Annotated in this window: 104 protein-coding genes, 1 tRNA gene and 2 pseudogenes (2 of these 107 only partly in view); 50 read left to right on the forward strand and 57 right to left on the reverse strand. The window is 64.1% G+C overall.

The window, feature by feature from the left end; genetic code table 11:
• On the forward strand, positions 1-202 hold the final stretch of the coding sequence (locus AAHM38_RS02935; RefSeq protein WP_012761644.1) for an SAM-dependent methyltransferase. Its footprint begins 530 nt before the window's first position; the window shows 202 of its 732 coding nt (coding positions 531-732); its start codon lies beyond the left edge, outside the window; it ends in the stop codon at positions 200-202.
• A gap of 16 nt (positions 203-218) precedes the next feature.
• On the opposite strand, the gene AAHM38_RS02940 is transcribed toward AAHM38_RS02935, so the two are convergent.
• The 4 genes from AAHM38_RS02940 to AAHM38_RS02955 are packed head-to-tail and all read right to left on the reverse strand — an operon-like array spanning position 219 to position 3,420.
• Positions 219-1,313, reverse strand: coding sequence for a S49 family peptidase (locus AAHM38_RS02940; protein WP_116574787.1), 1,095 nt, complete (start codon positions 1,311-1,313; stop codon positions 219-221).
• A 38-nt stretch (positions 1,314-1,351) separates the two neighbouring features.
• Complete coding sequence (locus tag AAHM38_RS02945; RefSeq protein ID WP_116574786.1) at positions 1,352-1,753, reverse strand: Rieske (2Fe-2S) protein; 402 nt, start codon at positions 1,751-1,753, stop codon at positions 1,352-1,354.
• Complete coding sequence (locus AAHM38_RS02950) at positions 1,746-2,405, reverse strand: HAD-IA family hydrolase (RefSeq protein ID WP_012761642.1); 660 nt, start codon at positions 2,403-2,405, stop codon at positions 1,746-1,748. Before AAHM38_RS02950 ends, AAHM38_RS02945 begins: the two co-directional genes overlap by 8 nt.
• A complete protein-coding gene (locus tag AAHM38_RS02955; protein ID WP_012761641.1) occupies positions 2,386-3,420 on the reverse strand; it encodes an RluA family pseudouridine synthase in 1,035 nt (344 codons plus the stop codon). Before AAHM38_RS02955 ends, AAHM38_RS02950 begins: the two co-directional genes overlap by 20 nt.
• A gap of 739 nt (positions 3,421-4,159) precedes the next feature.
• On the opposite strand from AAHM38_RS02955, the gene AAHM38_RS02960 reads away from it, so the two are divergent.
• From AAHM38_RS02960 to AAHM38_RS02980, 5 genes are all read left to right on the forward strand, one after another.
• The gene (locus AAHM38_RS02960) at positions 4,160-7,186 is read left to right on the forward strand and encodes an Rne/Rng family ribonuclease (protein ID WP_012761640.1); all 3,027 of its coding nucleotides are present in this window, start codon (positions 4,160-4,162) and stop codon (positions 7,184-7,186) included.
• A gap of 183 nt (positions 7,187-7,369) precedes the next feature.
• Positions 7,370-8,491, forward strand: a complete 1,122-nt coding sequence (gene moaA / locus AAHM38_RS02965; protein WP_116574785.1) for a GTP 3',8-cyclase MoaA — start codon at positions 7,370-7,372, stop codon at positions 8,489-8,491.
• Between the two features lie 20 nt (positions 8,492-8,511).
• Positions 8,512-9,126 (forward strand): molybdenum cofactor guanylyltransferase MobA, encoded by a 615-nt coding sequence (gene mobA, locus AAHM38_RS02970; protein ID WP_012761638.1) that lies wholly within the window; start codon positions 8,512-8,514, stop codon positions 9,124-9,126.
• Between the two features lie 32 nt (positions 9,127-9,158).
• Complete coding sequence (moeA, locus tag AAHM38_RS02975) at positions 9,159-10,439, forward strand: molybdopterin molybdotransferase MoeA (protein WP_012761637.1); 1,281 nt, start codon at positions 9,159-9,161, stop codon at positions 10,437-10,439.
• A gap of 151 nt (positions 10,440-10,590) precedes the next feature.
• Entirely contained in the window at positions 10,591-10,869 is a 279-nt protein-coding gene (locus AAHM38_RS02980; RefSeq protein WP_004635681.1) for a hypothetical protein, read from the forward strand.
• An 84-nt stretch (positions 10,870-10,953) separates the two neighbouring features.
• Here AAHM38_RS02980 and rmuC read toward each other — a convergent pair whose 3' ends face one another.
• From rmuC to pncB, 5 genes are all read right to left on the reverse strand, one after another.
• Positions 10,954-12,426, reverse strand: a complete 1,473-nt coding sequence (rmuC, locus tag AAHM38_RS02985; protein ID WP_012761636.1) for a DNA recombination protein RmuC — start codon at positions 12,424-12,426, stop codon at positions 10,954-10,956.
• A 12-nt stretch (positions 12,427-12,438) separates the two neighbouring features.
• Positions 12,439-13,440 carry a 2-hydroxyacid dehydrogenase gene (locus tag AAHM38_RS02990; RefSeq protein ID WP_116574784.1) on the reverse strand — a complete coding sequence of 334 codons (1,002 nt, stop codon included), beginning with the start codon at positions 13,438-13,440 and terminating at the stop codon, positions 12,439-12,441.
• Positions 13,441-13,459: 19 nt separating this feature from the next.
• Positions 13,460-14,869: a sodium:proton antiporter gene (locus AAHM38_RS02995; RefSeq protein WP_116574783.1), complete on the reverse strand. Its 1,410-nt coding sequence runs from the start codon at positions 14,867-14,869 to the stop codon at positions 13,460-13,462.
• 139 nt (positions 14,870-15,008) lie between these two features.
• A complete protein-coding gene (locus AAHM38_RS03000) occupies positions 15,009-15,728 on the reverse strand; it encodes a LutC/YkgG family protein (protein WP_012435214.1) in 720 nt (239 codons plus the stop codon).
• A gap of 89 nt (positions 15,729-15,817) precedes the next feature.
• Positions 15,818-16,987: a nicotinate phosphoribosyltransferase gene (pncB, locus tag AAHM38_RS03005; protein ID WP_116574782.1), complete on the reverse strand. Its 1,170-nt coding sequence runs from the start codon at positions 16,985-16,987 to the stop codon at positions 15,818-15,820.
• Between pncB and AAHM38_RS03010 the strand changes: the two genes are divergently transcribed.
• The 5 genes from AAHM38_RS03010 (at position 16,980) to AAHM38_RS03030 (ending at position 21,617) form a co-directional block, all read left to right on the forward strand.
• Positions 16,980-17,252: a hypothetical protein gene (locus AAHM38_RS03010; protein WP_165835765.1), complete on the forward strand. Its 273-nt coding sequence runs from the start codon at positions 16,980-16,982 to the stop codon at positions 17,250-17,252. The genes pncB and AAHM38_RS03010 overlap by 8 nt on opposite strands.
• A protein-coding gene (prfB, locus tag AAHM38_RS03015) for a peptide chain release factor 2 (RefSeq protein ID WP_012435212.1) occupies positions 17,169-18,273 on the forward strand; the annotation gives its coding sequence in 2 pieces (ribosomal slippage) (positions 17,169-17,249 and positions 17,251-18,273; 1,104 coding nt in all). Before AAHM38_RS03010 ends, prfB begins: the two co-directional genes overlap by 84 nt.
• Before the next feature lie 25 nt (positions 18,274-18,298).
• Positions 18,299-19,039, forward strand: coding sequence for an SDR family oxidoreductase (locus tag AAHM38_RS03020; protein WP_012761632.1), 741 nt, complete (start codon positions 18,299-18,301; stop codon positions 19,037-19,039).
• 24 nt (positions 19,040-19,063) lie between these two features.
• Positions 19,064-20,608, forward strand: coding sequence for a lysine--tRNA ligase (gene lysS, locus AAHM38_RS03025; protein ID WP_116574781.1), 1,545 nt, complete (start codon positions 19,064-19,066; stop codon positions 20,606-20,608).
• 265 nt (positions 20,609-20,873) lie between these two features.
• The gene (locus AAHM38_RS03030) at positions 20,874-21,617 is read left to right on the forward strand and encodes a glycine zipper 2TM domain-containing protein (protein ID WP_009238556.1); all 744 of its coding nucleotides are present in this window, start codon (positions 20,874-20,876) and stop codon (positions 21,615-21,617) included.
• Between the two features lie 97 nt (positions 21,618-21,714).
• On the opposite strand, the gene iscX is transcribed toward AAHM38_RS03030, so the two are convergent.
• The 9 genes from iscX to iscR form a co-directional block, all read right to left on the reverse strand.
• On the reverse strand, positions 21,715-21,909 hold the full coding sequence (iscX, locus tag AAHM38_RS03035) for a Fe-S cluster assembly protein IscX (RefSeq protein ID WP_009238557.1): 195 nt from the start codon (positions 21,907-21,909) through the stop codon (positions 21,715-21,717).
• A gap of 31 nt (positions 21,910-21,940) precedes the next feature.
• Positions 21,941-22,279 (reverse strand): ISC system 2Fe-2S type ferredoxin, encoded by a 339-nt coding sequence (fdx, locus tag AAHM38_RS03040; protein WP_004635701.1) that lies wholly within the window; start codon positions 22,277-22,279, stop codon positions 21,941-21,943.
• 46 nt (positions 22,280-22,325) lie between these two features.
• Positions 22,326-24,191 carry a Fe-S protein assembly chaperone HscA gene (gene hscA, locus AAHM38_RS03045; RefSeq protein ID WP_009238558.1) on the reverse strand — a complete coding sequence of 622 codons (1,866 nt, stop codon included), beginning with the start codon at positions 24,189-24,191 and terminating at the stop codon, positions 22,326-22,328.
• Between the two features lie 69 nt (positions 24,192-24,260).
• Positions 24,261-24,800 (reverse strand): Fe-S protein assembly co-chaperone HscB, encoded by a 540-nt coding sequence (gene hscB / locus AAHM38_RS03050; RefSeq protein WP_009238559.1) that lies wholly within the window; start codon positions 24,798-24,800, stop codon positions 24,261-24,263.
• Positions 24,801-24,844: 44 nt separating this feature from the next.
• Positions 24,845-25,045 (reverse strand): DUF3565 domain-containing protein, encoded by a 201-nt coding sequence (locus AAHM38_RS03055; protein ID WP_012761630.1) that lies wholly within the window; start codon positions 25,043-25,045, stop codon positions 24,845-24,847.
• A gap of 10 nt (positions 25,046-25,055) precedes the next feature.
• Positions 25,056-25,376, reverse strand: coding sequence for an iron-sulfur cluster assembly protein IscA (gene iscA, locus AAHM38_RS03060; RefSeq protein ID WP_004635708.1), 321 nt, complete (start codon positions 25,374-25,376; stop codon positions 25,056-25,058).
• A 26-nt stretch (positions 25,377-25,402) separates the two neighbouring features.
• Entirely contained in the window at positions 25,403-25,804 is a 402-nt protein-coding gene (gene iscU / locus AAHM38_RS03065; RefSeq protein WP_004635709.1) for a Fe-S cluster assembly scaffold IscU, read from the reverse strand.
• 59 nt (positions 25,805-25,863) lie between these two features.
• On the reverse strand, positions 25,864-27,081 hold the full coding sequence (locus tag AAHM38_RS03070) for an IscS subfamily cysteine desulfurase (protein WP_004635713.1): 1,218 nt from the start codon (positions 27,079-27,081) through the stop codon (positions 25,864-25,866).
• 73 nt (positions 27,082-27,154) lie between these two features.
• A complete protein-coding gene (gene iscR, locus AAHM38_RS03075) occupies positions 27,155-27,748 on the reverse strand; it encodes a Fe-S cluster assembly transcriptional regulator IscR (protein ID WP_009238560.1) in 594 nt (197 codons plus the stop codon).
• 423 nt (positions 27,749-28,171) lie between these two features.
• Between iscR and AAHM38_RS03080 the strand changes: the two genes are divergently transcribed.
• The 5 genes from AAHM38_RS03080 to rbsK are packed head-to-tail and all read left to right on the forward strand — an operon-like array spanning position 28,172 to position 33,800.
• Positions 28,172-29,131 (forward strand): sugar ABC transporter substrate-binding protein, encoded by a 960-nt coding sequence (locus tag AAHM38_RS03080; protein WP_012761629.1) that lies wholly within the window; start codon positions 28,172-28,174, stop codon positions 29,129-29,131.
• Positions 29,132-29,160: 29 nt separating this feature from the next.
• Positions 29,161-30,741 (forward strand): sugar ABC transporter ATP-binding protein, encoded by a 1,581-nt coding sequence (locus tag AAHM38_RS03085; protein ID WP_116574780.1) that lies wholly within the window; start codon positions 29,161-29,163, stop codon positions 30,739-30,741.
• A complete protein-coding gene (locus AAHM38_RS03090; protein ID WP_116574779.1) occupies positions 30,731-31,738 on the forward strand; it encodes an ABC transporter permease in 1,008 nt (335 codons plus the stop codon). Before AAHM38_RS03085 ends, AAHM38_RS03090 begins: the two co-directional genes overlap by 11 nt.
• An 18-nt stretch (positions 31,739-31,756) precedes the next feature.
• The gene (locus AAHM38_RS03095; RefSeq protein WP_116574778.1) at positions 31,757-32,797 is read left to right on the forward strand and encodes a LacI family DNA-binding transcriptional regulator; all 1,041 of its coding nucleotides are present in this window, start codon (positions 31,757-31,759) and stop codon (positions 32,795-32,797) included.
• A 37-nt stretch (positions 32,798-32,834) separates the two neighbouring features.
• Positions 32,835-33,800, forward strand: a complete 966-nt coding sequence (rbsK, locus tag AAHM38_RS03100; protein ID WP_012761626.1) for a ribokinase — start codon at positions 32,835-32,837, stop codon at positions 33,798-33,800.
• On the opposite strand, the gene AAHM38_RS03105 is transcribed toward rbsK, so the two are convergent.
• Both AAHM38_RS03105 and uvrB read right to left on the reverse strand, forming a co-directional pair.
• Positions 33,797-35,881, reverse strand: a complete 2,085-nt coding sequence (locus tag AAHM38_RS03105; RefSeq protein WP_116574777.1) for a site-specific recombinase — start codon at positions 35,879-35,881, stop codon at positions 33,797-33,799. The two genes, rbsK and AAHM38_RS03105, sit on opposite strands and share 4 nt — an antisense overlap.
• Before the next feature lie 163 nt (positions 35,882-36,044).
• Positions 36,045-38,135, reverse strand: a complete 2,091-nt coding sequence (gene uvrB, locus AAHM38_RS03110) for an excinuclease ABC subunit UvrB (RefSeq protein ID WP_012761624.1) — start codon at positions 38,133-38,135, stop codon at positions 36,045-36,047.
• A gap of 336 nt (positions 38,136-38,471) precedes the next feature.
• Here uvrB and AAHM38_RS03115 point away from each other — a divergent pair, with 336 nt between their 5' ends.
• Together AAHM38_RS03115 and AAHM38_RS03120 are read left to right on the forward strand one after the other, a co-directional pair.
• On the forward strand, positions 38,472-39,668 hold the full coding sequence (locus AAHM38_RS03115; RefSeq protein ID WP_012761623.1) for an amino acid aminotransferase: 1,197 nt from the start codon (positions 38,472-38,474) through the stop codon (positions 39,666-39,668).
• 205 nt (positions 39,669-39,873) lie between these two features.
• Positions 39,874-41,145, forward strand: a complete 1,272-nt coding sequence (locus AAHM38_RS03120; RefSeq protein ID WP_009238569.1) for a polyhydroxyalkanoate depolymerase — start codon at positions 39,874-39,876, stop codon at positions 41,143-41,145.
• A 68-nt stretch (positions 41,146-41,213) separates the two neighbouring features.
• Here AAHM38_RS03120 and AAHM38_RS03125 read toward each other — a convergent pair whose 3' ends face one another.
• Positions 41,214-41,909, reverse strand: a complete 696-nt coding sequence (locus AAHM38_RS03125) for a TetR/AcrR family transcriptional regulator (RefSeq protein ID WP_116574776.1) — start codon at positions 41,907-41,909, stop codon at positions 41,214-41,216.
• A gap of 140 nt (positions 41,910-42,049) precedes the next feature.
• On the opposite strand from AAHM38_RS03125, the gene rsxB reads away from it, so the two are divergent.
• Positions 42,050-42,880: an electron transport complex subunit RsxB gene (gene rsxB / locus AAHM38_RS03130; RefSeq protein WP_116574775.1), complete on the forward strand. Its 831-nt coding sequence runs from the start codon at positions 42,050-42,052 to the stop codon at positions 42,878-42,880.
• Between the two features lie 12 nt (positions 42,881-42,892).
• Positions 42,893-43,537 carry an endonuclease III gene (gene nth / locus AAHM38_RS03135; RefSeq protein ID WP_116574774.1) on the forward strand — a complete coding sequence of 215 codons (645 nt, stop codon included), beginning with the start codon at positions 42,893-42,895 and terminating at the stop codon, positions 43,535-43,537.
• 60 nt (positions 43,538-43,597) lie between these two features.
• On the opposite strand, the gene AAHM38_RS03140 is transcribed toward nth, so the two are convergent.
• Positions 43,598-44,185, reverse strand: a complete 588-nt coding sequence (locus AAHM38_RS03140) for a malonic semialdehyde reductase (RefSeq protein ID WP_009238573.1) — start codon at positions 44,183-44,185, stop codon at positions 43,598-43,600.
• Positions 44,186-44,792: 607 nt separating this feature from the next.
• On the opposite strand from AAHM38_RS03140, the gene AAHM38_RS03145 reads away from it, so the two are divergent.
• Positions 44,793-46,598: a S10 family peptidase gene (locus AAHM38_RS03145; RefSeq protein ID WP_179817507.1), complete on the forward strand. Its 1,806-nt coding sequence runs from the start codon at positions 44,793-44,795 to the stop codon at positions 46,596-46,598.
• Positions 46,599-46,670: 72 nt separating this feature from the next.
• Here the strand turns inward: AAHM38_RS03145 and AAHM38_RS03150 are convergent, their stop codons facing one another.
• Complete coding sequence (locus AAHM38_RS03150; RefSeq protein ID WP_116574772.1) at positions 46,671-47,606, reverse strand: DMT family transporter; 936 nt, start codon at positions 47,604-47,606, stop codon at positions 46,671-46,673.
• Positions 47,607-47,720: 114 nt separating this feature from the next.
• Here AAHM38_RS03150 and AAHM38_RS03155 point away from each other — a divergent pair, with 114 nt between their 5' ends.
• Positions 47,721-48,155: a DUF1841 family protein gene (locus AAHM38_RS03155; protein WP_009238576.1), complete on the forward strand. Its 435-nt coding sequence runs from the start codon at positions 47,721-47,723 to the stop codon at positions 48,153-48,155.
• 59 nt (positions 48,156-48,214) lie between these two features.
• Here AAHM38_RS03155 and AAHM38_RS03160 read toward each other — a convergent pair whose 3' ends face one another.
• Together AAHM38_RS03160 and AAHM38_RS03165 are read right to left on the reverse strand one after the other, a co-directional pair.
• Positions 48,215-48,613 carry a c-type cytochrome gene (locus AAHM38_RS03160; RefSeq protein ID WP_116574771.1) on the reverse strand — a complete coding sequence of 133 codons (399 nt, stop codon included), beginning with the start codon at positions 48,611-48,613 and terminating at the stop codon, positions 48,215-48,217.
• A gap of 11 nt (positions 48,614-48,624) precedes the next feature.
• A complete protein-coding gene (locus AAHM38_RS03165; RefSeq protein WP_012761617.1) occupies positions 48,625-48,993 on the reverse strand; it encodes a c-type cytochrome in 369 nt (122 codons plus the stop codon).
• Positions 48,994-49,291: 298 nt separating this feature from the next.
• Here AAHM38_RS03165 and AAHM38_RS03170 point away from each other — a divergent pair, with 298 nt between their 5' ends.
• The 4 genes from AAHM38_RS03170 (at position 49,292) to AAHM38_RS03185 (ending at position 52,534) form a co-directional block, all read left to right on the forward strand.
• Positions 49,292-50,173, forward strand: coding sequence for an AAA family ATPase (locus tag AAHM38_RS03170; protein WP_065857353.1), 882 nt, complete (start codon positions 49,292-49,294; stop codon positions 50,171-50,173).
• Between the two features lie 13 nt (positions 50,174-50,186).
• A complete protein-coding gene (locus AAHM38_RS03175) occupies positions 50,187-50,795 on the forward strand; it encodes a GNAT family N-acetyltransferase (protein WP_065857351.1) in 609 nt (202 codons plus the stop codon).
• A 16-nt stretch (positions 50,796-50,811) separates the two neighbouring features.
• Positions 50,812-51,987 carry a vWA domain-containing protein gene (locus tag AAHM38_RS03180; RefSeq protein ID WP_116574770.1) on the forward strand — a complete coding sequence of 392 codons (1,176 nt, stop codon included), beginning with the start codon at positions 50,812-50,814 and terminating at the stop codon, positions 51,985-51,987.
• 148 nt (positions 51,988-52,135) lie between these two features.
• Complete coding sequence (locus tag AAHM38_RS03185; protein WP_116574769.1) at positions 52,136-52,534, forward strand: nuclear transport factor 2 family protein; 399 nt, start codon at positions 52,136-52,138, stop codon at positions 52,532-52,534.
• Positions 52,535-52,600: 66 nt separating this feature from the next.
• Here AAHM38_RS03185 and AAHM38_RS03190 read toward each other — a convergent pair whose 3' ends face one another.
• From AAHM38_RS03190 to AAHM38_RS03200, 3 genes are all read right to left on the reverse strand, one after another.
• On the reverse strand, positions 52,601-53,476 hold the full coding sequence (locus AAHM38_RS03190; RefSeq protein ID WP_116574768.1) for a spermidine synthase: 876 nt from the start codon (positions 53,474-53,476) through the stop codon (positions 52,601-52,603).
• 8 nt (positions 53,477-53,484) lie between these two features.
• On the reverse strand, positions 53,485-54,243 hold the full coding sequence (locus AAHM38_RS03195) for a tetratricopeptide repeat protein (RefSeq protein ID WP_065857343.1): 759 nt from the start codon (positions 54,241-54,243) through the stop codon (positions 53,485-53,487).
• Positions 54,244-54,422: 179 nt separating this feature from the next.
• A complete protein-coding gene (locus AAHM38_RS03200) occupies positions 54,423-54,932 on the reverse strand; it encodes a DUF1993 domain-containing protein (RefSeq protein ID WP_004629041.1) in 510 nt (169 codons plus the stop codon).
• Positions 54,933-55,364: 432 nt separating this feature from the next.
• On the opposite strand from AAHM38_RS03200, the gene AAHM38_RS03205 reads away from it, so the two are divergent.
• Positions 55,365-56,096 (forward strand): type IV pili methyl-accepting chemotaxis transducer N-terminal domain-containing protein, encoded by a 732-nt coding sequence (locus AAHM38_RS03205; RefSeq protein WP_116574767.1) that lies wholly within the window; start codon positions 55,365-55,367, stop codon positions 56,094-56,096.
• A gap of 48 nt (positions 56,097-56,144) precedes the next feature.
• Here the strand turns inward: AAHM38_RS03205 and AAHM38_RS03210 are convergent, their stop codons facing one another.
• The 3 genes from AAHM38_RS03210 to AAHM38_RS03220 all read right to left on the reverse strand — a co-directional run bounded on the left by AAHM38_RS03210 (position 56,145) and on the right by AAHM38_RS03220 (position 60,231).
• Positions 56,145-56,642, reverse strand: coding sequence for a DNA-deoxyinosine glycosylase (locus AAHM38_RS03210; protein ID WP_116574766.1), 498 nt, complete (start codon positions 56,640-56,642; stop codon positions 56,145-56,147).
• Between the two features lie 8 nt (positions 56,643-56,650).
• Entirely contained in the window at positions 56,651-58,573 is a 1,923-nt protein-coding gene (gene htpG / locus AAHM38_RS03215; protein ID WP_116574883.1) for a molecular chaperone HtpG, read from the reverse strand.
• 104 nt (positions 58,574-58,677) lie between these two features.
• Positions 58,678-60,231 (reverse strand): aminotransferase-like domain-containing protein, encoded by a 1,554-nt coding sequence (locus tag AAHM38_RS03220; protein WP_179817508.1) that lies wholly within the window; start codon positions 60,229-60,231, stop codon positions 58,678-58,680.
• A 55-nt stretch (positions 60,232-60,286) separates the two neighbouring features.
• Here AAHM38_RS03220 and AAHM38_RS03225 point away from each other — a divergent pair, with 55 nt between their 5' ends.
• The 7 genes from AAHM38_RS03225 (at position 60,287) to AAHM38_RS03255 (ending at position 66,679) form a co-directional block, all read left to right on the forward strand.
• The gene (locus AAHM38_RS03225) at positions 60,287-61,006 is read left to right on the forward strand and encodes an alanyl-tRNA editing protein (RefSeq protein WP_116574764.1); all 720 of its coding nucleotides are present in this window, start codon (positions 60,287-60,289) and stop codon (positions 61,004-61,006) included.
• A gap of 9 nt (positions 61,007-61,015) precedes the next feature.
• A complete protein-coding gene (locus tag AAHM38_RS03230) occupies positions 61,016-61,954 on the forward strand; it encodes a DMT family transporter (protein ID WP_182552921.1) in 939 nt (312 codons plus the stop codon).
• Positions 61,955-61,999: 45 nt separating this feature from the next.
• Entirely contained in the window at positions 62,000-62,470 is a 471-nt protein-coding gene (locus AAHM38_RS03235; RefSeq protein ID WP_116574762.1) for a RidA family protein, read from the forward strand.
• 131 nt (positions 62,471-62,601) lie between these two features.
• Positions 62,602-63,792 carry an aminotransferase-like domain-containing protein gene (locus tag AAHM38_RS03240; RefSeq protein WP_116574761.1) on the forward strand — a complete coding sequence of 397 codons (1,191 nt, stop codon included), beginning with the start codon at positions 62,602-62,604 and terminating at the stop codon, positions 63,790-63,792.
• Positions 63,793-63,840: 48 nt separating this feature from the next.
• A complete protein-coding gene (locus AAHM38_RS03245) occupies positions 63,841-64,482 on the forward strand; it encodes a glutathione S-transferase family protein (RefSeq protein ID WP_004629060.1) in 642 nt (213 codons plus the stop codon).
• Between the two features lie 89 nt (positions 64,483-64,571).
• Complete coding sequence (locus tag AAHM38_RS03250) at positions 64,572-65,858, forward strand: MASE1 domain-containing protein (RefSeq protein ID WP_009238593.1); 1,287 nt, start codon at positions 64,572-64,574, stop codon at positions 65,856-65,858.
• An 8-nt stretch (positions 65,859-65,866) separates the two neighbouring features.
• Positions 65,867-66,679: an alpha/beta hydrolase gene (locus AAHM38_RS03255; RefSeq protein ID WP_024973134.1), complete on the forward strand. Its 813-nt coding sequence runs from the start codon at positions 65,867-65,869 to the stop codon at positions 66,677-66,679.
• A 12-nt stretch (positions 66,680-66,691) separates the two neighbouring features.
• On the opposite strand, the gene AAHM38_RS03260 is transcribed toward AAHM38_RS03255, so the two are convergent.
• From AAHM38_RS03260 to AAHM38_RS03270, 3 genes are all read right to left on the reverse strand, one after another.
• Entirely contained in the window at positions 66,692-69,847 is a 3,156-nt protein-coding gene (locus AAHM38_RS03260; protein ID WP_116574760.1) for an efflux RND transporter permease subunit, read from the reverse strand.
• Between the two features lie 2 nt (positions 69,848-69,849).
• Positions 69,850-71,031, reverse strand: a complete 1,182-nt coding sequence (locus AAHM38_RS03265) for an efflux RND transporter periplasmic adaptor subunit (protein WP_116574759.1) — start codon at positions 71,029-71,031, stop codon at positions 69,850-69,852.
• Between the two features lie 169 nt (positions 71,032-71,200).
• On the reverse strand, positions 71,201-73,564 hold the full coding sequence (locus AAHM38_RS03270; RefSeq protein ID WP_116574758.1) for a patatin-like phospholipase family protein: 2,364 nt from the start codon (positions 73,562-73,564) through the stop codon (positions 71,201-71,203).
• A 249-nt stretch (positions 73,565-73,813) separates the two neighbouring features.
• Between AAHM38_RS03270 and AAHM38_RS03275 the strand changes: the two genes are divergently transcribed.
• Together AAHM38_RS03275 and AAHM38_RS03280 are read left to right on the forward strand one after the other, a co-directional pair.
• A complete protein-coding gene (locus tag AAHM38_RS03275; RefSeq protein WP_116574757.1) occupies positions 73,814-75,490 on the forward strand; it encodes an L-lactate permease in 1,677 nt (558 codons plus the stop codon).
• 439 nt (positions 75,491-75,929) lie between these two features.
• Positions 75,930-77,762 carry an ABC transporter ATP-binding protein gene (locus tag AAHM38_RS03280; protein ID WP_116574756.1) on the forward strand — a complete coding sequence of 611 codons (1,833 nt, stop codon included), beginning with the start codon at positions 75,930-75,932 and terminating at the stop codon, positions 77,760-77,762.
• Between the two features lie 3 nt (positions 77,763-77,765).
• Here the strand turns inward: AAHM38_RS03280 and AAHM38_RS03285 are convergent, their stop codons facing one another.
• The 10 genes and pseudogenes from AAHM38_RS03285 to AAHM38_RS25660 form a co-directional block, all read right to left on the reverse strand.
• Positions 77,766-79,085, reverse strand: coding sequence for an MFS transporter (locus tag AAHM38_RS03285; protein ID WP_116574755.1), 1,320 nt, complete (start codon positions 79,083-79,085; stop codon positions 77,766-77,768).
• Between the two features lie 43 nt (positions 79,086-79,128).
• Positions 79,129-80,511, reverse strand: coding sequence for an amino acid permease (locus tag AAHM38_RS03290; RefSeq protein ID WP_116574754.1), 1,383 nt, complete (start codon positions 80,509-80,511; stop codon positions 79,129-79,131).
• A 237-nt stretch (positions 80,512-80,748) separates the two neighbouring features.
• On the reverse strand, positions 80,749-81,294 hold the full coding sequence (locus AAHM38_RS03295) for a chromate transporter (RefSeq protein ID WP_179817509.1): 546 nt from the start codon (positions 81,292-81,294) through the stop codon (positions 80,749-80,751).
• Positions 81,276-81,854: a chromate transporter gene (locus tag AAHM38_RS03300; RefSeq protein WP_012761595.1), complete on the reverse strand. Its 579-nt coding sequence runs from the start codon at positions 81,852-81,854 to the stop codon at positions 81,276-81,278. The genes AAHM38_RS03295 and AAHM38_RS03300 overlap by 19 nt, the downstream gene beginning before the upstream one ends.
• Positions 81,855-81,858: 4 nt before the next feature.
• Complete coding sequence (gene parC, locus AAHM38_RS03305; protein WP_116574753.1) at positions 81,859-84,201, reverse strand: DNA topoisomerase IV subunit A; 2,343 nt, start codon at positions 84,199-84,201, stop codon at positions 81,859-81,861.
• 49 nt (positions 84,202-84,250) lie between these two features.
• On the reverse strand, positions 84,251-85,141 hold the full coding sequence (locus AAHM38_RS03310) for a lytic transglycosylase domain-containing protein (RefSeq protein ID WP_116574752.1): 891 nt from the start codon (positions 85,139-85,141) through the stop codon (positions 84,251-84,253).
• Between the two features lie 16 nt (positions 85,142-85,157).
• On the reverse strand, positions 85,158-87,143 hold the full coding sequence (locus AAHM38_RS03315) for a DNA topoisomerase IV subunit B (RefSeq protein ID WP_116574751.1): 1,986 nt from the start codon (positions 87,141-87,143) through the stop codon (positions 85,158-85,160).
• 172 nt (positions 87,144-87,315) lie between these two features.
• The gene (locus AAHM38_RS25650; protein ID WP_404943798.1) at positions 87,316-87,645 is read right to left on the reverse strand and encodes a hypothetical protein; all 330 of its coding nucleotides are present in this window, start codon (positions 87,643-87,645) and stop codon (positions 87,316-87,318) included.
• A 234-nt stretch (positions 87,646-87,879) separates the two neighbouring features.
• A pseudogene (locus AAHM38_RS25655) lies at positions 87,880-88,191 on the reverse strand (ATP-binding cassette domain-containing protein); the annotation flags it as partial.
• 201 nt (positions 88,192-88,392) lie between these two features.
• Positions 88,393-89,376 (reverse strand): annotated as a pseudogene (locus tag AAHM38_RS25660) (ABC-F family ATP-binding cassette domain-containing protein); the annotation flags it as partial.
• Between the two features lie 23 nt (positions 89,377-89,399).
• Here AAHM38_RS25660 and AAHM38_RS03325 point away from each other — a divergent pair.
• Positions 89,400-89,606, forward strand: coding sequence for a hypothetical protein (locus AAHM38_RS03325; RefSeq protein WP_009238608.1), 207 nt, complete (start codon positions 89,400-89,402; stop codon positions 89,604-89,606).
• 470 nt (positions 89,607-90,076) lie between these two features.
• Positions 90,077-90,988 (forward strand): amino acid ABC transporter substrate-binding protein, encoded by a 912-nt coding sequence (locus AAHM38_RS03330; RefSeq protein WP_009238609.1) that lies wholly within the window; start codon positions 90,077-90,079, stop codon positions 90,986-90,988.
• An 80-nt stretch (positions 90,989-91,068) separates the two neighbouring features.
• On the opposite strand, the gene AAHM38_RS03335 is transcribed toward AAHM38_RS03330, so the two are convergent.
• The gene (locus AAHM38_RS03335; RefSeq protein ID WP_004629101.1) at positions 91,069-91,284 is read right to left on the reverse strand and encodes a hypothetical protein; all 216 of its coding nucleotides are present in this window, start codon (positions 91,282-91,284) and stop codon (positions 91,069-91,071) included.
• Positions 91,285-91,592: 308 nt separating this feature from the next.
• On the opposite strand from AAHM38_RS03335, the gene AAHM38_RS03340 reads away from it, so the two are divergent.
• Positions 91,593-91,667, forward strand: a tRNA-Arg gene (locus tag AAHM38_RS03340).
• 113 nt (positions 91,668-91,780) lie between these two features.
• Here the strand turns inward: AAHM38_RS03340 and AAHM38_RS03345 are convergent.
• Positions 91,781-91,969 (reverse strand): hypothetical protein, encoded by a 189-nt coding sequence (locus AAHM38_RS03345; protein ID WP_009277350.1) that lies wholly within the window; start codon positions 91,967-91,969, stop codon positions 91,781-91,783.
• A 499-nt stretch (positions 91,970-92,468) separates the two neighbouring features.
• On the opposite strand from AAHM38_RS03345, the gene AAHM38_RS03350 reads away from it, so the two are divergent.
• Positions 92,469-94,352, forward strand: a complete 1,884-nt coding sequence (locus AAHM38_RS03350; RefSeq protein WP_012761590.1) for a DEAD/DEAH box helicase — start codon at positions 92,469-92,471, stop codon at positions 94,350-94,352.
• Between the two features lie 137 nt (positions 94,353-94,489).
• On the opposite strand, the gene egtB is transcribed toward AAHM38_RS03350, so the two are convergent.
• Both egtB and egtD read right to left on the reverse strand, forming a co-directional pair.
• A complete protein-coding gene (gene egtB / locus AAHM38_RS03355) occupies positions 94,490-95,788 on the reverse strand; it encodes an ergothioneine biosynthesis protein EgtB (protein WP_009238612.1) in 1,299 nt (432 codons plus the stop codon).
• A 67-nt stretch (positions 95,789-95,855) separates the two neighbouring features.
• Entirely contained in the window at positions 95,856-96,902 is a 1,047-nt protein-coding gene (gene egtD, locus AAHM38_RS03360; RefSeq protein WP_012761589.1) for an L-histidine N(alpha)-methyltransferase, read from the reverse strand.
• A gap of 516 nt (positions 96,903-97,418) precedes the next feature.
• On the opposite strand from egtD, the gene AAHM38_RS03365 reads away from it, so the two are divergent.
• Positions 97,419-98,111 carry a TerC family protein gene (locus AAHM38_RS03365; RefSeq protein WP_009238614.1) on the forward strand — a complete coding sequence of 231 codons (693 nt, stop codon included), beginning with the start codon at positions 97,419-97,421 and terminating at the stop codon, positions 98,109-98,111.
• Here AAHM38_RS03365 and AAHM38_RS03370 read toward each other — a convergent pair.
• The gene (locus tag AAHM38_RS03370; RefSeq protein WP_009238615.1) at positions 98,108-99,109 is read right to left on the reverse strand and encodes a threonine dehydratase; all 1,002 of its coding nucleotides are present in this window, start codon (positions 99,107-99,109) and stop codon (positions 98,108-98,110) included. The genes AAHM38_RS03365 and AAHM38_RS03370 overlap by 4 nt on opposite strands.
• Positions 99,110-99,324: 215 nt before the next feature.
• Between AAHM38_RS03370 and AAHM38_RS03375 the strand changes: the two genes are divergently transcribed.
• Positions 99,325-100,119: a thymidylate synthase gene (locus AAHM38_RS03375; protein WP_041668026.1), complete on the forward strand. Its 795-nt coding sequence runs from the start codon at positions 99,325-99,327 to the stop codon at positions 100,117-100,119.
• 4 nt (positions 100,120-100,123) lie between these two features.
• Positions 100,124-100,627, forward strand: a complete 504-nt coding sequence (locus AAHM38_RS03380; protein WP_012761587.1) for a dihydrofolate reductase — start codon at positions 100,124-100,126, stop codon at positions 100,625-100,627.
• A 63-nt stretch (positions 100,628-100,690) separates the two neighbouring features.
• On the opposite strand, the gene pmbA is transcribed toward AAHM38_RS03380, so the two are convergent.
• Positions 100,691-102,064, reverse strand: coding sequence for a metalloprotease PmbA (gene pmbA / locus AAHM38_RS03385; protein ID WP_116574749.1), 1,374 nt, complete (start codon positions 102,062-102,064; stop codon positions 100,691-100,693).
• Between the two features lie 93 nt (positions 102,065-102,157).
• Here pmbA and yjgA point away from each other — a divergent pair, with 93 nt between their 5' ends.
• Together yjgA and mog are read left to right on the forward strand one after the other, a co-directional pair.
• A complete protein-coding gene (yjgA, locus tag AAHM38_RS03390; RefSeq protein WP_004629123.1) occupies positions 102,158-102,775 on the forward strand; it encodes a ribosome biogenesis factor YjgA in 618 nt (205 codons plus the stop codon).
• Positions 102,772-103,419: a molybdopterin adenylyltransferase gene (gene mog / locus AAHM38_RS03395; protein WP_012761585.1), complete on the forward strand. Its 648-nt coding sequence runs from the start codon at positions 102,772-102,774 to the stop codon at positions 103,417-103,419. Before yjgA ends, mog begins: the two co-directional genes overlap by 4 nt.
• A gap of 3 nt (positions 103,420-103,422) precedes the next feature.
• Here mog and orn read toward each other — a convergent pair whose 3' ends face one another.
• A complete protein-coding gene (orn, locus tag AAHM38_RS03400) occupies positions 103,423-104,070 on the reverse strand; it encodes an oligoribonuclease (RefSeq protein WP_009238621.1) in 648 nt (215 codons plus the stop codon).
• A gap of 76 nt (positions 104,071-104,146) precedes the next feature.
• Here orn and AAHM38_RS03405 point away from each other — a divergent pair, with 76 nt between their 5' ends.
• Genes AAHM38_RS03405 through AAHM38_RS03415 form a run of 3 tightly spaced genes read left to right on the forward strand, consistent with a single transcriptional unit; the run spans position 104,147 to position 106,706 of the window.
• Positions 104,147-105,415, forward strand: coding sequence for a M48 family metallopeptidase (locus AAHM38_RS03405; protein ID WP_116574748.1), 1,269 nt, complete (start codon positions 104,147-104,149; stop codon positions 105,413-105,415).
• Entirely contained in the window at positions 105,412-106,359 is a 948-nt protein-coding gene (rsgA, locus tag AAHM38_RS03410) for a ribosome small subunit-dependent GTPase A (RefSeq protein ID WP_009238623.1), read from the forward strand. Before AAHM38_RS03405 ends, rsgA begins: the two co-directional genes overlap by 4 nt.
• 32 nt (positions 106,360-106,391) lie before the next feature.
• The gene (locus AAHM38_RS03415; RefSeq protein ID WP_009238624.1) at positions 106,392-106,706 is read left to right on the forward strand and encodes a hypothetical protein; all 315 of its coding nucleotides are present in this window, start codon (positions 106,392-106,394) and stop codon (positions 106,704-106,706) included.
• Between the two features lie 36 nt (positions 106,707-106,742).
• Here AAHM38_RS03415 and AAHM38_RS03420 read toward each other — a convergent pair whose 3' ends face one another.
• The 6 genes from AAHM38_RS03420 to rpsP all read right to left on the reverse strand — a co-directional run bounded on the left by AAHM38_RS03420 (position 106,743) and on the right by rpsP (position 110,815).
• The gene (locus AAHM38_RS03420) at positions 106,743-107,684 is read right to left on the reverse strand and encodes a CobD/CbiB family protein (protein ID WP_027677851.1); all 942 of its coding nucleotides are present in this window, start codon (positions 107,682-107,684) and stop codon (positions 106,743-106,745) included.
• 107 nt (positions 107,685-107,791) lie between these two features.
• Positions 107,792-108,496, reverse strand: a complete 705-nt coding sequence (locus AAHM38_RS03425; protein WP_116574747.1) for a CoA pyrophosphatase — start codon at positions 108,494-108,496, stop codon at positions 107,792-107,794.
• Between the two features lie 104 nt (positions 108,497-108,600).
• Positions 108,601-108,987, reverse strand: a complete 387-nt coding sequence (rplS, locus tag AAHM38_RS03430; RefSeq protein ID WP_012761581.1) for a 50S ribosomal protein L19 — start codon at positions 108,985-108,987, stop codon at positions 108,601-108,603.
• A 73-nt stretch (positions 108,988-109,060) separates the two neighbouring features.
• Complete coding sequence (gene trmD / locus AAHM38_RS03435) at positions 109,061-109,849, reverse strand: tRNA (guanosine(37)-N1)-methyltransferase TrmD (protein WP_009238627.1); 789 nt, start codon at positions 109,847-109,849, stop codon at positions 109,061-109,063.
• Between the two features lie 23 nt (positions 109,850-109,872).
• Complete coding sequence (rimM, locus tag AAHM38_RS03440; RefSeq protein ID WP_116574881.1) at positions 109,873-110,427, reverse strand: ribosome maturation factor RimM; 555 nt, start codon at positions 110,425-110,427, stop codon at positions 109,873-109,875.
• A 133-nt stretch (positions 110,428-110,560) separates the two neighbouring features.
• The gene (gene rpsP / locus AAHM38_RS03445; protein WP_012761578.1) at positions 110,561-110,815 is read right to left on the reverse strand and encodes a 30S ribosomal protein S16; all 255 of its coding nucleotides are present in this window, start codon (positions 110,813-110,815) and stop codon (positions 110,561-110,563) included.
• 145 nt (positions 110,816-110,960) lie between these two features.
• Between rpsP and AAHM38_RS03450 the strand changes: the two genes are divergently transcribed.
• Positions 110,961-112,034, forward strand: coding sequence for a PQQ-dependent sugar dehydrogenase (locus AAHM38_RS03450; RefSeq protein WP_012761577.1), 1,074 nt, complete (start codon positions 110,961-110,963; stop codon positions 112,032-112,034).
• A 193-nt stretch (positions 112,035-112,227) separates the two neighbouring features.
• Positions 112,228-112,358 carry the 5' end (the start) of a hypothetical protein gene (locus AAHM38_RS03455; RefSeq protein ID WP_012761576.1) on the forward strand. It continues 259 nt past the right edge of the window, so 131 of the gene's 390 nt are visible here — the first part of the coding sequence; the start codon lies at positions 112,228-112,230; its stop codon lies beyond the right edge, outside the window.

Genomic DNA, 112,358 nt, shown 5'->3' on the forward strand with positions numbered 1-112,358 from the left:
GGTTTTCATTGAAACGCCTTACCGCAATGGCGCGTTGCTTGAAGCCATTCAGGCCGGCTGCGCGCCGAGTACGCTGCTGTCGATTGCAGTGGACCTGACACTGCCCAGCGAGCAGGTTGTCACGTTGCCCGTGAGCGACTGGCGCGCCGACCGCATGAACCTGCATAAGCGGCCGGCAATCTTCTCGCTGCTGGCGCGATAGCGCACCTCTTCCCCTTCTACTCCTTCATCAGCAGCTTGAGCTGGCCCGTAGTGGCCAGCGCCTTGACTGCGCCCGCTCCCATCGCCGTGCCGAGCTTGCGCGCCACGCGCGAGGCGAAGTTTTCCTTGACGGTGTAGTCCACCACGTCCGGCGCCTTGATGACGCTGCGAGCGACGAAATCCGAGCTACCGATCGCGTCGGCCAAACCCAGATCGACGGCCTTGGCGCCCGTCCAGAACAGGCCGGTGAATAGCGTGGGATCATCCTTCAGTCGGTTGCCGCGCCCCTGCTTAACCACGTCGATGAACTGCTGGTGCACCTGGTCCAGCATCTCTTGCGCGTATTGCTTCTGTTGCGGAGACACGGGCGAAAACGGATCGAGCATTCCCTTGTTCGAACCGGCGGTGAGCAGGCGGCGCTCCACGCCCACTTTGTCCATCAGACCAGTAAAGCCGAAGCCGTCCATCAGCACGCCGATCGAACCGACGATGCTGGCCTTGTCGACGTAAATCTTGTCAGCAGCGGCAGCCACGTAGTAACCGCCTGACGCACACATTTCTTCTACAACGACGTATAGCGGAATCTTCTTGTACTTGGCGCGAAGACGGCGGATTTCATCGTTGATCATGCCCGCCTGCACCGGCGAGCCGCCCGGCGAATTGATCTTCAGGATCACACCGACGGTGTTGTCATCTGCAAACGCGGCCTGCAAGGATGCGTTGATGTTTTCGGCGCTGGCGTTTGTGTTGGCCGCAATTTCACCCTCGAGCGTGACAATCGCTGTGTGGCGGCCCGTGCTGACGGTTTCGCCCTCCAAGCTGGCGAACGCATAAATAAGCACTCCGATCAGGCCCAGCGCCACGAAGCGGAAAAAGATGCGCCAGCGGCGCGCGGCGCGCTGCTCACGGACCGTTGCCATCAGGACTTTTTCGAGTACCTCACGCTCCCAGCCGCCGGCCGGCGCAGAGGCTGCCGATGCCGATGCGGGCGGGTTACGCAATTCGGCTTCAAGCGGATGATCCGCATGCTGTGCGACTTCCAGCGCTTCTGGTTTGCCTGCACCCTCGTTGGGGGCGTCGTCGGGCCCTTTCGGCGGAATCGAGTCAGTCATAGACAAGGAGAAAACGATCGAGAAGGAAAACTGCGCTACTAGGCAGAAGGTGTTGGTTCGGGCGCGGACACGGGCGCTCGGAATAGCGCATCCGGCTGCCACCAGACTGCACCGTCGCGCTCGGCAACCTCAAGCTTGGACAAATGCGAACCCCGGCAAGGCCCGCCGACGCACCGGCCAGTATCCGGCTCGTAAATGGCACCATGCGTCGCGCACATCAGATACAGACCAGAGCTTTCGAAAAACTGGCCTTCCTGCCAGTCCATTTCCATCGGCACGTGTGCGCACTGGTTCAGATAACCATGAGCCTCGCCGGCGTAGCGGACGACGAACGCGCTGACGAGCCGACCGCGCACGTCCACCTGAAACCGGACACCTAAGCCGCCATCTTCCAACGCTGCGCTTTCACATACACGAACGGGCTCGTCCATCTCAGGCATGTTGCGTCAGCCAATTGTGTAAATCCGGAACCGACTTGGCGCTATACAACGGCGTAAGCGAATCCAGCACATCGGCAGGATGCGCGCCGTATGTGACGGCCACGCCGGCGGCGCCAGCATTGGCGGCCATTTGCAGATCGTGCGTCGTGTCGCCGATCATCACCGTGCGCTCGACCTCCATGCCGAGATCGCGCGTGAGTTCGAGCAGCATGGCGGGGTGCGGCTTAGAGAACGTCTCATCGGCGCAACGGGTGTTGTCGAACACGCCCGTCAGATTTGTCGCCTCCATTGCACGTTGCAGGCCCACGCGGGACTTGCCCGTCGCCACAGCCAGCAGATAGTTCTGGCGGCGCAGTGCTTCCAGCATTTCTCGCACGCCCGGAAACAGGACGAGATGCGCATCACGGCTGAGGTAATGGAAACGATACCGGTCCGCCAGCTTGCCGTAGTCGGCGGGATCAAGCGTCGGGACGGCGTATTCGAGCGCATCCCGCAGGCCCAGGCCAATCACGTGGCTCGCCCGTGCATCGTCGGGCACCGGCAGGTCAAGATCCCGGCATGCGAGCTGGATCGACCGGGTGATGGCCGTCGTCGAATCCATCAACGTGCCATCCCAATCGAAGACGATCAGATCAAAGCGCTGCTGCGGCATCGGAATCGGGGCCCTGGAAAGCGTTGAGGAAATCGGTACATTCGGCGGGCAACGGAGCGTTGAACGTGACGACTTCACCGCTATGCGGATGCGTCAGTTGTAGGCGATGCGCATGCAAGAACATCCGCGCCAGTCGCGGCGAGGCATTCGCGCGGGATAGCGCCTTGTTCAGGGCAAAGTCGCCGTACTTGTCGTCGCCCAGGATCGGAAAACCGGCGTGCGCCAGATGCACCCGAATCTGGTGCGTGCGCCCCGTCTTCAGTTCGGCCTCCAGCAACGTGTATGGGCCAAACACACCGACCTTGTTGAAGATCGTGTGCGACGCCTGCCCATCGGCCTGCACGCGTACGCGGCGCTCGCCCTCCGGTGTAGTGTATTTATACAGTGGCGATTTGATGTGTTGTCGCTTGTGCGGCCAGACGCCCTTCACCGCCGCAAAGTACCGCTTGTCCAACTGGCCTTCGCGGATCTGCTCGTGCAGCGCCACCAGTGCAGAACGTTTTTTGGCAAGCAGCAGCACGCCAGACGTTTCGCGGTCAAGGCGGTGCACCAGTTCCAGGAACTTGGCGTCCGGGCGCGACTGACGCAATTGTTCAATCACCCCGAAGGCCACCCCGGAGCCGCCGTGCACGGCCACCCCGGCGGGCTTGTCGATCACCAAAAGATGCGTATCTTCGTGAAGGATCGCGAATTCTGCCGCCGGCACAGGGCGGGCCGCTTCCACCTGCTGGGCAATCCGCAGCGGCGGAATACGAACCAGATCGCCGAGTTTCAGACGGTATTCCGCGTCGATGCGGCCTTTGTTGACTCGCACCTCGCCGGAGCGCAGGATGCGGTAGATATGGCTTTTAGGCACGCCCTTGGCCACGCGCATCAGAAAATTGTCGATGCGCTGCCCTTCGGCTTCTTCACCGATTTCGACATAGGCGACTGACTTGCCGTCGAGTGCGTCGCCGAGTGTGCCACGTCCGGCCTGTTGAATGCGGCCATCAAATGGATGGCGTAACTCATTCATTTTCAATATAATTTTCTCGCTGGACAGTCGTTTATGTGCCAGCAACAGCCGGTCGGAACGAAACAGCAGGTATTGTACACAGCCACCGTTTCGGTCCGGAACGTGCCGATCTCTTGCCCACTTGTGTTACAAAGCTAATTACGTGGCCGACTTCGGCACGAAAGCAGCACGCACCGCTGTCCCATCGCGCAAGACGTGAACCAAAGATCACGTCGGCAACGTCGGCCAGCGTAGAACGAGCAGCTGGTAGAACAGAATTCAAAGGCGGGCGCCACATGGTCATCCATACGGCGCCCGCTTGGTGAAAGAAGCCCTTGCCGCACCAGACTGGTGCCGGCCGGCTGAACATCCGGTTACCGCGTTGCCATGGCGGTCCGGCGGCAAAACTCTAAAAAGCAGCACGCCGCCCGATTTGCCCCGCCGCGGGTTTCGTCCGGACAGGCCGTCCGTCAATTCGCTCTTTGTGGTCGCTTCACGCGACTCGCCGCCGCCGGCCCGCCTGCAGATGCAACGGGCCCGCGGCACGAGTGACAGGACGCGCAACTGGACGCCAACGGCATCCGCGGTCTCCGCCCTGCCATCCATGATGACGCGTGGAATGCCCTCATTTCTTTCGCCCGTGCCCCGTCGCGCCTTCCTTGTTTTGTTGGCCGGCACCTCGGCAATTCGTTGACCACCCGCTCCGCCTTTGCGTGCTCCATGAAGCGCCGTGCTTGCACGGCATTGGAGTGAGGTTGCAATGAAACGCATGTTGTTCAATGCGACGCAGCAAGAAGAATTGCGCGTCGCCATTGTCGATGGTCAGAAACTCATCGACATCGACATCGAAACCGCCGGGCGCGAACAGCGCAAAGGCAATATCTACAAGGGTGTCATCACCCGCATCGAACCGTCGCTGGAAGCGTGCTTCGTCAATTACGGCGAAGAGCGACACGGTTTTCTCCCCTTCAAGGAAGTCGCCCGCGCCTATTTCAAGGACGGTGTGGACGTGCGCAATGCGCGCATCCAGGATGCGCTGCGCGAAGGCCAGGAGCTGATCGTCCAGGTCGAGAAGGAAGAGCGCGGCAACAAGGGCGCTGCCCTGACCACCTTCATCTCGTTGGCTGGCCGCTACCTGGTTTTGATGCCGAACAACCCGCGGGGCGGCGGCGTGTCGCGCCGCATCGAGGGCGAAGACCGCCAGGAACTGCGCGAAACCATGGCGCAGCTGGAAGTGCCGGACGGCATGAGCATCATCGCCCGCACCGCCGGCATCGGCCGCTCGGCTGAAGAGCTGCAGTGGGACTTGAACTACCTGATGCAGCTGTGGAAAGCCGTTGACGGCGCTGCTGTCGACAACAAGGCCCCGCTGCTGATTTATCTCGAATCCAGCCTGGTGATCCGGGCGATTCGCGATTACTTCCAGCCGGATATCGGCGAAATCCTGATCGATACGGACGATATCTACGATCAGGCCCGCGCTTTCATGAGCGTGGTAATGCCCGACAACATGAATCGGGTGAAGAAGTACCGCGACGACGTTCCCCTGTTCTCGCGCTTCCAGATCGAACACCAGATTGAATCGGCGTACTCGCGCATGGTCATGCTGCCCTCGGGCGGCGCAATTGTGATCGACCACACCGAGGCGCTCGTCGCCATTGACGTGAACTCGGCGCGCGCCACCAAGGGCGCCGATATCGAGGAAACCGCCGCGCGCACCAACCTCGAGGCTGCCGACGAAATCGCCCGCCAGCTCCGCCTGCGTGACCTCGGCGGCCTGATCGTGATCGACTTCATCGACATGGAGTCGAGCAAGGCGCAGAAGGATGTCGAAACCCGCCTGAAAGACGCGCTGCGTCACGACCGCGCCCGGGTGCAAATGGGCAAGATCAGCCGCTTCGGCCTAATGGAGCTGTCGCGCCAGCGCCTGCGTCCGTCGCTGTCGGAAGGCTCGCACGTCACTTGCCCGCGCTGTAACGGCACGGGCCACATTCGCGATACCGAATCGTCTGCCCTGCAGGTGCTGCGCATCATCCAGGAAGAGGCGATGAAGGAAAACACCGCCGCGATCCACTGCCAGGTGCCGGTGGAAGTAGCCGCGTTCCTGCTCAACGAGAAGCGCCCGGACATCAACCTGATCGAGACGCGCTTCAAGGTCAACGTGTTGCTGATCCCGAACAAGCATCTGGAGACGCCGCACTACAAGCTGGAGCGCCTGCGCCACGACGATCCGCGCCTGGACGAAGACAAGGCCAGCTACAAGATGGCCGAAGAGGCTGCCAAGGAACTGGAAGCCGACACGGCTTACAGCACGCGCAAGGAAGCTGCCAAGCCGCGTCAGGAAGCCGCCGTCAAGGGCATCACCCCGGACCAACCGGCACCCGTGTCGGTACCGCGTGCCGAGCGTCCGGCCCGTGCGGAAATTGCTCCGGCACCGCAAGCGCCGACTCCGGCTCCGGTCCCTGCCCAGCGTGGTTTTGTCTCGTGGCTGAAGGCGCTGTTTGGCGCCAAACCGGCCGAGCCGGTAGTGACTGCACCGGTGGAAACGCCGAAGCAACGTGCTGAAGAAGGCAACCGCCAAGGCCGCGGCAATCGCCAGGACCGTGGTGGGCGTGGCCAGCGTGGCGAGCGCCAAGGTCAAGGTCAGAACGGCCGCGATGGCAGCCGCCAGGGCCGTGAGCGCAACGAAGCCCGTGAAGGACAGCAACAAGTCCAGCGCGAAGGTCAACGTGACGGTCAGCGCGGCAACCGCGATCGCAACCGCCAGCCGGCCCAGGTCGAAGGCGCTGTCCGCGAGGCGGCTGAAGCGCGCCAGCCGCAGCAAGGTCAGGAGGTTCGCTCCGAGGGTCAGAACCAGGGTCAAGGCCGCCGGGAGCGCAACCAGGAACGTCGCGAGCGCCAACCGCGTGAGGGCCGAGAAGCCCGCGAGGGCCGGGAGCCGCGTGAGCCACGTGAAAACCGCGAGCCGCGCGAAAACCGTGGCGAGCGCGACCAACAAGCCAAGGAAGCCGCAGCCGTGGCCGCCGAAGCCCTGATCGACCAGACCGCCGCATCGCAAGTGCCGCAACCGCTGCTCGACACCGCTGCTCCGGTAGAAGGCATCGAGGGCGAAGGCGTGACGCCGGGCGCGGAGGGCAACGGTGAAGGTGAAGAGCGCCGGCGCCGTGGGCGCCGTGGCCGCAACCGCTATCGCCGTGACCGCGAGGGCGCGGAAGGCGTCCGTGCGGAAGGTGAAGGTGAAGGCGAAAACGAAGGCGCCGAAAGCGCAGACGAAGCCGTCGCCGTCATGCATGCCGAGCCGGTGCTGCCCGCAACCGTGACGGAACCTGTGCTGACCGCTTCGTTCGCACCGGTCGAAAACCCGGCTCCGGTGGTGCACGAGCCAGTGCATGCCGCGGAAGCCGTGGCACCTGTGTCGGCACTGCCGCAAGTGCAGCCGACAGAGCCCGCGCTCGCGACGGCTGTTGCAGCGCCCGCGCCCGCACCCGCAGCGGCGGCGCCGCAAGAGGCCATCGTGACGGCGTTTGCCGAAGTGCCGGCACCGGTCAGCACGATCGCCCAGGCTTCGCCGCTGCCAATCGAGACGCTGCAAAGCGTGCTCGACAACGCTGGCATGACGTGGGTCCACACCGATAGCCAGAAGCTGCGTGCGTCGCAGGAAGAAGCTGCGCGCACCGTTGCCGCGCCGCGTGTGCCCCGTGAACGCAAGCCGCTGCCGCCGATCCAGCAAGGCCCGATGATCCTGGTCGAAACCAACCGCCCAGCGGCTGGCATGGACCAGCAGTAAGCAGCACACCGGCGGGCAACCGCCGGAGCAAGTGCCTGGGGGCGGCTTCGGCCGCCCTTTTTCCTGTGCGCGATCTATCGAGTATGAAACCCCACCGCTCGCGCGGAACAGGGGCTGCGCTACACTCGAACCTGTATCGAGTGCAACTCTCCCGCTTCGTGGATTGACGCACCGCACCACACCATGACCGAAACCGTCATCCCCCTCTACGATCTGCGTGATGGCCAGCACCATCGCGCCACGGTGCCCGCCGTGCCCCATGTGCTCGTCCCGGCAGAGGGTAGGCTGACGGACACGCGCGGCCGCCGGCTGCACGATCTGCGCATCTCGGTGACAGACCGCTGCAACTTCCGCTGCGTCTACTGCATGCCGAAGGACGTGTTCGACAAGGATTACCGCTTTCTGCGGCATTCCGAGTTGCTGTCGTTCGAAGAGATCGAGCGGATGGCGCGGCTGTTTATCGAGCACGGCGTCGAAAAGATCCGCCTGACCGGCGGCGAGCCGCTGCTGCGCAAAGACATCGAACGTCTGGTCGAAATGCTCGCGCGCCTCACCACCGCCGAAGGCAAGCCGCTAGACCTCACGCTCACGACCAACGGCGCCCTGCTCGCTCGCAAGGCGCAATGCCTGAAAGATGCGGGCCTCAGCCGCGTGACCGTCAGCCTCGACGGCATCGACGATGCGACTTTCCGCCGCATGAACGATGTCGATTTTGCGGTGAGCGAAGTGCTGCACGGCATTGAAGTCGCGCAGAACGCCGGACTGGCGCCGATCAAGGTCAACATGGTCGTCAAGAAAGGCGATAACGATGACCAGATCGTGCCCATGGCGCGTCACTTCCGCGGCAGCGGCATCATCGTGCGTTTTATCGAATACATGGACGTGGGCACGACCAACCATTGGGACATGCGTTCCGTCGTGCCGTCGGCCGAGGTGATCAAGCGTCTTTCGTCGGAGTTTGCGCTGGAGCCGGTGTCGGCCAATTACGGTGGCGAAACGGCCGAGCGCTGGCGCTACGTCGACGGCGCTGGCGAGGTCGGCGTGATCTCGAGCGTGACCCAGGCGTTCTGCCACGATTGCACGCGTGCGCGGTTGTCGACCGAAGGCAAGCTGTATCTCTGCCTGTTCGCCACCGAAGGCTTCGACCTGCGCGCGTTATTGCGCGGCGGCGCGACCGATCTGGAACTCTCCAACGCGATCCGCACGGTCTGGCAAGGCCGCGCCGATCGCTACTCCGAATTGCGTGCCAGCGGCGAGGCCCAGCCAGCCGGCCGGCGCATCGAAATGTCCTACATCGGCGGCTGAATCCGCCAGCGTTCAACCACATGATTCCGACATCCGATATTACCGGCCTGATCCTGGCCGGCGGCCGGGGCAGCCGCATGGGTGGCGTCGACAAAGGCCTGCAGACGTTTCGCGGCGCGCCGATGGCGATGCACACGCTGATGCGCCTGTCACCCCAGGTGGGCCACATGCTGATCAACGCGAATCGCAACTTGGCCGCGTACGAGTCGTTTGGCGTGCCGGTGGTGGCGGATTCGGTGCCGGATTTTGCCGGCCCTTTGGCGGGCATCCTGGCCGGGCTGGAGCAATGTGAGACGCGCTACCTGCTGACTGCGCCTTGCGATTCGCCGTTCGTGCCGACCGACCTGGCAGTCAAGCTCTCGCACGCAATGGATGAGGCCCGCGCGCGCATCGCCATGCCGGTGACGATGGAGCCGGACGAACAAGGTCACCCGCGCCGGCAAGTGCAGCCGGTATTCTGTTTGATCGATGCGCTGCTGGCCGACGACCTGATCGTCTATCTGCAAGGCGGTGGCCGCAAGATCGAAAGCTGGACCGCGCGCCACCCGACGGTGGACGTGTTGTTTGACGACAGTTCCGCCTTCGCCAACATCAACACGCTGGAAGAACTGCACCAGCTGGCCGAGCGCCGCTAGAACGCCAACGCCACCGATCCCTCATCGACGTCATGACCACCCTTGCCTCCGTCGTTTCGTGTCTGTCCGATTACGATCCGAATGCCCTGCCCGTCGCGCAAGCGCAAGCCATCATGCGCGACTTCGTGCAGCCCGTAAGCGGCGTTGCCCGCGTGCCCATCCGCAGTGCGCTCGATCGCGTGCTGGCCGAAGACGTGCTGTCGTCCATCGACGTGCCTTCGCACGACAATTCGGCGATGGACGGTTTCGCCTTCGCCAGTGCAGAACTTGCAGGCCATGCGGGCGAAATCTCCTTGCGCGTGATCGGCACGGCGTATGCGGGTGCCTCCTTTGATGGTGCACCCAGCGCAGGCGAAGCCGTGCGCGTGATGACCGGTGCCGTCATGCCGGCCGGCTGCGACACGGTCATCCCACAGGAATTCACGCGAGGCGATGCCGACACGGTTCGCTTTGCCCGCGATGCCGTGCGCGCAGGCGACAACCGACGTCTGCGTGGAGAAGACCTCGCGCGAGGCAGCGCCGCGCTGTCCGCAGGCCGAACGCTGCGCCCCGCCGACATCGGTCTGCTAGCCTCGCTTGGCATCGCTGAAGTGTCTGTACGCCGCAAGCTGCGCGTGGCGTTTTTCTCCACCGGCGACGAGTTGCGCTCCATTGGTGAGCCGCTCGACGCCGGATGTGTGTATGACTCCAACCGCTACACGCTGCACGGCATGCTTTCGCGCCTGGGTGTTGAACTGCTCGACATGGGCGTCGTGCGCGACGACCCGGCGGCGCTCGAAACCGCCTTCCGCACCGCCGCTGAAAACGCCGATGCGATCATCACTTCGGGTGGTGTCTCCGTCGGTGAAGCAGACTTCACCAAACAGATGATGGCCAAGCTCGGCGACGTAACGTTCTGGAAGATCGCCATGCGCCCGGGCCGGCCGATGGCGTTCGGACGCATCGCGTCAAATGGCCGCAGTGCGTTCCTTTTTGGCTTGCCCGGCAACCCAGTGGCGGTGATGGTGACGTTCTATCACTTCGTGCGCGGTGCGCTGCTGCGCATGATGGGCGCCACCGACGCCGGCGCACCGTTGGTGCCGGCCGTGAGCGCCACCCCGATCCGCAAGCGGCCCGGGCGTACGGAATATCAGCGCGCAATCGCCGCCCTGAACGATCGCGGCCAGCTCGAAGTCCGCCTCACCGGCCAGCAAGGGTCGGGCGTGCTGCGTTCCATGAGCGAAGCAAATTGCTTCGTCGTGCTCGCTCACGAACAGGGTCAGGTCAACGCCGGCGACGCCGTGCAGGTCTTGCTGTTCGACGGCCTCGTCTAGGCGGCGTGGCAACGGCGGCTTTTGTGCCGACAGCAACACCGCATGCTGTCGGTTTTTTGCGTCACCTCCGGGCTGCGGGTATCGGTGCATCAGTCGATTCGCTACACTCTGCGCCAGTTTGATTGTTTCGGATTTGAGCCTGAGCACTGCCATGATGACCAAGGAGATTGCGTATCTTCACCCGGCCCATACCGCCCGCGCGCTGGTACTGGTGTACCTCTGTTTCTCGCTGCCGGTCGTGGGACTGTTCTTCTTCGTGGGCTTCGTCCGCTATGGTGAACTGCCGACGATCGTCGTGCTCAGCGGCCTGATCCTCAACGCCCTGGTCGGTTTTGGTGCGCTGTGGCTGGCCTGCCATGCCTATAACTGGGTTGCCGAGCGCTTTGGCGGCATCGAAATCCTGCTGCGCGACGTGCCGGAAGAAGCCTGATCGCGGCTGTGCGGTTCAAGAAAAAGGGGCGGAAATATCCGCCCCTTTTCTTTTGCTGATGCCGATGACCTATCCGGCCCGGCCTTACTCGGATTCGGTTTCCTCGTCCGGCGACACAGTGGACTCGAGCCCCAGCACGCTCTGCGCAGAATCGCTCGGCAACGCCTCCACCGCCTTGAGCTTGCGGTTCATCTGGCGCGTCCGCACCTCGGCCTGCTCGATATTGCTGACGGCGCGCTCCAGCGTCTTCTTCGTCGCGGCCAGCACGTCGCCAAACTTTCCGAACTCGCTCTTCACGGCACCGAGCACCTGCCAGACTTCGCTGGAGCGCTTCTCCAGCGCCAGCGTTCGGAAGCCCATCTGCAGGCTGTTGAGGATCGCGGTGAGCGTGGTCGGACCCGCCACCGTCACGCGGAACTTGCGCTGCAACTCGTCGGTCAGGCCCGGACGGCGCAGCACTTCAGCGTAGAGTCCCTCGGTAGGAAGGAACAGGATGGCGAAGTCGGTCGTGGCCGGCGGCGCAATGTACTTCTCGTGGATCGTCTGGGCCTCCTTGCGCACCGCGACTTCCAGCTCGCGGCTGGCAGCGGCGGCTGCGTCGGCATCGGCCCGCTCCTGTGCGTCGAGCAGGCGCTCGTACTGCTCTTTCGGGAATTTGGCGTCGATCGGCAGCCAGACCGTTGCATCGTGATCGGCATCGGTCTTACCGGGCAGGCGGATGGCGAACTCCACGCGCGCACCAGTACCGTGCACGGTCTCCACGTTCTTGTCGTATTGCTCGGGCGTGAGCATCTGCTCCAGCAGCATCTCCAGCTGGACTTCGCCCCAGGTGCCGCGCGTCTTCACGTTGGTCAGCACCTTCTTCAGGTCGCCCACGCCCTGCGCCAGCGCCTGCATTTCGCCAAGGCCGCGATGCACCTGCTCCAGCCGGTCCGACACCAGCTTGAACGATTCGCCCAGACGCTGCTCCAGGGTGGCGTGCAGCTTTTCGTCGACCGTGCGGCGCATCTCGTCGAGCTTGGTTGCATTGTTCGCCTCGATGTCCTTGAGCTTCTGCTCCAGCGTGGCACGCACCTCCGCCAGGCGGCGCTCGTTGCCCTCGCCGAGTTGGGCGAGCTGCTGCTGCATCGTCTCGCCAAAGCGGCGCAGCGCGTTGCCCTGCTCGTCGCGCGCCTGCTGGGCTTGCTGCTGCAGGTTCTGACGCACGGCCTCGAGCTGCTGCGTGTTCGTCTCGGTCAGCTTGGTGAGCTGCTGCGCGAACGTGTCGATCTGGTTGTTCTGCAGCGTGGCGACGCTGGTGAGCTGCGTCGCCAGCACCTGCTGGAATTGCCCCAATTGCTGCGTGACGTCGCTGCGGCCGATGCGGGCCGTCTCAGCGATTTCGCCGCGCAGTTCGCGCTCGATGCGTTCATTGCCGCGCGCCAGTTCATCACGCAGTGTCGCGAGCATCGGTGATATATCGCTTCCTGCGGGGCGAGAGACACCACGCCAGATCAATACGCAGAGCACAGCCACCACAGCTACGCCCAGCAACGTCAGTAAAGCCAACCAGTCCATATCAGCGTTCGGTCAGGAGGACGCGCGCTGCGCCAGCGCGTCCGGGTTCAACAAGTTAGGCGGCCGCCCTGCGTGCGGGCCGAAGCCGAGTGCAGCGATCAAGTTGTCGGCGGCCAGGTTGGCCATGCCCAGGCGCGTGCCCAAGGTGGCACTGGCAATGTGCGGTGTGAGCGCGACGTGCTCAGCGTCGAGCAATGCCGGATGTACTTTAGGCTCACCCTCGTACACATCCAGGCCGGCAGCAAAGATGTGCTTGTGCGCCAGCGCCTGTGCCAACGCGGCGTCATCAACGATGCCGCCGCGCGCGAGGTTGACCAGCGTGGCGGTCGGCTTCATCTGTGCCAGCTCGGCCGCGCCGATGGCGTGGTGGCTTTCCTTGGAATACGGCAGCACCAGCACGAGGTGATCTGCCTGTTTCAGCAAATCATCCTTGCTGACATACGTGGCGCGCGTGTCCTGTTCGAGTTCAGGCGAAAGCCGGCTGCGGTTGTGATAGATCACGCGCATCGAGAAGCCGCTCGCGCGCCGCGCCAGCGCCTGGCCGATGCGGCCCATGCCGAGAATGCCCAGGGTGCTGCCGTACACCTCGGCACCAAGGAACATGTCGTAAGTCCAGCGCTTCCATTGTCCCGAACGCAGCCAGCGTTCTGACTCTGAGACGCGGCGTGCGGCGGCCATCAGCAGCGCCCAGCCGAAGTCGGCGGTGGTCTCGGTCAGGATGTCCGGCGTGTTGGTGGCCAGGATGCCTGCACGCGTCATCGCGGCAAGGTCAAAGTTGTTGTAGCCGACGGCCATGTTGCACACTGCGCGCAGCGTCGGCACGCGGCTGATCAACTCGGCGTTGATGGTGTCGGCGGCGTTGGACAGCAGGCCTACGCGGCCTTGCAGCCGCTCGGCTAGCGCTTCGGGCGGATACTCGATGTCCGCCTGGTTGTCGATCACGTCGAAGGTCTCACGCAAGCGCTCAAGCACTTCGGGAAACATCGCGCGGGTGACGAGGATTCCGGGTTTCATACGTTCAGCACACGTTCGGTTAGCGGAAGAAGACGAAGGTCATCAGAACGAAAATCGGCAAGAGAATGCACACGGACCACAGCATGTAGCCAAAGAAGCTGGGCATCTGCAAGCCGCGGCTTTCGGCAATGGCCTTCACCATCAGGTTGGGCGCGTTGCCGATGTAGGTGTTGGCGCCCATGAAGACGGCCGCGGCGGAAATCGCGGCCAGCGTGGAGGCGCCCTCGCTCATCAGCATGGAGGCGTCACCGCCGGCGGTGTTGAAGAACACCAGATACGTCGGCGCATTGTCCAGGAACGACGATAGCAACCCCGTCGCCCAGAAGTACATCGCGTTGTTCGGCTGGCCCGCGCTGTCGTTGACGAGATGGACGATGCCCGCAAACGGGCCGTCCACGCCGGCCTTGAGCATGGCAATCACGGGCCCGATGGTGACGAAGATGCCGGCGAACAGCTTGGCGACTTCCAGGATGGGCTCCCAGTTGAACTCGTTGCCGGCGCGCGCGCTGCCCGGCGTAAGCCACATCGACAGCAGCGCAATCACCACCAGCCCAACATCGCGCACGACGTTCTGCAGCAGCACCTCCGTGCCCATCACGTGGAAGACGATGCCGGGCTTCCACAGCCCGCTCATCAGCACGAGGCCGAGAATGCCCGCCAGCAGCACAAAGTTGACGTTGCCCTCGAAGCGCAGCGGGCCCGCATCATCCGGCGAGGCGTCGGTGATGTTGGGCAGTTCTTCCTTGCCCGTGTGATAGAAATAGCTGTCGATAACGAAGAAGATCGCCAGCAGCAGCACCCACATCGTCAACGTCTGGCGCCACAGATATTGCGCGGTCCAGAAGAAATCCACGCCCTGCAAGAAGCCGAGGAAGAGCGGCGGATCGCCCAGCGGCGTAAGGGCCCCGCCTGCATTGGCCACCAGAAAGATGAAGAACACGACGACGTGCGCTCGATGCCGGCGAGCCTCGTTGGCGCGCAGCAAAGGCCGGATCAGCAGCATCGCGGCGCCGGTCGTGCCCATGATGCTGGCCAGCGCCGTACCAAGCGCGATCAAGCCCGTGTTGAGCTTTGGCGTTCCATGCAGATTGCCGCGAATGCAGATACCGCCTGCAACAACGTACAAAGCGGCGATCAGCGCGATGAAGGGAATGTATTCAGCAAGGGCTGCGTGACTAACGGAAGCGATGGCCGCCTGCGAGCCAAACGCGATCCCGAACGGCACCAGAAGCACCAATGCCCAAGACGCTGCGATCTTGCCGTAATGGTCGTGCCATAGCTTGGGCATCATGAGCGGTGCAATGGCAATCGAGAGCAGGATGCCCGCAAACGGCACACCCCACAACAGGTGCAACTCAGCGCCGCTCACATCAGCAGCGCGCGCCAGGCCACAGACGAACAGGAAGACAAGGGGCCAAAGGCGTTTCACGTAGGCGTTCTCCTAAGCGTGGGCGCACACGGCAAACGCAGCCTCGCCACACGAACAAAGACGCCAGTGTAAACGCCCGAGGTCTGTCGCCCTGAACGTCCTCCGATGTTTGATGAGCGAATGAGCCCTGGACGCTGTCTCAGGCAGTCGACACCACGATCACATGCACCCGATACGGGCCATGTGCGCCGAGCACGATGGTCTGCTCGATATCCCCCGTGCGCGACGGCCCGCTGATGACGTTGGTGGCGCGTGGCAACTCGCCGCGCTCCGCGCGCATCAGCGAATAGGCATCTTCCAGATTGGCGACGATGCGCGACTGCGGAACCACGGCGATATGCGTCTCGGGCAGCAGCGCCGTGGAAGCAACGTTCTCCGGCCCCGACAGCAGCATCAGCGAGCCCGTCTCAGCAATCGCGCAGAAGCAACCCGTGATGCCGACGAGATCGCCGTGCTCCTGATCGGCTTGCGCCTCGCGCACCGGCGGACGGAATTCGATGCCGATGCCGGCAGCGGCCCAGTCCAGTGATTCCAACGTAGTCCAGGCCACGGCCTGCGGCCGGAGGTTCAGCCCAGACAAGTAACGGGCCACCGCGCCCGGCACGTCGGACAGCGCCTCCACGGTATCCAGCGTGGAAGCCATCTTCAGCGCCTGCTCGGCAAAATGCGCGGCAAGGTTTTCCGGCACCGGCGGGCGCGGGCCGGCGGGGTGGCGCGCGAGGTAATCCGCCACGGCATCGCGCTCACCCTGCGTCGGTTTCGCGGGACGATGCTGCGCATTGCGGATGCGCGCAAAGATGGCGTCGCGGGCGCGGCTGGTGTCGAGCGGGTCGACGGGGGTGTCCGGTTGTGATTCCATGGCGGCTCCGAAAGATCGATCGATTATACGAGCCGCTTCCTGCACGATCCGCCCCCGCCGTTGAAACTTATTCGGCGTCGGCGTGAGCCTTATTGCACGCCAAATACCTGCTTCAGGTACGTGAGGTACGCTGGATCGTCGCACATCGTCTTCTCCGGCGCGTCCGACAGTTTGGCCACCGGCTGGCCATTGCAGCGGACCATCTTGATGACGATCTGCAGCGGCGTGTAGCCCAGGTCGTTTGTCAGATTGGTCCCCACGCCAAACGCCAGCTTGCAGCGGCCATGAAAGCGCTCATACAGGCCGATGACCTTCGGCATGTCGAGGCTGTCGGAGAAGATCAACGCCTTGGACTTCGGCTCGGCGCGCATGTCGTCGTAATGCTTGAGCATGCGTTCGCCCCACTCGAACGGGTCGCCGGAATCATGGCGCACGCCGTCGAAGAGCTTGCAGAAGAACATGTCGAAATCGCGCAGGAAGGCGTCGAATCCATAGGTGTCCGACAGCGCGATACCGAGATCGCCGCGGTATTCCTTGGCCCAGGTTTCCAGCGCAAAGGTCTGGGAATCGCGCAGGCGCGGGCCCAGCGCCTGGCAGGCCTGCAGGTATTCATGCGCCATGGTGCCCAACGGCGTCATGCCGTGCTTCATGGCGAAGTACACGTTGCTGGTGCCCGCGTATTGAGCACCAAGCTGCGCACGCGTCTCCAGCAGCACATGCTCGTGCCAGGTATGCGAAAAGCGGCGGCGGGTGCCGTAATCGGCAATGCGGCATTCCTCCAGGCCGGGGCGCTTGAGCGACGCCAGCTTGTCGGTCAGGCGGCGTTTGCCCTCCTCCCACTGCGGGTGCGTCTGCGTGCGGCTGAAGAACACCTCGTTGACGATGGCCAGAACGGGCACCTCGAACATGATCGTGTGCAGCCACGGCCCCGCGATGACGATCTCGATCTGCCCATCGTTGCTGGGTGCCTGACGCACGTCGATGTATTTCTCGTTGAGATGGAACAGCCCGAGAAAATCGACGAAATCGCTCTTGATGAAGCGCATGCCGCGCAGGTAATCGAGTTCCGCATCGGTAAAGCGCAGGGTGCAGAGCTGGCGGATCTCGGCGCGAATCTCCTCAATGAACGGCACCAGATCGACGCCCGCGTTGCGGCACTTGAAGCGGTATTCGACATGCGCGCCGGGAAAGTGATGCAGCACCACCTGCATCATCGTGAATTTGTACAGATCGGTATCGAGCAGCGAGCGGATGATCATCGGACAGCGCCAAAAGCCATGTGGACTGGTCGTCATGCTAACCGAAGCCAGGCGGGACGCCTGTGGCGGTCAGATAAATGCCGGCGCCCCGGCGCGGAAAATGGGCGTTTCGACGGTCAATGCGGGCGAGAAACCCCTTGATTCCGCTATAATTTCTGGTTTCCGACCGGATTTTTGCACCATGGAAGCAGAACGCCTCAATGCCATCCAGAACACGTTGGCCGACCTGAAGTCGCGCGCCGACGACCTTCGGAGGTATCTTTGACTACGACGTCAAATCTGAACGTCTAGTCGAAGTCGACAAGGAACTCGAAAACCCCGAGGTCTGGAACGATCCCAAACGCGCCCAGGAGCTGGGCCGCGAGAAGAAGTCGCTTGAAACCGTCGTGCTGGCGCTGACCAAGCTCGACGAAGATCTCACCGGCGCCGCCGAACTGTTCGAGCTCGCCCGCGAAGAGGGCGACGACGAGACCATCGAAGCCATCGAGGCTGACACCGCAGGCATGCGCGCCATCGTCGAAGACATGGAATTCCGCCGCATGTTCTCTGGCCCGATGGACGCCGCCAACTGCTTTATTGACATCCAGGCCGGCGCTGGCGGCACCGAGGCGTGCGACTGGGCGTCGATGCTGCTGCGCCAGTACCTGAAGTATTGCGAGCGCAAGGGCTTCAAGACCGAAGTCCTGGAAGAATCCGAAGGCGACGTGGCCGGCATCAAGAGCGCGTCGATCAAGGTCGAGGGCGAATACGCGTTTGGCTTCCTGCGCACCGAAACCGGCGTGCACCGTCTGGTGCGCAAATCACCGTTCGACTCGGCGGGTGGCCGTCACACATCGTTCTCGTCGATCTTCGTGTATCCCGAAGTCGATGACTCGATCGAGATCGAGGTCAACCCCGCGGATCTGCGCGTCGATACGTATCGCGCTTCGGGTGCGGGTGGTCAGCACATCAACAAGACTGATTCGGCCGTGCGGATTACGCACATCCCGACCGGCATCGTCGTGCAGTGCCAGAACGACCGCTCGCAGCACCGCAACCGTGCCGAGGCGATGACGATGCTGAAGTCGCGCCTGTATGAGCACGAACTGCGCAAGCGTCAGGCCGCTGCCGACGCGCAGGAAGCCGCCAAGACCGACGTGGGCTGGGGCCATCAAATCCGCTCGTACGTGCTGGACCAGAGCCGCATCAAGGATCTGCGCACCAACGTGGAAATCTCCAACACGCAGAAGGTGCTGGACGGCGACCTTGACCCGTTCATTCAGGCCAGCCTGAAGCAGGGCGTCTGATCCGAGCCAAACCAGAGCGACTGCCATGTCTGACACGTCCCTGTTCATCCTGACCGGTGCCTCGCGCGGCCTGGGCGCCGCGCTGGCCCAGGCGCTGATGCAACCCGGCCACCGCCTCATCTGCGTCGCACGCGGCGATAACGCCGAATTGCGCGCGCAGGCGGCAGCCGCCGGCTTGACGCTCGACTGGCACCAGGTCGACCTGTCCGACGCGCATGCCGCCGAGGCGTGGATGACCAAGACGCTTGCCGCCCTGCCCGCCTTTGCCAAGGTGACGCTGGTGCTCAACGCCGGCGCGGTCGAGCCGATCGGCACCGTCGACACACTGCGCGCCGATACGCTGCTGCCGCATCTGCAGCTGAACCTGGCCGGCCCGATGGCGCTGACCGCTGCCCTGCTGCGCGGCACCGCCCCGTGGAACGCGCAGCGCCGCGTGCTGGCGATCTCGTCGGGCGCCGCGCGCCGGCCGATCGCCGGCTGGGCGGCGTATTGCACCGGCAAGGCCGGGCTGGACATGTTCGTGCGCGCCATCAATGCCGATGGCGACGCGAGCGTGCGCGCCGTGGCACTCGCCCCTGGCGTGATCGACACCGACATGCAACGCACCATCCGTGGCGCCGACTTTGCCGGCGTGCAGCGCTTCCGCGATCTGCACGCGCATGGCGAGCTGGTCTCGCCGCAAGACGCCGCCGCGCGCATCGCCGCCTACCTCGTCCGCCCCGACTTTGGCGCGACCGAGCTGGATGACCTGCGCAACATCGCCTGAACCGACATTCCTCTCATCACCATCATGACCGAACAGAACAACCCGGCCGAATCGAGTACCGCGGCCGCCGTGCCGGCGCAGGACGACAACAAGATCATCGCCGAGCGCCGCGAGAAGCTCGCGGAGATCCGCCAGCAAGGCGTCGCGTTCCCCAACGATTTTCGCCCGACGCACCATGCCGGTGATCTGCAAGCCAAGTACCGCGAGCTGAAGCAGGCTGCTCTGGAAGCGGAACCGGTGCAGGTGGCCATTGCGGGACGCATGATGCTCAAGCGCGTGATGGGCAAGGCCAGCTTTGCCACCGTGCAGGACAGCACCGACCGCATCCAGTTCTACATCAGCCGCGACGCCGTGGGCGAAGACGTCTACGCCAGCTTCAAGAAGTGGGACTTGGGCGACATCGTGGCGGCGCGCGGCACGCTGATGAAGACGAAGACCGGCGAACTGTCGGTGGCTGTGACGGAGCTGCGCCTGCTCTCGAAGAGCCTGCGTCCGCTGCCGGGCGACTACTACGGCCTGGCTGACCAGGAGCAGAAGTACCGCCAGCGCTACGTCGATCTGATCGTCTCGAAGGAAACGCGCGACACATTCCGCGCCCGCACCAAGGCCATGGCCTCGCTGCGCAACTTCATGGCCGGCAACGGTTTCATGGAAGTCGAAACGCCGATGCTGCACCCCATTCCGGGCGGCGCGGCGGCCAAGCCGTTCATCACGCATCACAACGCATTGGACATGCAGATGTTCCTGCGCATCGCGCCGGAGCTGTATCTCAAGCGACTGATCGTCGGCGGCTTCGAGCGCGTGTACGAGATCAACCGCAACTTCCGTAACGAGGGCGTGTCGCCGCGACACAACCCCGAGTTCACGATGATGGAGTTCTACGCGGCTTACACGGACTACCGCTGGCTGATGGACTTCACCGAGCAGCTGATCCGCCAGGCGGCGATCGACGCGTCGGGCACCGCCACGCTCACCTATCAGGGCCGCGAGCTGGATCTGGCCAAGCCGTTCCATCGCCTGACCATCTGCCAGGCGATCCAGAAGTACGCGCCGCAATACACGGACGCGCAGTTGGCTGACGTCGACTTCCTGCGCGCCGAGCTGAAGAAGTTCAAGATCGACACCAATGCGCCGCAATTCCTGAACGCCGGCGTGGGTACCCTGCAGCTTGTGCTGTTTGAAGAAACCGCCGAGTCGCAACTGTGGGAGCCCACCTTCATCATTGACTACCCGGTCGAAGTGTCGCCGCTGGCACGTGGCTCCGACACGCTGCCGGGCATCACCGAGCGCTTCGAGTTGTTCATCACCGGCCGCGAAATCGCCAACGGTTTCTCCGAGCTGAATGATCCGGAAGACCAGGCCGAGCGCTTCCGCAAGCAGGTCGAACAGAAGGACGCCGGCGACGAAGAAGCCATGTTCTATGACGCCGATTACATCCGCGCCTTGGAATACGGCATGCCCCCGACCGGCGGCTGCGGCATCGGCATTGACCGTCTGGTGATGCTGCTCACCGACAGCCCAAACATCCGCGACGTGATCCTTTTCCCGCACCTGCGCCGCGAAGACTGACCGGTTCGGTCGAGCGCCGTGGAAAAACGCCCCTAGGGGCGTTTTTTTGTTGCCTGCACAAGCGCAAAAGACGCGCCCACCCCGCTATTTGTAACATCGCCCCGTTTCCACAATATGTATCAAAGTACGCCAAATAACTGATTTTCAAGGGAAAAATCTCGGTACAGATGCTTACAAATTAAAACGGCATCTGTTTCGGCGATGAACCACACTGTGTTCATCGAAAGGCCGCAACAAACCCATCACGGGCCGCAGGAGAACGAAGATGAACAACAACATCCAACCGAATCAAGGTCAACAATACGGCGGCACGTCGCCGGGGCAAGTGCCTCCGTCTTCGCGCCGCATGCATCCACTGATGACGACGGCTGCTGTCGCCGTGATCATCGCCAGCCTGACGGCGGTGGCCGCCATTACCGGCGTGCTGCCCACCTCGAAGGCAACGCAAGGCAGCACCGACCCGAATGTCGCAGCACAATCGGCAGCGGCCATGCCCGGCGCTTCGACGCCGATGGCACTGGCTGCACCGGGCCAGACGACGCAACCGGCCCAGGCTGCTCCGTATCCGGCACAAAACGTGGCGCCCGCCCCAGTGCGCGCCCGGGAGCCGTCGTATGCCGAGCGCGCGCCGTCGGGCAACCCCAGCTATGCGCAGACACAACCGCGCCAGTCGGCCAGCCCCTATGCAGGCCACGTAACGTCGGTCACGCCGATCACCATGCAAGGCAAGGAAACCGGCCTCGGCATGATTGGTGGCGCTGTGGTGGGTGGGCTGCTGGGCAACCAGATTGGCCGCGGCAATGGTCGTACACTCGCAACAGTCGGTGGCGCGTTGGCCGGCGGTTACGGCGGCCATGTGGCAGAAAACTACTACCACCGCGATACGGAGTACCGTGTGAACGTCCGCATGGACAACGGCACGACCCGCAGCTTCATGTACAAGGCGGCCCCGGGCTTCCAGGCAGGCGAACGCGTGCATATCGAGAACGGGACGCTGGTGGCCGGCTAAATCGGCATCGCCTTCGCCCAAAAGAAAACCGGCCTTCGGGCCGGTTTTTTCATGCGCACGCGTTTGAGCGTTCGAGGCTGCGCGCATATTCCCGCGCTTATTCCGCCTCGTCGATCCAGGCTTGCTGGATGGCTTCGAGGAATTTCTCCCCGCCACGCTTGTGGTCGTCATCAAAGCCTTCCAGCGTGACGACTTTGTTATGCAGGTCGACAAAGTTCAGGCGCGTCGGATCGACGTCGGGGTACTTGTCGTACAGCGCTTCTGCGATCTGCTGGATATCGTTCCATTTCATGATGGGCTCCCTCCACCGCTGGCTGCTCGGCTCAGTGGTTTTCCTTGGCGTGGTTGATCGTGTACTTCGGAATCTCGACGGTCAGGTCCGACTCCGCCACCTTGGCTTGGCAGGACAGGCGCGAGTTCGGCTCCAGGCCCCAGGCCTTGTCGAGCAGATCCTCTTCCTTCTCGGTCGCCTCATCGAGCGAATTGAAGCCCTCGCGCACGATCACGTGGCAGGTCGTGCAGGCACACGACTTCTCGCACGCGTGCTCGATCTCGATGTCGGCACCCAGCAGCGCATCGCAGATGGTCGTGCCGGGCTTGGCTTCGATCACGGCCCCTTCCGGGCAGTATTCGACGTGAGGAAGGACGACGATGTGTGGCATGAAGAAACTCGTTCGATAAGTGTGTTTTAGGAGATGCGATCGGCGATCAGCCGAGCTCCTCGATCCGTTTGCCGGCGAGCGCCTTGCGAATGCCGCGGTCCATGCGGCGCGCGGCGAATTCGTCGGTGCCGTGCGACAGGGCATCCACGGCGTCCTTGATGGCGCGATGGTCTTCGCCCTGCATGGTGGTGCGCAGCGCAACGATCTCGGCGTCGATGGCGGCGCGCTCTTCGGGCGACAGCAGATCGCCATCGGCCGCCAGGGCCTGCGACAGCGCCTCAAGCAGGCGCTCGGCCTCAACACGCTCCTCCGCCAGCGCTCGACGGCGCATGTCGTCTTCGGCGGACTGGAAACCTTCCTGCAGCATACGCGCGACATCGTCATCAGCCAGGCCGTACGACGGCTTTACAGTGATCGACGCTTCCACGCCCGACACCGTTTCGCGTGCTGACACCGACAGCAAACCGTCAGCGTCCACCTGATACGTCACGCGGATGCGTGCGGCGCCGGCCACCATCGGCGGGATGCCACGCAACTCGAAACGCGCCAGCGAACGGCAATCGCTCGCCAGCTCGCGCTCGCCCTGCAGCACGTGGATCGCCATGGCCGTCTGGCCGTCCTTGAACGTGGTGAACTCCTGCGCGCGCGCAACGGGAATCGTGCTGTTCCGCGGGATGATCTTCTCGACCAGGCCACCCATCGTCTCGACGCCCAGCGACAGCGGGATCACGTCGAGCAGCAGCCAGTCTTCACCCGGCGCACGGTTGCCGGCCAGCAGGTTGGCCTGCATGGCCGCACCAATGGCGACCACCTGATCCGGATCGAGGTTCGTGAGCGGCGTCTGACCGAACAGCTGACCCACGGCACGGCGGATGATCGGCATGCGCGTCGCGCCGCCTACGAGCACCACGCCCTTTACGTCTTCCACCGTCACGCCTGCATCGCGCAGCGCACGGCGCACGGGCGACAGCGTCTTCTGCACGAGAGTGGCGGTCAGTTCGGCAAAGGTCTCAGCGGTCAGCACGAGATGCACGGTCTCGCCGGTGGAGAGCATCGCGTCAATCTCGGTGCTGTCGGCGGTGGAAAGCCATTCCTTGGCGGCGCGGGCCTTGTTCAGCAGCAGGCGCGTGTCTTCGGCAGAGAGCGGTTGCAGGCCGGCCTGCTCGACGATCCAGCAGACGATACGCTGGTCGAAATCGTCCCCACCAAGGGCGGAGTCACCGCCCGTCGACATCACCTCGAACACGCCCTTGGTGAGCTTGAGCACCGAGATGTCGAACGTACCGCCGCCCAGGTCATAGACGGCGTAAATGCCTTCGGCGGCGTTGTCCAGGCCGTAGGCGATGGCGGCTGCGGTCGGTTCATTCAGCAGGCGCAGCACGTTCAGGCCCGCCAGCTTGGCGGCGTCCTTGGTGGCTTGCCGCTGTGCGTCGTCAAAGTACGCAGGGACAGTGATGACGGCGCCGACGAGTTCATCGCCGAGCGTATCTTCCGCGCGCTGGCGCAGCGTGGCGAGAATCTCGGCCGACACTTCCACCGGACTCTTCACGCCGGCCACGGTCTTCAGTTGGACCATGCCGGGCGCGTCGACAAAGTCGTACGGCGTGTTCTCGATGTGAGCAACATCCTTGAGGCCGCGCCCCATGAAACGCTTGACCGAGATGATGGTGTTCTTCGGGTCGCGCACGGCTTCGGCCTGGGCCTTGTAGCCGATGTGGGCGCCGCCCGTGGGCAGATAGCGCACCACAGAGGGCAACAGCGGGCGCCCCTGATCGTCAGGCAGCACTTCCGGCACGCTGCTGCGCACGGAGGCCACCAGCGAGTTGGTCGTGCCCAGGTCGATGCCGACCGCCAGACGGCGCTGGTGCGGTGCGGGTGATTCGCCAGGTTCGGAAATCTGCAGTAAAGCCATGGGGATGTCTCGATTGCGCGGATGGGCTGCCTGCCGGGGCAAACCCGGCATTGTCGCAAATTCTGGGTTCTAGTCGTCCAGCCGGTCGATGGCCTCGGCGGTGTCGCGTTCGATCTTTTCGATGAACATCAATTGGCGCACGGCATCGGCTGCTGCTGCGGTGTTGCCATCGCTATTGAGCAGACCGGACAGCGCCTGATAGCGCGTGCGTTTTTCCTTGCGCAGCATGCCAAGCAAATCATCCAGCGCATCGACGTTGCGCTCCGCCTTGGCGTCGCCCAAGGCTTCGCGCCATTCCATTTGCTGCATCAGAAACGCGGGCGGCATGGCCGTGTTGTTCTCTGCCTGCACGTCGATACCGCGAAGGTGCAGCAGATACGTCGCCCGTTTGAGCGGGTCACGCAGCGTCTGATACGCCTCGTTCGCACGTGTGGCCCACTGCATGGCGACGCGGCGTTCGGCATCGCCCGCATGGGCATAACGATCCGGATGCGCCTGCGACTGCACGGTGCGATACGCAGCGTTCAGCGCGTCGTCGTCGACCTCGAAGTGCTCGGGCAGACCGAAGAGGGAAAAATGCGTCGTGTTCGCTGACAAGCCGGAATTCATGAATAAAAAAAGCGGCCGCGCCGCCTCGTGTTCCTTCGTGTTTCTTATTCGGCCGGGTCACCCCGATCGCACTTCAGGCACTCGACCACCGCGCCAATCTTGCTGGCGCGCCCGGCTTCGGTTTCAGTCCAGGGGCGCAACTGCCAAGGCGGATCGTGGCGCATATGCTGCCCATGTCCGCAAGCGAGACGGGCGACCCAATGGCCCTCCTCGTCCCGCTCGAAACCGACAATCGGCTGCTTCAATGTGCTCCGCTCACACGCGGAACGATTCACCGCAGCCGCACTCGTCCTTCACGTTTGGATTGTTGAAGCGGAACCCTTCGTTCAGCCCCTCGCGTGCGTAGTCCAGCTCAGTGCCGTCGATGTACGGCAGGCTCTTAGGATCGACGATCACCTTGACGCCGTTGGATTCAAAGACCTGGTCTTCGGTGGCAATCTCATCTGCATATTCGAGCTTGTAGGCCAGGCCCGAACAGCCCGTGGTCTTCACGCCCACGCGCAGGCCCACGCCCTTGCCACGGCGGGTCAGATAGCGGGAAACGTGCTGCGCGGCCTTGTCGGTCAGGGTGATCATGCTGCGTCCTTTCTATCCAATCCGGCTCAAGCAGCCTTCTGCTCGGCCGAGCCGTGCTTTTCCTTGTAGTCGGCCACGGCCGCCTTGATGGCGTCTTCGGCCAGGATCGAGCAGTGGATCTTCACCGGCGGCAGGGCCAGCTCTTCAGCGATGGCCGTGTTGCGGATTTCCAGTGCCTGATCCAGCGTCTTGCCCTTCACCCATTCCGTCACCAGCGACGACGAAGCGATGGCCGAACCGCAGCCGTAGGTCTTGAACTTGGCGTCTTCGATCACGCCCTGCTCGTTGACCTTGATCTGCAGCTTCATCACGTCGCCGCAAGCCGGCGCGCCGACCATGCCGGTGCCGACCGTGTCGTCGCCCTTCTCGAACGAACCGACGTTGCGCGGGTTTTCGTAATGGTCCAGAACTTGGTTGCTGTAAGACATTTCACACCTCTTTCAATCGTTGGCTGGCGCGGGGGCGCCGTTGTTCTCAAACGCCGCGCTCAGTGCGCCGCCCATTGAATGCTGTTCAGATCCACGCCGTCCTTATACATCTCCCACAGCGGAGACAGGTCGCGCAGCTTGCCGATCTTGCTCTTGAGCAGCTCGACCACGTAGTCGACTTCTTCTTCCGTCGTGAAGCGGCCCACCGTGAAGCGGATCGAGCTGTGCGCGAGTTCATCGTTGCGACCCAGCGCACGCAGCACGTACGAAGGTTCCAGCGAGGCCGACGTGCAGGCCGAGCCCGACGACACGGCGACGTCCTTGATCGCCATGATCAGCGACTCGCCTTCCACAAAGTTGAAGCTGATGTTCAGGTTGTGCGGCACACGGGCTTCCATGTCGCCGTTCACGTACACCTCTTCCATCGTGTTCAGGCCGCGATACAGGCGGTCGCGCAGCATGCGGATGCGCTCGTTCTCGGTCGCCATTTCTTCCTTGGCGATGCGGAAGGCCTCGCCCATGCCCACAATCTGATGCGTCGCCAGCGTGCCCGAACGCATGCCGCGCTCGTGGCCACCGCCGTGCATCTGCGCTTCGATGCGGATACGCGGCTTGCGGCGCACGTACAGCGCCCCGATGCCCTTCGGACCATACGTCTTATGCGCCGAGAACGACATCAGGTCGACCTTCAGCTTCTGCAGGTCAATTTCAACCTTGCCCGTGGCCTGGGCAGCATCGACGTGGAAAATCACGCCCTTTTCGCGGCAGATTTCGCCGAGCTGCTCGATGTCCTGAATGACGCCGATCTCGTTATTCACCATCATCACCGACGCCAGAATGGTGTCGGGGCGGATGGCTTGCTTGAAGACGTCGATATCGATCAGGCCGTTGTCCTTCACGTCCAGGTAGGTCACCTCGAAGCCCTGGCGCTCCAGCTCACGCGTCGTGTCCAGCACAGCCTTGTGCTCGGTCTTCACGGTGATGATGTGCTTGCCCTTGCTGCTGTAGAAGTTGGCAGCGCCCTTGATTGCCAGGTTGTCGGATTCGGTCGCACCCGACGTCCAGACGATTTCGCGCGGGTCGGCATTCACCAGCGCGGCGACCTGCTCGCGCGCGGTCTCGACGGCCTTCTCGGCTTCCCAGCCAAACGGGTGGCTGCGCGAAGCCGGGTTACCGAAGCTCTCGCGCAGATACGGAATCATCTTGTCGACCACGCGCGGGTCCACCGGCGTCGTCGCGGAATAGTCCATGTAGATGGGAAGTTGCGGGGTGCTCATATCTTGTCTGCCTTGTGTGGGGGGCGATGTTCTTGTGTGGACTGGCGTCGTGGCCAGTCTCACGCTGGCGCAATCACGACTGCGCCAGACTGAAAACGGAGTTGACCAGCGGTGCTCGCTTGACGGGCTCGGCGGCCACCGACGTGGTAGCCGGCGTATCAACGGCGCGGGCGCGTGTCGGTGTGCGTTCGCGGCGAGCCGGACGCGCTTCACGCATGTCCTGGATCACTTCGGGCTGACGCTCGCGTTGCTGATCGACCAGGTTCTGCAGCGACACCGAATCGAGATACTCGACCATCTTCTGATTGAGTGTGGCCCACAGGTCGTGCGTCATGCAGCGGCCCGTATGGCCACCGACATGCTCTTCGCCGCCGCAGTTGCCCTTGCCGCCGCATTGGGTCGCATCGAGCGGCTCATCCACGGCAATGATGATGTCGGCAACGGTCACGTCGTCGGCGCGGCGCGCGAGGCTGTAGCCGCCGCCCGGGCCGCGCACGCTTTCCACGATTTCGTGGCGGCGCAGTTTGCCGAACAGCTGCTCCAGATACGACAGCGAAATTTTCTGACGCTGGCTGATGCCGGCCAGCGTGACCGGGCCCTGCTCTTGGCGCAGCGCCAAGTCAATCATGGCGGTGACCGCGAAGCGGCCTTTGGTGGTCAATCTCATGGCGTCGGGGAAATACCTGATCGTTTTGCTCAAGTATAAAGGAACCCGACAAAATCGGTCAACTAAGGTGTCGGGGGATTCCGCGTCGCAGCAAGGGGATTTGCAGAGCCCGAAAAACGGGATGGCCACGCGGCAGGCCGTATTGTGGACTAAAACAATCAACCACGTTGGATAGGGCTATCCCGTCACTCCCGCAGCGCAACTTGCGAGTCCATCGTCAGGGCACCATCACTCCGGGTTTTTACTTATGCGGTGGAAAGCGCAATTTCGTTGACTTCTGTTACGCGGTAGCCGAGACTGTCAGGTACGCAAACGTTTGCGAAGAGCGAGGCGCAATTGCCCTTACCTATGCCTGACGGTATGGGGCAGCGACGACGCCCGCACCCACCCGCCCCAGATAGCCCTCTTCCTGGAGGAGACACCATGGATATCCGCCGTCGCCGCGCCCTGCAACTTGGCGTGGGCTCTGCCGTAGCCGCTGCTCTGCCGTTCCCGTTTTCGCTCGCGCATGCCGCTAACCAGCCGCCCAAGGTGGCGTTGGTGATGAAGTCGCTTGCCAACGAGTTCTTCCTGACCATGGAGAACGGCGCACGTAAGCATCAGAAGGATCACGCGTCGGAGTATTCACTGCTGACCAACGGCATTCGCGACGAAACCGACACCGCTGGCCAGATTCGTCTGGTCGAGCAGATGATCGTCGCGCGCGTGGATGCGCTGGTGCTGGCCCCGGCCGATTCCAAGGCGTTGGTGCCGGTCGTCAAGAAGGCCGTGGACGCGGGCATTCTCGTCATCAACATCGACAACAGGCTGGACCCCGCGGCACTGAAAGAGAAAGGGCTGAACGTGCCCTTCGTGGGGCCGGACAACCGCAAGGGTGCACGACTGGTGGGCGACTTCGTTGCCAAGTCGCTCAAGCCGGGCGATGCCGTGGGCATCATCGAAGGCATACCGACCACCACGAACGCCCAGCAACGTACCGCTGGCTTCAAGGACGCCGCCGAAGCCGCCAAGCTGAAGATCGCGGGCGTGCAATCGGGCGAATGGGAAATCGACAAGGGAAACAAGGTGGCAGCCGCCATGCTGCGCTCCGAGCCCGACCTGAAGGCCCTGCTGTGCGGCAACGACAACATGGCGATCGGCGCCGTCTCGGCGGTGCGCGCAGCCGGCAAGCTGGGCAAGGTGCTGATTGGAGGCTATGACAACATCGACGCCATCAAGGCCATGCTGGCGGATGGGCGTGTCGTCGCGACTGCCGATCAGCACGCCGATCAGCAAGCCGTCTACGGCATCGAAACCGCGCTGAAGGCCTGGGCCTCCAAGACGCCGCAGGCGAAGCTGTCGGGTGTCGTCGAGACACCGGTCAACCTCGTCACGCGCACGTAACGCCACAGACCGGCCAGCCGCCGCCAGCCATGTCTGCCGCTTACGAACCGCGCACACCGCTGCTGCGCGTCTCCGCGCTCAGCAAGCACTACGCCGCCCCCGTGCTGCGAGATATCGATCTCGACGTGCACGCGGGCGAGGTGCTTGCGCTCACGGGGGAAAACGGCGCTGGCAAGAGCACGCTCTCCAAGATCCTCTGCGGGCTGGAGACGGCAACCTGCGGGTCGATGACGCTTGCCGGCACGCTCTACGCGCCTGATTCGCGCAGCGCAGCCGAGGCGCTGGGCGTGCGCATGGTGCTGCAGGAACTGAGCATGGTGCCGACGCTGACAGTGGCCGAAAACCTGTTCCTCGGCGAACTCCCCCGGCGGCTGGGTTTCGTGGATCGCTCTGCGCTGCGCTTTCGGGCCGAACAGGCGCTTGCGCGCGTGGGCCTGGACCTCGACCCCTGGACGCCCGTACACACGCTCGGCATCGGCCACCGGCAGATGATCGAGATTGCCCGCGCGCTGGCCAGCGCATGCCGTGTGCTGATCCTCGACGAGCCGACGGCGATGCTGAGCGCGCACGAAAGCGCCACGCTGTTCGAGCGCATCGACGCGCTGCGCCGCGAAGGCGTGGCGATCCTCTACATCTCTCACCGCCTGGACGAACTGGCGCGCATTGCCGATCGCATCGTCGTGCTGCGTGACGGCAAGCTCGTCACCGATGCGCCGGCTGCGACGGTCACGCAGGATGCGCTGATCCAGGCGATGGTCGGTCGCGACGTGGCCGCCTCGTCCGAAACGCAGCGGGCCGCGCGCGAACCGTGGCCCGGTGACGGCTCACCGGCGCTGCGGGTGACCGGGCTGACGCGTGCCCCGGCTGTGCGCGAGGTGAGCTTTGACGTGGCGCCGGGAGAAATCTTCGGCATCGCGGGCCTGGTCGGTGCGGGGCGCACGGAACTGCTGCGGCTGATCTTCGGTGCGGACCGCGCGGATGCGGGCAGCGTCGAAGTCGGCTCGCCGCTGGCGGCAGTGCGCATCCGTTCGCCGGGCGACGCGGTGCGCCACGGCATCAGCCTGCTCACCGAGGACCGCAAGGACGAAGGCCTGATGCTGAGCCTGCCCATCGCGACCAACATCGCGCTGGGCAACATGCCAAGCGTAACGAAGCGAGGCTGGCTGCAACCGGCGCGCGAGCGGGTGCTGGCGCAGCGGCACATCGGCGCATTGCGCATCCGTTGCGCTGGGCCTGAGCAACCGGTCGGTGAACTCTCGGGCGGCAATCAGCAGAAGGTGGCGATTGCGCGCTGGCTGGAGCGCGACACGCCTGTGCTGCTCTTCGATGAGCCCACGCGGGGTGTGGATGTCGGCGCCAAGTTCGACATCTACACGCTGCTCGACGCGCTGGCCGCGCGAGGCAAGGCGCTGGTCGTGGTGTCGAGCGATCTGCGCGAACTCATGCAACTGTGTGATCGCATTGGCGTCATGCGCGCCGGGCGGCTTACGCACATCTTCCAACGCGGTGGCTGGAGCCAGGACGCCCTGCTCGCCGCTGCCTTCGGTGAATCGGAAGAATCCGATTCATATGCACCTCGATCGCCCTCGGAGACCGCAGATGCGCTCTGATTCCACCCTGCCCCCGACGCCGCCCGCTGCGACTGCCGGCACGCGCGCGGCGCTGGGCATGTCGCTTGGCACCATCGGCGGGTTGCTCGCTGCGCTGATCGCCATGCTGGTGCTGTTCGGCACGCTGTCGCCAACGTTCTTCTCGCTGCCCACGTTCACAACCATCGCCAACGAGATTCCCGACCTGCTCGTGATGGCGGTGGGCATGACATTCATCCTGATGATCGGCGGCATTGATCTGTCGGTGGGCTCGGTGCTGGCGCTGTCGGCTTCGGTGCTGTCGGTGGCCATGAGCCAATTGGGTTGGGGCTTGTTGCCGGCTGCGCTGGCGGGCGTGGTGCTGGCCACGGCGGCCGGCATGCTGACGGGCGCGGTCACGGTGCACTGGGGCATTCCGTCGTTCATCGTGTCACTGGGCGTGCTGGAAATGGCGCGGGGCCTCGCCTACAGCCTCACCGATTCGCGCACGGTGTACATCGGCAGCGCGGTCGACTGGCTCGCCAACCCGATCGCGCTGGGCATCGCGCCGTCGTTCCTGATTGCGGTTGCCATCACGGTGGTTGGCCAGATCGTGCTGGTGCGCACGGTGTTCGGCCGCTACCTGGTTGCCATCGGCACCAATGAAGAAGCCGTGCGGCTGGCGGGCGTGAATCCGCGCCCCTACAAGATTGCGGTGTTCGCGCTGATGGGGCTGCTCTCGGGCCTGGCTGCGTTGTTCCAGGTGTCGCGCCTGGAAGCCGCCGATCCGAATGCTGGCGTCGGCATGGAACTGCAGGTGATCGCGGCCGTGGTGATCGGCGGCACGAGCCTGATGGGCGGGCGGGGGTCGGTCGTGCGCACGCTGTTCGGCGTGCTGATCATCTCGGTGCTCGAATCGGGCCTTGCGCAGATCGGCGCCTCCGAGCCCACCAAACGCATCATCACGGGCGCGGTCATCGTCGCAGCCGTGGTCATGGATACCTATCGCAGCAAGCGCAACCGCAGCAAGCATCATTAAGAGACCGAGGAGATCGTCATGGCAACCATCAAGGACGTGGCCGCGCTGGCCGGAGTTTCGTTCACCACCGTCTCGCACGTCATCAACAACACAAGGCCAGTCAACGCCGAGACGCGCAAGCGCGTGGAAGAAGCCATCCGGGCCACCCGCTACGTGCCCAGCGCCGTGGCCCGCTCGCTCAAGCACCGCACCACGCGCACCATCGGCGTGCTCGTGCCCACGGCCACCAACCCCTATTTTGCAGAGCTGGCGCGGGGCATTGAAGACGTGTGCGCCGCCGCCGGCTACAGCGTCATCCTCTGCAACTCCGACGACGACCCCCGCAAGCAGCGCGACTACCTGCGCGTGCTGATGGAAAAACGCGTCGACGGCATCATCGTCAGCAGCGCCGGGCCCGACACGGCATTGATCGAAGCGCTCGGTGAATCCGCCCTGCCCATCGTGATGGTCGACCGCCCGACTGAAGGCATCCAGGCCGATCAGGTCCAGGTCGACCACGAAGAAGGCGCCTACCTTGCGACCAAGCATCTGCTGGACCTCGGCCACCGCCGTATTGCCTGCATCAGCGGTCCATCGTCGCTGAGCGTGACGGCAGAGCGCCTGGCCGGATTCCACCGCGCGCTGCGCGAGGCGGGTGTGCCCGAAGCCGCCGCCCGCATTGCCGAAGGCGATTTCACCAGCCCCGGCGGCTACCGCGCCGCGCGCCAGTTGCTGACCGAGGGCGAAATGCCCACCGCGATCTTCGCCGGCAACGATCTGATGGGCATCGGTGCACTGCGCGCCGCCGCCGAGCTGGGCATTCCCGTTCCGAAGGCCCTATCGGTGATCGGCTTTGACGACATCGAACTGAGCCGCTACGTCTATCCGGCGCTGTCCACCGTCGGCCAATCGATCCGCCAACTCGGCGAGACCACCGCGCAGACGCTGCTCGAGCATCTCGGCGACAACGCCCTGCGGCATCCTGTGGAAGAGCCGCGCGCACGCCGCATCGTGCTGCCGCCGCGCCTGTCCTTGCGCGAGTCGACCGCCGAACCCGAACGCCCGGCCCGCGCCGCCTGATTCCGTATTCCTTTCACGCTTTCGACGTCGTCCCGACATGGTGGCCAAGCGCCCTTCCGCCTCTTCTGCGCACCCCGCTGCCGACGTGCTGATCGTCGGCAGCCTGAACATGGATCTCGTGATCCGCACGCCCCGCTTGCCGCGTCCCGGGCAAACGGTTGCAGCCCCTGCGCTGGAAACCATCCCCGGCGGCAAGGGCGCCAACCAGGCCGTGGCAGCCGCACGCCTGGGGGCCCGTGTCGCCATGCTCGGCTGCGTGGGTGATGACGCTTACGGCACCGCGTTGCGCGAGGGCCTGCGCCGCGAAGGCGTGGACACATCGATGGTGTCGGTGCACGCCGGGGCGGCGACCGGCATCGCGTGCGTGACCGTGGCCAACAGCGGCCAGAACACCATCGTCATCGTGGCCGGCGCCAACGAAATGCTGACGCCAACGATGATCGAAGCGCAGCGTGCCGCGTTCGAGCGCGCACGCGTGATCGTCTGTCAGTTGGAATCACCACCGGATGCGGTGGAATGCGCGCTCAAGCTGGGCCAGCGGCTTGGCAAGACGGTCATCCTGAATCCGGCACCTGCGATCGGTCCATTGCCGACCCCGTGGCTCGCCGCCTGCGATTACCTGATCCCGAATGAAACCGAAGCCGCGTTGCTCACAGCGCGGCCGGTCGATTCGCCGGAAGCGGCTCTGGATGCCGCCGCGGATCTCCACGCGCAGGGTGCGCGGCACGTGATTGTCACGCTGGGCGCGCGAGGCGTTGCCTATGTGGATGGCGACGCGCGCCAACTGATGCCTGCCCCCGTTGCACAAGCCATCGACACCACCGCTGCCGGCGATACGTTTGTGGGCGCATTGGCTGCGGTTCTGGCAGAGGGCGCAGCGCCCAGTGCCGCCATCGCGTTTGGGCAAGCTGCGGCGGCCGTGTCGGTCACGCGGCTTGGCGCGCAGCCGTCCATTCCGTTCCGCAGCGAGTTGGGCGCACCGGCCGCGCCCGCACCTCACTAGACCGGCGTGCTGGTGCTCGGGGGTGTGCTCGCAGTCGGGGGGCGCGGCACGAGCAGGCACAACGGATCCCGCAGGATGCGGCGCCACACGGCGCCCGTCACGCGCTTGCGATCGACCCCACGCAGGTTGCGCGAGCGCATCGCCATGTTGAACGCCAGCGCGAACGACACCAGCACATTCAGTACGCCCATCAGCGCGATGCCGGCCACGGCCAGCCAGAACGCAGTGGTATGCATCACGCTCGGCCCCAGCACGCCCACGGCGGTAGCCACCGCGCCGGTCGACAGCGTGACGTGACGCACTTCCATATGCGGGCCGAAAAACGACAGGATTTCTGGGCCCAGCCCCAGCATGAAGCCCAGCGACACATTGGCCACGATGCCCGACAGATTGCGCTTCCAGAAGCTGGCAATGCGTTGCGCCCCCTGCGGGCCGACCATGAAACGCAGGCGCCTGTGGTAGGCAATCACGTCGTGCACACGGTGCAGCGCAAACCAGTTGTCGGCCCAACCCGCGGCCAGGCTTGACGCCCACAGCAGAACGCCCGTGAAGATGGCATACAGCGGCGTCGGCCCAAGAATGGAAAACGAATCGATGGTCGCCATCGCTTTTGCGGCCGAAATCAGGTCCGTATGGAAGAACCGCCCGGCCAACCACTGCACCAGAAAGGCCACCGGCGCCACCGCCACGAGGTTGCCCGCAATCGCCGCCGCGTTGGAGCGGATCATGGCGACGGTGTCGTCGACAAAGCGGTCCAGCCCTTCCGGACGGCCCACCTGGTCGAGCCGGTGCGCCAGTGCGGGCGCCGTCATGGCAGGCTGCTTGGTCGCCAGCGTGAAATGCGCGAAATGGATGCCGAGAAAGCTGACCGCATAGTTGATCGACGCGAACAGCCCTTCGGTAAAGCGCGACAGATACGCTCCCGTGATCAAGAACTTGATGTAGACCGTCGCTGCCGTGATGACGCCGCCACCGGCCGCCGCCTTGACCATCGCGCCGTATTCCTTGCTGTCGCGCGTAATGTAGTGCTCGCCGCTCTGGGCAGACCGCTCGACCACCTTGCGTGCCAGATCGGCAAACGTGGAGCGGATCAGATACCCCACGCTGCGGCGATGCTGGCTCGCCGATACCAATTCGGCCGTCATATGCACGAAGCGGCGCGAGCCTTTGGCGTCGGCCCATGCCGTCAGCAGCAGATCGATGCGGCCCAGCCAGGCTTTCATCCGCTCGACCTGGAACACGACTTCCACCGAAACGCCGTTCTCGTCCAGGTGCTGATACACGCTGGCCGTCGCCGTGCGGCAACGGTCCAGCACCGCGCGGAAATAGTTCAGTTCCTGCAGAAACCGCTCGGGGCTTGCCAGCTCCGCGTTGGGTCGCTCCAGGAAGATCGCGTTGGCCGCATCGGCCAGCAGATAGAACGGAGAGTCGGTGATTTCCGCATGGTCCATGCGGCTGCGGATGCCCCGCGACAGCCCCGCCGCGCGTACCTGGCTGATCAGGATCTGGATACCGATGCCGAGGCTGCGCTCCAACCGTGTCTGGCCCGCTGCGAGCTCGTCAGCGGTCATCCCCGCGCGGAACAGCGCGTGGAGGCGCGCGACCAGTTCGTCGTCCAGGCCCTCCACCCACTGCGCATCGGTCGGCCCGACAAACATGAGCGCGAACAATGTCGCCAGCTGCGGCTGATTCGGTGCGGGCGGCAGCAGACGCGCCTGCCAGCGGTCGAGCAACTCGCTCCAGAAACCGGAGCGTGAGGACAACCCGGTATCGCACAGCAGCGACACCGGATCATTGTCTTGCACGATGCTGCGCAGTGTCCGCCCGACACGCTCTGCCAGGGCCGGATTGTTTTCCAGCACCTGCAGGAGATAACGCAGGCGGGCATAACGCCAGGACTCCGATGCGGCCCCCGCTGGCCGGTCCGCCCGGCGCAACCAGTAAGCCAGCTCGATGAGCCATTCATTGCGTTCGGCGAGACTGCGCGTGGGCTCGAACTGCGCCAGGATGGCATCGAGTTGATGGCTGGCGTGCCGGGAATCGCGCCACTTGCGCCACGGGCTAAGCAAAAATTTGAACATCGAACTCCCTTGAGGGCAGACGCGCGCAGCCACGCGCTGCCGCAGATGCCGGCTTCCCGGTCAGACGACGCGACGGCCGCCCGAATTTGATCCGAACTGGTGTCAACAGCAACCTCCGCTACCCGGCACGAGGTAGCGAGGTGTCAAGCGACGGCCGCGCGGTTCAGGCGGCCGGAACGATATGGTCTTCGCCGCTCGCCCCAAAGAGCTGCGACTTGAGCTTGGCAAGCTGATCGCGCACCGCTGCCGCCTTTTCGAATTCGAGGTTCTTGGCGTGGTCGAGCATCTGTTTTTCCAGGCGCTTGATTTCCTTGGACGCCTGCTTCTCGCTCATGTCTTCGTACTTGGCGGCCTCTTGCGCGGCCTTCAGCTCGGCGCGCGCATCGTCGACGTTGTACACACCGTCGATGATGTCCTTGATGCGCTTGACCACGCCGCGCGGCGTAATGCCATGCGCCTCGTTGTGGGCGATCTGCTTGGCGCGGCGGCGCTCGGTTTCGTCGATCGCCTTCTTCATCGAATCGGTCATGCGATCCGCATAGAGAATGGCGGTCCCGTTCACGTTCCGCGCGGCGCGGCCGATGGTCTGGATAAGCGAACGCTCGGCGCGCAGGAAGCCTTCCTTGTCCGCATCCAGGATCGCCACGAGCGACACTTCGGGAATATCCAGGCCCTCGCGCAGCAGGTTGATCCCGACCAGCACATCGAACGTCCCCAGACGCAGGTCACGGATGATCTCCACGCGCTCCACGGTATCGATGTCCGAATGCAGGTAGCGGACCTTGATGCCGTTCTCTGACAGGAACTCGGTCAGCTGCTCAGCCATGCGCTTGGTCAGCGTGGTCACCAGCACGCGCTCGCCAGCCTTGACGCGCACATGGATCTCGGAGAGCAGATCGTCGACCTGCGTCGTGGCAGGGCGCACCTCGATGATCGGATCGACGAGGCCCGTGGGGCGCACGACTTGTTCCACGACTTCCGTGCCGGCGGTCTTCTTTTCGTAATCCCCCGGTGTGGCAGACACGAACGTCACCTGCCGCATCTTGGTCTCGAATTCGGCGAACTTCAGCGGCCGGTTGTCGAGCGCAGAAGGCAAGCGGAAACCGTATTCGGCCAGCGTTTCCTTGCGCGCGCGGTCACCGTTGTACATGCCGTTCAGCTGTCCGATCAGCACGTGCGATTCATCGAGGAACATCAGCGCATCGGGCGGCAGGTAATCGACCAGCGTCGGCGGCGGTTCGCCAGGCGCGGAACCCGACAGATGCCGCGAATAGTTCTCGATGCCCTTGCAGAAGCCCAGCTCCTGCAGCATCTCCAGATCGAAGCGCGTGCGCTGCTCCAGCCGCTGCGCTTCCACCAGCTTGTTTTCCTTGTAGAAGAAATCGAGCCGTTCGCGCAGCTCGGCCTTGATGGTCTCGATAGCGCGCAACACGGTCTCGCGCGGCGTCACGTAGTGGCTCGACGGGTACACCGTGAAGCGCGGAATCTTTTGCCGCACACGCCCCGTCAGCGGGTCGAACAACTGCAACGATTCGACTTCATCGTCGAACAGCTCCAGGCGCACCGCCATTTCTGCGTGCTCGGCAGGGAAGATGTCGACCGTGTCGCCACGCACCCGGAACGTGCCGCGTTGGAAATCCGTCTCGTTGCGCGTGTACTGCATGGCGATCAGGCGCGCGATCACGTCACGCTGGCTGACCTTGTCACCGGCGCGCAGCGTCAAGATCATCTGGTGGTATTCGCTCGGGTTGCCGATACCGTAGATGGCCGACACGGTGGCCACGATCACCACGTCGCGGCGTTCCAGCAGGCTCTTGGTGGCGGAGAGCCGCATCTGCTCGATGTGCTCGTTGATCGACGAATCCTTTTCGATGAACAGGTCGCGCTGCGGCACATAAGCCTCAGGCTGGTAATAGTCGTAGTAAGAGACGAAGTACTCGACTGCATTGCGCGGGAAGAACTCGCGGAATTCCGAATACAGCTGCGCCGCCAGCGTCTTGTTCGGCGCAAATACAATGGCTGGGCGCCCCACCTGGGCGATCACATTGGCCATGGTGAAGGTCTTGCCCGAGCCCGTCACGCCCAGCAGTGTCTGGTACGACAGGCCGTCTTCGATGTTCTCGACGAGCTGACGGATCGCCTCGGGCTGGTCACCGGCCGGCGGGTACGGCTGGTACAACTGGAACGGCGAACCCTCGAAAGTCACGAACTTCGACTCGTCGTGCGGGCTGGGGACTTGGCTCAGATCGGTCATGGCGGCGGGTGGGATGGCAGCGCGGGAAGTCGACAAAGTGACTTGCACGCCCTGTCCAGATGAGGGCAGCAGCGGCAATTGCCACCAATCGTCTAGTGTAGCCTGCAGCTCGAGCAATCGTTTGGACAGCCGGGGCCGCACCTCTGTACTGGCCTTTGAACCGCTTTAGGCCCCTGTTCTGCAAGGATTTTGCGGGCGATTAGAGCGTGTATTCGGTACAATTCATCCTCGTGCGCGCCTCGTTGTGCATCTGGCGCCGGGCGACCCGCCCCGAAGTCCACGCCGCACCGCCTGCAAGATCCCACTGAATTCCGAACCAACCGATCGAGACATCTCATGTCGCTTTTCTCCGCCGTCGAACTGGCTCCGCGCGATCCCATCCTGGGCCTGAATGAAGCTTTCAACGCCGATACCCGCAGCACCAAAGTGAATCTGGGCGTGGGCGTGTACTTCACCGACGAAGGGAAAATTCCGGTGCTGCGCGCCGTGCAGGAAGCCGAAAAGGCCCGCCTGGCCGCCGCTGCTCCGCGCGGCTACCTGCCGATCGAAGGCATCGCCGCCTACGACCAGGCTGTGCAGAAGCTGTTGTTCGGCGCTGATTCGCCCCTCATCACCGAAGGCCGCGTGGTCACCGCGCAAGCCCTGGGCGGCACCGGCGCGCTGAAGATCGGCGCCGACTTCCTCAAGCGCCTGTACCCGAACGCCAAGGTCGCGATTTCCGACCCGAGCTGGGAAAACCATCGCGCGCTGTTCGAGTCGGCCGGTTTCGAAGTCGTCAACTACGCGTACTACGATGCCCCGTCGCACGGCCTGAACTTCGCCAGCATGATGGATTCGCTGAACAGCTACGCGCCGAACACCATCGTCGTGCTGCACGCCTGCTGCCACAACCCGACTGGCGTGGACATGACCACCGAGCAGTGGAAGCAGGTCGTGGAAGTCATCAAGGCCAAGAACCTGATCCCGTTCCTCGACATGGCTTACCAAGGCTTCGCCGACGGCATCCAGCAAGACGGCCTGGCTGTGCGCCTGTTTGCTGAATCGGGCCTGCCGTTCTTCGTCTCCAGCTCGTTCTCGAAGTCGTTCTCGCTGTACGGCGAGCGCGTCGGCGCGCTGTCGATCGTGACGACCAGCAAGGACGAAGCCACCCGCGTGCTGTCGCAAGTCAAGCGCGTGATCCGCACGAACTACTCGAACCCGCCGACGCACGGCGGCACGATCGTCGCCAGCGTGCTGACGAGCCCCGAGCTGCGCGCGATGTGGGAGCAGGAACTGGGCGAAATGCGCGATCGCATCAAGTCGATGCGCAATGCACTGGTCGACAAACTGGCCGCCAAGGGCGTGAAGACCGACTTCTCGTTCGTAAAGGCACAGCGCGGCATGTTCTCGTACTCGGGCCTGACCTCCGCACAAGTGGATCGCCTGCGTACCGAGCACGGCATCTACGCTGTGTCGACCGGCCGTATCTGCGTGGCCGCGCTGAACACCCACAACATCGACGCCGTGGTGAACGCCATTGCAGATGTGCTGTAAGGTGCGGTAGGCGTCACGCCCTACAGGCAATTGCAAAAAGAAAAGCGGCTTCGGCCGCTTTTTTGCTGCATGGGAATAGACTGACACGGGCGCATCATAGAAGCAGCGCAACACTCTCGTATCAGGGTTTATGCTGCATCGCAGTAACCTGCACTCAGGTGCATAATCGTTTGCGTCGCCCTCGCCACCACAGACCGGTCCAGCCATGCTTTACCAGCTTCACGAATTCCAGCGCGCCCTGCTCAGCCCCATGACGGCTTGGGCCCAGGCAACTGCCAAGACCTTCACCAACCCCCTGAGTCCGCTGTCTCTGATGCCGGGCGCCCAACGCTACGCTGCGGGCTACGAACTGCTGTATCGCCTGGGCAAGGAGTACGAGAAGCCGGAATTCGGCATCCGCTCCGTCAAATCCAACGGCCGCGACATTCCGATCGTCGAGCAGACCATCATCGAAAAGCCGTTCTGCCGCCTCATCCGCTTCAAGCGCTACGCCGACGACGCCGAGACCATCAAGCTGCTCAAGGATGAGCCGGTTGTGCTGGTGTGCGCGCCGCTGTCTGGCCATCACTCCACGCTGCTGCGCGACACCGTACGCACGCTGCTGCAGGATCACAAGGTGTACGTGACCGACTGGATCGACGCACGCATGGTGCCGATCGAAGAAGGTGCGTTCCACCTGTCGGACTACATCAACTACATCCGCGAATTCATCAATCACATTGGCGCCGACAAACTGCACGTGATCTCGGTGTGCCAGCCGACCGTGCCCGTCCTGGCCGCCATCTCGTTGATGGCTTCGGACGGCGAGAAGACGCCGCGCACGATGACCATGATGGGCGGCCCCATCGACGCACGTAAGAGCCCGACCGCCGTCAACTCGCTTGCGACGAACAAGGCGCATAGCTGGTTCGAAAACAACGTGATCTACACGGTGCCCGCCAACTATCCGGGCCACGGCCGCAAGGTGTATCCGGGCTTCCTGCAGCACGCCGGCTTCGTGGCGATGAACCCGGACCGCCACCTGTCATCGCACTACGATTACTACCTGAACCTGATCGAGGGCGACACGGAAGACGCTGAGGCCCACGTGCGCTTCTACGACGAGTACAACGCCGTGCTGGACATGGCCGCCGAGTATTACCTGGAGACCATCCGCGACGTATTCCAGGAGTTCCACCTGGCCAACGGCACGTGGGTGGTGGAAGGCAAGCCGGTGCGTCCGCAGGACATCAAGAGCACCGCGCTCTTCACCATCGAAGGCGAGCTGGACGACATTTCCGGCAGCGGCCAGACCGAAGCCGCGCATGGCCTGTGCACCGGCATCCCGAGCACGCGCAAGCAACATCTGACGGCGCCCAAGTGCGGGCACTACGGCATCTTCTCGGGCCGCCGCTGGCGCGAGCAGGTGTATCCGCAGTTGCGTGATTTCATCCGCCGCAACGAAGAAACCGCACCGCGCATCAAGGCCGTCGCCTGAGACTGGAGCACCCAACAAAAAGCCTCGCAGTTGCGAGGCTTTTTGTTGCGCGACGATGCTTTCGCCGATCAGCCCTTGGGCCGATCCAGATACGCCAGCAGCATCTTGATATGCAGTTGCGCGAAGGCTTCGTGCTCGTCGGCAGAGGCAATGTCGCGCCCCACCACGGCACTGATCGTGTAACGGTTGGACAGCACGTAATAGCCCAGCGCCGAGATCGTCAGATACAGACGCGACACATCGACGTCGTCGCGAAAGATGCCGGCGCGCTGGCCGCGCTCCACCACACCTCGCAGCACCTCGATGACCGGGTTGACCAGCTCGCCCAAGTGCGGCGAGGTCTTCAGATGCCGCGCCTCGTGCAGGTTTTCGCTGTTGAGCAAGCGGATGAACTCGGGGTTCTCGTAATAGAAATCCCAGACGAACCGCGCAAGCTGGATGACCGCCTCACGCGGGTCCGACGACTCGATCTGTACCTGCTCTTCCGCCTCTTTGAAGCGGAAATACATGTGCTCGAGCACGGTCAGGAAGAGTTTTTCCTTGCTGCCGTAGTAGTAATACAGCATGCGCTCGTTGGTCTCGGCGCGCCGGGCGATGGCGTCGACGCGCGCGCCGGCAAATCCACCGCGCGCAAACTCCTCGATTGCAGCAGCAAGGATGCGTCGGCGCGTGCCGGCGGGGTCGCGACGCGTGCGGGGTGCGGCGGATTCGCCGTGAGCATCGGCTTCGATGTCGGCGAGTGGCGCGGCTGGATGAGACGGCATGGCACGTCGGTCCGTTTAGAACGCGGGAATTATGTCATACGGTCAAGACATGCCCGCCGTATGCGATGTCAGGGCATGCACGCCTTGCGCAGGGGCCAAATCGGCGATAATGGCAGACTATTCAAACGACAAGTCCCATCGTGGTTTCCTTGGTCCCCGCAGTGGCCGCATCCTTGGCCGACCGGCTCGAAAACCTCTTGCCGCAAACGCAATGCACCAAGTGCGGCTACAACGGCTGCCGTCCCTACGCGGAAGCCATGGCCAGCGGCGAGGCGCTCCCCAACCGTTGCCCACCTGGCGGGGCGGAAGGTATTCGCCGGCTGTCCGACGCACTTGGCCGCACAGGCGAACTGCTGCCGCTGGACCCGTCCAACGGCATCGAACAGCCTCGCGCCATCGCAGTCATCGACCCGGAACGCTGCATCGGTTGCACGCTGTGCATTCAGGCGTGCCCGGTCGACGCCATCGTGGGCGCGCCCAAGGCGATGCACACGGTGCTGGAGGACTGGTGCACCGGTTGCGACCTCTGCGTGCCCCCCTGCCCTGTCGATTGCATCGACATGATCCCTGTCACTGGCGAACGCACGGGCTGGGATGCCTGGAGCCAGCAACAGGCCGATGTCGCGCGGGACCGCTACGTCTTCCGCAACGCGCGCCTCAAGCGCGAACAAGCCGAGAACGAAGCGCGCCTCGCCGCCAAGGCAGCGGCCAAACTCGCTGCCCTCAGCGCTGAACAACCGGCCGATGAGGCTGAGCTTGCCGCGCAAGCGCGCAAGAAGGCGATCATCCAGGCCGCCATTGAACGGGCGCGCCAGAAGCAGGCCGAGATGGCCGCGCGCGGACAAGGTCCACGCAACGTGACCAACGTGACGGCGGACGTGCAAGCCCAGATCGATGAGGCCGAAGCCCGCCGCAAGCGCATCGCCAGCCAGATCGAACAGAGCACCAAACCCGACGCAGACGCCCACTGAACCAGCCCGACGATGAATCCTGCCAAGCGCCACGCCATCTTCGAGACCCTGCGCGAGAACAACCGGACGCCGACCACCGAGCTGGAATACACCACGCCGTTCGAACTGCTGATCGCGGTGCTGCTGTCGGCACAGGCGACCGACGTTGGCGTGAACAAGGCGACGCGCAAGCTGTTTCCGGTGGCCAATACGCCCGCCAAGCTGCTGGCGCTTGGCGAGGAGGGCATCACCGAATACATCAAGACCATCGGGCTGTATCGCACCAAGTGCAAGCACATCCTCCAGACGTGCCGCATCCTGCTCGACCAATACGGCGGTGAAGTGCCGCGTGACCGCGCCGCGCTGGAAGAACTACCGGGTGTGGGCCGCAAGACCGCCAACGTGGTGATGAACACGGCCTTTGGTGAGCCGACAATCGCGGTCGACACGCACATCTTTCGCGTCGCCAATCGCACGGGCCTGGCCCCCGGCAAGAACGTACTTGAGGTCGAGCTGAAGCTGATGAAGGTGGTGCCGGAAGCGTTTCGGCAAGACGCGCACCACTGGCTGATCCTGCATGGGCGCTATGTATGCAAGGCGCGCAAGCCCGAGTGCTGGCATTGCGCGATCGAGCCGCTGTGTGAATTCAGGCCGAAGACGCCAGCGCCGAAGGAATGAAAAAGGGGGACTGCACCGTCTGATGCGAGTCCCCGTTTTCTTTGCGCGACCGGTCGTCGATCAAAGGATCTTGCACGCCTCTTCGAACGACAGACGCGGGTTGCGCGGGTGCAGCTTCTCGGCGTCGCCGTAGCCGATGTTCATGATGAAGTTGACCTTCCACTGACCATCGGGGAAGAACGTCTCGTTCACCTTGTCGGCATCGAAGCCGGCCATCGGGCCGCAATCCAGGCCGAGCGCACGCGCGGCGAGCACGAGATAGCCGCCCTGCAGCGAGCCGTTCATCAGCGCGGCGGCGTTGATCTTGGCCTGGTCGCCGGCGTACCACGAACGGGCATCGGCGTGCGGAAACAGCTTGGGCAGTTGCTCGTGGAACTGCGTGTCATACGCGACGATCACGGCCACGGGCGCTTGGCGGGTCTTTTCCTGGTTGCCGGCCGACATGCATGGAATCAGACGCTCCTTGGCAGCAGCGCTCTTGACGAATACGAAACGAGCCGGCGTGCTGTTCGCAGCAGTCGGGCCGTACTTCACGGTGTCATACAGCGTGTGCAGCAGTTCGTCATCGACCGGCTTGTCCAGCCACACGTTGTGGGTACGGGCTGCGTGGAACAGTTGGTCCAGCGCGGACGGTTCAAGCATCGGCATTGCAAGGTGCTCCGGAAAAAGTTGAGGACCGCATTGTAATGCGCCATATCCGTGTGCGCCGGACACCCGCACGCCCCGGATGGGCACCCGGGCGCCATCAGCAGCCCAGTGGCTTTAGAAAAAACGACATGCCTTCTTTGTATTTAATCGCACTTACTGCGATGCACCACCGCATTGACATGGCCATTTTTACAGTCCATCGCGCACGATGAAAAACAGCCCTTTACAACGGTTTGCTTACGAACTACTTTTTCGTTCGTCATTGCATTACCCGCAGGGTTGGATGTATCGGATTCGCGCCTTGTTTTAAAAAGGGCGCGCAGTTCCGTTCATCCCCATGTTTTCGCACAGCCCTTGCCAAGCTTTGCGCAAACGCCTTGAGGGCTTGACCCCGCAATCCATCTGTTTTTGAGATCCGCTTGGATTTCAGGGGCTTCTTTTGCCGAATAAAAAACAATTGCATTAATTTCCGCAAACAAGGCGGGAAATCATAATATTCGTTTCGCGTCGCATAGAAATGAAAAAACGCAAAGCGAATATGGAGCCCACTTAAAACCACACGTTTTAAGTGATGGCGTTCGTCACCCTGAAAAAGGCCATTATCGCCATGAAAAAATCCAGGTTATCGACCAGTGATTTTGCAGGTTTGTCCCGGACCCTTGGTGTATCGTTTGCGGCCGCGGCGCTGTCCGCCGTGCTGCTTGCGGGTTGCGGCGGCGGAGATTCGTCCGCCACGGCCAACCCCAGCGGCGTTGCCGCCAACGCCGGCAACGCAACCACACAGCCGGTGACGGCCGCCGTGCCGCCCGACCAGCCCTACGTCGACCCGAACGTCTACGGCACCGGGCCCAACGACGCACTTGCCGCCGACCCGGGCGAAAGCGCAGCCATCACGCACCACACAGTCACAATCGGCGGCAAGAGCATCGCCTACACAGCCACCGCCGGCCACCTGACCACCATCGACCCGGTCACCTCGCGATCCAACGCGACGATGTTCTACGTGGCCTACACGCAGGACAATCCCGATCCATCGAAGCCGCGTCCGGTGACGTTCTTCTATAACGGCGGCCCGGGCTCGTCGTCGGTGTTCCTGCTGCTGGGCTCGTTCGGGCCGAAGCGGCTGCAGTCGTCGTTCCCGAACTTCACGCCCCCGGCGCCGTACAAGCTGCCCGATAACCCGGACAGCCTGCTCGACCGCTCCGATCTCGTGTTCATCAACCCGGTAGGCACCGGATATTCGGCCGCCATTGCACCGGTCAAGAACAAAGACTTCTGGGGCACCGACCAGGACGCCCGCTCCATCGACCGCTTCATCCAGCGCTACCTGACCAAGAACTCGCGCTGGAACTCACCCAAGTTCCTGTACGGCGAGTCGTATGGCACGGCGCGCAGTGCGGTGCTGTCGTGGGTGCTGCATGAAGACGGTATCGAGCTGAACGGGATCACGCTGCAATCGTCGATCCTTGACTACGCGAATGCACTCTCGGCCGTCGGCACCTTCCCGACGCTGGCCGCCGACGCGTTCTACTGGAAGAAGACGACGCTCAACCCGGCACCGACCGACCTCGACGGCTACATGGTCCAGGCCCGCAACTACGCCGACAACACGCTCGCCCCGCTGGCACAAGCGCCGAGCGCCGCAGATGGCGGGTTCGTCAACGTGCGCCTGAACCTGAACCTGTCGACGGCGCAGACGATGGGCTCGTACATCGGCACCGATCCGGTCTCGCTGATCCAGACGTTCGGCAATCCGGCAGCGCTGGGCAACGTGCCGTCGCAGAACAACAACCCGCCGTACACGTTCTTCCTGACGCTCAACCCGGGCATCCAGATCGGCCAGTATGACGGCCGCGCCAACTACACGGGCCAGGGCATCGCGCCGTTCATCCTGCCGAACTCGGGCAGCAACGATCCGTCGATCTCGAACATCGGCGGTGCGTATACGGTGCTGTGGAACAGCTACCTGAACACCCAGCTCAAGTACACGTCGACCTCGTCGTTCGTGGACCTGAACGACGCCGTGTTCAACAACTGGGACTTCAGCCACATCGACCCGACCGGCGCCAACAAGGGCGGCGGCAACACGCTGTACACCGCTGGCGACCTCGCCTCGACGATGAGCCTGAACCCCGACCTGAAGGTGCTGCAGGCCAGTGGGTATTTCGACGCCGTCACGCCGTTCCACCAGACCGAGCTGACGCTGGCGCAGATGCCGCTCGATCCGACGCTCAAGGCGAAGAACCTGACGATCAAGAATTACCCGTCCGGCCACATGATCTATCTGAACGATGCGTCGCGCACCGCGCTCAAGGGTGACCTGGCTTCGTTCTACGATGGCGTGATGGCCGATCGTCCGGCCCTGATGCGGGTGCAGAGCCTGCAACGCCTGCCGAGCGGCCCGAAGAAGTAATCGCCTCAAGGCCGAAAGCAAAACCGCCCAGTTCTTGTTGGGCGGTTTTTTGTGGGGCGTGAAGATTCCGCTTCAGGCCATTTCGTCCGCGCTGTGACCGGCAGGCTTGGCATCTGCGCGGGTCAACCACAGCACGCCCGCCAGGATCAATGCGCCGCCAGCCATCTGCATGGGCGCGATCGACTCGCCGAGCAGCAACGCCGCGAACAGCACGGTCACCACCGGCTCCAGCGTCGACAGCATCGACGCCTGCGCCGCCCCCAGTTTCTGCAGGCCGGCAAAGAACGTCAGGATAGCCACCACCGTCGACAAGCCTGCAATGGCCAGCGCCGCGGCCCAGCCGCTGAACGTGCCCGGCAGATGCGCCGGTGCACCGAGCAACGCCATCCCCGTGTACACGACGGCCGCAGCGGTACAGATGACGGTCGTGCACGCCAGTGGATCGAGCCCGCGCGTCACACGGGCACCGACCGTGATGTAGATCGAGTAAATGACCGCCGAGGCCACGCCCAGCCCGATGCCGAGAAGGCTGCCGCCCGACAGGCCCGCACCGCCCACCGTCAGCCCCGCCCCGACCGAGCACAGCGCCAGCGCGATGATCGCCGTGGTGGTCAGCCGCTCGCGCAGGAAAATCGCCGCCAGCACCGTGACGAACATCGGATACAGATACAGCAGCAGCGCCACCAGGCTGGCCGGTGCGTAGTTCAACGCCGTGAAAAACGCGAACGACTGTCCGGCATAGCCGATGCCGCCCATGGCCGCCAGCCCCGCTACGCGCGACCACGGCGGTATGCCGATGCGGCGGACACGCATCACGGCCATCAGCGCCGCGGCCGCGATCACAAAGCGCACGATCAGCAGACCGACCACGTTGGCGCCACTCGCATAGGCGTAATGCGTGAAGATGGCCATCGCGCCGAACGATGCGGCGGACACGGCGATCAGCAGCACGCCTAGGAGCTTGTCGGCGGCGCGCGCAGCGAGGGAGGAAGCGATCGGTCGTCTCATGGCATGCGGCGATCTTGTTGGGGTCGCCGTCTGGAGATGGGGGCGCCATTGTAGCGTTGCCGTCTCGCCAAGCTACCGGCAGGCGTCAGGGCGCGCCGGTACAATGTTGAAATCATGTTCAATCCATCCCGCGACGAAGTCCGTCAATTCTTCTGTGGCGCATGGCGCAAGCACCGCCAGGCAGAAATCCTCACGCCGCTTGAGGCCATGGCGCTCGACTGGATGCTGCAGCATCCCGAATACCACGACACCCTGGAGGCCGGCGAAGAAGCGCTCGCCCGCGACTACACGCCGGAAAGCGGACAGAGCAACCCGTTCCTCCACCTGTCGATGCACCTGTCGATCAGCGAGCAGGTGTCGGTGGATCAGCCGCGCGGCATTCGCGCTGCGTATGAAGCGCTGGCCCAGCGGCTCGACTCGCCGCACGAGGCGCAGCATCAGGTGATGGAATGCCTCGGCCAGATGCTCTGGACGGCGCAGCGCACGGGCCTGCCGCCCGACGGCGACGCCTATATCGAGTGCGTGCGCAAGCGCGCCACCGCCCGCTGAATCTGAAGCCAACAAAAAACCGCTCCGAAGAGCGGTTTTTCTTTACCGGCGATGCCGCATTACTTCTTGAGCACCAGCGAGCCCGGCAGCGATTCGATGTACGCAGCAATGTCCTTCAGCTCAGCCTGCGTAAAGGGACGCGGCTTGCCGTCGGCACCGGTGGTGGCGGGGTTGCTGTTGACCTGGCCCGCCATGATGGCGTTGCTGCGGCCCACCAGCGGGTTGTTGCTGGTCTGATAGGCCAGCAGCGCGTGATAGATGTAATCGCCGTGCTGGCCTGCGAGCTTCGGATAGTCCGGCGAGATCGGAGCGTTCAGGCCGGCGCCATGGCAGGCCACGCAAGCGCCCTTCTCCACCAGTTGCTTGCCCTTTTCAATATCGGCAGCGTGCGCAGACACAGCGGCTGCCAGCATCAGCGCGCCCAGATTGAACGAGATTGCGAGCGAGATCTTCTTCATATTGTTCCTCGTCACTTCTGCGGATTGTTTTGGGTGGCCGGCGTCTGCGCCGCGTAGTACGCGGCGAGGTTGGCGATGTCCTGGTCAGTCAGCGACCCGGCGATGGCGCGCATGGTCGGGTGCTTGCGGTCACCCTTCTGATACGCATGCAGCGCGCTTTCAATGTATTTGGCGTTCTGGCCGCCCAGATAGGGCACGCGATACACCTCGGGGAACGACGTCTTGTAATCGGGGATGGCATGGCAGCCGATACACATGGCGACCTTGTTTTCCGCGGCGGCAGCGTTGCCCTGGACGTCGGCTGCGGCGGCGCTGCTGGGTGCGGCGAACAGTGCGCCTAACGTGCCCAATGCGGCCACCATGGTGAGGATCTTTTTCATCTCGTTCTTAAGCGTGGAGTTTCAGAATCCTGCTCGCCCTGCCGGCTTGGCTCGTCTCAGCCGGCTGTCTCGCTGGGCGCATTCACCCGCCGTTGGCAACAAGCCAGAAGACGGTCATTTGAGGTGCGTCAAACCGGCGCATTGTACCGCACCGTTTTTTTGCCAGTCCAGTTAGGGCTCCCGTGACTTGACAGCAAGGAATGGCACGGCGCGCGCGCCGCTGGCGTTCGGCGTCAAACACCCAAATGCTCTTATACTGGCCGTTTCCAAATCTTTTACCGCTCAGTAGGCTTGCACGATGAACACCACCACCTCGCCTGCCCCATCCGACCAGCGCACACGCTTCGAAGGCTCTGACCAGTACGTCGCCACCGATGACCTCAAGCTTGCCGTCAACGCATCGATGACGCTGCAGCGCCCGCTGCTCATCAAGGGCGAGCCGGGCACAGGCAAGACCATGCTGGCCGAGGAAGTGGCCGCCGCACTGGGTATGCCGCTATTGCAGTGGCACGTGAAGTCGACCACCAAGGCCCAGCAAGGCTTGTACGAATACGATGCCGTCTCGCGCCTGCGCGACTCGCAGCTCGGCGATGACAAAGTGCACGACATCCGCAACTACATCGTCAAGGGCGTGTTGTGGCAGGCCTTCGAGGCGGACGAACCTGTCGTGTTGCTGATCGACGAGATCGACAAGGCCGACATCGAATTCCCCAACGATCTGCTACGCGAACTGGATCGCATGGAGTTCTACGTGTACGAAACGCGCGAAACCATCCGCGCCAAGCACCGCCCGCTGGTGATCATCACGTCGAACAACGAGAAGGAATTGCCCGACGCGTTCCTGCGCCGCTGCTTTTTCCACTACATCAAGTTTCCGGATGCCGAGACGATGCAGGCCATCGTCGATGTGCACTACCCGGGTATCAAGCCCGCGCTGGTCAAGGCTGCGCTGGATGCGTTCTATGAGATGCGCAACCTGCCGGGGCTGAAGAAGAAACCGTCGACGTCCGAGTTGATCGACTGGCTCAAGCTGCTGCTGGCCGAGGACATTCCGCCGGAATCGCTGCGCAGCCAGGACAAGAACGCCGCCATTCCGCCGCTGCACGGGGCGCTGCTCAAGAACGAACAGGACGTACACCTGTTCGAGCGCCTGGTATTCATGAACCGCGCCAATCGCTGAGCGAGCCACCACCATGCCGCGCCTGATCGAGCCCGTCACGCTGTCCGGCCAGCACGCCTGGCTGGAGCCACTCGGCCCGGAGCACGAGGACGAAGTGCGCGCCGCGGCCGCTGATGGCGAGCTGTGGAAGCTTTGGTACACATCCGTCCCATCGCCCGACAAGACCGGCGAATGGCTGGCCATTGCCCTCGACATGCGCGAACGCCTGGGTGCCATGCCGTTCGTCGTGCGAGAGATGCACGATGGGCAGCCCGGCAAGGTGGTCGGCGCCACGCGCCTCTTCAACGTGGACGAAGCCAACCGGCGGCTCGAAATCGGCCACACGTGGTACGCCAAATCCGTACAGCGGACGGCGGTCAACACCGAATGCAAGTTGCTGCTGCTCACGCACGCATTCGAGACACTGCGCTGCATTGCGGTGGAATTCCGCACACACTGGATGAACCACCAGAGCCGCGCGGCCATCGCCCGGCTCGGTGCCAAACAGGACGGCGTGCTGCGCAATCACCAGCGCATGCCGGACGGCAGCTTCCGCGACACGGTCGTGTTCTCGATCATCGAATCGGAATGGCTGACCGTGAAACGCCATCTGCAATACAAGCTCGAGCAACCGCGCGCCTGAGCGCCGGAGGACCACCATGCTCATCGATTTCTTCTTCACGCTGCGGCACGCCAAGCTGCCGGTCTCGGTCAAGGAATACCTGACGCTGCTGGAAGGGCTCAAGCAGCAGGTCATCGCGCCGTCGCTCGACGAGTTCTACTTCCTCGCGCGCATGACGCTGGTGAAGGACGAAAAGCACTTCGACAAGTTTGACCAAGCGTTCGGCGCCTACTTCAAGGGCGTGGAAGGCGCGGTCGATTGGCGTGCGGACATTCCGCTGGATTGGCTCACCAAGAAGCTGGAGCGCGAACTCTCGCCCGAGGAGAAGGCCAAGATCGAAGCCATGGGCGGCCTCGACAAGCTGATGGAGCGGCTGAAAGAACTGCTGAACGAGCAGCACGAGCGCCACGAAGGCGGCAACAAATGGATCGGCACCGGCGGCACGTCGCCGTTCGGGCACGGCGGCTACAACCCCGAAGGCATCCGCATCGGCGGGCCATCGAAGGGCAACCGCACCGCGGTCAAGGTGTGGGAAGCACGCGCGTACAAAGACTACGACGACACCGTCGAACTCGGCACGCGCAACATCAAGGTGGCGCTGCGCCGCCTGCGCAAGTTCGCGCGTGATGGTGCCGACATCGAGCTGGACCTCGACGACACGATCCACTCCACCGCCGCCAACGCCGGCATGCTCGACATCAAGATGCGCCCCGAGCGGCACAACAACGTCAAGGTGCTGATGCTGATGGATGTGGGCGGCTCGATGGACGACCACATCAAGCGCGTGGAAGAACTTTTTTCCGCCGCCAAGACGGAATTCAAGCACCTCGAGTACTACTACTTCCACAACTGCGTCTACGAATGGCTGTGGAAGAACAACCGACGGCGCCATGCGGAGCGGTTCTCCACCTGGGACGTCATCCGCAAATACCCGCCCGACTACAAGCTCATCTTCGTGGGCGACGCGACCATGAGCCCGTACGAAATCCTGCAGGCCGGCGGCTCGGTGGAATACAACAACGCCGAAGCCGGCGCCACATGGCTCAAGCGGCTGATCGAACAGTTCCCGAAGTTCGTCTGGCTGAACCCCGAGCCGGAAGGCCTGTGGGAATACCGCCAATCCATCTCGGTCATCAACCAGATCGTGAAGACGCGGATGTACCCGGTGACGATTGCGGGGTTGGAATCCGCGATGCGACTGTTATCGAAGTAACGCACCTCCCAACGTTTCTCCGGGCGTGGACGCGGTGATTACCTGACGCGTAATCGACACCAGCCCCGCTGGCGCCGAAGATGAAGCCATCCAGCGCATGACGCATCACCGCGCTGGGCAAGCTTCCCACTTCGAACGGAGAAACGTCATGACCGCCACCCAACTCGCCGCCAACGACACGCTCGCCGATACGCTGGTCGACCGTTACATCGCCGCATGGAACGCAACAGACGCTGCACAACGCCGCGCCCTCGTCGCGCAAACCTGGACTGAAAGCGCCACGTATGTCGATCCGCTGATGCAGGGCGCCGGCCATGACGGCATCGAGGCGCTCATTGCGGTCGTGCAGGCCAAGTTCCCGGGCTTCCGCTTTGCGCGCGACGGCGGCGCGGATGTCGTGCAGGACACGATCCGCTTCCGCTGGACGCTCGGCCCCGAGGGGCAGGCGCTAGTCAAGGGCACCGATTTCGTACGCATCGAAGGCGACCGCATGCAGACAGTGACCGGCTTCATCGACCAGATGCCAGGCATGGGCGACGCCGCCTGAGCGCCCCGCACAAAACCAAACGCCCCGAAAGTCGGGGCGTTTTGCATGGGCGGCACGCGGCAGCAATCAGATAGACAGCGCGTCTTCCTGGCCGGCGTTGGCACTGCGCAAACCCTCAGCCCAGCCCTTGGTCGGCAGCTTGATCGAGGCCTGCAGCGCGGCGGCGCGCGCCTGCACGGCTTCCCAGCTGACCTGCAGCGGCGGGCCATTGAATGCCAGCGCAATCACGTTGCCGTCATGCACTTCGGGGAATACGAGCACGCGATTGTCGAACGCGTCACAGATGCGCTCGATATTGCGCGGGAAGCTGGTGTGGTCGCCAAACAGGTTGATCGTCATCACACCCGGCGAGCGCAATACCTGGTGGCAAGCCTTGTAGAACGCCGGTGTATCGAGCACGGGGCCGCGCGCGGTGGCGTCATACAGGTCGATCTGCAGCGCATCGACGGTGCCGTGGTGGCTCGCGTCCGTCACCCAGTCGTACGCATCCTGCTCGAGCACGCTCAAGCGTGCATCGTCAAACGGCAGGCCGAACATGCTGCGCGCCGCGACGATCACGGACGGGTTCAGCTCCACCGCCGTCACCTGCGCGGGCGCGAGATGACGATGGCAGAACTTGGTCAGAGCGGCAGCGCCGAGACCCAGTTGCACGACGTGGAAGTCCGCTCGCGCGGCCGGGTCGAGAAACAGCAGCCACGCCATCATCTGCTGCGCGTATTCCAGTTCGATGGCATCGGGCTTGGACAAGCGCATGGCGCCCTGCACCCATTCCGTACCAAAGTGCAGATAGCGGACCCCCGCCAGTTCAGAGAATGTGACGGGCGCAAAGCGCGGGGCCATGCGTTTCGGTTCGTCATCGTGGCTCTGGCGGTCTTCGCGCTTGGCACGGGCCGGACGGCGCGAGGCGACGGCCTCGATGGATTTACGTTTCAACAGCGTCATAAAGCGGATCAACGGGAAGAAGACTGGGCGGCCGCGGCACGCTGCAGCCATTCGCGATTGTGGTCTTTGGCATAGCGCGTCCAGTGCTTGGCGTCGCGCAGGATTTCCTCAAACAGGGCCTGCGCCCGCAGCTTGTCGGCATCGTTGTTCTGGGCGAGGAGCCATTCGCCGAAGAGGCAACGGGCGGCGGCATCGTTCGCGCAGGTCAGGGCCTGCTCGAACGCTTCACGCGTATTCGGCGCATTCGTCGCGGCCAATGCACGTGCATACAGCAATGTCGGATCGGGCTGCTGGCGAGTCACGCGATGCGCTTCGAACAGCTTGTCGAGCGTGTCCTTGGCGAGCGCCGCATCGCCCGTGGCGAACTGCGCGCGGGCCAGACCCAGCAGCACGGCCGGGTCGCCGGCAAACGGGCCGGTCGCTGCCTGCTCGAAGTGCTGGCGGGCTTCCTTTGCATCGCCGGCCTCCAGCAATGCTTCGCCCAGACGCAGTCGGTGCTGCACGGTCGGCGCACGGTCGAAATCGTTGCGGGCTTCGCGCACGGCGCGGTTGGGGTCGATCAGTTGCGTCACTGCGCGACTGGCAACGCGGGCACCGCGCGAGTGGCGCATCTCCGGAAGATAGATCGCGAAGAAATACACCACGCTGCCCAGCAGCGGGAACGCAAACAAGATGAACAACCAGTAGATGTTCTGGTTGTTGCGCACGACGTGCACCGCAAAGAACAGCGCGACGATGACGTGAAACCCGATTCCAAGAAACGGCATGTGAAGGCCCGATAGAGAAATGCACCGACGCCCCCCCGCGTCGGCCTCGGGCGCGATTGTGACAGATGCGCTGCAGCGGGGGGGATGCCGCGCCCTTGACGCCTGCACCCTGCTCGCCCGGAAGCCGCATAGAGCCGGTCTTCAGGGTCGATGGGGCAATGGCCTAGGCGAAGCGAACCTCAGGGATGACCCAGGAAGTCCAGCTTGCCGATCTCCACGCCGTTATGGCGCAGCAGCGCGTAGGCCGTGGTGACATGGAAATACAGGTTCGGCAGCACAAAACCGCGCAGGTAATCGATGCCCGTGAACTGCAGTTCGCGGGTCGGGCTCTTGAGCGTGATCTGGCGATCCTCGCTGCCGGCGAAGGCCGCGGGGTCGATGCTGTTGACGAACTCCAGCGTCTTGGCAATGCGCGCCTTCAGCTCTGGAATGGTCGTCTCCACATCCGGGTACGACGGCACCTCGTTGCCAGACAGGCGCGCCGCGCCGCCCTTGGCCTGATCACAGGCAATCTGGACCTGCCGCGTGAACGGATGCATGTCCGGCGCCAGACGCGCGGTCATCAGATTGGCCGGGTCGAACTTCTTCGCTTCTGCGTGGGCAGCCGCCTTGTCGAGCAGGGCCGACAGATTGCCGAGCATGCGGTTGGCCGTCGGTACGAGAAACTCGTACATCGAAGGTGTGGTCATGGGAGTGCTTTCCTTGGTATCCATCGTTGTGGCCGCCGACGATCTTCTGCGCAACCCTGCGGCAGCGCGCTCTTGCGCAGGGCACAGTGTAGGCCAGCGATTCGGCCGGTGCATGGCGCACGCGCACGCCTCGTCATGAGGCATCTGGCACGAGATTAGTGCGGCAGACCCTCTTGGCGTGTGCGGATCGACGGGCCCGCCGGCCTCTCTTGCGTGGCATGGCTATTGCATCGGCAAGGACAAGGCCAACGGCGGCCTTGATCTACCTTGGCACTTCGCGATAACGCGCTCCGCACAGGAGCGTCCGGGGCAACGGCGCTCCGAGGCGACACGGCACGTCCCCGGCAACCGGTGCGTCGCCGTCTCGCTTCGGGGCGTTTTTTTCTGGCCGGCGCGACTCCATCAGCGCCGACACCACCTGCAAGGCATGACATGAACGCTCCCTCCATCCCGGCTTCCGCGGCCGATGTGTCCGTCGAGACCATTGGTGAGCTGATCAACCTGTCCGGACGGCAGCGCATGCTGTCACAGCGGATCGTGCTGCAAATGGTATTGGCGGCTCAGGGTCATGCCGCCGCGCTCGACATCGCACGATCGTGCCTGGCGACATTCGCGTCGGCACACACCGAACTTGTGGACGGCAATGCGCGGTTGCCCGGCGCGTTCTCGGAGGCATTGCGTCAGTTGTACTCGGGCAAGCTGCGCGGCGATGCGCGCGTCCGCGAGTTCATCGCGCTGGCCAAAAGCGCCATCGATACCCTGTCGACCGGCACGACCCAGCGCAACCCGTCGCTCGATGCGCTCGTCGCGCAGGCCACGCCCATGCTGGAATTGCTACAGACCATCACGCAGGCGTACCAGGAGGAAATGCATGTATGCGAAGTCGCACTGCGCAAGCGTCAGGCGGACATCGCCACGCACCTTGGCCGCATCTCGATGCAGGCCAACATCGTCGCCATGAACGCGCGCGTCTCCGCGGCGCGGGCGGGTCCTTACGGGCGCGAGTTCTCGGTCATTACGACGGTGCTCGCAGACATCATCCAGGAGATGGACCAACTGATCCGCAATGTCGTCGGCACGAACGACGCCGGCCAGTCCGGCGCCGGCACGCGCCGGCCATCGACGCCGGCATCGCAAACCTTCGGGCACATGTCACTGAGGTGATGAACGACGTGACCGGCTTGTACAAGGGACCGACCAGGTAGCAGGAAGCTACGACAGCCACTCACGCACCGCTAGCCACGCCGCCAACTTCTGGGCATACGACACGGCTGCATAGGCCGGACTGCTGGAAGGGAGTTTGAGGATGGTGTGGCGGTCGCCGATGTCGCCCAGCGCCTTTACGCCAATGCGCGACGCGGTGCCGCCGTTAAAGGCAATGAGCGCCAGTTCCGGCAACGAGGCGATCAAGCCGGCAAGGTCATTCCCGGCATGGTCCCGGATCTTGCTGTCGAGACTGCCTTCGCGCTTGGCTTCGGCCACCACATCCCACAGGCCGATGCGATGCGCAAGCAGCACCTGCAAACGCGCGGCGTATTCCATGCCCGGCAAATCCTGGCCGATCACCTCGCCGGCCAGGCGCCAGAACTGGTTCTGCTTGTGTGCGTAGTACTGCGACTGCGCAAGCGATGCTTCGCCGGGCAGGCTGCCCAGGATCAGCACGCGCGTGTGCGCGTCGACCACAGGCGGAAAGCATCGCTTGAGCGTCACGCGGGTCGTCAGGCCAGCAGGCGGTTCACGCGCTGCACGTACGCCGCCGGGTCGGCCAACGCGCCGCCCTCAGCCAGGAGTGCCTGGTCGAACAGCACGTGCAGGCGATCCTCAAAAGCGGCGCGATCGGCTTCGTTGCCGGTCACGGTTTCCAGCAGCGCGAGCTTGCGCACGAGCGGGTGCGTCGGGTTCAGCTCCAACACCGGCTTGCTGTCCGGGGCTTGTTGGCCGGCTTGCTTGAGCAGACGGGCCAGCGTGCCGCTGATGTCGCCTTCATCGGCCACCAGACACGACGGCGAATCGGTCAGACGATGCGTGATGCGCACGTCCTTGGCCTTGTCGCCGAGCACAGCCTTGGCACGCTCGACCAGCGGCTTGAACTCGCCTTCCACCTTGGCGTGCTCGGCCTTCTCGGCTTCGTCTTCCAAGGCGCCCAGATCAAGATCACCGCGCGCCACCGACACCAGTTCCTTCTCTTCAAAGTCGTGCAGGAACGACAGCATCCACTCGTCCACGCGGTCGGTCAGCAGCAGCACTTCCACACCCTTCTTGCGGAAGATTTCCAGATGCGGGCTCGACTTGGCGGCCGTCCAGTTTTCGGCGGTCACGTAGTAGATCTTGTCCTGGCCTTCCTTCATGCGCCCAATGTAATCCGCCAGCGAGACGGTCTGGGCGCTGTCTTCGTTGTGCGTGGAAGCGAAGCGCAGCAGCTTGGCAATGCGGTCTTTATTGGCGTGGTCTTCGCCGATGCCCTCCTTGAGCACCTGGCCGAAGTTTTGCCAGAACGTGGCGTACTTTTCCTTCTCGGCCGCGTCATCCGACTCGGCCATCGATTCCAGCATGCCCAGCACGCGCTTGGTGGAGCCTTCGCGGATAGCCTTCACGTCGCGGCTTTCCTGCAGGATTTCGCGCGAGACATTCAACGGCAGATCGGCCGAATCGATCACGCCCTTCACAAAACGCAGGTAGCCCGGCAGCAGTTGCTCTGCGTCGTCCATGATGAAGACACGCTTGACGTACAGCTTCAGGCCGCTCCGGCGCTCGCGGTCCCACAGGTCGAACGGCGCGTTGGTCGGGAGGTACAGCAGCTGCGTGTATTCGCTACGGCCTTCCACGCGGTTGTGCGTCCAGGCGAGCGGCTTGCCGTTTTCGTGGGCAATGTGCTGGTAGAACGCGATGTACTGATCATCGGTCACGTCAGCGCGCGGACGGGCCCACAGCGCGCTGCCCTGGTTGATGGTTTCCCATTCGTCCTGGGCCACCATCGCCTTCTTCTCTTCGTCCCACGCTTCCTTGCGCATCTGGATCGGCAGGGAGATGTGGTCCGAATACTTTTGCACGACCGACTTGATGCGCCAGGCGGAGAGGAAATCGTCCTCACCCTCGCGCAGGTGCAGCGTGATGGTGGTGCCTCGCTCGGCACGTTCGATGCTGTCGACGGTGAATTCGCCGTCGCCGGTGCTTTCCCAGCGCACGGCTTCATTGGCGGCCACACCGGCGCGGCGCGATTCCACCGTCACGCGGTCGGCCACGATAAACGCCGAGTAGAAGCCCACGCCAAACTGGCCGATCAGGGCAGCATCCTTCTGCTGGTCGCCCGAAAGCTGGCTGAAGAACTCGCGCGTGCCCGAGCGGGCGATGGTGCCGAGGTTGCGGATGGCCTCGTCGCGGCTCATGCCGATACCGTTGTCGGCGATCGTGATGGTGCGCGCGGCCGCATCAAAGCCGATGCGGATGCCAAGCTCGCCGCCGCCTTCCAGCAGCGACGGATTGGCGATGCCCTCAAAACGCAGCTTGTCCACCGCATCGGACGCATTGGAAACCAGTTCCCGCAGGAAGATTTCCTTATTGCTGTACAGCGAGTGGATCATCAGATGCAGAAGCTGCTTCACTTCTGCCTGGAAAGCCATCTTCTCGTGCGGTGCGCTCATGGTCTGCATCAAAATGGTCTGAAAAATGGAAAGAGAAGCGGGCGACACCTTGCACGTGCGCCCGTATGGATTTGTGAGGCTAGATAGGGCGTCGGGCTCGGTTTTCAAGCCCCACGATCGAGCTGCCCGGCCAGGAACCGGAGCAGATCCGGGTCCGCACTGGTCGCAATGTTGAAGCGCATCCACGTCGACGGCATCTGCGACGGCGAGAACAGGCTTCCGGGCGCAAACACATAGCCCTGTTCGTGCCCGGCGCGGGCAATGGCGTTGGTGTCCTGCCCCGTATCGGCCCAGAGGAACATGCCCGCGCCGTGCTGCGCAAACAGCTTCAGCCCCATGCGCTCGAGGCTGCGCTGCACGCCGTCGCGGGCGCGGTCCAGACGGGCGCGTATGCGTTCGACATGCTTGCGGTAATGGCCTTCGGTCAGAATCTTGTAGAGCACGCGCTCGTTGATCTCGGGCGTGACCAGGCCCGTCAGCAGTTTGCCGTCGACGAGGTTCTTGGCCAGCTCGGGGTGGCAGGCAATGAACCCCACGCGCAGGTTGGCCGCGAGCGTCTTGGAGAAGCTGCTCAGGTAGATCACACGGCGCAGCTGGTCGAGGCTGGCCAGCCGCGTGCCGGGGTGTCCGGGCGGGGCGAGATCGCCGTAGATATCGTCTTCGACGATCAGGAAACCGTACTGCTCGGCCAGCCGCAGCAACTGAAACGCCTTGGCCGCCGACAGCGACGTGCCCGTCGGGTTATGCAGGATCGAGTTGATGATCAGCAGCTTGGGCCGGCGCACCTGCACCAACCCCTCCAGCGCCATCAGGTCGGGCCCCTCGGCGGTGTACGGCACGCCGATCACCTGCGCCCCTTGCGCGGCAAAGCGGCCGAACATCAGGAACCACGCCGGATCGCCCACCAGCACCGTATCGCCGGGCTGCACGTACTGGCGCGCGATCAGGTCCAGCGACGAGGTGATGCCCGAGGTCATCACGATCTGGTCCGGCCGGGCGCCGATCTCCAGCTCCGCCAACCGCGTCTGCAATTGCTGGCGCAGCGGCAAAAAGCCCTGCGGCGATCCCCACGCCAGAAACTGGTTGCCGTTCTGCCGGCCGAGCGTGCGCAGCGCGTTGGCGATCAGCTCGCCGTCGAGCCAGCCGTTGGGCAGAAAGCCGATGCCCGGCGCCTTGCGTGGCTCGGCGGAATGGAACATGTTCCGCAGCAGCCATGTCACGTCGATCTTGCGGGCGGCGGTGGGCGGCGGCGCAACCGGCTCCTCGGGCAGTGGCGCCTGGCGCTCCTTGACGTAGAAGCCCGATCCGCGGCGCGATTCCAGATACCCCTGCGCCACCAGCCGCTCGTACGCCTCCACCACGGTGAAGCGCGAAATGCTCTTCTCCTGCGCCAGTTGCCGGATCGACGGCATGCGCATGCCGGCACGAAACACGCGCTCGTCGATGCGCATGCGCGCCCATTCGGTGAGCTGATCCACCAGCGTCATCTGCGCGGATGGAATCGGATCGGGCAACTGCTCCGCCGCCGGGCGGGCGGCTGCGCGGCGGGCATCCAGGCTGATGATGTGGGAGGTGGAATTCATGACGAGGTAGGCGGGAGCGGGCCGAAAACTGTACAGAAAGCGCCACGACAAAGTGTACAGGTACTGTACAGACACAGTTCGGTAGGATCAAGGTCAGAATTCCGCCCCCAGCGAACCCGGAGACGCCGCCATGCCAACGTTGAAACGTTTTGACGAAGACGCTTACCGCACCACCTGCGATGCCACCGTCGTCGCTCTGCACCCGGAAGGCATTGAGCTGGATGCAACGGTGTTTTACGCCCGCAGCGGCGGCCAGGCTGGCGATACCGGCACACTCGTCCTGGCCGATGGAACAACCATCGCGATTGCCGATACCGTCTATAGCCCGGATCGCCAAACCGTCCTGCATGTGCCCGCCGACAATGCTGGCCTCACGCTGCTCGCGCCCGGCACGGCCATCACGGCCACCATCGACTGGGACCGCCGCCACCGGCTGATGCGGCTGCATACTTGCCTGCACCTGCTGGGCTCGCTAATTCCGGTGCCCGTCACGGGCTGCGGTATCTCGCCAGACGCCGGCCGCATCGATTTCGACCTGCCGGAATCAACGCTCGACCGCGACACGCTGACCACACAGCTCAACGAACTCATCGGCCGGAACACGCCGGTGCGCATCGACCTGATCACCCCGGAAGAACTGGCCGCCCAGCCCGAACTCGTGCGCACCATCGGCGCGGCGCCGCCGGCGGGCGCATCGGCCATCCGCATCATCCACATCGACGGCATCGACCGGCAGCCGTGCGGTGGCACCCACGTGCGCGCCACCGGCGAAATCGGCCGCGTGATCGTCACCAAGATCGAAAAGAAGAGCCGCCAGAACCGACGCGTGGCCGTAGCGTTTGCAGACTGAGCGGCCACCATGAACAAGTCCGCCGCCCTCCCCATGCAACACGCCGACCATGCCGAACGCCGGGGCTTGCTGCTCGGCTTCATCGGTGTGGCCATCTTCAGCCAGACGCTGCCATTCACGCGCATGGCCGTCGCCGAGCTGGATGCGACCTTCGTGGCACTGGCGCGTGCCGTTCTGGCAAGCGTTCTGGCGCTCGTGCTGCTCGCGGTCACGGGCGCGTTCTCGGCCAGCAAGCGCCCGCGCGGCAATCAATGGTGGCAATTGGCGGTGACGGCGATGGGCGTGGTGGTCGGCTTTCCGCTGTTCTCGTCGCTGGCGATGCGAGACGTACCGGCCGCCCATGGCGCCATCATCACCGGCCTGCTACCGCTTGCGACCGCCATCTTCGCCGCCTGGTTCGGGCGCGAGCGGCCGTCTGCCGGGTTCTGGCTGTGTGCGCTGGCGGGCAGTGTGCTTGTCGTCTCCTTTGCGCTGCTGCAAGGCGCGGGGAGCCTGCATCGCGCCGATTGGCTCCTCTTCGCCGCGATGGTGACCGGCGCCCTCGGCTATGCCACCGGCGGCAAGCTTGCGCGAGAACTGGGCGGCACGCAGACGATTGCCTGGGCGCTGGTCGTCTCGCTGCCCGTGTTGCTCCCGATCGTGGGAGCGCTGGCGTGGATGCCGTCATCCCATCAGGCCGAAGCCCTGGTGCATGCGTCGTCCCGTGCCTGGATGGGGCTGGCTTACGTGTCGGCCTTTTCCATGTTCATCGGCTTCCTGTTCTGGTACTCCGGCCTGGCGGCAGGCGGTGTTGCGCGGGTCGGCCAGATACAATTGCTGCAACCTTTCATGACGCTGATCGGCGGCTGGCTGCTGCTGGGTGAATCGCTTGACGCGCCCACCGTGTTGTTTGCGCTGGCCGTCATTGCCGTGGTCGGCATCGGCCGGCGAACGTCGGTCCGCCGATAGCAACGTCTTCCCTCTCTTGTTGACCGCACTTACCAAGGAGTCTTCATGTCCGCCTCGCACGACGCTCAGGCCAAGCTCAAGCAACTCGGCATCGAACTGCCTGCCGCCGGCGCCCCCGCTGCCGCCTACGTCATGGCCGCGCAAACCGGCAACCAGGTCTTCCTGTCCGGCCACATCGCCAAGAAAGACGGCAAGCCGTGGGTTGGCAAGCTCGGCGCCGACATGACCACGGAACAAGGCAAGGCCGCGGCACGCGCCATCGCCATCGACCTGATCGCCACGCTGAACACGCACCTGGGCGGTGATCTCAGCCGCGTCAAGCGCATCGTCAAGGTGATGAGCCTGGTCAACTCCACCCAGGAGTTCACCGAGCAGCACCTCGTGACCAACGGCGCATCGGAACTGTTCGTCGAGGTGTTTGGCGACGCCGGCAAGCACGCCCGCAGCGCCTTCGGCGTCGCACAGATTCCGTTTGGTGCGTGCGTCGAGATCGAGCTGATTGCAGAAGTCGCCTGAGCGACGCTTTTTCCTGCTGTGCCACCGGCAGCCGGCCAGTGTTAGACGGGTCGGTTGCCTGCTATTCTCACCGTCTTGCCCACCCACGGCGCTCGCTCACGAGGTGGGCGCTGTAACACTAGGACCACACCATGGACCACACCGCCTGTACCTTCTCCAGCCGCGCTCAGAAACTGACCAGCTCGGCGATCCGGGAAATCCTCAAGATCACCGAACGTCCTGAGGTCATTTCGTTTGCCGGCGGCCTGCCCGCCCCGGTCACCTTCCCGGTCGAAGCGATTCAGGCGGCGTGTGCCCGCATGTTTGCCGACAATCCGCAGGCCTCGCTGCAATACACGCCGACGGAAGGCCTGTCGGTGCTGCGCGAGTGGATTGCCCAGCGTCATGGCACCACCGCCTCGCGCGTGCTGATCACCACGGGCTCGCAGCAGGGGCTGGACCTGCTCGGCAAGATCTTCATCGACCCGCAAAGCAAGGTGCTGGTCGAAACGCCGACGTACCTGGGCGCGCTGCAAGCGTTCTCGCTGTTCGAGCCGACCTATACGTCCATCGCCACCGATGACCAAGGTCTGCTGCCGGACGCGCTCACGCCGGAGCTGGGGGCGGGCGCGCGCTTCTTCTACACGATCCCGAACTTCCAGAACCCGACCGGCCGCCGCCTGCCGCTGGACCGCCGCCAGGCCCTGGTGGCCCGCGCGAAGGAACTCGGCGTTCTGCTCGTCGAAGACGACCCGTACGGTGAACTCAGCTACACCGGCGACGCCCTGCCCTCGCTGCGCTCGCTCAATCCGGACGGCGTGGTCTACATGGGCTCGTTCTCGAAGATCCTGGCGCCGGGCATGCGCCTGGGCTACATCATCGCGCCCGAGCATATCCACTTCAAACTCGTGCAGGCCAAGCAGGCATCGGATCTGCACACGCCGAGCTTCACGCAGCGTGTGGCATACGAGGTGCTGAAGACCGGGCTGCTCGATACGCACATCCCGAGCATCCGGAACCTCTATGGCAAGCAATGCGAAGCGATGCTCGACTCGCTCACGCGCCATATGCCAGCCGGCGTGCACTGGAACCGTCCGGAAGGCGGCATGTTCATCTGGGTTGAGGTGCCGGAAGGCATCGACACGATGGCGCTGCTGGAAAAGGCCGTCGCGCGCAATGTGGCGTTCGTGCCGGGCGCGCCGTTCTATGCCAATGCGCCGCATCGCAATACGCTGCGACTGGCGTTCGTGACGGTCGCACCGGAGCGCATCGAGCAAGGCATTGCCGTCCTGGGCGAGTTGATCCGCGCGGAAATCGCTGCGCTCACGCCCAAGGCCGCGTAAATTCGCTAACACCATTCACTTGTTCATCTGAGAAAGGAGCCGTCGTCGATGCTGCGGATCTGGGGAAGACTCTCTTCGGTCAACGTTCAGAAAGTGGTCTGGTGCGCGCATGAGCTGTCGCTGGACCACGAGCGCATCGACGTCGGCGGCGCCTTCGGCGGCGTTGACACGCCGGAATTCAAGGCGATGAACCCGAACGGGATGATCCCTGTCATCGAAGATGGCCTGGACGATGCCGGCGACACGCGCTTCGTGCTGTGGGAATCCAACGCCATCGTGCGCTATCTCTCGGCGCGCTACGGCCCGGGCAACCTCTACCCGCTTGAACTGCACGAGCGCGCCGATGCCGACCGCTGGATGGATTGGCAGACCACGTCCTACAGCCCATCGATGGTGGATGCGTTCCTGCAGCTCGTGCGCACGCCGGAAGACCAGCGCGACGCCGCGCGCATTGAACGCTCGCGCCAGGCCGCGGAGCGCAGCACCGCCATCCTCGAAGCCGTGCTGGCCAAGCAGCCGTACGTGGCCGGCCGTCGCTTCACCATGGCCGACATCGTCTGCGGCTGCGCCACGCACCGCTGGCTGGGCCTGCCGATGGACCGTCCTGCGCGACCGAACCTCGAGCGCTGGATGGCCGAACTGCGCGACCGCCGCGCCGCGCGGGAAGTCCTGGCACTGCCCGTGGTCTAAGCCCGCCTGAAACCGATTGCGGTAGCATCATCAACCGCGCACGGCACCGACGCCGGCGCGGTTTTTTGTTTTCACCGAGGGAAACCCGGATGCCATTGAACCGACCTTCAACGACCGTCGCCACGGCCCTCTGGGGCGCGCTTTACCTGGTTGCCGCCATCGTGTCGCACCGGCTGAACGGGCCGATCGACATGACGGGCTACATCTGGCTGCCGGCGGGCGTGGCCATGGCCGCGTTCATGCTGCGGCCGTATCGCGAATGGCCCGGGCTGGGGGCAGCGTTTGCCGTGGCGCAGCTGATGCTGGCGGCGATCGAGCGCACCAACCCCGCGCACGCCATGCTCTTCGTGCTCGACGAAGCCGGTAGTGCGGCCCTGGCCGTGGCGCTGGTGAGGCTCGCGCGCGTGCCGCTCGAAGGCCTCTACTTCGTGCGCGCAATGCTGGTGGCGGGCGCGGTCAGTGCGCTGCTTGGGGCGTTGTTCGGCGCGGCGTGGTTTGCCTGGTCGCAGGGCGGCTCGTTCGGACACGTGCTGCGCATCTGGGCGGCTTCGGATTTCCTGGGCGTGCTGATCGTCACGCCGGTGCTCGCGGCATGGTCGCGCTTTCGCGCATTCCGCTCGGGTGGCACCGACCGCACGGATTTCCTGCTCGGTCTGGCGGCCGTCGTTGCGCTGGCGCTGTCGTCATACATCATTTTCGATGGCAACAGCGATGCCAAGTTTGGCGATGGAATCGGCTTTGCGCTGACGTACGTCCCGCTGTTCTTTGCCGTGGTGGTGGCGCTGATGTGGGGCGGCCGCGGTGGCTCGTTGGCGGTGCTGCTGCTCACGCTGGTGGCGCTCACGCAAACCGCCGAAGGCGACGGCCCGTTCGCCGTGCTGGATCACCACTATGGCCAGTCGCTGCTGGAAACGCAGCTGTACCTCGGCATTGCCGCGCTGCTGGTGCTGCTGGTGAGCGCACTCAAGACCACGCGCGAACAACTGCACGAGCAAAGCGCGCAGTGGCAAAACCGCGTCGAACTGGCGCTGGCGGCGTCGGGCCAGCTTGTCTACACCATCGACCCAGCCAGCGGCCGCATTGACTGGGGCGGCGACGTCGCGCTCATGTTCGGACACGAACCGGCAAGCATGGCGTCGATCTCGACCGTACTGCAACTGGTGCATCCGGATGACCGCGATGCGCTGCGCGCGCGCTGGCTCGGGGCCGCCGTGCTGGAGGGCGATGCAGCAACGCCCGCACGCCGCCAGACGCTGCGCATCACCGCACGCGACGGCACACTGCACACCGTGGTGGATACCGGTCGCCCCCTGACGGATGCGGTTGGCAACACGGCGCTCGTGGCCGGGACCTGGTCGGTCGAGACCGCACTGTGACCCCATCGGTGCCCGGCAGCACGGCCGTGCTGCTGATCCATGGTCTGGGCGGCACGGCCTACGACGTGGGCGTGCTGCAGAAAGCGCTGCGCAACGCCGGCGCGGTCACGCACGTGCCGACCTTGCCCGGCCACGGCACGCGCCCGGAAGACCTGATCCACATGCCTGCCGAGGCGTGGCTTGAAACGCTTACGCAAGCGTATGAACGGCTTGCCGCCGAGCATGACACCGTGCATATCGCGGGGATGTGCATGGGCGCATTGCTGGCACTGGTGCTGGCGCACCGGGTTCGGCATGGCATTGCGCGCCCGCAGGACAGGCTGGCGCTGCTCGCCACGCCCGTCCATATCGATGGCTGGTCGACACCGTGGTATCGGGATCTACGCTACGCGGTGTATCGCATCCCGGGCATGGCGGCGCGCATGCGCGTGGAAGAGGACGAGCCGTTCGGCATCAAGAACCCGCTGTTGCGGCGGATCATCAAGGCGAAGCTCGCGCGCGGTGACAGCTTCCACTACCCGTGGGTGCCGCTGGCGTGCATTCGGCAGGTAGACCGGCTGCGACGCTGGGCACTGGCCGGGGCGCCCGATACGCAGTGCCAGACGCTGGTGATCCATTCCCGCGAAGACGAACTCACCAGCCTGCGTTCCGCCCAAACGCTACAGGCCACCCTGCCCCATGCGCGCAGCGTGGTGCTGGAAAACAGCTACCACATGATCTGCGTGGACAACGACCGCGATCAGGTCGCAGCAGAGGTCCTCGGCTTTTTCGGCTTCGACCCGGCAGCAGCCAGGCGCAAAGGCCCAGCCGCCGCAGATTGATGCCGACGCCGATCAGGCGGCCGGCCCGGCCGTCTCGTGCTCGTGCGCCGCGTCCAGCCGGCGCTGCCGCTCGCTGCCCTTGAACACGCGCCGCACCACCACAAAGAACACCGGCACCAGGAACACCGCCAGCACCGTTGCCGCGATGATCCCGCCCAGCACGCCCGTGCCGATGGCGCGCTGGCTGGCCGATGCCGCGCCGCTTGCAAGCGCCAGCGGCACGACGCCAAAGGCAAACGCCAGCGACGTCATCACGATCGGCCGGAACCGCAACCGCGCAGCTTCCAGCGTGGCTTCAATCAAGCCCATGCCTTGCGCCACCAGATCCTTGGCCACCTCGATGATCAGGATCGCGTTCTTGGCCGACAGGCCGATGGTCGCAATCAGCCCGACTTTGAAGTAGATGTCGTTGGGCAGAAAGCGCAGCGTGGCGCCCAGCAGCGCGCCCAGCACGCCGAGCGGCACCACCAGCAAGACCGCCAGCGGAATTGACCAGCTCTCGTACAGCGCGGCTAGGCACAGGAACACGACGAGGATCGACAACGCAAACAGCGCCGGCGCCTGCGCGCCCGACAGCCGCTCCTCGAACGACTGCCCCGTCCACTCGTAGCCGAAGCCTGCAGGCAGACCGCGCGCGATCGACTCCATCGCCGCCATCGCCTCGCCGGAGCTATGACCGGGTGCAGGCGCGCCGGTGATCGTCATGGCCGGAAAGCCGTTGTAGCGATCCAGCTTGAGCGGCCCGACGATCCACTTGGTGGTGGTGAATGCGGAAAGCGGCACCATGGCCCCTGCTGCATTGCGCACGTGCATGCGGCCAAGCTGCTCGACCGAAACGCGCTGTTTGCCGTCGGCCTGCACGATCACACGGCGCACCTGGTTGCGGTAGACGAAATCGCCGGCGTAGTCGGAGCCGAACATCACGGCCAGCGTGCGGTTGATGTCTTCGATCGACACACCCATCGACAGCGCCTTCTTGCGGTCCACATCGATCAGCACCTGCGGTGCATCGCCCTGGCCTGCAAACGTGACTTCCGACAGCGCAGGATGCTTCGCCGCCTCGGCAAGCATGTGGTCGCGTGCCTGCGCGAGGCGCTCGTAGCCGGCACCGCCGCGGTCTTGCAAGCGCAGGTCGAACCCCGGCTTGCTGCCCAGTTCCGGCAGAGCCGGCGAGTTCATCGCCATGACCATCGCGCCCTTGATCTTGCCGAATGCCGCGTTGGCGCGCTCGACCACGGCATCGACATGCTGGCCAGCACCCTTGCGCTGCTTCCAGTCCTTGAGCGTCAGGAACAGCATGGCCGCGTTCTGGCCGTTGCCGTACAAGCTGAACCCCGTGATGGCGAGCGTAGACGCCACGGCCGGTTCCTGCGTCATGAAGTACTGCTCTGCCTGCCGAACGACGTCGAGCGTCTGCGCCTGTGTGGCGCCGGTCGGCAGCATGACGACGGTCATGAACTCACCGGTATCTTCCTCCGGCAGAAAGGCCGTCGGCAGTTGCATGAACAGCAGCACGACCACGCCGATAACCGCGCCGTATGCCACCAGTGCACGGCCCGTGCGATTCAGCAGCATGGCAACGCCGCCCCGGTAGCGTGCCGTCAACCGCGCAAAGCCCCGGTTGAATGCGCCGAAGAAGCCCTTGCGCTCGGCGCCGTGGTCCGGCTGCACCGGCTTGAGCAGCGTCGCGCAAAGCGCCGGTGTGAGCGTCAATGCCAGGAATGCCGAGAACACCATCGACACGGCAAGCGACAGCGAAAACTGCCGGTAAATGTTGCCCACCGCGCCGCCGAAGAACGCCATCGGCACGAAGACCGCCGTCAGCACCAGCGAGATGCCGACGATGGCCCCGCTGATCTGCCGCATCGCCTTGGCCGTCGCCTCGCGCGGCGACAGCCCGTCTTCGTGCATCACGCGTTCGACGTTTTCCACCACCACGATGGCATCGTCGACAAGGATGCCGATGGCGAGCACCAGGCCGAACAGCGTCAGCACGTTGATGGAAAAGCCCATCGGCAGCATCACCGCAAACGTGCCCAGCAGCGCGATCGGCACGACCAGCGTCGGGATGAGCGTCGCGCGCAGGTTCTGCATGAACAGCATCATCACGAGGAACACCAGCACCACGGCTTCAAGCAGCGTCTTGACCACCTGTTCGATGGCGATGCCGACAAAGCGCGAGCTGTCGTACGCCACCTCATAGCGCACGCCGGGCGGGAAATGCGCCTGCGCTTCGTCCAGCACCGCGCGCACGCGCTTGGCCACGCCCACGGCGTTGGCGCCGGGGGCAAGCTTGATGCCGATGGTCGTGGCCGGCTTGCCGTTCATGCGCGAGAGGTACAGGTAATCGCTGCCGCCCAGCTCCACGCGCGCCACATCGCGCAGCAGCACCACGCGGCCCTGCGCGTCTGCACGCAGCGGAATCTGGCCGAATGCTTCAGGCGTGGTGAGCCCGTCGTCACCGGTGACGCTCGCGTTGATGGGCGCGCTGCCCGGCACGGCGCCGCTGCCGATCTCACCCACAGTGATGCGCGCGTTGTACCGGCGCACGGCATCGCTCAAGTCACCGGCGGTGAGGCCCAATGCGGTCAGCTTGTCGGCATCGGGCCAGATGCGCATGGCGTATTCCGCATCGAACAGCTGCGCGGTGCCAACGCCCGGCACGCGACGCAACTGCGGAATCAAATCAGACGAAGCGAGGTCGCCCAGGTCGATGCCGTCAAAGCGCCCGCGCTCGGCCATCAGCGACAGATACATCATGTAGTTCTCGGCCGCCTTCTCGATGCGGATGCCATTGCGGCGCACGACTTCAGGCAGGCGCTCTTCGACGATCTTCAGCCGGTTCTGCACCTCCACCGCCGCAAGATCCGGGCTCGTACCCTGCGTGAACGACAGGTTGATCGACACGTTGCCCGCCGCATCGGACGACGACGACATGTACAGCAGCCCCGGCGCACCGTTCATCTCGCGCTCGATGATGGCGGTGACGGCACTCTCCACCGTGCGCGCCGACGCGCCCGGGTAGTTGGCCGAGATGCTGACGTTGGGCGGCGCGATGTTCGGATACTGCGCCACCGGCAGCTTGGGCAGTGCGAGCACGCCGGCCAGGATGATGGCGAGCGCAATCACCCAGGCAAAGACCGGGCGGTCGATAAAGAAGCGCGCCATGGTCAGCCTTTCTTCGGCTCGGTGTCAGCACGCGGTGCTGCGGGCACCGGCTTGACCGCCATGCCCGCTTCCAGCGCCTGCATGCCCGGAATGGCGAGGCGCTCTCCACCGGACAGGCCGCTCGTCACCAGCCATTGGTCGCCGGCCAACGTTTGCGCAGCCACGGGCCGCGCGGCCAGCGTATTGTCGGCCTGCACCACGAACACCGATGCCCCCTGGCGATCGCGCTGCAATGCGCCCTTCGGAACCGTCACCGCGCCCTGCTGCACGGCGTGCGAGAGCTTCACGCGCACATACATGCCGGGCAGCAGCAACCCATCGGGGTTGGGCAGCACGGCGCGCATCGAAACGTTATCGGTCGCGCGGTCCACCGCCAGATCGGAGAACAGCAACCTGCCGGGGCGCTCGTACGCCACGCCATCGCTCAGGATGACCTGCACGCCGATGTCCTTGCCGCTCAATGCAGCGGCCTGGCCCTTCTTGAGCGCGCGCTGCAAGGCCAGCACCTCGGCGGCGGGCTGCGCAAAGTCGACGTAGATCGGGTCGATCTGCTCGACGGTGGTCAGCGGCGTGGCGGCGTCTTCCTTGACCAGCGCGCCTTCGGTGACCTGCGCGCGGCGCGAGCGGCCGGCAATCGGGGCCGTGACGGTGGCATAACCCAGGCGCAGTTGCGCGGTGTCCAGCGCAGCACGGCTGGACACCACGTCTGCGGCGGCCTGACGCTCTGCGGCTTGCGCTTCTGCGTATTCCAGCTCGCTCACAGCGCGCGTGGCGGCCAGCCCCTTGTAGCGGGCAGCCTTGTCGCGCGCGATGGCGAGTTGTGCCTGCGCACGAGTAAGCGCGCCTTGCGCGGCGTCCACCTGTGCCTTGAGCGGCGCCGGATCGATGCGGAACAGCACCTGGCCGGCCTTGACCACTTGGCCTTCTTCATAGGCGCGCTTGAGGACGATGCCGTCCACGCGCGCGCGCACTTGCGCCGTGCGATACGGCTCCAGGCGGCCCGGCAGTTCGGTCACAAGCGGCGCATCGGAGCGCTGTGCAACGACAAACTCGACCTCCGGCGGGCCAGCGGGCTTGGCGGCCTCATCAGCATGCTTGCCGCAGCCCTGCAACGCAGCCAAGGCGCACACGCACAGCAACCACGGGGACGAACGGTAACGACGGAACAACACGGAGAACATCATGGGAAAGGGGGCTGGGCGCGACCGCGCCCGAGGTCTTGAACGAAGCGAAGCGGAAGGCTAGCACGCACATCCGCTGCAAGCTGACCGATTGATTTCCCAATCTGATCAAGACCTTACGAAGCAGGCGCTGACCGTACGCCAGGCAGGCCTGCTGCCCCTTGATGCGGTTTCAGAAGACGCGACCGAGCTGCAGGTACACGTTCCACACGCCCTGCGGCGCCACCGCAAAACCGAAGTAGAGCGGCCCGATCGGGCTGGTGCCGCCAACAAATACGCTGCCGCTCTTCAGGTAAGGGCCCTTGCCAAAGTTGTTGCGCAGCTGCCAGACATTCCCGGCCTCGGCGCTGGCGCCGAACACCGGCGCGCGCAGGCCGAGCAGATCTTCGACGCGCAGGTCGTACAGATAGGTCAGGCGGCCATACAGCATGTACTGGCCGTTGAACTGATCCTGCGCATACGCCGAAAGGTGCTGGAAGCCGCCCAGGAAGAAGCCTTCGTTGGCGCCGTTGCTCGTGTTGCCGTCGTTTTCACGCGTCGGGCTGTTGATGCCAAACTGGCCCGCCCCTTCCAACGCCACATTGAACGTGTGGCGCCCATAGCTCGTGGCCCATAAGCCCTTGGCCTGGGCGGTGTTGAACTTCTTGTCGAGCGAGCCGAAGCCCGTTTCCACGCTGCTGTAGAAGTAATAGCCGCTACGCGGGAACAGCGGATCGTCGAGCTGGTCCAGCGTGAGCTGGGCGCGGAAGGCCGGTTGCTGCGCGCGCGTGGGGTCAACAGCCGTCGCATCCACGACATTCCCGGATTCGTCCGCGATCAATTGCAGGTAATTGAACGTTGCCGTCTTCCTGACGTAGTTCACGCCCAGGCGCAGTTCACCCTTGCGGCCCAGCGGGATGCCCAGGTCAACCCCGGCGCGTGCCGTCTCGATGGTCAGGTTGTTGAACGGCTTGGCGTCCCGGGTGGGGGGCTGATCGTCAAAGTAGAGATCGGAGCGCCGGCGCGAGTACTCGGCGTACGGCGCCACGTAAAACCCGCGCGCCTGCCACAGCGGCTGGCGCAGTTCGGTATGGATGCTCGCCCGGTTGCTGCCGAGCACGATGTCGTTGCGCCACTCCAGCCCGCTCTGCGTGAGCCACGGATACCGATGGCCAAGGTTGATGTTGAATGCGCCACGCCCGTCGAAGTTGGTCGACATGCCCAGCCCGAACAGGAAGAACTGGTTGCCCCACGACTTCTCGTGTGCGTCGATCTTGAGCGTATGTACGCCGTTCTGTTCCACCAGTTGCTGCGTGACGGTTTCGAAGTCGCCGGTGGTGGCTAGCGCCGACAGCTCGCGGTTCAGCGCCTCGGCGTCATACGCATCGCCTTCGCGCACCTTGATCAACTGGCGCACACGCGCCGCAGGCACACGGCCGTTGGTGGTCACATCGATGGCGTCGATGCGCGCGCCTGCCACCAACGTGCCTTGCGGCTGATGGGCAGCGCGGTACGCGGCATACGCCTGCGGCGACAGCGACAACGTCGCGAGCTTCGCCTCGACGCCCTGCGCCGCGCGCTCGCCTTGCCGCACACCCTGCGGGCCCTTGGCGAAATCGGTGAACGAAAGTTCCGTGAGCTGTGGCTCGATCAGCACATCCTTGTCGCGCAGCAGCGCCTTTTGCGCACGCACGTTCTGGCCCACGAGGATGGTGATCATCTGTTGTGTCACCGCCGCAGGCGAGGCCAGGTCTTCAGGCCGCTCCAAGTCCGACCCGATGTTGACGGCGATGATGATGTCAGCCCCCATGTCGCGCGCAAGCTGCACAGGGAGGTTGCTCACCAGGCCGCCATCCACCAGCGTGCGCCCGCCCACCTCGAAGGGCGCGAACAGCCCCGGCACCGCCATGCTGGCCCGCATGGCCAGTGGCAGCGAGCCGTGGTCGAGAATCACCCCGTCGCCCGTGGCCAGATCCGTCGCCATGGCCTTGAACGGAATCGGCAGGCGCGAGAACTCGATGTTGTCGGGCCACTGCGCCGTCCAGTTCTTGAGCAGCGCGAGCAGGCGGTTGCCCTGCACCAGCCCGGCCGGCAGCTTGAGGTTGCCGTTGCCATAGCCGGCGGACAGGCCGATCGGATACTGGAAATCATCCTCGCGCAGCGACTGCGGCAGCTTGGCGCGATCGTTGCGATCGAACGCGATGTCGCTCAGGTCGACCTGCGAGAGCTTCTGCTCCAGCGCATCCGCCCGAATACCGCTGGCGTACAACCCGCCCACGACGGCGCCCATGCTCGTGGCGGCAATCACATCCACGGGAATGCGCAGGCGCTCCAGCATCTTCAGCACGCCAATATGCGCATAGCCGCGCGCCCCGCCGCCCGAGAGCACCAGACCGATTCGCGGCCGCGTCGATTCGGTGTTCGCCTGCGTTGGCGCCGCCGCAGTCTGGCCATGCACGGCGGGCGGCAACGTCGTCAGTGCCACAAACGCGGTAAGCACGGCGACAGCCAATCGGGAGCCGCGGCGGCGAAGCAGGAAGGCCATCAGAGAAGCCATGAATGGAGGGCGAATTGGAGTGGGTGAGCAGCGCTGCAGGCGCAATGATTCCACAACCCGGATTTACCCGGTGCAATTGCTTGCGCCACGCGAAACCACGCACCGGCGCCGATGAATACTTTTCAAGGCGAAAGTGACAGAATATTGCGGGGAGCCGGACACGCTTGTTTCTACAATCCGCGTTTGCCCCTGAAAAAAAGGGGGCGGCAGAAGACGTTCGCTGAAACGCCCAAACAGGAGGAGATCAAGATGTGGAATCAAGTCTATGACCCGCTCGGCAGCGCCGTGTGGTCGACCATCGCAGCCGGGATACCGGTGGCGGTGCTGCTATGCTCGCTGGCGTTCTTCCATATGCAGGCGCATCTGGCCGCCGGCCTGGCGCTGATCGTCGGGGTGGGAATCGCCTCGTTCGTGTTCGGCATGCCGACCGCGATGGCCAGCAAGGCAGCCGGTCTGGGCATCGTCTCCGGCCTGTTCCCGATTGGCTGGATTGTTCTCAACATCATCTTCCTGCACCGGCTCACCACCTTGAACGGGTCGTTCAAGGTGTTACAGAGCTCGATTTCCGGCATTACCGAAGACCGCCGCCTGCAGCTGCTGCTGGTAGCGTTCAGCTTCGGCGCGTTCTTTGAAGGCGCGGCGGGCTTCGGCACGCCGGTGGCCGTCACGGGGGCCATCCTGATCGGCCTGGGTTTCTCGCCACTGGCCGCGTCGGGCCTGGCCCTGATCGCCAACACCGCACCGGTGGCCTACGGCGCGCTGGGTGCCCCGCTCATCGGGCTGGCTTCGGTCACGGGGCTGGACCTGCTGCAGCTCTCCGCCATGGTTGGCCGCCAGTTGCCGTTCTTCTCGGTGCTGGTGCCGTTCTGGCTGATCTGGGCGTTCGCGGGCTTCCGCGGCATGCTGCAGATCTGGCCGGCAATCCTGGTGGCGGGCGTGTCGTTTGCGATTCCGCAGTTCCTGGTGTCGAACTTCCACGGCCCGTGGCTGGTGGACGTGATTGCGGCGCTGGTGTCGATGGGCACGCTCACGCTGTTCCTGAAGGTGTGGAAGCCCAAGACGATCTGGACCTCGACCGCCCTGCGCAACCGCGAAGACAACTCCCGCGTCGACCCCGAAGCCGCGGCCGAAGCCCGCGAAACCACCACGGCCACCAACGGCAAGATCACGCGCGTGCAGGCATGGTTGCCGTGGGTCATCCTGACCGTGTTCGTGTTCATCTGGGGCGTGCCGCAATTCAAGGCATTTGCCGACGGCCTCTGGGCATTCAAGTTCGCCATCCCGGGCCTCGACAAGATGGTGCTCAAGGGCCCGCCGGTGGTGCCCAAGGTGATTGCCGAAGGCGCAGTGTTCAACTTCAACGTCCTGTCGATGGCGGGTACGGGCATCCTGGTATCGGCCATCGTCGGCGGCCTGCTGATGGGCTACTCGCTGCCGCGCATGCTCAAGGAGTACTGGAACACCATCAAGCTCACGCGCTATTCGCTGCTGACGATCTGCGCGATGTTCGGCATCGGTTACCTCACGCGCTACTCCGGCCTGGACGCGACGCTGGGTCTGGCCTTCGCCCACACGGGCGTGCTGTACCCGCTGTTCGGCACGATGCTGGGCTGGCTGGGCGTGGCGCTCACCGGTTCCGATACGGCATCGAACGTGCTGTTCGGCGGCCTGCAGAAGACCACGGCCGAACAGCTTGGCCTGTCGCCGATCCTCATGTCGGCGGCCAACAGTTCGGGCGGCGTGATGGGCAAGATGATCGACGCGCAGTCCATCGTCGTGGCTTCCACCGCCACCAAGTGGTATGGCCACGAGGGCGACATCCTGCGGTATGTGTTCTTCCATTCGCTGGCGCTCGCCTTCCTGGTGGGGCTGATGATCACCCTGCAGGCTTATATGGAGCCGTTCTCGCGGATGGTGGTGCACTGAGCCCCGCTCCCGACGGAACCCGAAAGCCGCTCAATCGAGCGGCTTTTTTCATGCGAACCCGACACGTCGAGCGAAAAACCTCGCACGTCCGGTTCCGAACTCCAGCGGCGAAGTTCAAAACCTCTCGTGTCCAGTTTCGAACCCCAATCGCCTGGTTCGACAACCTCACGCGTCGCGTTCTGAACGCCAACCACCGGGTCCAAAACCTCGCGCGTCGCGTTCTGAACCCCAATCGCCAAGTTCAACAACCCCACGCGTGGCGTTCGGAACCCCAATCGTCAAGTTCAAAACCTCACGCACGGCGTTCAGAACGCCGATCGCCGAGCCCTGCACTCCGTAAGCCACCCCGCCAACATGGGCCCTTTCACGCGCGTATCATGGGCAGCTCTTCCGCGCACGTCCCGCCCTGGGGCGTCGGTCTTCCCCCTCCCGACCCGACATGCTGCTGCGCCGCCTGGAAAAGCTCATCGATCCGTTCCGTCCCCTGCCCGACACACAGCCTCCGGCCAATGTGTGGCGCTTCTACGCCTACTTCCTGCGCGAGGTGCGCGGCGTTTTTGCGTTCCTGCTGGTCGTCGGGTTGCTGGGCGCGCTGATTGAAGTCGCGCTGTTCGACTTCCTCGGCCGCATCGTCGACATGATCCAGGCAACCCCCGGCGCGGAGTTCTTCGGCCGCCACCGCAGCGAACTGCTGTGGATGGCCTTTGTGGCGCTGATCGCGCGGCCGGTCATCTTCGGGCTGCACGACGTGCTCGTGCACCAGGTCATCAACCCCAACCTGTCGAACCTGATCCGCTGGCAGAACCACCGCTACGTGCTCAAGCAGAGCCTGACGTTCTTCCAGAACGACTTTGCGGGCCGCATTGCGCAGCGCATCATGCAGACCGGCTTTTCGCTGCGCGATTCCGCCGTGCAGGCCGTGGACGCGCTCTGGCATGTCGTCATCTACGCGATCAGTGCGATGGTGCTGTTCGCCAGGGCCGACTGGTGGCTCGTTGTGCCGCTGCTGGTGTGGATTGGCTGCTACATCGCGGCACTGAGCTATTTCGTGCCGCGCGTGAAAGCGCGTTCGGTCATCGCCACGGAGTCGCGTTCCAAGCTGATGGGCCGCATCGTTGACGGCTACACCAACATCACCACGCTCAAGCTGTTCGCGCATACGCAGCATGAAGAAAGCTACGCGCGCGACGCCATGGCCGAGCAGACGGACAAGACACGCCTGTCCGGCCGCATGATCAGCGGCATGGATTTCACCATCACGGCCATGAACGGCCTGTTGATTGTCGGCACGTCGGCGCTCGCGCTGTGGTTGTGGAGCCAGGGCCGTGTGAGCGCCGGCACCATTGCGCTGACCACGGGGCTGGTGATTCGCATCAACAACATGTCGGGCTGGATCATGTGGGTGGTGAACGGCATCTTTGAAAACGTCGGGCAGGTGCAGGACGGCATGCAGACCATCGCGCTGCCGCGCGCCGTGATCGACCAGCCCGATGCCAAGCCGCTGCACGTGACGCGGGGCGAAGTGCGCTTCGAGCACGTGGGATTCCACTACGGCAAGGGCAGCGGCGTGATCGAAGGGCTGGATCTCGTGGTGCGCCCGGGTGAACGGATCGGGCTGGTTGGCCCGTCGGGCGCGGGCAAATCGACGCTGGTGAATCTGCTGCTGCGCCTGTACGACGTGGAGCGCGGCCGGATTCTGGTCGACGGTCAGGACATTGCGACCGTGACGCAAGAAAGCCTGCGCGAGCAGATCGGCATGGTCACGCAGGACACGTCGCTGCTGCACCGGTCAATTCGCGACAACCTGCGCTACGGCAAACCCGACAGCACCGAGGCGGAATTGATGCAAGCGGTGCACCGGGCCCGCGCCGACGAGTTCATCCCGCAGCTGTTCGATGCGCAAGGGCGGCGCGGCTTTGATGCGTTGGTTGGGGAACGTGGCGTGAAGCTGTCGGGCGGTCAACGCCAGCGCATTGCGATTGCGCGTGTGCTGCTCAAGGACGCGCCGATCCTGATCCTGGACGAAGCCACGTCAGCGCTGGATTCGGAAGTGGAAGCCGCCATCCAGGAAAGCCTGGAAACGCTGATGCAGGGCAAGACCGTGATTGCCATCGCGCACCGGCTCTCGACCATCGCGCGCATGGACCGGCTGGTCGTGCTCGATGGCGGGCGCATCGTCGAGAGCGGCACGCACGCCGAGTTGCTGGAACACGGCGGCCTGTATGCGCGGCTGTGGGCGCACCAGACCGGCGGTTTCGTTGGGGTGGACTGAGCGTTACGAGAGGCGGCGGCCCAGCGTTTCGGGCACCATCGCCAGCCCGATCAGCGAGACCAAACCGCAGCCGATCACGTAGAAGGCCGGCGCATTCGCATTGCCTGTGAGGTGGATCAGCTCGGTCGAAAAGAACTGCGCAAATCCACCGAAGATCGCAATGGCCACACAGTAGGCAATCGACAGCCCCGTGGCGCGCAGCCGCTGCGGCAGCACCTCGCTCACGAGCACCATCGATGCCGGCGAGGTCATCGACATCGGCACCGACAGGCAGCCGACCACGATCAGCAACCGCGTCAGCGAAGGGTCGGCGTTGATGAGCGCGAAGGCCGGATAGATCATCGCCAGCAGCGCAACGCGCGACCACAGCACGACCTTGCGGCGGCCGACGCGGTCGGCCAGCCGGCCGGCGAACGGCGACAGCACCACCTGCACCAGCGCCGCAATGCACGCGGCCCAGATGCCCAGCGACAGCGGCATGTGCAGCACGCTCACGGCGTAGTTGCTGAGGTAGTACACGATGATGTACGTGGACGACGCCACGCCGATCATCAGTAGAATGCTCGCCACCAGCGTGCGACGGTGTTCGCGCAGCAGCGGCAGCGTGGCGTCGGCTTCGCGCGAGCTGGGCGATGCGGCGGTTTCCTCCAGCCGGCGTCGAATGATCAGGCCGACCGGGATCACGAGAATGCCGATCACGAATGCGAGCCGCCAGCCCCACGACTCCAGTGCCGAGGGCGCCAGCACATTGCTCAGCAGCAAGCCGACCAGCGCGCCAAACAGCGCCGCCAGCCCCTGGCTGAACGGCTGCCAACTCGTATAGAAGCCGCGCGAGCGGTCGTCGGCGTATTCCAGCAGCAGCGCAGTCGAAGCGCCCATCTCGCCGCCGATGGCAAAGCCCTGCACCAACCGCGCCAGCACGACGAGCATGGGCGCGAGGATGCCGATCTGGGCGTAGGTCGGCGTGACGACGAAGATCAGCGACGACAGGCCCATCAGCCACAGGGTGAGCGTCACGGCCGGCTTGCGGCCTGCGCGGTCGGCGTACATGCCGATCAGCAGACCGCCGAGCGGCCGCATCAGGAAGCCGACGCCGAAGGTGGCGAACGACATCAGCAACTGGCCGGTCGCGTTGCCGACCGGAAAGTACAGCCGGCCAATCAGCGTGGCGAAGAAGCTGTAGACCACGAAGTCATAGAACTCCAGGCCGTTGCCGATGGTGATGGCGGCAATGGCGCGGGTGCGTGACAGCGGTTGCGCGTGGCCGGTCGCCTGCGGGTCGGCGCGGCCGGCGTACGACGGCGCAGAGGTGTGGTTCGACATGGGTTGTCTCCGAAACTTGTCTGTTCTTGGCGGGGGGCCGGGTTCAAACCCCGCTTGCCTCTTCGGCGAACACGGATGCTGCGTTGGGCTTCACGCGCAGATACCACGCTGCCGACATGAGCAGCACCCAGCCTGCGCCAACGTAGAGCGCCACGCGCGTGTCTTCCATGGTGCCCAGCACGCCGATCACGAACAGCATGAACGCGATGGCGAACGCCGGCCCGACGGGCCACAGCGGCACCTTGAACTTGAGCGCGCGCACCTCTTCAGCCGACAGACGCCGGCGCATGGCCACCTGCGAGAGCAGGATCATCAGCCAGACCCAGACGGTCGCGAACGTGGCGATCGACGCGATGATCACGAAGACGTTTTCGGGAATCAGATAGTTCAGCACCACGCCGCACAGCAGCGCGCCGGCCATGAACAGCACCGTCACCCAGGGCACACCGTGACGCGACGTGGCCGCAAAGATGCGCGGCGCCTGGCCCTGCTCGGCCATGCCGTACATCATCCGGCCCGCTCCAAAGATGTTGCTGTTGATGGCCGAGATGGCTGCCGAAATGACGATGAGGTTGAGGATTGCCGCCGCAGACTGGATGCCCAGTCCGGAGAAGATCTGCACGAACGGGCTGCCCTGGCCGTCGATGCCCGTCCACGGGAAGATCGCCATCAGCACGCACATGGTCAGCACGTAGAACAGCAGGATGCGCGCCGGCACGGCATTGATGGCCTTCGGGATGACCTTGTCGGGGTTCTGCGCCTCGCCGCCGGTAATGCCGATGATCTCGACGCCGCCGTACGCAAACATCACCACGGCAAACGACGCCACGAGGCCGCCCACGCCATGCGGCAGGAACCCGCCGTGCGACCAGAGATTGCCCAAGCCCGACGCGTGCTCGCCGTTCATCTTCACGCCGAGGAACAGGATGACGGTGCCGCCGACGATCATGGCGCCGATCGCCGCGATCTTGATCAGCGCGAGCCAGAATTCCATCTCGCCGAACACCTTGACGTTGCAGAGGTTCAGGCCGCAGATGAGCATGACGATACCGAGCACCCAAACCCATTGCGGCACCTCGGGAAACCAGAAGCCCATGTAGATGCCGAAGGCGGTCACGTCGGCCAGGCAGACGATCACCATTTCGAGGATGTACGTCCAGCCGGTGAGAAAGCCGGCGAGCGGACCGAGGTTGTCGCGCGCATAGCGCCCGAACGAACCGGAGACCGGCTGGCGCACCGCCATCTCGCCGAGCGCGCGCATGACCATGTAGACGGCCGCGCCGCCGATGATGTACGCGAGGATCACGGCCGGCCCGGCCAGTTGGATGGCCGAAGCGGACCCGTAGAAAAGGCCCGTGCCGATGGCCGAACCGAGCGCGAGAAAGCGGATATGCCGCGCGCGCAGGTTGCGTTGAAGGTGTTCCAAACTGTCTCCTCTTTATGTCGGCGAGGCTGTCAGCGCAGTGCCGGGCTGGACGGATGCGTCGAGCGGATCGAAATTCACATACAGACAACATCGCTTTGATCGATATGTTGTTGTATATACATCATGAACGGCATTGGGGTATTCCCGAGGCTGCGCACCCTTCTCGGCGGCAAGGGAGCCAAGAAAAAAGGCGGACATGCGTCCGCCTTGGATTTCGCGGGTCGCGCAGTACGGGCGCTACACCCAGCCCATGCCGCCAACCAATGCCCCCAGCCCCACCAGCACCAGCGGGTGCACACGGGTGAAGGTGCAGACCAGGACGGTGGCGACGGTCAGCGCGATGGTGCTGAAGCTGCTGTCTGCGCCCCGCGCCAGCACCCAGCCGGTGGAGAACAGCAGCCCGATCGTCAGTGGTGCAAGGCCGCGGCGGACCAGCGCAATCCAGCGCGCGTCGGGCTTGCGGTCCATGACGCGCGCGATGACGGCGGCAATCACGCACGACGGCCCGCAGATGCCGACCAGCGAGGCAATCGCCCCGCCCAGACCCGCCGCCTGCCAGCCGAACAACTCCACGAACAGCACGTTGGGGCCCGGCGCCGCCTGCGAGATGGCGTACATGGCGCTCAGCTGCTCGCTTGTCATGTAATGCCGCGTGTCGACCAGAAAGCGGTGCATGTCGGGCAGCGTCGAGCTGGCCCCGCCGATGGCGAGAAACGACAGCACAAGAAAGTGCCAGAACAAGTCGAAGACGGTGGTGAGGTAGCTCATCGCATCGCCCACCATTCGAGCACGAGTGCGAGCGGAATCAGCACTAGCATCACGGGAAGCAGCGGCCACTGCAGGACGCCAATGGTCAGGAAAACCGCCAGGCCGATGGCGAGCGCACGCCACGTGCGCGACTGCCCCTGCGCCAGCTTGACGGCCGTTGAGAGCACCAGCCCCGCTGCCACCGCCGCCATGCCTTTGAGCAGGTTCTGCACCACCGAAAGCGCGCTGAAATGGTCGTACAGCATGACGATCAGCAACAGCAGCACCGCAGGCGTGAGCACCAGTCCGGCCATTGCGGCTGCGGCGCCGCGCACGCCGTGAAAGCGGTAGCCGAGCATCACCGAGAGGTTGACCACATTCGGGCCGGGTAACACCTGACCCAGACTCAGCAACTCGGCGAACTCGGTATTGGAGAGCCAGCGGTTGCGATCGACAATACCGGCGCGCGCAAAGGGCAGCACGCCGCCGAAGCCCGACAGGCCCATCCGCGCAAACTCGGTGAAGAGCTTGCTGCAGGACGGAATGTTTGTGTTTACTGCGGTGTTGGCGTCAGGTGCGGCGCTCGGATCGCTCATGGGCTCAGGCGACGTCCGGGGCGGGCTTGGGCAACGAGAGCTTCGGATCACGCAGCTTCGGCTCGAGCGTCTTACCCTTGCGTGCGCGCTTGCCGGCGTACGGCTCCTGCGTGCGGGTCGTCATAGTCTGCTCGACCGCCTTGCCGCCGCGTGGGCCGGTGCCAGAGAGCACGAAACCCGCTGCACCAAAGGCCACCGCCTGAAGCAGCGCTTCGTTCTTCTCCAGCTCCATCAGGATCACGCCACGGCCGCCGCTTGCGAGCGTCTTCAACTCGCTGATCTGGAACAGCAGCAAGCGGCCGCCTTCGGACAGGCACGCCACGCCATAGGCGTCAGCCGGCACCGGCGCCGGCTTGTTGGGCTGATCGCCCTCATCCAGCGTCAGGAACGCCTTGCCAGCCTTCTGGCGGCCGACCATGTCGCCTACCTTGGCCAGGAAGCCGTTGCCGCCGCGCGTGGAAATCACCAGATTCTGTTCGGCATGGCCTGCGAACGTGTGGGCGATGTGCGTGCCCGGCGCGAGTTCGATCAGCGTCGTCAGCGGCACGCCATCGCCACGGCCGCCCGGGAGGTTGGCCACGGCCACGGAATAGACGCGGCCCGTGCCCTTGTCGTCGCGCGTGCCGAAGATCAACAGCGCATCGGTGGTCCGGCATTCAAACGTGTCGTACAGCGTGTCGCCTGCCTTGAAGGTGAATTGCGTGGCGTCGTGGCCATGGCCCTGGCGCGTGCGTACCCAGCCCTTCTGCGAAACAATCACCGTGACGGGTTCATCGACGATCTTCACCTCGGCGGCGGCACGGCGCTCTTCCTGGATGAGAGTGCGGCGGTCGTCGCCGTATTGCTTCGCGTCGGTCTCGATCTCCTTGATGATGCGACGGCGCATCATGGTCTCGGACTTCAGCAACACGTCCAGCTCGCCCTGCTCTTCGCGCAGGTTCTTCAGCTCCTGCTCGATCTTGATCGCTTCCAGGCGAGCAAGCTGACGCAGGCGGATTTCCAGAATGTCTTCGGCCTGGCGGTCGCTCAGGTTGAAGACCTGGATCAGCGCGGCCTTGGGTTCCTCGCTCTCGCGGATGATGCGGATCACGTCCTCAATGCGCAGCAGTACCAGTTGCCGCCCTTCCAGGATGTGGATGCGGTCTTCCACCTTGCCCAGACGATGGCGCGTGCGGCGCGTGACCGTGGCGAAGCGGTACGTGATCCACTCGCGCAGGATCTCGGCCAGGCCCTTCTGGCGCGGCCGGCCATCCGTGCCGATCATCACCAGGTTGATGGCCGCGCCCGACTCCAGCGACGTATGGGCGAGCAGCGCGTTGGCAAATTCCTGCTGGTCGATGTTCTTGCTCTTGGGTTCGAACACAAGGCGCACCGGCGCGTCCTTGCCGGACTCGTCGCGCACGGCATCGAGCAGACCCAGCATGGTCTGCTTCATGGTGAGCTGATCCGGCGACAGCGACTTCTTGCCCGTGCGCACCTTCGGGTTCGTCAGCTCTTCAATCTCTTCCAACACCTTCTGCGACGAGGTGTTGGGCGGCAATTCGTTCACTACGAGTTGCCACTGGCCGCGTGCGAGTTCTTCGATCTTCCAGCGCGCGCGCACCTTCAGGCTGCCGCGACCGCTCTCGTACACCTGCGCAATGTCCGCTGCCGACGAAATGATCTGACCGCCACCCGGGAAGTCCGGGCCCGGCATGTACTGCATCAGGTCGGTGCTGGTGAGCTTGTCGTCGCGGATGAGCGCCACGGTGGCGGCCGCCACTTCGCGCAAATTGTGCGACGGGATCTCCGTGGCCATCCCGACCGCAATGCCCGATGCGCCGTTGAGCAGCACGAACGGCAAGCGCGCCGGCAGCAGCTTCGGCTCTTCCATCGAGCCGTCGTAGTTCGGGATGAAATCGACGGTGCCCTGGTCCAGCTCTTCGAGCAGCAGACGCGAAATGGGCGTGAGGCGCGCTTCGGTATAGCGCATCGCCGCCGCACCGTCGCCGTCGCGCGAGCCGAAGTTGCCCTGCCCGTCGATCAGCGGGTAACGCAGCGAGAAATCCTGCGCCAGGCGCACCAGTGCGTCGTAGGCGGATTGATCGCCATGCGGGTGGAATTTGCCCAGCACGTCGCCGACCACGCGCGCCGATTTGACAGGCTTGGCATCGGAGCGCAGGCCCATCTCGTGCATCGCGAACAGGATGCGGCGCTGCACCGGCTTCTGGCCATCGGCCACCTCGGGCAGTGCGCGGCCCTTGACCACGCTGATGGCGTAGTCGAGGTAAGCGCGCTCGGCATAGGCGCCAAGCGTGAGCGCTTCGGCCGGCTCGCTGGGGTCGAAGAGGATGTCTTGTTGTTCCATGGAGACTCAAGCGAAAGCGGCGCGCTTCTACGTGGCAGCGCCGCCGGGATCAATGTTGGGGTAGGTTCGTGGCCACGCCGGTGGCGGGGTCCAATACGAGTTCGATGCGCGCGGGCCGGCCCGTGCGGCCTGGCTTGCGTGTGGCGATGACGCCGTTGCCGCTCGCGTTCATCAACCCGGGCACGGCGGCGACCGGGTTGTAGTAGCGATAGAACTGCAGCACCGTCTTCACGTAGTTCTGTGTCTCGGCGTAGGGCGGAATGTCGTTGCCGTGCTTCTGCACGGCGCCCTCGCCCGCGTTGTAGGCGGCCAGCACAAGCTCAAGGTTGCCTGAGAACATGCGCAGCAGATCGCTCAGGTAACGCACGCCGGTGGTGATGTTCGTCTTCGGGTCGGCCAGCTTCTGGGCCGCCGTGCGGCGGGCGTCGCCGGTCACGCCGTAGCGCGCGCCGGTGTCCGGAATCACCTGCATCAGCCCGATTGCCCCCTTGGGCGACACGGCCTGCGGGTTGAAACCCGATTCAGCGGCAATCACGGCCTTCACTAACGCGGGGTCGATGCCGTGCTTGGTCGCGGCCTGGCGGATCAGCGGTTCCACCGTCGGCACGTTCGGGTGCTGCAGCACCGCGCGCACCAGGCGCTGGCGCATGCCGGCGGCGTTGTCGAGTGCATCGCGCTTGCTGGCGTTGAGATAGGCATCGGTATCGGGCAGCTCGGTTTCCGGCAGGGCGATGGCGCTATCGTCCTTGGCCTTGTCGTCGCCCTTGCCCGCCACCGCCGCGCCCTTCATGAACAGCACGTAGCGATCGTCCAGCCGTTCGGCAGCGAAGTGCGCCAGACCGTTTTCATCGATGTAGCCGTAGACGTCCGCGCGCGCCGGCTGGCTGGCCAACAGGGCCAGCGCCGTCAATGCGAATGCGAAACGTACGGAAAGCTTCATCGTTGTCGGTTTGCGGTCAGATATCGGCTTCGACTTCGTTGCCGCGCGCTTCCAGCCACGTGCGGCGCGCGCCGGCTTCGCCCTTGCCCATCAGCATGTTCATCATGTTGATGGTCTGGTCTTGGCCCAGTTCGCCCAGCGCCACGGGCAGCAGACGGCGCGTATCGGGGTTCATGGTGGTTTCCCAGAGCTGCTCGGCGCTCATTTCGCCCAGGCCCTTGAAGCGGGAAATCTGCCAGGCGCCCTCTTTCACGCCATCCTTGCGCAGTTTGTCTTCAATGGCTTCTAGCTCGCCGTCATCCAGCGCGTAGAGCTTTTGCGCGGGCTTCTTGCCACGCGCCGGGGCATCGACACGATACAGCGGCGGACGGGCCACGCATACGTTCCCGCGATCGATCAATTGCGGGAAGTGCTTGAAGAACAACGTGAGCAGCAGAACCTGGATGTGCGCGCCGTCCACGTCAGCATCGGACAGGATGCAGATCTTGCCGTAGCGCAGGCCGGAGAGGTCGACCGTATCCGTCGGCCCGTGCGGGTCCACGCCGATGGCGACCGCAATGTCATGCACCTCGTTGTTGGCGAACAGGCGGTCGCGCTCGGTTTCCCAGGTGTTCAGCACCTTGCCGCGCAACGGCAGGATGGCCTGGAATTCCTTGTCGCGGCCCATCTTGGCCGAGCCACCGGCGGAGTCGCCTTCCACCAGAAAGAGTTCGTTGCGGGTGACGTCGTCGGATTCGCAATCGGTCAGTTTGCCGGGCAACACGGCCACGCCGGAGCCCTTCTTCTTCTCGACCTTCTGCGCGGCACGTGTACGCGCCTGCGCCTGCTTGATGACGAGTTCGGCCAGCTTCTTGCCATGGTCGACGTGCTGGTTCAGCCACAGTTCCAGCGCCGGGCGGCTGAAGGTGGACACCAGGCGCACCGCATCGCGGCTATTCAGGCGTTCCTTGATCTGACCCTGGAATTGCGGGTCGAGCACCTTGGCCGACAGCACGAACGAAGCGCGCGCAAACACGTCTTCGGACATCAGCTTGACGCCCTTGGGCAGGAGCGCGTGCATCTCGACAAAGCTCTTCACGGCCTGGAACAGGCCTTCGCGCAAACCGGATTCGTGCGTGCCGCCGGCGGGCGTCGGGATGAGGTTGACGTATGACTCACGCACCGGCGAGCCCTCTTCCGTCCAGGCCACCACCCACGATGCGCCTTCGCCGAAGGCAAAACCTTCTTCGCCGGGCTTGTCAGGGTCGGCAAAGTGTTCGCCTTCAAACAGCGGAATCACCGGCTCGGTACCGCTGCCCTGCGCAAGCGATTCGACCAGATAGCCGCGCAGGCCCTGGTCGTATTGCCATTCGAGCGTCTCGCCGGTTTTTTCCAGCGTGAGCGTGACCTTCACGCCCGGCAGCAGCACGGCCTTGCTGCGCAGCAAGCGCTGCAGCTCGGCCTGCGGGATGTTCTCGGAATCGAAATACTTGGCGTCCGGCCACGCGCGCACGCGTGTGCCGCTCTTCTTCTCGCCGCGTTCGGCCTTGCGGGTGGTTAGCGGTTCGATCACGTCGCCACCGGAGAATGCGAGCGTCGACACGTTGCCGTCACGCCAGACCGTCACCTCCAGCCGCTTCGATAGCGCGTTCGTGACCGACACGCCAACGCCGTGCAAGCCGCCGGAGAACGCATATGCGCCGCCTCGGCCCTTGTCGAACTTGCCGCCGGCGTGCAGGCGCGTGTAGACGATCTCGACCACCGGCACGCCCTCTTCGGGGTGGATGCCGACGGGAATGCCGCGCGCATCGTCTTCCACGCTCACGCTGCCGTCCTTGTGCAGCGTCACGGCAATCAGCTTGCCGTAGCCGCCCAACGCCTCGTCAGCGGAGTTGTCGATGACTTCCTGCACGATGTGCAGGGGATTGTCGGTGCGCGTGTACATGCCCGGCCGTTGCTTGACCGGTTCGAGGCCCTTGAGGACCTTGATCGACGATTCGCTGTATTGGGAGGTTTTGCTCATGGAAGGCGGAAAAACTGACCAGGCTTGGGTCTGTCCCCAAGCACCGGGAATGCAGCGCGCATTGTAAAGGAAGCTGTCCTCGACAATGCGGAGGGATCGTCAGCGCCGGGATGCGAGCCGAAACTCACATTCGCTCGACATCCCGCTGACATATTGCGTGGCTAATGCAGCGTCACACCGTGCCGGCGCGCTTGGCTTCGAGGGCTTCCCAACGTTCCAGCGCCTCCAGCAGCTCCAGTTCGATGGCCTCGTGGCGCTCGGCCAGCTTTTGCGCGCGCTCCGGATCACGTCCGTAGATCGTGCCGTCCTCGAGTTCGCCGCCGACCTGCTTCTGCTCGGCCTCCAACGCCTCGATGGTCGCGGGCAGCGCGTCGAGTTCGCGCTGCTCTTTGTAGCTGAGCTTGACCGTGGCACGCTCGCGCGGCTTGGCCATCTCGGGCTTCTTCTCTTCGGCGGCCGGCTTGGCGGCTTGCGCCATCTGCGCCGAGCGTGCCGATTGCATCTGCCAATCCGAGAACCCGCCCACGTATTCGCGCCACCGGCCTTCGCCCTCCGCCGCAATCACCGAAGTGACGACGTTGTCGACGAACGCGCGATCGTGCGAGACCAGGAATACCGTCCCGCTGTATTCCTGCAGCAGTTCTTCCAGCAGTTCGAGCGTGTCGATGTCCAAGTCGTTGGTCGGCTCGTCGAGCACCAGCACGTTGGCCGGACGGGCAAACAGGCGCGCCAGCAGCAGCCGGTTGCGCTCGCCGCCCGACAGCGAAGCCACCGGCGAGCGGGCACGCTCGGGCGGGAAGAGGAAGTCGCCCAGATAGCTCATCACGTGCTTGCGCTGACCGTTGACTTCGATCCAGTCGCTGCCGGGGCTGATGGTGTCGGCGAGCGACCGGTTCAAGTCGAGCTGCGCGCGCATCTGGTCGAAATAGGCCACCTGCAGGTTGGTGCCGTTGCGCACCGTGCCCGAATCGGGTGCGAGTTCGCCGAGAATCAACTTCAGCAGCGTGGTCTTGCCGACACCGTTGGCGCCGAGAATGCCAACCTTGTCGCCGCGCATGATGGTGGCGGTGAAGTTGTCGACGACCGTCTTGTCGCCATAGCGCTTGGTCACATCGATCAGCTCGGCGACGATCTTGCCGGAGCGATCGCCCTGCGAGACTTCCAGCTTGACGTTGCCCTGCACCTCGCGGCGCGCCTGGCGCTCCACACGCATCTGTTCCAGCCGCGCAACGCGGCCGACGCTGCGTGTGCGGCGCGCTTCCACACCCTTGCGGATCCACACTTCTTCCTGCGCGAGCAGCTTGTCGAAGCGGGCGTTTTCCAGTGCTTCGGCGTCCAGCTCCTGCGCCTTGCGCGTCTGATACGCCGTGAAGTTGCCGGGGTACGAGCGCAGCTTGCCGCGATCGAGTTCGATGATGCGTGTGGCCACGCGATCGAGAAACGCGCGATCGTGCGTGATGAACAACACGCTGCCGCGGAAGGCCAGCAGCAAATCCTCGAGCCAGCGGATGGAGTCGTAGTCCAGGTGGTTGGTAGGCTCGTCCAGCAGGAGGATGTCAGGCGCGCCCACCAGCGCCTGCGCAAGCGCCACACGCTTGGTCAGGCCGCCCGACAGCGAACCGATGCGCGCGCCGGGCAGCAGGCCCAGCTGGGCGATCGTCGTTTCCACGCGCGTGCGCAGTTGCCACGCGTCTGCCGCTTCCAACTGGGATTGCAGCGCCTGCAGCCTGTGCATCGCCTCATCATTGTGCGCATCGCCCATCGACGCGATCAGCGCCTCGTATTCAGCCAGCAGGCCGGCGGCATGCGGCACGCCCATCGCCACGGCTTCGGCCACGGTCTGTTCGGGGTCGAATTCGGGCTCTTGCGGCACATAGGCCGAGGTCACGCCGCTCTGGCGGGCGATCAGGCCGTCATCGGGCGAGGTCATCCCTGCCACGATCTTGAGCAGCGACGACTTGCCGGTGCCGTTGCGGCCGATCAGGCCAACGCGCTCGCCGGCTTCAAGCGAGAAATCGGTGTGGTCGAGCAGCGCCACGTGGCCGAACGCCAGTTGCGCATCGGTAATGGAAAACAGGGCCATGCTGGAGTGAAAAAGGTGCGGGCCGCGTACGGCCGGAAGGCGCGTATTGTAGTCGCCCCGCGCGTCGCCCATCGGCAGCATTGCGCTTGCAGTTGCCAGTGCTATAACGCTTGTGCCGCCGGACTCGCTTTTTCCGGCCGCGCCATCCATACCGTTACAGAAGGGGAGCGACGATGCGCGGACTATTCGGGCTGTTGATCATCTTGATCGTGGCAGGCATTCCGGTGCGGCAGATCTTGCTGCGGACCGGCTTCTCACCGTGGTGGACCCTGCTTGTGCTGGTACCGGTGGCGAACCTGGTAGCGCTGTGGATTTTCGCGTTCTCGAACTGGCCGCGGCAGTCGTCTCAGCCGGGCAACGTGCTTCCGAATCAGAACTGAGCTGGCCTCGAACGCGCAGGCGCCAAAGAAAACGGCCCGCTTTCGGCGGGCCGGAAGAGTCTCTCCTCGATGCCTTGCGAACAAGACATTGGCGCAGCATAGCGCCCCTCGTCCGTCTCGGGCAGTCGGGACAAACCCGGTAGGGAAAAACGCCTAACGCTAGGCCCGGTGCGGCTTCGCACCGCAGCAACGCATGCTGGGCCAGGTATGCACCGCGGGCGAGTCCGCTGCACCGGCCGAACCGCACGGACAGTGCGCTACGCACATCCCATGTGCGCGGCGCACCACTGAAAAGCACGCGCCGTCGCCGCTTTTAGAGACCGGAATCCACTCGTGCAGCCTGCGTACAACACCAAAAAAGCACGGGCCTGCAGCTTGCTGCGGCGGGCCGTATCATGCGGCAGGCCCTCCGGTCACGAGCCGGGCATAACGATAACGTGGGCTGCCGATTCTTCCCGGGGGATACAACCATGCCGTTCTTCACGCGCGCGCTGCCCGCTGCAGCGCTGCTCTTCGCTTCGCTCTCCAGTTTTGCACCGGGCACTGTCCAGGCCTCGTCCACGCCGGTGCTCGACCGCATCCGCGACACCGGCGCCGTCCGCGTCGCCTATCGCGAAAGCTCCGTGCCATTCTCGTTCTACGACGCCGACAAAAAGCCCATCGGCTATGCCATGGACCTGTGCCTGCGCGTGGTCGACAAGCTGCGCACTGATCTGAAACGCCCTGACCTGAAAGTCCAATACGTGATGGTCACGCCTTCCACCCGGATGCCGGCCATCATCGAAGGCAAAGCGGATCTCGAATGTGGCTCGACCACGAACAACCGCGAGCGCCGGGAGAAAGTGGCCTTCACGATCCCGCACTACATCGCGGGCATCCGCATGCTCGTCAAGACGTCGTCGGGCATCCGCAAGTGGGATGACCTGCGCGGCAAGACCGTCGTCACCACCAAGGGCACCACCAGCGTGGCGGAGCTGCGCAAGATGAACGACGTGCGCGTGCTGAACATGAACTTTCTCGAAGCCAAGGACCACGCTGAATCCTTCGCGATGGTCGAAACCGGCAAGGCCGACGCTTTTGCAATGGACGACGTGCTGCTCTACGGCTTCCGCGCCAACACCAAGACGCCGGGCGACTACGCCGTCGTCGGTGACATGCTGACGGTCGAGCCCTACGCGATCATGCTGAGCAAGGACGACACCGAGTTCAAGCGCCTGGTGGATCGCGCGATGACCAACATCATCCTCGACTACGACGCCGAGAAGCTCTACAAGAAGTGGTTTCAGCAACCGATTCCGCCGCACAGCGCAAAGCTCGATATCCCAATGAGCTTCCTGCTGCGCGACTCGTTCAAGTATCCGAGCGACAAAGTCGCCGATTGAACAAAGCCGCACGCAGCATGAGCGCCGCCGTCACGCACGGCGGCGTTTTTGTTTGTGTATGACACAAACGGAAATAGGCTTTAAAGGAAGTGTTTGACGACCTGTTCTTCCAGGCCAACAAAGCGCACGAGCTGGCGTGAGCCGTCAGGGAACTGTTTGATGACGTGGCCGTCGGGCGTATCGGTGTGACGGAAATAGATCGGCCGATCAATCGACCCGGGCCGATGCTTGGGGAACAGGCTTTCCAGCGACGGCTCCACCGTCCACGGATCGTCCCGTTCTTCGGATGTCAGCATGTTGGTCGCCTAGGGTTTCTGAAAGGGTGATGAAGGATAACTTCCGTGAACAATCGTGGAAAGTTCGTAATACTTAAATCTGATTCTTTGACCGATCGTTCGTTCGATTTAGCGTTTGCTTCATCACGAGAACGCTCGAACTGTGGGCGGCAACCTACAAAAACCATGCCGTCATCATCGTTTCATATGGCGTCGGTAATGGCTGCCCAAGCGTCGCCCCTCCTCGGGGTTGTCTGGTTTTGGTTCCGCAAATTGCGTAGAATCGCGGCTCGCTCGGGCGGCCGTTCGCGTCACCCGGGGGTCGGTTTCTCGCCGTAGCACAATGGATAGTGCACGCGCCTCCTAAGCGTGAGATACAGGTTCGATTCCTGTCGGCGGGACCAGCAGATACGACAAAGCCAGGCAGCACGCCTGGCTTTTTGTTCTCTTGCCCGCACAAAACAACGAGGCCCGCCACACGCGGGCGGGCCTATGGCTGCGGATGGCCCCGGGCCATCTAGGTCAGCACCGGCAGCGCTTCGAGCAAGAGCAGCCCGATCAACACCCCAATGATCGTCAGAAGCACGCGGATCCCTACTCGCGCACCTCGAATCACCAGTGGCGCGGACGCCAGTCCGATCACGCCCGCAACGCAAACGGCGAGCAACAGGTACAGGTTGGAGAAGGCCATCGGGAATTCCATCATCCGCCCCTTTCCGGCCGTCAGCGTGGCCGGTCCTTCGAGTATAGGACGCGAGGCCAATCCGGCAAGCGGCGGCGGCGCGTACATCAGCGCCACCGGCAATTTTTTGCGCACTGCAAAAATTCATGCTATATTCCGCAACTTGGCTGCTTACTGCCGTATTTTTCGGTCCGCGATTGGCCGATGTGCTGGTTCCAAACCGGCGTGCATCGTCCGAACCACCGCCCGTTGCAAGCATGCGCAGCCGATTGCCATTGTGCTTGGCATCGTCTCCGATCTCCCGCGTGGATTCACATCACGCCGAAGGGACCGCCGCCCCACCTCGCTGACCTGTTCAGCTTGAGGCCGGCCCACTCCCCCGCCTTGTCCGTTCTGCAGCCCGTCTGTCGAACCGGCCTTATCCGATTGGCGCCGACGCCCGTGATTAACCGGTCGCCGTATCCCATTTCCGTCGCCTGCATCCGTTGATGTAGCGACGCGGCAGCCTTACTACCTATTCGACATGACGCAGCCTCAAGACGGCAGCGGCGCCATTGCGCACGCTGAAACCATCAACACCAATACCGAAAACCTCATCGCCGAAACCGCGACCCGTGCCAGCGCCTTTGCTGCACTGGGCCTGGACGACCGCATCGTCCGCGCGCTTGGTGAAGTGAACTACACCACGCCCACGCCGGTGCAGGCGCAAGCCATTCCGGCCTGCCTGTCCGGCCGCGACCTGCTGGTCACGAGCCAGACTGGTTCGGGCAAGACCGCCGCGTTCATCCTGCCGGCCATCCAGCGCATCAGCGAGCAGCCTGAGCCGCAGCGTCCGCGCATGGACGGCCCGCCGCAACGCATGAAGGGCCGTCGCCCTCGCCCGGCGCCGGCCAAGCCGTCGCTGCTGGTGCTGACGCCCACGCGTGAACTGGCCCTGCAAGTGACCACCGCCACCGCACAGTACGGCCGCCACCTGCGCCGTATCGTCTGCGCGAGCATCCTGGGCGGCATGCCGTACCCGAAGCAGCTCGACATGCTGGCCCGCATGCCGGACATCATCATCGCCACGCCGGGCCGCCTGCTCGACCACATCGACTCGGGCCGCATCGACCTGTCGGCACTCGACATGCTCGTCTTTGACGAAGCCGACCGCATGCTGGACATGGGCTTCTCGGATGACATCGAAGCCATCGTCGGCGCTACGCCGGCCACGCGCCAGATGCTGATGTTCTCGGCCACCATGGACCGCCGCATCGAGCAGTTGGCCGAGCGCATGATGCGCGAGCCGCAGCGCATCGAAATCGCCGCCGCCAAGGTCGACCAGAGCAACATCGAAGAGCGCCTGCACTTCACCGACGACATGTCGCACAAGCAGCAGCTGCTGGATCACCTGTTGCGCGATGCATCGCTCAAGCAAGCCATCGTCTTCACGGCGACCAAGCGTGATGCCGATTCGCTGGCCGAACGCCTGACCGAGCACGGCTTCTCCGCCGGCGCCTTGCATGGCGACATGCACCAGGGCGCGCGCAACCGCACGCTGACGGCGCTGCGCCGCGGCCAGTTGCGCGTGCTGGTGGCCACCGACGTGGCAGCGCGCGGCATCGACGTGCCGGACATCACGCACGTGGTCAACTTTGACCTGCCCAAGCAAGCGGAAGACTATGTGCACCGCATCGGCCGTACGGGCCGCGCGGGCCGCAGCGGCATCGCCATCAACCTGGTGAACCACAACGACACGTTCCAATGGCGCCGTATCGAGCGCTTCGTTGATCGCCGCATCGACGCATCGGTGGTTGAGGGCCTGGAGCCGAAGCGCTCGGCCAAGCCCCGCACTGGTGGCCCGCGTGCCGGCGGCGACCGTGGCGGCTACCGCGGAAACGGTGGCAATGGCGGCGGTTATCGCGGCCAGCGTGAAGGCTACGGCGCACGCCAAGGCGGCAACGGTGGCAATAGCGGCAACAACGAAGGCCGCTTCCAACGCAGCTTCGCTGGCGACCGCGACGGCTTTGCTCCGCGCCGCGACGACCGCAATGGCAACAGCAATAGCAACAGCGGCGGCTACCAAGGCGCCCAACGCGAATGGAACCGCGACGACCGCGCCCCGCGTCCGTCGTATGGCCAAGGCCAGCAAAACCGTGGCGACTGGCAGCAACGCCCCGCGCGCACGCAAGGCACGCAAGACGGCAACCGTGGCTACGGCAACAGCGCCGGCACCGGCAACGGTGGCGGTTATGGCAATCGCGATGGCAACCGTGAAGGCGCCGCCCCGCGTCGCTTCGGCGACAACAACAGCGGCAACCGCTTCGGCGACGCTGGCAACGGCGCACAGCGTCGCAGCTATGGCAATCGCGACGGCAACCGCGACAGCTACGGCAGCAAGGGCCGTTCGCGCGACTTCGATCGTTGATCGATAAAGGGCTATCCCGTCGGATGGCCTTCTCAGCGAGCCAACAAAAACCCCACGTCTAACGGCGTGGGGTTTTTGTTTGGGCGGCAACCTTGATGAATTGCGTTCGACTTGCCAGTCCTGTCTACAAGCTTCCGTCAAAGCGCACAGGTTCGGAAGCCGACAAAGACGTCGTCGCGCTCCGGCAGCAGGAAGCCCCGAAAACGCGGATGGCGCGCGCGCTGTGGCGTATGTGCGGCCGCACCCCGCACCGCCTGCATCGTTTGGAAGTGCGGCGCCGACAGGCTCGCCACACGGCCGCGCGGCATGCCCGGCACAAAATCCGGATACGGCTCGAACGGCGACGACGTCCACTCCCACACCTGCCCCCAATGGAAGCCTGCGCGGCCTTGCACCGCGGCCATCTCCCATTCGTCTTCCGTCGGTAAGCGACGGCCCGCCCAGCGGCACCAGGCCTGGGCCTCGTACAGGCTCACATGGCGCACGGGTTCGTCACGGTTGATCGTACGCGCCTGACCGTAGCGCAATGCCTGCCAGCTGCGCGTGGTGGGATCGCGCTGCCAACCGAGCGGCGCCGAGCGCTCCTGCATCATCAGCCACTCCATGCCGGCCGGCGACCACCATTGCGGATGGTCGTAACCACGGTCCTCGATGAACTCCAGGTATTGGCCATTCGTGACAGGCTGTGCATCAATCTCGAACGCCGGCACGTATGTGCGATACGGCGGACATTCGTTGTCGAAGAAGAAGCCATCGGCGTCTGGCCAGCCCATCTGAAAGCGGCCGCCCGGCAACGACAAGGTCTGCGTAGCCGGCACAGCCACCGCGGCCAGCGGCGGCTGTCCAGCGGGTTGCAGGCGCAATATCTGCAGCAGGCCGTGCAGGTGTTCGGCGCGCAGGTCTTCGTGGAATACCGCCCAGCGGAACGGCTCAAGTGCCGCATCGTCGTCGGTGCCGAGCGTGGCGAGCTTGCGCAGCACGCGGTCGAGCACGTCATGAGCGTACTGCTTGATCGTTGCAATGCCGGGCAGCGTCAGCTCCCAGCACGCCTCCGGCGGCATGCGATCCATGTCGAAAAACGTATCTGCACCGTCAAGGGCGGCAGGTTGCGTCGCTTGCCAACGGGCCAAGTCCCATTCGGTGCCCGCGCCGTCTTCGATCGTGTCGCTGCCATTGCGACGCGGTTCGCGCAGGCACCAGAACTCGGCGAACCAGGCCAGTTGGCCCAGCGTCCAGAGCGGCGGGGCGTGATGCTCGACGCGTTCAATCTGCCAGCCGCGCTGTGTGTCGCCAAACGCCGACAACAGCGCCAGCGTGCGATTGCGCGCGTCGACCAGGCTGTGCGCGATGCCCTGGCGCGGCAGGCGGCGGCCGTCGGTCCAGTCGGGAAGCGACCCGATGAACGTCGGATCGGGGAGCATGAAGAATTCAGCCATCGCGGCACACCTCGGGCGGGAATCGGTCCATTATCGCACCGGCCTGCCTGGCGTTCTGCCGCCCCGCCTACCGGGCCACGCTCGCGTGGCAGACGGCAAAGTCGCCGCTGGCGTCGGTCCAGGCATGCAGGTCTTCGAAGCCGGCATCGGCAAACATCGTTTGCAGGCTGGGCAGGTCGTACTTGACCGAGTTCTCGGTGTGCATGCGTTCACCCCCAGCGAAGGCCCGCGCGTGCTTGCCCCACCGCACCGTGACATCGCGACGCGCTTCCAGATGCATCTCAACGCGGTGCGCCTCTGCGCGGTACAGCGCGACATGGCGCCAATCCCGCACGTCGAAATTCGTACCCAGAAGGCGATTCAGATTGCGCAGCACGTTCAGGTTGAAAGCCGCCGTCACACCGAGCGGATCATCGTAAGCGGCTTCCAGCCGTTGGGCCTCTTTGATGAGGTCGATGCCGATCAGAACACTGTCGCCGGGGGCCGAAGCTTCGTGCAAGCGCGACAGAAATGCGCCCGCTTCTTCCGGCGTGAAGTTGCCCAGGCTCGAACCGGGGTAAAACCACACGCGGCGTCCGTCGCCGACGGCATCGGGCAGCACCAGCGGCGCACACAGATCGGCGCCAATTCCGACCATCGGCAATTGCGGATGCTGACGTGCAAGCCCGCGCAGCGTGTCGCGCAGAAACTCCGCCGAGATATCGATCGCCACATACCGTGACGGCGCCAGCGTGCGGAACAGGCGCGCGGCCTTTTCGCAGTTGCCGGCGCCCAGGTCGATCAACGTGGCGCCGCGGCCCACGCGCAGCGCGATCTCAGCCGCATGCAGGCTGAAAATGGCGGCTTCGGTGCGCGTCGGGTAGTACTCGGGTAGATCGGTAATCGCCTCGAACAGGCGCGAACCGAGGGCATCGTAGAAAAACTTCGGGCTGATGCTGGCCGCGGGTGCCAGCAGGCCGGCTTCTGCCTCGGCGCGCAGCGCAGCGTCGTCTTCCGTAAAGAGTTGGTAGAAGGTCAAGCCCGCGCCAACGGCATCGACCGTGGGCTGCGGCTGGATCAGTCGAGCCAGCGCGCGGCGGGCATAGGCATCGGCGGACGGCTTGGTGGCCTGCATGGTGTCTCCCGTTGTGGGTGGAACGGCGCGGTGCTGCATGGTCATGAAGGCCATCGACAGCGAGAAATGTGCCATCGCGCCGAAGCCATCACCGCTCGCCGGTGGCGCGCGAATGAAATTGCAGCGTAGACGCCGCTTTGTGACAGCGCCACCGTTCTTTCGCCGGAGGGCGCCACAACGCGGCATCGCGCCAATCGTAAAAATCACCCACGCCGCTGAAAAAACCGCGCGCAGCGCGCCATCGTGCCGATGTTGCATTTTTGCAGCGCACAATCGGCCCGCTGCGATACAATGCGGACTTCCTCAAAGGGGAGTAGCTCGGGGGTTCTTCAGCCCCAGGCACGATCGTCATGACGAAGCGCAAGCTTCCGGTCGTGCCGGCACCAGCAGGTTCACAACCTGCGCGTGTCGAGCAAGACCTTTGCAACCGGATTTCATGGTCTGCAAAGCGTCTCGCCCCAGCACTCCATGCAGTTCGGTCAACCGATTTTTATTGTTGTTTGACCTGGAGCCGCCATGGAATGGTTGTCTGACATTTTCACCATGCAGTTTGCTGCCGCGCTGGCATCGATCATCGTGATCGACCTTGTGCTTGCGGGCGATAACGCCATCCTCATCGCGCTGGCTGCGCGCAACCTGCCCCCCGAGCTGCAGAAGAAAGCCATCATGTGGGGCGCCGCGGGCGCCATCGTGGTACGCGCCTTGATGACGCTGGCGGTGGTGTGGCTGCTGAAGATTCCAGGCCTGATGCTCGTCGGCGGTCTGGCGCTGGTGTGGATTGCGTGGAAGCTTCTGGCTGACGACGGCCAGGGCGGCGATGAACACGGCGCAGGCAGCACCACGCTGATGGGCGCGATGAAGACCATCATCATTGCAGATGCGGTCATGGGCATCGACAACGTGCTCGCCATTGCCGGCGCATCCCACGGCAGCTTCCTTCTGGTGGTATTGGGCCTGCTGATCAGCGTGCCTGTCGTGGTGTGGGGCAGCGGCGTGGTACTGCGCCTGATCGAGCGCTTCCCGATCATCATCTACGGAGGCGCCGCGGTGCTGGCTTACACGGCCGCGCACATGATCGTGGCCGAACCGGTGCTCAAGGCGCTCTTTGCCGCGCAGCCGCCGCTTAAGTGGGCCGTGTATGTGGCGGTGTTCCTGATCGTGCTGGGCGGCGGTTGGCTGGTGCAGCGTCGCCGCCAACAGCCTGCCTAAGGCAGGATCGGCTGACCGGCTAGCACGCGCGCCAGCGTGGCGCGATCGATGTTGCCGCCGGTCAGCGGCAGGCCGATGCGCTGGCCGGCGATCTGTTCGCGCTGCTGCCATGCTCCCGCCAAGGCCGCGGCGGCAGCGCCCTCGGCCACGTTGTGGGTGGTGGAGAAATACAGGCGAATGGCCTGCGCTACTTCGTCATCCGTCACCGCAATGACCTCGTCGACGCCAGCGCGGATGACCTCAAGCGCGTTCGCATCAGGCGTGCGGCACGCTAGCCCGTCGGCCAGCAGCGTCGAGACCGGCGCCGACACCACGGTACCGCTTTTGAGCGACTGCTCATAGCATCGGGCATGCGCCGACACGACGCCCACAATGCGCGTCGACAGCGCCAGCGCATTGCGCGCCCGTACCGCCGCGCAAATACCCGAACCCATGCCGATCGGCACGTAGACCACATCCAACGGCGTGGCTTCAAAGAACTCCAGCCAGTAGCTCGCCACCCCGACAACCAGATCGTCGTGGTACGAGGGCACAAAGTGCAAGCCGCGTTCAGCGGCCAACTGATCGGCCAACTCGCGGCTCGCCTGAAAGTCCTCGCCCGCTTCAAGCAGCTCGGCCCCGAGTGCGCGCATGGCGGCGTTCTTCTCCACGCTATTGCCGTGCGGCACGACGATGGTGACGGCGAGACCGTTCCGGCGCGCCGCCAACGCAATCGACTGTCCATGGTTGCCACGCGTCGCCGCAATCACACCACGCACCTGGGGCGCACGTTGGCGCAACGCATGCAGGTAGGTCAGCCCGCCCCGCACCTTGAACGCACCCACTTCGGTGTGGTTTTCATGCTTCACCCACACCGTCGCGTCCATGGCTTGCGAGAGCAATGGCCAACAGTATTGCGGGGTCGGGGGAAGAACGGCCCCGACGACGCCGGCTGCTGCACGCAGATGGCGCAGTCCGGTGGCTCGATCGAGCGTCGCGGCGGTAGCAATGAGCGACATGGTGTCTCTCCGGCAGACAGTTTGAAGCGATGGAGCCATCCTGCCCGCCCCGTCCGTCTAGCAACATCGACAATTCCGCACATGGTCAGTCCAGCCGTGCCGCCCATTCGACCGGGCCAGTTTCCAGACACTGCCGGTACAGTCGACGCCGCGCCTGTCACGTTACAATGCGGCTCACCCGATTTCAGACGCACCGCCTCTTCGCCCGCGCTCGCATGAAGCCCTATCTCGACCTGATGCGCCATGTCTACGAACATGGCACCGACAAAGCCGACCGCACCGGCACTGGCACGCGCTCCGTGTTCGGCCACCAGATGCGCTTCAACCTGCAGGACGGCTTTCCGCTGGTGACCACCAAGAAGGTCCACATCAAGTCCATCGTCTATGAACTGCTGTGGTTCCTCCAGGGCTCGACCAACGTGCGGTGGCTGCAAGACAACGGCGTGACGATCTGGGACGAATGGGCCGACGCGGACGGCGAGCTGGGCCCCGTCTACGGCTCCCAATGGCGCTCGTGGCCGACGCCCAACGGCGAACATATCGACCAGATCGCCGAGCTGATCGCCCAGATCAAGCGCAACCCCGATTCGCGCCGGCTGATCGTGTCTGCCTGGAACGTGGCGGACATCCCGCGCATGAAGCTGCCGCCCTGCCATGCGTTCTTCCAGTTCTATGTGGCCGACGGCAAGCTGTCGTGCCAGCTTTACCAGCGCAGCGCCGATATCTTCCTCGGCGTGCCGTTCAACATTGCCAGCTACGCGCTGCTCGTGCACATGGTTGCGCAACAGACTGGCCTCGATGTGGGCGATTTCGTCTGGACCGGCGGCGATTGCCACCTGTACAACAACCACTTTGAACAGGTCGAAACGCAACTCGCGCGCGAACCGCTACCGCTGCCGAAACTGCACATCAAGCGCAAGCCCGAGAGCATCTTCGACTACCAGTACGAAGACTTCGAGATCGTGGGCTACCAGAGCCACCCTGCGATCAAAGCTCCGGTGGCCGTCTAACCGTATGACCATTCTGACGCTCATCGTCGCCCGCGCCCGCAATGGCGTGATCGGCCGCAACAACACGCTGCCCTGGCGCCTGCCAGAAGACCTCGCGCACTTCAAGCGCACCACAATGGGCGCACCCATCGTAATGGGCCGCAAGACGTACGATTCGATCGGCCGCCCGCTGCCCGGTCGTCGCAACATTGTCGTCACGCGCAATGCCAAGCTTGAACTGCCGGGCTGCGAAATCGCGTATTCGATGGAAGACGCGCAACGCCTGTGTGTGGGCGCCGAGCAGATCTTCCTGATCGGCGGCGCGCAACTGTATGCGGATGCCCTGCCGAGCGCGGATCGCCTGATCGTGACCGAGATCGACGCCGATTTCGAAGGCGATGCGCACTTTCCCGCGCCGGACCCCAGGGTCTGGCGCGAAGTCTCCCGCGAGACGCACCACGCGGCAGCGCCCAACGATTTCGACTACGCGTTCGTTACCTATGAACGCCCACCATCGGACGAGCAGTAACCGCAGCAGGCAATAAAAAACGCGCTCAGTTTCGAGCGCGTTTTTTATTTCGGCTGGGGCGATTTATTCGCCGGCAATCGTCATCTGTTCGATCAGGATCGAGCCCGTTTCCTTCGTACCGCGCACCAGCGCATCCGCGCCGATGGCGACGATCTGGCGGAACATCTCGCGCAGATTGCCCGCGATCGTGATCTCTTCCACCGGATATTGGATCACGCCGTTCTCCACCCAATAGCCCGACGCGCCGCGCGAATAGTCGCCCGTCACATAGTTCACGCCCTGGCCCATCAGTTCGGTCACGAGCAGACCCGTGCCCATGCGGCGCAGCATGCCGGCAAAGTCATCTTCGGCGGTCGTTTTGTCGGAGAACAGCGTCAGATTGTGCGAGCCGCCCGCGTTGCCGGTGGTCTGCATACCGAGCTTGCGCGCGGAATACGTCGACAGGAAGTAGCCCTCCACGACGCCGTTCTTCACCACATCGCGACGCTGCGTGCGTACGCCCTCCTCGTCGAACGGCGCGCTGCCCATACCGTTGAGGACGTGCGGATCTTCCGTGATCTGCACGTGCGGCGCGAAGACTTCCTTGCCCAGCGTATCGAGCAGGAACGTCGACTTGCGATACAGCGCGCCGCCCGACACCGCCTGCACGAACGCGCCGAGCAAACCCGCCGCCAGCGGCGCCTCGAACAACACCGGGCACTTGCGCGTGGTCAGCCGGCGCGCGCCCAGACGTGCCAGCGCGCGTTCCGCCGCGTATTTACCGATCGCCTCCGGTGCGGCAAGATCGTCCGGCGAGCGCTTCGACGAGTACCAATCGTCGCGCTGCATGTGCGCGCCCGACCCGGCGATCGGCGCGGCCGAAATGAAGTGGCGCGAATATGGGTAGCCGCCCATGAAACCGCGCGACGTGGCCAACACGAAGTGCGAATGCTGCGCCGAGATGCTCGAGCCATCGCTGTTGCGGATCTTTGGGCTCACGGCAAAGGCAGCGGCTTCCGCAGCGCGTGCGATCTCCACGGCAGCTTCGGCGTCGATCATCCACGGGTGATAAAGCTGAAGGTCTTGCGGGTGCTTCTCCAGCAGCTCTTCTTCTGCCAGGCCGGCGCAGTCATCGTCGGCGGTGAACCGCGCGATGTTGTAGGCGGCCTCGACGGTGGATCGCAATGCCGCCGGCGAGAAGTCCGACGTACTTGCGTTGCCGCGTTTCTTGCCCAGCATGACCGTCACGCCGACAACCTTGTCGCGGTTCTGCTCAATGGTCTCGACTTCGCCCTTGCGCACCGTGACCGACAGGCCCTGACCTTCGGAGATTTCCGTCGCTGCATCGGAGGCGCCAAGTTCGCGTGCAATGCGAAGCACATCGGTGGCCATCTCCTCGAGCTGTTCGCGGCGGTAGGCAAACACGGGGGCGGTCTTGGAATCGAGCGTTTGAGACATAGGCAATGGAGGGGGAGAAACGGGTGCCGCGATTTTGCCAAAAGCGGGCAGAACTGGCGAAAGCGCCCATCATAGCAAGATACAATGCGCGCCATGAGCCGAGCATCCCGACACAACCCTACGTATCTGCAACCTGTCGTGCGCACCGACATCGGTGACGAGGACGATCCGGATACGCCCAAGAGCAAATCGCAGCGCAAGCGCGAGGTGAACGCCTTGCAAGACCTGGGCACTGCCCTGGAAGCGCTGCCCAAGGACAAACTCGCGAAGGTGCCGCTGCCCGAAAAGCTGGTCGACGCCCTGCGCGAAGCCAAGCGCACCACCGCCCATGAAGGCAAGCGCCGCCAGATGCAGTACATCGGCAAGCTGATGCGCGCCCTGACCGACGACGAGGTCGAAGCCATCCGCCGCGTGCTGGCCACCTTCGTTGGCGCCTCCAAGGCGGAAACCGCGCGCCTGCATGCCATCGAGCGTTGGCGCGACCGCCTGATCGCCAGCGACGACGCCATCACCGAGTTCATTGCAGCGCACCCGGATGCCGACGTGCAGGCCTTGCGTACGCTCGTGCGCAATGCGCGCAAGGAAGCGCAGCTGGCGAAGCCGCCCAAGTCGTCGCGCGAGCTGTTCCAGATGGTCAAGCAGGCCCTGTCCGGCAACGACCGCGACGAAGATGACGCCGATCAACCCGAAGCCGAAGACGACGAAGCATGACAGCCCCTGCCTCCTCCGCGCCGATCACCCGCCGCCACCCCGACGAACTGATCGTTGGCTTTGTGTCGATTTCGGACCGCGCTTCGGCCGGCACGTATCAGGATGAAGGAATTCCCGCGCTGCGAGACTGGTTTGGCGCCGCGCTGTCTTCACCGTGGCAAGGGGTGGAGCGCCTGATTCCGGACGACCAGACGACAATCGCCGAAACGCTGATCGACCTGGTCGACCATGCCGGCTGCGATCTGGTGCTCACCACGGGCGGCACCGGCCCGACGCGCCGCGATGTGACGCCCGAGGCCACGCTGGCCGTCGCCACCAAGGAAATGCCGGGTTTCGGCGAGCAGATGCGCCAGATCAGCCTGCATTTCGTTCCGACGGCGATCTTGTCGCGCCAGGTGGCGGTGATCCGCGAGACGCCCTCACGCGCTGCGCTGATCATCAACCTGCCCGGCCAGCCGCGCGCCATCAAGGAAACGCTCGAGGGCTTGAAGGATGTGGAGGGCCGCGCCACGGTGCCGGGCATCTTTGCGGCCGTGCCTTACTGCATCGACCTGATCGGCGGCCCGTATGTCGAGACGCAGGACAGCGTGGTGAAGGCCTGGCGGCCGAAGCACGCTGTGCGCGCAAAGCCGCTGCAGGTTTAACGGTTACGGGGCGACCGAAGACGCCAGCGCTTCAGCGTCGGGCGTTTGCGGCACATCACGGATGAAGTGCTCGCGGTAATAACGCAGTTCTTCGATCGATTCGATGATGTCGGCGAACGCCGTGTGCCGCTGGTGCTTCGTGAAGCCCTTCGCAATGGCCGGCTGCCAGCGCTTGCAGAGCTCCTTGAGCGTGGAGACGTCCAGGTTGCGGTAATGGAAGTACTCCTCCAACTTGGGCATGTAGCGCGCCATGAAGCGGCGATCCTGGCAGATGGAGTTGCCGCACATCGGCGACTTGCTCTTCGGCACCCACTTCCTAAGGAATGCCAGGAGCTCCGCTTCCGCTTCCGCTTCGGTCGTGGTCGATGCCTTGACCTTGTCGATCAGGCCTGAACGGCCATGCGTGCCCTTGTTCCACGCGTCCATGCCGTCGAGCAGCTCGTCGGATTGATGGATCACCAGCACGGGGCCTTCAGCCAGGATGTTCAGCTCTGAATCCGTCACCACCACGGCCACTTCGATAATGCGGTCGTTCTCGGGGCTCAGGCCGGTCATCTCCATGTCGAGCCAGATCAGGTTGTTGTCGCTCTTGGCTGCAACGCGGTTCGGGGTCGACGGAGAACCGGCGGACGGGGAAACAGGGGTACTCACTGGGGTGCTCACTCAAGGGCCTTGAGAAAATGACTGAAGGCTATAATTTTCGCATATCTGATAGGTGTTTCCCCACATGCCCGCCCCGACCGTCTTTAGCGTTGTCTTCCTGATCGCCCTTGTCTTGATGTCCGCCACGCGCCTGTGGCTGGCCGCGCGGCAAGTCCGTCACGTCGCGCGTCACCGCGATGCCGTGCCCGCGCAGTTTGCCGCATCGATCACACTGGACATGCACCGCAAGGCTGCCGACTACACCATCGCCCGCACGCGCCTGGCGATGCTGGAAGTGCCGGTCCAGGCGGCCCTGCTGATCGCCCTGACGCTGCTCGGTGGCCTGAACTGGATCAACCAGGCGTGGCTGGGCGTTTTTGGCCCCGGTTACGCATATGGGGTGGCTCTGATCGCGTCGATCATCGCGATCAGCAGTGTGATCGAGTTGCCGTTTTCGCTGTATGGGCAGTTCGTGGTCGAGGAGCGTTTCGGCTTCAACCGCATGACGTTCAAGCTTTGGCTGGCTGACAACCTCAAGGGCCTGGCCATTGGTACCGTGCTGGGTCTGCCGCTGCTGCTGGCAGTGCTCTGGCTGATGGACAAGATGGGCGCGTACTGGTGGCTGTACACCTGGATCGTGTGGATGGCGTTCATGCTGTTTGTCCAGGCGATCTACCCGAACGTCATCGCACCGCTTTACAACAAGTTCACTCCGCTGCAGGACGAGGAAATGCGCTCGCGCATTGAAAGCCTGCTCCAGCGTTGCGGCTTCGCCAGCAAGGGCCTGTTCGTGATGGACGGCAGCCGCCGCAGCGCCCACGGCAACGCCTACTTCAGCGGCTTTGGCGCAACCAAGCGCATCGTCTTCTTCGACACGCTGCTCGCGCGCCTGAACCCCTCCGAAATGGAAGCCGTGCTGGCGCATGAGCTGGGCCATTTCAAGCGCCACCACATCAGCAAGCGCATCGCCGTGACGTTCGTGCTGAGCCTTGGCGCTCTGGCGCTGCTCGGCTGGCTGATGACGTGCACGTGGTTTTACCTGGGCCTTGGCGTCGCCCCGAACCTGTTCTCCGACAACCATGCGCTGGCACTGATGCTGTTTTTCCTGGTGCTGCCGGTGTTCACGTTCTTCGTCTCGCCGCTGGCGAGCCTGTCGTCGCGCAAGGACGAGTACGAAGCAGACGCCTTTGCCGCCGAGCACGCCGACGCCAATCAACTTGTCTCGGCGCTGGTCAAGCTCTTCCAGGACAACGCCTCAACGCTTACCCCGGATCCGGTCTATTCGACGTTCTACTATTCGCACCCCACTGCATCGCAGCGCGTGGAGCGCCTCGTGCAGGCCCGCACGGCATGACGCGCGGCAAACCGGGCCGCGCCCATAAGCAGGCTGCCGCTGGCGAGCACGGGCTCGTCATCGCGGCACACGGACGCCATTACCTGGTAGAACGCGAGGGCGGCGGTTTCCTGCAATGCTTCCCACGCGGCAAGCGCAGCGAATGCGCTGTCGGCGATCGCGTGGTCTATGAAACCACCGCCGTCGACCAGGGCGTGGTGGTGCGTGTGGACGAGCGCCGCAACCTGCTCTATCGCTCCGATCAGTTCAAATCGAAGGTGCTGGCCGCGAATCTGGATCAGATCATCATCATGCTCGGCACCGAGCCGAGTTTTTCGGAAGACCTGCTCGGCCGCGCGCTCGTCGCTGCAGAATCCCTCGGCATCACCCCCCTGATCCTGCTGAACAAGATCGACCTGACCGCGCGACTCGAGACGGCTCGCTCGCGCCTGGCGCTCTATCGGGACCTGGGCTACACCATCGTCGAACTGACCGTGCACGGCGCGCCAGAAGCCGCGCATACCGCGCTCGAACCGCACGTAGCCGGGCGCGCATCGATCCTGATCGGGCAGTCGGGTATGGGCAAGTCGTCGCTGCTGAATCTGCTGATTCCGGGTGTGGATGCGCAAACGCGCGAGATCTCCGAGAAACTCGACTCCGGCAAGCACACGACCACGTTCACGCGGCTCTATCACCTCCCCGCCGAATGGGGCCAGGGCGGCGTGCTGATCGACTCGCCGGGCTTCCAGGAATTCGGCTTGCATCACCTCAGCGAAGGCATGCTGGAACGCGCCTTCCCGGAGTTCCGCCCGCGCCTGACCGAGTGCCGCTTTTATAACTGCCGGCACCTGCAGGAACCCGGCTGTGGCATTCTGGGCGCGATGGCCGAAGGCAAGATCGATCCACGCCGGCACCAGCTTTACGCGCAACTGCTGCATGAATCGGAACAGCAGAAGCCCTGGTAACGGCGTAGCAAAACGCTCGAAGGGAGGCTGGGATGAAGTTGCTGATCAGCAGTTCATCGCTCGGCATGGCGGCGCACTGGCAGAACGTGCTGTCTGCCGCCGGCATTCGCACCGAGCTGCGCAACATCTACTTGAGCAGTGTGGCGGGTGACGTTCCGCCGCAGGATTGCGCAGCGCAGGTCTGGCTGGTGAACCCCGCGCAGGAAGCGCAGGCCCGCGCGCTGCTCGATCAGGCGCAGCACCCGCCGACCGGCCCGGCATGGCGTTGCGCCTATTGTGGAGAGAGCCATGAACCGCAGTTCGCCCAGTGCTGGCGCTGCGGCAAAGACCGTGAAAATGCGGCCTGATTGAACGATCCTTCAGCGGCTAGGTGTCGTGCCCAATCAGCCGAGCCACACGGCAATCGACAGCATTGCCAGCAGCAGCATCCACAGCACCACAGCACGCCACACCAAACCTACAGCCGACTGCAGCGTCCGAACGTTCGGCTCCTGCCCTACTTCCATCGGATAGGCGCCGTCCTCATCGGCAATGCTATCGGCCGAATCGCGTTGCGGAATGGGCGTGCCAAGCCGGACGCCAAGCGCGCCGCCGCCGGCCGCGAGCAGAATGCCATTCACTTCGTCGTTCCACTTGGCCGCACGGTTGCGCCACGCGTACACAGCATCCTCAAAGTTGCCGACGATGGAGAAGCCAATCGCGGTCAAGCGCGCGGGGATGTAGTCGATGACGAAAAACGCTTGGCGGGCGAACAGACCAAGCGCGGGGCTGCGTTCCGTCGACGTATCGCTCCAGTGGCGAGCGAGGTATTCAGCCCCGCGATACAGCACCACACCCGCCGGCCCAATCGGGACCAGGAACCAGAAGAACACGCCAAACACGTGACGATGTGCCGCCACGATCGCGCATTCGAGCGTGTGACGGACGATTTCATTAACCGGCATGTCGGTCGTATCGCGTCCCGACCATTCGTTCAGCAACAGGCGCGCGGTGACAACGTCATCGCTGCGCAACGCCTCATGGATGTCGGTGAAGTAGTGGCTGAACTGCCGGAAGCCTAATGTCAGATAGACCATCAGCACGTTCCACAGGAACGCCAGACCGAGGCTGATGGAAGATAGCAGGTAGTGAACCAGCGCCACGACCACCACTGCCGGCAGCGTGACCACGCACCAGGCAAGCACGGCGTCGCGACGATGGCCGGTATCGAACCATTCTTCTGCCCGCGCTGCCAGTGCGCGCACGACGTCGTAGATCGGGTTGTCCCGGCTGAGCGCACGGAACTGTTCGAGAATCAGCGCGCAGAGTACGGAGAAAAAAGTCATTGGAAGGGCGTTGCGAAGGCGCGGATCACGCCGTGAATGCGATGTGCAAGACGATAGCACACAGCGTGCGCGCAACAGCGCACAGGGAGCCCATATTCGCGCCGACGCTACGCTGCCAGCAGGTGATACAGGTTGCGCAGCATGCCCGCGGTCGCGCCCCAGATGAAGTGATGGCCTGCATCAGGCGCCTGGTCCGATCGCCCAGATCGCCGGTAAGGCATTGCATAGAAACGACGGACGCGATCTTCCCACCGCAGCTCGCGGACTTCATGGTTGGCCGGGTCCATCAAAAAGGCCAGCGGCACTTCAAATACCTCGGCCACTTCACTTGGATCCGGCTGCAGCGTGAAATCGGGCGCGAGCAAGCCAACGATCGGGCTTACATGAAAGCCTGTCCCGGTGATGTAGTCGGGCAAGCGACCAATCACCTCGATGTGATCTGCGCCGATGCCCACTTCTTCCATCGTCTCGCGCAGCGCCGTGTCGACCATGTCGCGATCAAATTCTTCACGTCCGCCGCCGGGAAAGCTGACCTGGCCGGCATGCTGGCTAAGCGACGCATTGCGCTGTGTCAGCAGCACCGTCAGCCCGGCCTCACGCTGCACAAGCGGCACGAGCACCGCCGCCTCGCGTAGCTTGAGCGACGCATCGATCAGGCGGGATTCGTCCGTTTGCTCCGGGTGCCAGTCGGGTTGCTTCTGCAACCGCGCGCGCACGAACTCCGCCGTCAACCGCGAGCCCTCAAGCGCCGGCAACGATGCCTCGGTCAGCACCACCGGCAACTGCTCAGGATCGAAGACGGGACGACGCATTGGATGGGATTGAAGGTGGTGGGCGGGAGACATACATGCGGTCAATCTTCCGCCGCAAAAGAGAAAAAAGGCACCCGAAGGTGCCTTTTCGCAACGCGCGCAGATTACTCCGCTGCGGCTTCCTTGCGCTTGAAGGTCAGCTTCTCCTTGATGCGCGCCGACTTGCCCGAGCGTTCGCGCAGGTAGTACAGCTTCGCACGGCGCACATCACCGCGACGCTTCACTTCGATGCTGGCCAGCAGCGGCGAATACAGCTGGAACGTACGCTCCACGCCTTCGCCCGAAGAGATCTTGCGAACGATGAACGACGAATTCAGGCCACGATTGCGCTTGGCAATCACGACGCCTTCATACGCCTGCACACGCTTGCGGGTGCCTTCAACGACGTTCACGTTGACAATCACAGTGTCGCCAGGGGCGAACGGGGGGATCGTCTTGTTGGCCGTCAGGCGCTTGATTTCTTCCTGCTCGATTTGCTCGATGAGATTCATCTTTTTCTCCTTGACCATCATGCCGGCGTTTTGCCCAGTCGGTAGACCGCGGCCCCGGTAGAGGATGGGAACTTCACTTGGCCGAGCCTTCCGGGACGGAAGCCTCTGACCCCTTTGCCGTTATCGCCGCGGCAGCGAGGAAAACCTCATCGCTGCGGGACAACAAACCCTGCTTGCGCGCCGCCTCGATGAGATCGGGCCGCTTGCGCATTGTGTTCATCAGCGCCTGCTGGCGGCGCCACTTCTCGATCTCGGCGTGATGGCCACCCAGCAGCACATCGGGCACACGCACACCTTCGTACTCTTCCGGCCGCGTGTAGTGCGGGCAGTCGAGCAGACCGTTGACGAAGCTGTCTTGCACTGCCGATTGCGCATCGCCCAGCACGCCAGGCAACTGTCGCACTACCGCGTCGATGATCGCCATCGCCGCAATCTCGCCGCCGGAGAGGACAAAATCGCCAAGGCTGATTTCCTCATCAACGCGACGGTCGACCAAGCGTTGATCGATCGCTTCGTAGCGCCCACACAGCAACGTGAGTGCCGGCAGCTGCGCCAGCTCCATCACCCGCTTGTGCGTGAGCGGCTTGCCTTGCGGCGACAGCAGCACCACATGCGACGCCGCCGGCGCTTGCGCCTGGCGAATCGCGTCCAGTGCAGCTTCCAGCGGCTTGGCCAACATCACCATGCCTGGACCACCGCCATAAGGGCGGTCGTCCACGGTACGGTAGTTGTCCGTCGTGAAATCGCGCGGGTTCCAGGTGCGCAACGTGTACACCTGCTGTTTGACTGCGCGGCTGGTGATACCCCAGTCCGTCAGCGCCCGGAACATATCCGGAAACAGCGAGACGACGTCGAACTGCATCGCCGAATTCTCCGGCCGCATGTTCAGTAATCCAGACCCCAGTCGACGACGATGCGCTTGCCTGCCACATCCACCGACTTCACGTAAACCTCGACAAACGGCACCAGCCGCTCGACCTCGCCCTCACCAACGACACGCAGGATTTGATGCGCACCGTTGTCGATCAGGCCACCCACCGTGCCAAGCGTTTCCTGCTGCTCGTTGACGACCGTGGCGCCGATCAGGTCGACCCAGTAGAACTCGTCATCGTCAGGCTCGGGAAAGTCGGCCCGGCTGACCCACACGGCATAGCCGCGCAGCGCCTCGGCGACATTGCGATCGGGTGCTGCAGGCGAACCTGCCACCACCGTGCCGCTATGCTCACGCGACGTACCGACAGGAAACACCCGCCAGTCCGCCGACGTTGCCAGCGCCCCGCCAGCCGGCTTGAGCCACCACGTGCGGGCATTCAGCAGCGCGTCGGCGTCGCCGTGCAACTGGACCTTGATCCAGCCGCGAATACCGTAGGCCCCACCCACATAACCCACCTCGACGAGATCGTCTGGGAGTGTCGGATTGTTGCCCACGCCCGGGCGCATGGCTTGCAGCCGGTCGGCAATCTTCTGCGAGATTGCCTGCGTTGCAAGAGCCACCGGTCCGGGCCGTGTCGATCCAGCGCGCGTCACAGCAGGATGTGCTCGGACGGCACCGTCGATCGACCCATGCTAAAAATTAGGCAGCAGCCTTCTTGGCGCTTTGCTTCACCAGACGGGCAACCGTCGGCGACAGTTGTGCACCCACGCCTTCCCAGTAGGTCAGGCGGTCTTGCACGATGCGCAGACCTTCCTCGCCTTCACCGGCGAGCGGGTTGTAGAAACCGACGCGCTCGATGAAACGGCCATCACGGCGGTTACGCGAGTCGGTCGCAACGATATTGAAGAACGGGCGCTTCTTGGAGCCACCGCGGGCCAGACGGATCACGACCATGGATCTTTTCCTTGAAAAACTGGGTATGCGTACAGAGAAACATGCAAGTATAGCGCAATTTCTCCGACCAAACAAACACTTAGGCGTATCCAAACGATGTAGCCGTTGGCGCGCCTTGCGGGGACGATGCTTGTGGCCGGCGGTTGTGCTCGCCGCTTGGCTTGGCGCGGGGCCGGCAGCGCTCGCAAAGCTGCCCGTCGAGTCAGTGCGGGTACCGCCGGGTTTCCATGTCGAAGTACTGACCGACGCAATGCCAGCAGCCCGCGAAATGGCACTCTCTCCAGCCGGCATTCTTTATGTAGGCAGCCGCGCGGGCAAGGTGTACGCGATGTCGTTGCAAACGCCGGATGCGCCGATCCATGTGGTCGCGTCTGGGCTGCAATTGCCGGTGGGCGTGGCATGGCGTGACGGCAACCTTTATGTGTCGGCCGTTTCACGCGTGCTGAGGCTCGACGGCATTGACAGCCGGCTCGGTAATCCGCCGGACCCGGTGATCGTCAACGACAAGCTGCCGACGGAAACGCATCACGGGTGGAAATTCATTGCGTTCGGGCCGGACGGCAAGCTGTATGTGCCGGTGGGCGCACCTTGCAACATATGCCGCCCCGATGAGAACCGGTACGCCAACCTCATGCGCATGAATGCCGATGGAAGCAGACTGGAACTCGTGGCGCGCGGCATCCGCAATACGGTCGGCTTCGACTGGCACCCGAGCACGCACGAATTGTGGTTCACCGACAACGGCCGCGATCTCATGGGTGACGACGTGCCAGACGACGAACTGAACCGCATCACCAAGCCCAATCCGCACTTTGGCTATCCGTTCTGCCACGCCGGCGACATTCCGGACCCCGAGTTCGGTGCCGGACATCCGTGCTCAGACTACACACCACCGGCCGCGAGGCTCGGGGCCCACGTAGCGGCCTTAGGCATGCGCTTTTATACGGGCAGCAGCTTTCCGCCGGAATACCGAAACAATGTCTTCATTGCGGAGCATGGTTCGTGGAACCGATCGTCAAAGGTGGGCTACCGCGTCGTGCGCGTCGTTCTGGACGCCGCCGGCAATGTCACGAAGCAGGAGCCGTTCGCCCAGGGCTGGCTGCAAGGTGAGAGGGCCTGGGGACGCCCCGCAGATGTGCTCGTGGCACCGGACGGCAGCCTGCTGGTCTCCGACGACTTGGCGGGCGCGGTGTATCGAATCCACTACACCGGGAAATGATCTTTGCGTCGCCCACCGCTCGAGCAAAGCGTGCGCGAAACATCTCGTTACATGGGTAACGTTCGGACAGTGGATGCCCGCTGAGTGAAGCCTTACATTGACAGGCATGAACACGCGCTGTCGGTCTCTCTTGCAACTGCCAGAAGCACGCGGCGCGTGGCGCTTTCAAATCCTTGCCCGACAGGAGATAGCCATGCCGATCCGCGCATTGCTTCGCCCCTTGGCGGCAGGCGTTCTGATCGTCGCCTCTGCGGGCGCTATGGCTGCCAACGCATCGGCGCGTCAAACCGCCGTCGCCTTCGCAGAATCCACTATGCCCGCATG

Source organism: Ralstonia sp. OTU4908, assembly GCF_038440115.1.
Taxonomy (GTDB): domain Bacteria; phylum Pseudomonadota; class Gammaproteobacteria; order Burkholderiales; family Burkholderiaceae; genus Ralstonia; species Ralstonia pickettii.

What these genes read in the sequence shown, in the direction of transcription:
- AAHM38_RS02940 (WP_116574787.1), bottom strand. Translation starts at nt 1,313, where the DNA reads ATGACTGACTCGATTCCGCCGAAAGGGCCCGACGACGCCCCCAACGAG.
- AAHM38_RS02945 (WP_116574786.1), bottom strand. Translation starts at nt 1,753, where the DNA reads ATGCCTGAGATGGACGAGCCCGTTCGTGTATGTGAAAGCGCAGCGTTG.
- AAHM38_RS02950 (WP_012761642.1), bottom strand. Translation starts at nt 2,405, where the DNA reads ATGCCGCAGCAGCGCTTTGATCTGATCGTCTTCGATTGGGATGGCACG.
- AAHM38_RS02955 (WP_012761641.1), bottom strand. Translation starts at nt 3,420, where the DNA reads ATGAATGAGTTACGCCATCCATTTGATGGCCGCATTCAACAGGCCGGA.
- AAHM38_RS02960 (WP_012761640.1), top strand. Translation starts at nt 4,160, where the DNA reads ATGAAACGCATGTTGTTCAATGCGACGCAGCAAGAAGAATTGCGCGTC.
- moaA (WP_116574785.1), top strand. Translation starts at nt 7,370, where the DNA reads ATGACCGAAACCGTCATCCCCCTCTACGATCTGCGTGATGGCCAGCAC.
- mobA (WP_012761638.1), top strand. Translation starts at nt 8,512, where the DNA reads ATGATTCCGACATCCGATATTACCGGCCTGATCCTGGCCGGCGGCCGG.
- moeA (WP_012761637.1), top strand. Translation starts at nt 9,159, where the DNA reads ATGACCACCCTTGCCTCCGTCGTTTCGTGTCTGTCCGATTACGATCCG.
- AAHM38_RS02980 (WP_004635681.1), top strand. Translation starts at nt 10,591, where the DNA reads ATGATGACCAAGGAGATTGCGTATCTTCACCCGGCCCATACCGCCCGC.
- rmuC (WP_012761636.1), bottom strand. Translation starts at nt 12,426, where the DNA reads ATGGACTGGTTGGCTTTACTGACGTTGCTGGGCGTAGCTGTGGTGGCT.
- AAHM38_RS02990 (WP_116574784.1), bottom strand. Translation starts at nt 13,440, where the DNA reads ATGAAACCCGGAATCCTCGTCACCCGCGCGATGTTTCCCGAAGTGCTT.
- AAHM38_RS03000 (WP_012435214.1), bottom strand. Translation starts at nt 15,728, where the DNA reads ATGGAATCACAACCGGACACCCCCGTCGACCCGCTCGACACCAGCCGC.
- AAHM38_RS03010 (WP_165835765.1), top strand. Translation starts at nt 16,980, where the DNA reads ATGATCATCGGACAGCGCCAAAAGCCATGTGGACTGGTCGTCATGCTA.
- pncB (WP_116574782.1), bottom strand. Translation starts at nt 16,987, where the DNA reads ATGATCATCCGCTCGCTGCTCGATACCGATCTGTACAAATTCACGATG.
- AAHM38_RS03020 (WP_012761632.1), top strand. Translation starts at nt 18,299, where the DNA reads ATGTCTGACACGTCCCTGTTCATCCTGACCGGTGCCTCGCGCGGCCTG.
- lysS (WP_116574781.1), top strand. Translation starts at nt 19,064, where the DNA reads ATGACCGAACAGAACAACCCGGCCGAATCGAGTACCGCGGCCGCCGTG.
- AAHM38_RS03030 (WP_009238556.1), top strand. Translation starts at nt 20,874, where the DNA reads ATGAACAACAACATCCAACCGAATCAAGGTCAACAATACGGCGGCACG.
- iscX (WP_009238557.1), bottom strand. Translation starts at nt 21,909, where the DNA reads ATGAAATGGAACGATATCCAGCAGATCGCAGAAGCGCTGTACGACAAG.
- fdx (WP_004635701.1), bottom strand. Translation starts at nt 22,279, where the DNA reads ATGCCACACATCGTCGTCCTTCCTCACGTCGAATACTGCCCGGAAGGG.
- hscA (WP_009238558.1), bottom strand. Translation starts at nt 24,191, where the DNA reads ATGGCTTTACTGCAGATTTCCGAACCTGGCGAATCACCCGCACCGCAC.
- hscB (WP_009238559.1), bottom strand. Translation starts at nt 24,800, where the DNA reads ATGAATTCCGGCTTGTCAGCGAACACGACGCATTTTTCCCTCTTCGGT.
- iscA (WP_004635708.1), bottom strand. Translation starts at nt 25,376, where the DNA reads ATGATCACCCTGACCGACAAGGCCGCGCAGCACGTTTCCCGCTATCTG.
- iscU (WP_004635709.1), bottom strand. Translation starts at nt 25,804, where the DNA reads ATGTCTTACAGCAACCAAGTTCTGGACCATTACGAAAACCCGCGCAAC.
- AAHM38_RS03070 (WP_004635713.1), bottom strand. Translation starts at nt 27,081, where the DNA reads ATGAGCACCCCGCAACTTCCCATCTACATGGACTATTCCGCGACGACG.
- iscR (WP_009238560.1), bottom strand. Translation starts at nt 27,748, where the DNA reads ATGAGATTGACCACCAAAGGCCGCTTCGCGGTCACCGCCATGATTGAC.
- AAHM38_RS03080 (WP_012761629.1), top strand. Translation starts at nt 28,172, where the DNA reads ATGGATATCCGCCGTCGCCGCGCCCTGCAACTTGGCGTGGGCTCTGCC.
- AAHM38_RS03085 (WP_116574780.1), top strand. Translation starts at nt 29,161, where the DNA reads ATGTCTGCCGCTTACGAACCGCGCACACCGCTGCTGCGCGTCTCCGCG.
- AAHM38_RS03090 (WP_116574779.1), top strand. Translation starts at nt 30,731, where the DNA reads ATGCGCTCTGATTCCACCCTGCCCCCGACGCCGCCCGCTGCGACTGCC.
- AAHM38_RS03095 (WP_116574778.1), top strand. Translation starts at nt 31,757, where the DNA reads ATGGCAACCATCAAGGACGTGGCCGCGCTGGCCGGAGTTTCGTTCACC.
- rbsK (WP_012761626.1), top strand. Translation starts at nt 32,835, where the DNA reads ATGGTGGCCAAGCGCCCTTCCGCCTCTTCTGCGCACCCCGCTGCCGAC.
- AAHM38_RS03105 (WP_116574777.1), bottom strand. Translation starts at nt 35,881, where the DNA reads ATGTTCAAATTTTTGCTTAGCCCGTGGCGCAAGTGGCGCGATTCCCGG.
- uvrB (WP_012761624.1), bottom strand. Translation starts at nt 38,135, where the DNA reads ATGACCGATCTGAGCCAAGTCCCCAGCCCGCACGACGAGTCGAAGTTC.
- AAHM38_RS03115 (WP_012761623.1), top strand. Translation starts at nt 38,472, where the DNA reads ATGTCGCTTTTCTCCGCCGTCGAACTGGCTCCGCGCGATCCCATCCTG.
- AAHM38_RS03120 (WP_009238569.1), top strand. Translation starts at nt 39,874, where the DNA reads ATGCTTTACCAGCTTCACGAATTCCAGCGCGCCCTGCTCAGCCCCATG.
- AAHM38_RS03125 (WP_116574776.1), bottom strand. Translation starts at nt 41,909, where the DNA reads ATGCCGTCTCATCCAGCCGCGCCACTCGCCGACATCGAAGCCGATGCT.
- nth (WP_116574774.1), top strand. Translation starts at nt 42,893, where the DNA reads ATGAATCCTGCCAAGCGCCACGCCATCTTCGAGACCCTGCGCGAGAAC.
- AAHM38_RS03140 (WP_009238573.1), bottom strand. Translation starts at nt 44,185, where the DNA reads ATGCCGATGCTTGAACCGTCCGCGCTGGACCAACTGTTCCACGCAGCC.
- AAHM38_RS03145 (WP_179817507.1), top strand. Translation starts at nt 44,793, where the DNA reads ATGAAAAAATCCAGGTTATCGACCAGTGATTTTGCAGGTTTGTCCCGG.
- AAHM38_RS03150 (WP_116574772.1), bottom strand. Translation starts at nt 47,606, where the DNA reads ATGAGACGACCGATCGCTTCCTCCCTCGCTGCGCGCGCCGCCGACAAG.
- AAHM38_RS03155 (WP_009238576.1), top strand. Translation starts at nt 47,721, where the DNA reads ATGTTCAATCCATCCCGCGACGAAGTCCGTCAATTCTTCTGTGGCGCA.
- AAHM38_RS03160 (WP_116574771.1), bottom strand. Translation starts at nt 48,613, where the DNA reads ATGAAGAAGATCTCGCTCGCAATCTCGTTCAATCTGGGCGCGCTGATG.
- AAHM38_RS03165 (WP_012761617.1), bottom strand. Translation starts at nt 48,993, where the DNA reads ATGAAAAAGATCCTCACCATGGTGGCCGCATTGGGCACGTTAGGCGCA.
- AAHM38_RS03170 (WP_065857353.1), top strand. Translation starts at nt 49,292, where the DNA reads ATGAACACCACCACCTCGCCTGCCCCATCCGACCAGCGCACACGCTTC.
- AAHM38_RS03175 (WP_065857351.1), top strand. Translation starts at nt 50,187, where the DNA reads ATGCCGCGCCTGATCGAGCCCGTCACGCTGTCCGGCCAGCACGCCTGG.
- AAHM38_RS03180 (WP_116574770.1), top strand. Translation starts at nt 50,812, where the DNA reads ATGCTCATCGATTTCTTCTTCACGCTGCGGCACGCCAAGCTGCCGGTC.
- AAHM38_RS03185 (WP_116574769.1), top strand. Translation starts at nt 52,136, where the DNA reads ATGACCGCCACCCAACTCGCCGCCAACGACACGCTCGCCGATACGCTG.
- AAHM38_RS03190 (WP_116574768.1), bottom strand. Translation starts at nt 53,476, where the DNA reads ATGACGCTGTTGAAACGTAAATCCATCGAGGCCGTCGCCTCGCGCCGT.
- AAHM38_RS03195 (WP_065857343.1), bottom strand. Translation starts at nt 54,243, where the DNA reads ATGCCGTTTCTTGGAATCGGGTTTCACGTCATCGTCGCGCTGTTCTTT.
- AAHM38_RS03200 (WP_004629041.1), bottom strand. Translation starts at nt 54,932, where the DNA reads ATGACCACACCTTCGATGTACGAGTTTCTCGTACCGACGGCCAACCGC.
- AAHM38_RS03205 (WP_116574767.1), top strand. Translation starts at nt 55,365, where the DNA reads ATGAACGCTCCCTCCATCCCGGCTTCCGCGGCCGATGTGTCCGTCGAG.
- htpG (WP_116574883.1), bottom strand. Translation starts at nt 58,573, where the DNA reads ATGAGCGCACCGCACGAGAAGATGGCTTTCCAGGCAGAAGTGAAGCAG.
- AAHM38_RS03225 (WP_116574764.1), top strand. Translation starts at nt 60,287, where the DNA reads ATGCCAACGTTGAAACGTTTTGACGAAGACGCTTACCGCACCACCTGC.
- AAHM38_RS03230 (WP_182552921.1), top strand. Translation starts at nt 61,016, where the DNA reads ATGAACAAGTCCGCCGCCCTCCCCATGCAACACGCCGACCATGCCGAA.
- AAHM38_RS03235 (WP_116574762.1), top strand. Translation starts at nt 62,000, where the DNA reads ATGTCCGCCTCGCACGACGCTCAGGCCAAGCTCAAGCAACTCGGCATC.
- AAHM38_RS03240 (WP_116574761.1), top strand. Translation starts at nt 62,602, where the DNA reads ATGGACCACACCGCCTGTACCTTCTCCAGCCGCGCTCAGAAACTGACC.
- AAHM38_RS03245 (WP_004629060.1), top strand. Translation starts at nt 63,841, where the DNA reads ATGCTGCGGATCTGGGGAAGACTCTCTTCGGTCAACGTTCAGAAAGTG.
- AAHM38_RS03250 (WP_009238593.1), top strand. Translation starts at nt 64,572, where the DNA reads ATGCCATTGAACCGACCTTCAACGACCGTCGCCACGGCCCTCTGGGGC.
- AAHM38_RS03260 (WP_116574760.1), bottom strand. Translation starts at nt 69,847, where the DNA reads ATGGCGCGCTTCTTTATCGACCGCCCGGTCTTTGCCTGGGTGATTGCG.
- AAHM38_RS03265 (WP_116574759.1), bottom strand. Translation starts at nt 71,031, where the DNA reads ATGATGTTCTCCGTGTTGTTCCGTCGTTACCGTTCGTCCCCGTGGTTG.
- AAHM38_RS03270 (WP_116574758.1), bottom strand. Translation starts at nt 73,564, where the DNA reads ATGGCTTCTCTGATGGCCTTCCTGCTTCGCCGCCGCGGCTCCCGATTG.
- AAHM38_RS03275 (WP_116574757.1), top strand. Translation starts at nt 73,814, where the DNA reads ATGTGGAATCAAGTCTATGACCCGCTCGGCAGCGCCGTGTGGTCGACC.
- AAHM38_RS03280 (WP_116574756.1), top strand. Translation starts at nt 75,930, where the DNA reads ATGCTGCTGCGCCGCCTGGAAAAGCTCATCGATCCGTTCCGTCCCCTG.
- AAHM38_RS03285 (WP_116574755.1), bottom strand. Translation starts at nt 79,085, where the DNA reads ATGTCGAACCACACCTCTGCGCCGTCGTACGCCGGCCGCGCCGACCCG.
- AAHM38_RS03295 (WP_179817509.1), bottom strand. Translation starts at nt 81,294, where the DNA reads ATGGTGGGCGATGCGATGAGCTACCTCACCACCGTCTTCGACTTGTTC.
- AAHM38_RS03300 (WP_012761595.1), bottom strand. Translation starts at nt 81,854, where the DNA reads ATGAGCGATCCGAGCGCCGCACCTGACGCCAACACCGCAGTAAACACA.
- parC (WP_116574753.1), bottom strand. Translation starts at nt 84,201, where the DNA reads ATGGAACAACAAGACATCCTCTTCGACCCCAGCGAGCCGGCCGAAGCG.
- AAHM38_RS03310 (WP_116574752.1), bottom strand. Translation starts at nt 85,141, where the DNA reads ATGAAGCTTTCCGTACGTTTCGCATTCGCATTGACGGCGCTGGCCCTG.
- AAHM38_RS03315 (WP_116574751.1), bottom strand. Translation starts at nt 87,143, where the DNA reads ATGAGCAAAACCTCCCAATACAGCGAATCGTCGATCAAGGTCCTCAAG.
- AAHM38_RS25650 (WP_404943798.1), bottom strand. Translation starts at nt 87,645, where the DNA reads ATGCAATCGGCACGCTCGGCGCAGATGGCGCAAGCCGCCAAGCCGGCC.
- AAHM38_RS03325 (WP_009238608.1), top strand. Translation starts at nt 89,400, where the DNA reads ATGCGCGGACTATTCGGGCTGTTGATCATCTTGATCGTGGCAGGCATT.
- AAHM38_RS03330 (WP_009238609.1), top strand. Translation starts at nt 90,077, where the DNA reads ATGCCGTTCTTCACGCGCGCGCTGCCCGCTGCAGCGCTGCTCTTCGCT.
- AAHM38_RS03335 (WP_004629101.1), bottom strand. Translation starts at nt 91,284, where the DNA reads ATGCTGACATCCGAAGAACGGGACGATCCGTGGACGGTGGAGCCGTCG.
- AAHM38_RS03345 (WP_009277350.1), bottom strand. Translation starts at nt 91,969, where the DNA reads ATGATGGAATTCCCGATGGCCTTCTCCAACCTGTACCTGTTGCTCGCC.
- AAHM38_RS03350 (WP_012761590.1), top strand. Translation starts at nt 92,469, where the DNA reads ATGACGCAGCCTCAAGACGGCAGCGGCGCCATTGCGCACGCTGAAACC.
- egtB (WP_009238612.1), bottom strand. Translation starts at nt 95,788, where the DNA reads ATGGCTGAATTCTTCATGCTCCCCGATCCGACGTTCATCGGGTCGCTT.
- egtD (WP_012761589.1), bottom strand. Translation starts at nt 96,902, where the DNA reads ATGCAGGCCACCAAGCCGTCCGCCGATGCCTATGCCCGCCGCGCGCTG.
- AAHM38_RS03365 (WP_009238614.1), top strand. Translation starts at nt 97,419, where the DNA reads ATGGAATGGTTGTCTGACATTTTCACCATGCAGTTTGCTGCCGCGCTG.
- AAHM38_RS03370 (WP_009238615.1), bottom strand. Translation starts at nt 99,109, where the DNA reads ATGTCGCTCATTGCTACCGCCGCGACGCTCGATCGAGCCACCGGACTG.
- AAHM38_RS03375 (WP_041668026.1), top strand. Translation starts at nt 99,325, where the DNA reads ATGAAGCCCTATCTCGACCTGATGCGCCATGTCTACGAACATGGCACC.
- AAHM38_RS03380 (WP_012761587.1), top strand. Translation starts at nt 100,124, where the DNA reads ATGACCATTCTGACGCTCATCGTCGCCCGCGCCCGCAATGGCGTGATC.
- pmbA (WP_116574749.1), bottom strand. Translation starts at nt 102,064, where the DNA reads ATGTCTCAAACGCTCGATTCCAAGACCGCCCCCGTGTTTGCCTACCGC.
- yjgA (WP_004629123.1), top strand. Translation starts at nt 102,158, where the DNA reads ATGAGCCGAGCATCCCGACACAACCCTACGTATCTGCAACCTGTCGTG.
- mog (WP_012761585.1), top strand. Translation starts at nt 102,772, where the DNA reads ATGACAGCCCCTGCCTCCTCCGCGCCGATCACCCGCCGCCACCCCGAC.
- AAHM38_RS03405 (WP_116574748.1), top strand. Translation starts at nt 104,147, where the DNA reads ATGCCCGCCCCGACCGTCTTTAGCGTTGTCTTCCTGATCGCCCTTGTC.
- rsgA (WP_009238623.1), top strand. Translation starts at nt 105,412, where the DNA reads ATGACGCGCGGCAAACCGGGCCGCGCCCATAAGCAGGCTGCCGCTGGC.
- AAHM38_RS03415 (WP_009238624.1), top strand. Translation starts at nt 106,392, where the DNA reads ATGAAGTTGCTGATCAGCAGTTCATCGCTCGGCATGGCGGCGCACTGG.
- AAHM38_RS03420 (WP_027677851.1), bottom strand. Translation starts at nt 107,684, where the DNA reads ATGACTTTTTTCTCCGTACTCTGCGCGCTGATTCTCGAACAGTTCCGT.
- AAHM38_RS03425 (WP_116574747.1), bottom strand. Translation starts at nt 108,496, where the DNA reads ATGCGTCGTCCCGTCTTCGATCCTGAGCAGTTGCCGGTGGTGCTGACC.
- rplS (WP_012761581.1), bottom strand. Translation starts at nt 108,987, where the DNA reads ATGAATCTCATCGAGCAAATCGAGCAGGAAGAAATCAAGCGCCTGACG.
- trmD (WP_009238627.1), bottom strand. Translation starts at nt 109,849, where the DNA reads ATGCAGTTCGACGTCGTCTCGCTGTTTCCGGATATGTTCCGGGCGCTG.
- rimM (WP_116574881.1), bottom strand. Translation starts at nt 110,427, where the DNA reads ATGCGCCCGGGCGTGGGCAACAATCCGACACTCCCAGACGATCTCGTC.
- rpsP (WP_012761578.1), bottom strand. Translation starts at nt 110,815, where the DNA reads ATGGTCGTGATCCGTCTGGCCCGCGGTGGCTCCAAGAAGCGCCCGTTC.